Genomic DNA, 113,900 nt, shown 5'->3' on the forward strand with positions numbered 1-113,900 from the left:
CTTGCGTTTCCGACTCTATCAGATCTTTCCGATCCGATTTCCTCGGTGCTTTCCAGGTTCTCGCTTTCGCGTTTCCCTTTCCGGCGGTTCCGACTTTATCAGAGACTCTGAGCCGGTCTGACCGACTACTGATTTCCGATTTCATCGGGAGGATGTGCTTCAGAGAAGCAGATAGGTTTTTACTAGCGCCCTCCGGGTGAACCCGTCTACAGGCAACTGTGTAAATCTACCTCCCCGCTACCTCCGTGTCAACGGCTCTCGCGGGAACGAAGAGGACACTAGCAGCTCGCCGGGGCCCGACGCACATCAGGCGGCCGTCGGCACCGTGGCGCTGCGTTCCCGCTCCTCCAGGTCTCCCGTGTCACCGGCCCGCACCGCACGCCCGCCCAGCACGTACACGTAGGCCAGGAAGGCAAGTTCGGCGACGACGCCGATGGTGAGGCGGGCCCAGGTGGGCAGCCCTGAGGGGGTGACGAAGCCTTCGATGGCGCCGGACACGAACAGGACCAGGGCCAGGCCGATCGCCATGCCGATGGCGGCACGGCCCTCCTCGGCCAGTGCGGTGCGCCGGGTCCGGGGGCCGGGGTCGATGACGGTCCAGCCGAGGCGCAGGCCCGTGCCGGCGGCCACGAAGACGGCGGTCAGTTCGAGCAGGCCGTGCGGCAGGACCAGGCCGAGGAAGGTGTCCAGGCGGCCGGCCGACTGCATCAGGCCGAAGCCGACGCCCAGATTGAGCATGTTCTGGAAGAGGATCCAGAAGACGGGGAGGCCCAGGAAGACCCCCAGGATCAGGCAGAGCGCGGCGGCCCAGGCGTTGTTCGTCCACACCTGTGCGGCGAAGGAGGCGGCGGGGTGGCTGGAGTAGTACGTCTCGTACTCGCCGCCGGGGCGGGTCAGGTCGCGCAGCTCGCTGGGGGCCGCGATGGAGGACTGCACCTCGGGGTGGGTGCCGATCCACCAGCCGAGGAGGATCGCGACGGCGGTCGACACGAGCGCGGCGGGGACCCACCAGTGGCGGGCGCGATAGACGGCGGCCGGGAAGCCCTGGGTGAGGAAGCGGGTCACGTCTCGCCAGGAGGCCTGGCGGGTGCCGGTCACGGTGCTCCGCGCGCGTGCCACCAGTTGGCTGAGCCGTCCGGTCAGCAGGGGATCGGGGGCGCCGGCGCGGACGAGGGAGAGATGGGTGGCCGTGCGCTGGTAGAGGACGACGAGTTCGTCGGCCTCGGCGCCGGTGAGGCGGCGCCCGCGTCGGAGCAGGGCGTCGAGGCGGTCCCACTCCGCTCGGTGGGCGGAGACGAAGACGTCGAGGTCCATCGGGTGCCTGCTCCTCGGCTGTCGTCGGCGGCTCGGCGTGGATCAGCTTGTAGTACTGCGGCGCGGTTGTCCTCAGCTTGGCAGACTGGCGGGGTCGGAGACGGTCCGGGGGAAGGGTGGCGGGCGTGAGTGAGCTGGTGACCGGCGAGGCGGTGGCGCTGGAGGTGCGCCCCGCGAGGCTGCCCAGTCGTGCGCTGGCCGTGCTGCTCGATCTGGTGGTGGCGGTGGCCGTGTACGTGGCGGTGACCGTCGCGCTGGTGGCGGCCACCTCCTCGCTGGACACGGCCGCGCAGACCGCGCTGTCGATCGCGGTGTTCGTGCTGCTCCTGGTGGGTGGGCCGATCGCGGTGGAGACGCTCAGCCACGGGCGGTCGCTGGGGAAGATGGCGTGCGGGCTGCGGGTGGTGCGGGACGACGGGGGGCCGATCCGGTTCCGGCACGCGCTGGTGCGGGGCCTGCTCGGGGTGGTGGAGATTCTGCTGACCTTCGGGGTGGTGGCCTGCATCGCGTCGCTGGTGTCGGCGCGGGGGCGGCGCCTCGGGGACGTGTTCGCGGGGACGCTGGTGGTGCGGGAGCGGGTGCCGGCGGCGTCGGCCGGGTTCCTGCCGCCGCCTCCGCCCTGGCTGGCCCACCGGGTCTCGGAGCTCGATCTGTCCGCGGTGCCCGATGATCTGTGGCTGGCGGTGCGGCAGTACCTGACGCGGATGGGGCAGCTGGACCGGGGGGTCGGGTGGGGGATGGCCGAGCGGCTCGCCGCCGATGTCGCGGCTCGTACGGGGGCGCCGGTGCCGACCGACGTGCCGCCTGCTCCCTATCTGGCGGCCGTGCTGCACGAGCGGCAGGCGCGGGAGGCCCGGCGGGCGTTCGGGGGCGGTTCCCCTGCGGGCGGCTGGTCCGTTGGGCCGACATCGCCGGTGCCGCCTTCGTCCGCACCGGCCCCACCGGAATCGCCGACTGCCGGTTCGACCCGGCCGACCGATGCGGCGCCGCCTTCGGTGCCGCCGGCCACGGGGTTCGTGCCGCCGGCCTAGCCCGCCGCCGTTCCCTGTCCGTGGGCGGGGGCGTTGCGCAGCTCGGCGCAGCGAGGTGCCTCCCCCAAGCTCTTCGAGCAGGGGGGACCCCCAGCGCCCACCCGTGCCGCCCCAGCGGCACGACTGCCCGCAGACTAAGCCGGTGTCAGGGGAAGACCGACGGCGGTGACTCCAGGTCCTCCAGCTCGATGCCCGGCGCGGAAAGGACGACGTCGCCCGCGAGGTGCACCGTGTGCTGCTCCCCCGTCGACAGGTCGCTGACCTGGTACGCGTCCACGGTGAGGGGTCCGTTGTCAGTGGGGTGTGCTTCTCTGTCGAGCAAGGCCCAGGACTGGTCCACGGTGCGGGGGGCGAGGACCGGGTCCGTGAGGGCGACGAGGCGGACGCGGACCGGTGGTGCGGAAGGGGTGAGGCGCAGGAGACGGGCGGTGGCGACGAGGAAGGCCGGGGAGGTGCCGGTGAAGGCGTGGGCGCGCACATTGCCTTCGGTGGCGTGGGCTCCGGTGGGGTCGGTGCGGACCCAGGTGACGCCGTCGAGGGCGGCGCCGCGGACCTGCCAGTCGGCGGCGCGCAGTTCGAGGCGGAGGGGGCGGCCGAGTTCGTCCAGGGCGAGGTCGACCGAACCGTGAGGGGCCCCGGCGGGCGTGGTCAGCCGGGAGACGTAGCGCCAGCCGGCGGGGCCGGGGGCGCACTGGAAGTGTTCTTCGGCGAGAGAGGTGTGGTCGTGCGGGTCGTGCAGCGAATACCGGCCGCGGGGCATGGGGCTCGTCGGTCCTGGGTGGTGGCGGGCTGGTCCGGCCGCTGAGGCGCCGACCGGGCAGGCCCCCCGACACGGGGGTGCGGGGGGCCTGCCCGGCGGAGTCGCGCGGTGCGGCTCAGTAGCGGTAGTGGTCCGCCTTGTAGGGGCCCTCGACCTTGACGCCGATGTAGTCGGCCTGCTCCTTGCGGAGCGTGGTCAGCTTGACGCCGAGGGAGTCGAGGTGGAGGCGGGCGACCTTCTCGTCGAGGTGCTTGGGCAGCACGTAGACGTCGGTCGGGTACTCGTCGGGCTTGGTGAACAGCTCGATCTGGGCCAGGGTCTGGTCCGCGAAGGAGTTGGACATCACGAAGGACGGGTGGCCGGTGGCGTTGCCCAGGTTGAGCAGGCGGCCCTCCGACAGCACGATGAGGACCTTGCCGTCGGTGAAGGTCCAGGTGTGGACCTGCGGCTTGACCTCGTCCCTGACGATGCCCTCGATCTTCGCCAGGCCGGCCATGTCGATCTCGTTGTCGAAGTGGCCGATGTTGCCCACGATCGCCTGGTGCTTCATCTTGGCCATGTCCGCGGCCATGATGATGTCCTTGTTGCCGGTCGTGGTGACGAAGATGTCGGCCGTCTCGACCACGTCGTCCAGGGTGGCGACCTGGTAGCCGTCCATCGCCGCCTGCAGGGCGCAGATGGGGTCGATCTCGGTGACGATGACGCGGGCGCCCTGGCCGCGCAGGGACTCCGCGCAGCCCTTGCCGACGTCGCCGTAGCCGCAGACGACGGCGGTCTTGCCGCCGATGAGGACGTCGGTGGCGCGGTTGATGCCGTCGATCAGGGAGTGGCGGCAGCCGTACTTGTTGTCGAACTTCGACTTGGTGACCGCGTCGTTGACGTTGATCGCCGGGAACAGGAGGGTGCCGTCGCGGTGCATCTCGTACAGGCGGTGGACGCCGGTGGTGGTCTCCTCGGTCACGCCGCGGATCTCGGAGGCCAGCTGGGTCCACTTCTGCGGGGTCTCGCCCACCGTGCGGGTGAGCAGCTCCAGGATGACGCGGTGCTCGTCGGACTCGGCGGTGTCGGGCGAGGGGACCTTGCCGTCCTTCTCGTACTCGACGCCCTTGTGGACGAGGAGGGTGGCGTCGCCGCCGTCGTCCAGGATCATGTTCGGGCCGCCGGTGGGGGTGTTCGGCCAGGTCAGGGCCTGCTCCGTGCACCACCAGTACTCGTCGAGGGTCTCGCCCTTCCAGGCGAAGACGGGGATGCCCTGCGGGTCGTCGGGCGTGCCGTTCGGGCCGACGGCGATCGCGGCCGCCGCGTGGTCCTGGGTGGAGAAGATGTTGCAGGAGGCCCAGCGGACCTCGGCGCCGAGGGCGGTGAGGGTCTCGATGAGCACGGCGGTCTGCACGGTCATGTGCAGGGAGCCGGTGACGCGGGCGCCGGCCAGCGGCTGGGCCTCGGCGTACTCCTTGCGGATGGACATCAGGCCCGGCATCTCGTGCTCGGCGAGCGTGATCTCCTTGCGGCCGAACTCGGCCAGGGACAGGTCGGCGACCTTGAAGTCCTGTCGCTTGTCGACAGTCGTCATTACGGGCTGCTCCTCGGATCGGGTCGAGGGTGGGTACGGCTGGCCAGCGCGGCGGCGGGCACCGGGGTGCCCCGAAGGAGGACACAGGCATGCCCGCGTACGCGCAGCGCAGTCCGTCGGAGGCCCTCTCTCCCTCGGCCGGGCCCCTCGCGGGGCCGACCGACCGCCATCAGCAGCGACGTCTGGCTCCGTCCAAGCTACACCGGCGGGCTCGGCATCCCCAGTCCCCCTCGGCGCGCGGGTCGGCTGTCTCCGCCGTCGGTGTGGTCGTCCTCGAGGGGCCGGGGAGGGACGGGTCAGTGGGCGCCGGGGGCCTGCTGGGCGGGGCCGCCGGGGGTGGCCTCGGGGTCGGGGCCCTTGGCGGCCTCGGAGGCGCGGTAGATGTCCGGTTCGAGGTAGATGACGCGGGCGATCGGGACGGCCTCGCGGATGCGGGCCTCGGCGGCGTCGATGGCGGCGGCGACCTCGGCGGCGGTCTCGTCGTGGCGTACGGCGATCTTGGCGGCGACGAGGAGTTCCTCGGGGCCGAGGTGGAGGGTGCGCATGTGGATGATGCCGGTGACGGTGTCGCCGTCGACCAGGGCCTTCTCGATCTGCTGGACGGCTTCCGGTCCCGCGGCCTCGCCGAGGAGGAGGGACTTGGTCTCGGCGGCGAGGACGAGGGCGATCAGGATGAGCAGGACGCCGATGCACAGGGTGCCGACGCCGTCCCAGACGCCGTTGCCGGTGAGCAGGGCGAGGCCGACGCCGCCGAGGGCGAGGACGAGGCCGACCAGGGCACCGAAGTCCTCCAGGAGGACGATCGGCAGCTCGGGCGCCTTGGCGCGGCGGATGAACTCCGGCCAGGAGGCGCCCTTGCGCAGCCCGTTGGACTCCTTGATGGCGGTGCGGAAGGAGAAGCCCTCGGCGATGATCGCGAAGACCAGGACGCCGACCGGCCAGTACCAGTGCTCCAGCTCGTGCGGGTGGGCGACCTTCTCGTAGCCCTCGTAGAGGGCGAACATGCCGCCGACGGAGAAGAGGACGATGGAGACGAGGAAGGCGTAGACGTAGCGTTCGCGGCCGTAGCCGAAGGGGTGCTGCGGGGTGGCCTCGCGCTGGGCGCGCTTGCCGCCGAGGAGCAGCAGGCCCTGGTTGCCCGAGTCGGCGACGGAGTGCACGGACTCGGCGAGCATCGAGGACGACCCGCTGAAGAGGAACGCCACGAACTTCGCTGCCGCGATCGAGAGGTTGGCGAGCAGTGCCGCCACGATCGCCCTGTTTCCGCCTGACGCGCTCATGTGTCGCGTGGTCCCTTCACCGTCGTCCGATTCGTCCGAGTCCGCGCGCCGGTGGGGGGCGGGCCGGTGATCGGCCTTTGCCCCTCCTTTGCGGTCCGCCATTGTTGCAGCCCGCCGCACGGGCCTCGACAGCCCGGATGCCCCCGCGGACGGATCAGACGCGCACGGTGGCCCGGAAGACCGTGCCGACGCCCGTGACCTGCACCGTTTCGCCGGCCGGCACGAAGAGGGAGGTGCCGGGGGCGAGGGTGTCCGCGCCGACGCGGACCGCGCCGGCCGTGCAGAGGAGGATCTGCGGGGCGGGGCGGGTGAGGTCGTGCGGGCCGGCGCCCTCGGGGAGGACGTAGCGGGAGAGGCGGAACTCGTCGGTGGGGGTGTCGTAGACCTCCTCGCCGTCCTCGGACGCCTCCGGGCGCAGCACGCCGGGGTCGCCGGCCTCGAAGCGGACGATGCGCAGGAGTTCGGGGACGTCGACGTGCTTGGGGGTCAGGCCGCAGCGCAGCACGTTGTCCGAGTTGGCCATGATCTCGACGCCGAGGCCGCTGAGGTAGGCGTGCGGGATGCCGGCGCCGAGGTAGAGGGCCTCGCCGGGCTGCAGGCGTACGTGGTTGAGCAGCATCGCCGCGAGGACCCCGGGGTCGCCCGGGTAGTGGTGGGCGAGGCCGGCGTAGGGGGCGTGGGCGCCGCCGAGGCGTTCGCAGGCGGCTGCGGCCTCGGCGACCGTGCGGGACATCTCCTCGGGGTCGGCCGTGAGCAGCGCGGTGAGGACCTCGCGCAGGGCGGCGTCCTCGGGGCGGGCGTGCAGGAGGTCGACGTAGGGCTTGAGGGAGGCGACGCCGAGGCCGTCGAGCAGTCCGGCCGCCTCGGCGGGGGCGCGGAAGCCGCACAGGCCGTCGAACTCGGTGAGGGCGCAGATGAGTTCGGGCTTGTGGTTGGCGTCCTTGTAGTTGCGGTGCGGGGCGTCGAGGGGGACGCCCCGGCGCTCCTCGTCGGCGTAGCCCTCGCGGGCCTGCGCGAGGTCGGGGTGGACCTGGAGGGAGAGCGGGGCGCCGGCGGCGAGGAGCTTGAGCAGGAACGGCAGGCGTGGGCCGAAGCGGGCGACGGCCGCGGGGCCCAGTTCGCGCTCGGGGTCGGCGTCGATCAGCTCGGTGAGGGTGCCGCGGGCGGTGCGGGAGGGGGCGCCGGGGTGGGCGCCCATCCACATCTCGGCCTGTGGTTCGCCGGTGGGGTCGGTGCCGAGGAGGGCGGGGATCGCGGTGGCCGAACCCCAGGCGTAGGGGCGGATCGTGTTGTCGAGGCGGTCCATGGGTTCTCTCTGCCGGTCGGCTGAAGGGAGCGCGGACCGTCGTACGGCCCGGGTACGAGATCAGGCGCCCGAGGCGAGCGCCAGGTAGACGGCGGCGAAATCCGTGACGGCGATCAGTTCGGCGAGGGTCTCCAGCTCGCCGCCCGGCTCGGGTTCCAGCTCGCTGATCGGGGTGTCGTGGCCGAGGGCCAGGTCGCGGGCGCCGGGGGCGGCGGTGAGGCCGCCGGTGGGGCGGTCGCGCAGCAGCACCACGCGCGCGTGGAGGGCGGGTGCCTCCTCGACGCGGTCGCGGAAGAAGTCGTCGGGGTCGGCGGCGGCGGCCAGGCGTCCGGCGAGCAGGGCGCCGTGGGCGGCGAGCGCCTCGGGCAGTTCGGCGACGACGGCCGGGGTGCCGGCCAGCTCGGCGAGGGCGGCGGCGAAGCGCCGGCCCGCGGGCCCGGCGGAGGTGCCCTCGGTCCAGATCACCGGCAGGGACTCGGCGAGTTCGGCGGCGAGGGTCTTGGCCGGGTTGCCGTAGGTGAGGATGGCAGGACCGCAGCGCTCGGCGACCTGGTCGAGGCGGTCGGCGACGCGTTCGACGGCCTCGGGCGGTGCCTCCAGGAGGCCGGTGCGGTCCAGGAGCGCGAGGAGCGGGGTGAGCAGCGCCCACAGCACGCCGGGGGCGGCGCCGGCGACGGGTTCGTCGTCGTCGTAGGCGGCGGTGGCCAGGGGCAGGAACATGCCGACGGAGCCGTTGACGGACTCGCTGAGCGGGGAGCGGGCGGGGGCCACGGCGACGACGGTGCAGCCGCGCCGGTACGCCTGCTCGGCGAGCAGCGCCAGGCCGGGCTCGGTGCCGTCGGGGGTGGCGATGAGGAGCAGGTCGACGGAGCCGGCCCAGCCGGGCAGTTCCCAGCGCAGGGCGCCGGCGGCGGGGGCGACGCCGGTCGGGGCGAGGCGGGTGACGGGGCTGCCGGCGCCGGCCAGGGCGCCGAGGAGGTCGGCGGCCTGCCCTGCGGCGGCTCCGGGCCCGGCGATCAGTACGGCGCGGGGGCGGCCGTCCGGTTTGAGGCCGCCGACGCCCGCCTCGGCGGCGTACCGGGCGGCGGTGCGCACCCGGGCACCGGCCTCGGCGGCGCCGCGGAGCAGGCCGCGGCGGTCGGCCGCGGTGAGGCGCTCCGGGGCGTCGAGCAGCGTTTCGTCCAGCATGGCGGCGGGTCTCCGTTCACCGGGGCGGCTCTCGCGCGGGGGTGCCGGGTGGCTGGCCCGGCGGCCGATCACTCGGGGCGGCGGGCCTCGTCGACGAGGAGGACGGGGATGCCGTCGCGGACCGGGTAGGCCAGGCCGCAGTCCTGGCCGGTGCAGACCAGTTCCTCGCCGCGCTCCTCCAGCGGGGCGTGGCAGGCCGGGCAGGCGAGGATCTCCAGGAGGCCGGCTTCGAGCGGCATGGGGTGTCCCTTCGGGCGCGGGGCGCGGTGCGGTGCGGTGGTGCGCGGGCGTTGTGCTGCTGTGCTGGTCAGGGTACCGCCGGGTGGGGGGCGGTGTGGGCGGCCGGGGTGGACCGGTACGGAGCGGGTGCCCCCCGGGGGGGGGCAGCGGGTGAGCCGGAGCTGCGGGGGGGCGTTCGCGCGGCTCGGCGCTGCGAGGTGCCGCTGCGCCCACCCGTGCCGCCCCAGCGGCACGACTGCCCGCAGCTACGCGGGAGGGGTGGGCGGGCGCGGCACGACTGCCCGCAGCTACGCGAGGGAGGGTGGGCGGGCGCGGCACGAGTGCCCGCAGATGCGGCGGAGGGGTGCGATGCAGCGGGCGGGACTGCAACGCCCCAGGGGCGCGGGGAACTGCGCGACCAGCCACGACGCGCCCGCGGGCGACGAACTACCCGCAGCTGATCAGCCCCGGATGATCGCCAGGGCCTCGTCGCGGACCCGCGTCATCGTGGACTCGTCGCGGGCCTCGGCGTTCAGGCGGAGGAGGGGCTCGGTGTTGGAGGGGCGGACGTTGAACCACCAGTCGTCGGCGGCGACGGTCAGACCGTCGAGGTCGTCCAGGGTGACGCCCGCGCGCCCCGCGTAGGCGGCGCGGATCGCGGCGAGGCGGCCGGACTGGTCGGCGACGGTGGAGTTGATCTCCCCGGAGCCGGCGTAGCGGTCGTAGGCGGCGGCCAGCTCCGACAGCGGGCCCGGCTGCTCGCCGAGGGCGGCCAGGACGTGCAGGGCGGCCAGCATGCCGGTGTCGGCGTTCCAGAAGTCGCGGAAGTAGTAGTGCGCGGAGTGCTCGCCGCCGAAGATCGCGCCGGACGTCGCCATCTCGGCCTTGATGAAGGAGTGGCCGACCCGCGTGCGCACCGGGGTGCCGCCGTGCTCGCGGACGATCTCCGGCACCGAGCGGGAGGTGATGAGGTTGTGGATGACGGTGCCCTTGCCGCCGTTGCGGGCGAGTTCACGGGTGGCGACGAGGGCGGTGACCGCGGACGGGGAGACCGGCTCGCCGCGCTCGTCCACGACGAAGCACCGGTCGGCGTCCCCGTCGAAGGCGAGGCCCAGGTCGGCGCCCTCCTCGCGCACCCGCTTCTGGAGGTCGACCAGGTTGGCGGGGTCCAGGGGGTTGGCCTCGTGGTTGGGGAAGGTGCCGTCGAGTTCGAAGTACATCGGCACCACGTCGAGCGGCAGGCCGGCGAGGACCGAGGGGACGGTGTGGCCGCCCATGCCGTTGCCCGCGTCGACGACGACCTTCAGGGGGCGGATGCCGGTGAGGTCGACGAGGGAGCGCAGGTGGGCGGCGTAGTCGGCGAGGGTGTCGCGCCGGGTGAGGGTGCCCGAGTGGGCCGCGGGCTCGGGGACGCCGGTGGCCAGCCACCCCTCCACCAGGGCGCGGATCTCGGCGAGGCCGGTGTCCTGGCCGACGGGGGCGGCGCCGGAGCGGCACAGCTTGATGCCGTTGTACCGGGCCGGGTTGTGCGAGGCGGTGAACATGGCGCCGGGCAGGTCCAGCGCGCCCGAGGCGTAGTACAGCTGGTCGGTGGAGCACAGGCCGATCTGGGTGACGTCGGCGCCGCGGGCCGCCGCGCCGCGCGCGAAGGCGCCGGACAGGCCGGGGGACGAGGGCCGCATGTCGTGGCCGACGGCGATGGCGCTCGCGCCGGTCAGCTCGACGAAGGCGGCGCCGAACAGCTCGGCCAGCGAGTCGTCCCACTGGTCGGGGACGACACCGCGTACGTCGTACGCCTTCACGATCTGCGAGAGATCAGCAGCCACGGCCGGCCTTTCTGGAAGTCCTGTGCGTGCGCGGGAGAGCCCGTGCGTGCGCACAAACTAACCGAAGGGCCGAGGCGGGCGGCGCGGGGCCGGTCAGTTGTCGGGCGAGCGCAGGACGCGCAGGTGGCCGCGGCGCGCGACCTCCATCGGGTCCGCCGTGCGCGGCCCGCCGCCGGCCTCGGCCGCGCGCTCCTGGGGACGGGCGGCCTCGCGCACGGCGTTGGCCAGCGCCTCCAGGTCGTCGCCGCTGGGGTGGGCCGGGGCGGAGCCGTCGAGGAGCCGGACGACCTCCCAGCCGCGCGGGGCGGTGAGGCGCTCGGAGTGCTCGGCGCACAGGTCGTAGCAGTGGGGTTCGGCGTAGGTGGCGAGCGGGCCGAGGACCGCGGTCGAGTCGGCGTAGACGTACGTCAGCGTCGCGACGGCGGGACGGCCGCAGGCGGTGCGCGAACAGCGACGTACAGGGCTCACGATGTTGGACGGTACCGCACTCTTGAGCGGGCCGCGACGACTCTCCCCCACGTCACCCCACCGTGTCGTGGCGCGAAACGACCCAAAGTCACCCGCGGATGTGCGAGGCTGACCTGCGCCTACGTCGATTCGGGGGCGCGCGGAGGCCGGACCGGCGGTCATCTCCCGGCACGAAAGGCGACGTTCGCCGACATGCGGCGAGCACGTCCCGATCCCTTGGCGATACGGGAGCGGTCCCGAACTTGGCCGAAACGGGCACGTACGGACAGCCGAGGACAGGCGCGCGGCACCGGCCGGCGGTCCGTGTGGGGTCCGGCGCGGGGACCCGGCGGGGATTACCCTTCACCAGTGATGGACAACCCCATGACGCCCCGTGACGCCGGCCGCCCGGGGCCCCGCCGCCGCGACCGCCACGGCCGGGGCATGCGCGGTCCGGTCGCACCGCCGCAGGTGCCGCTCGCGGCGAGCCGCGGCGAGGTCTTCGCGGACCTCGTGCAGGACTCCGTGGAGCGCCTGGAGCGGCGGTGGCCGCAGCTCGCGGAGGTCGACTTCCTCGTCCTGGAGGTGCCCCGGCTGGACGCGGGCGCGGACGCCTGGAGCGACGAGGCGGTGCCGCTGGGCGGCACCGTGCCGGCGCGGGACGGGCGGCCCGGGCGGGTGGTCGTCTACCGGCGGCCGGTGGAGATCCGCACCAAGGGGCGAGACGAGCGGGCGGCGCTGGTGCACGAGGTGGTCGTGGAGCAGGTCGCCGAGCTGCTGGGGCTGACGCCGGAGACGGTGGACCCGCGGTACGGGGAGGACTGACCGCCGCCCGCCGCCCGGTCGGCGCGACGCGGAGGACGACCCCCCGCCGGTCCGGTCAGCGCTGGAGCACCGACAGGTCCTCCTCCGCCGTGGGGACCGCCACCGTGCCGCGGTCGTCGCGCAGGGTCTGCACGGTGAAGGCCGCCGCGCCGCCCACCGGCCGGGTCAGGGTGCGGGCGGCGTAGAGCGGGCCGCCGGAGAGGGTCTCCACGGTCAGCGCGTACGTCCCCTTCAGGCCGGCCGGCACCGGGGCCGCCACGTCCTGGCTGCTGCCGCCCTTGACGGTGAACGTCCTGGTCGCCGGGGTGCCGCCGCCGCTGCCCGCCGACGCCGTGACCCTGACCTGCGCGGTCTGTCCCGGGGCGGCCAGGGACAGGGTGGTGCCCTTGGCCGCGTTGTCGACCGTGGTGGCGCGCGCGCCGACCGGGGCGGTGGCCGGGACGAACGCGCTCTCCTGCTTCGCCCCCTTGCCGCGCAGTACCCGCACCGCCGCCACGACCGGCACGGACCGGCCCGCGGTCGGCGAGAGCACCAGTGAGCCGGCCTCGCCGCGGGTGACCGCGCCGAGGTCGACGGCGGTCGTCATGCCGGCCTTGACGTGCACCGTCTCGTGGCCCGCCGGGGTGAAGGAGCCGTTCGGCGAGGCGAGCCGCACCTTCACGTCGGCGTCGGTGCCGCCCGGGGTGAACAGCACCAGGCGCACGTCCGTGGCGTCCTTGGGGATGCCCGGCAGCACCAGGTCGGCCGACGGGTCGGCGGCGGCGGTCAGCCAGTCGCCGCCGAGCTTGTCGTCAAGGGCCTGCACCGCGGCCCCGACACGCCCGCTGCGCACGCCGACGTGCACGGTGAGGTCGCTCTCCTCGGCGTCGGTCAGCGTGGACAGCAGCAGGGCGTCGGTGGCGTGCGGGGGCACCGTGACGCCGTCGCCGACCGTGGACTTCAGGGTGCCGTCCTTGCCGTACAGATCGATGTCGACGACGGCCGCCGAGTCGTCCGGGTTGGTCAGGTGCACGTAGTCCGTGCGGCCGGCGGAGGTGGCGGCGCCGGGGAACCAGAACTCGGTGTCCGGGGCCGTGCAGTCGACGCCCAGCAGGCCGCGGCCGGTGCCGGCCCCGACCTCGGTGGTCTGCTGCACGGTCCAGCCGGGGGCCTGGGCGCCCTCGGCGGTGCCGAGCAGGGCGGGGGCGCCGGCGCCGGTGGCCTTGCCGGTGGCCGGGGTGCCGGGGGCCGTGGGTCGTACGGCGGGCTTGGCGCCCTTCTTGGGCTGGCCGGCGGTGCCGGTCCGCGCGCCGTCCGCCGCGGCCGTCAGCGTGGCCGTGCCCTTGCCGTCGGCGCCCTTGGTGACCGGGGTGAAGGAGGTGTACGCCGTCTCGGCGAGGTCGGAGGCGCTGGGCGCCGGGCAGAGCAGGGCGCTGCGCTCGACGGGCAGCCGGGCGGCCGTGCGGGCGGCTTCGGGGGCGGCGTCCTCCGGGGCGGCCACCGCGGCGAAGGCGGTGACGGCGGCGAGGGCGGCGGTGCCGGCGATCAGGGACAGGGTGGTGCGGTTCACTGCTGGCTCCCGTCGGGACGCTCACTGCCCGGGCCGTGGTGGTGCGGGTGGTGGGCCGGGTCGTACGGGGCGGCGTAGCCGTCGTCCTGGCCGTGGCCCTGCCCGTCCTGCCCGTGCCCCTGTTCCTGCCCCTGTTCGGGGTCGTAGGGGCCGGCGGCCTGGGGGGTGCCCTCGCCGTAGGCGTACGGGTCGTAGGGGACGCCCTCGTACGGGGTGCCGCCCTGGTAGGCGCCCGCCTGGTACGGGTCGGCGGACTGGTACGGGTCCGCCTGGTACGGATCGGCCTGGTACGGGTCGTACGCGTCCGGGCCGGGGTGCTGCGGGACGGCCTGGTACTGCTCGCCGTCGGTGCCGTAGCCGGCGTAGGGGTCGTAGGTGGCTCCCTGGTGGGCGTGCGTGTCCCAGGCGCCGTAGTCGGGCTGCGGCGGGATGGGCGCCGCGGGCCCCGGGGCGGTGGTGGGGTCGGTGCCCTGATCGGCGTCGGCCGACCCGGCCCCGGTGGTCTCGGCGGCCTCCGCCTCCGCCTCGGCCTGGGCGCGCAGGCGGCGGGCGCGGCGGCCCTCGCCCGTGGGGGCCTCGGCCGGGGCGGCGGGCTCCTCGGGGAGGTCGTCGTCGACATGGCGGCGCCGCCCGGGCAGGGCCATGACGACCAGGACGACGGCCAGCAGGCCCTGGGCCCACAGCCAGGCAGTGTGCGTGAACGGGTCCTCGAAGGTGACGTCGAGGTCGCCGCCGGCGGCGGGCAGGGTGAAGCCCTGGGCCCAGCCGTCGACCGTGGTGCGGGGCAGCGGCTTGCCGTCCAGGGTGGCCGTCCAGCCCGCGTCGGCCGTGTCGGCGAGGCGCAGCACCCGGCCGTCGGCGCCGGACGGGAGCTTCGTGTGGATCTCGACGGGCCCTGCCGCGACGGGCTGCGGCGCACCGGTGCCGTCCTTCGCGACCACGCTCGCGCGGGCCACCTCGCGGTTGACCCGCCACAGTCCGCTGCCGTCCTGGCGGCTGAGCCGGCTCAGGCCGGGCGTGGCGTCCAGGACGCGGGCGACCTCGCGGGGCGCGCCCTTGTGGACGAGGACGTAGCGCACGGCGAAGCCGCCGAGCTGGTCGGCCTGGTCGGCGCCTGAGCCGGCGACCAGGTTGGCGACGACCTTGTCGAGCCGGGCGTTGCCGCCGTCGGCGGCGGCCAGTTCGCCGTCGCCCATCCGGGCGCCGGAGCCGCGCACCAGCATGTAGCGCACGTGGGCGGCGGAGTCGCTGTCGAGGACCAGGGTGCGGGCCTGGTCGCGGGTGCGGCTCTCCTCGGCGACGAAGGCGGGCACCTGGGTGGGGTCGCGCCGCTCCAGGGGCCCGTCGGCGCCGCCGAGCACCCAGCCGGCGGCGGCGATCAGCGGGCCGACGGCCGAGGCGAGGGCGATCAGCGCGGCGACCGGCTGGCGCCAGCCGAAGCTCTGCTCGGCCACCCGCGCGCGTGCCCCGTCGGCGCCGATGACGGCGGCGGACAGCAGGGCGAGGCCGTAGACCAGGGTGGCGGGGCCCGCCCAGGCGTCCCGGTCGGACAGCACCGCGAGGATCAGGGCGGCCAGGGCGGCGGCCCAGGCGGTGCGGACGCCGCGCTGCCGCTCGGAGCGCAGCAGGGCGGCGAGCGCCGCGAGGACGATGCCGATCAGGACGAGCCCGCCGACCGTGCCGGGGCCGCCGGGGCTGGTGCCGAGCAGGTCGAGCGGGGAGGCGGCCGAGGCGCCGTAGGGCAGGCCGGCCTCGTCCAGGAAGCCGGACGGGAAGAGGGTGAGCGACCAGGGCGCGAGCAGCAGCAGCGGGGTGCCGAGCTGCGCGAGGAAGCGGAGCCCGTACGCCGTGATCTCGGCGCGGCGCAGCACCAGGACGCCGATGCCGAGCAGCAGCGCGAGGGGCCAGACGACGGGCGTGAAGGCGGTGGTGAGGGTGAGCAGCAGCGCGTACGCCCAGGTGGCGCGCCAGCCGCCGCGGGCCCCGGTGGAGCTGCCGAGGCCGGCCGCCGCGACGGCCGCGCGGGCGATGAGCGGGAGCAGCACGGCGAGGACGGCGGTGCCGACCCGGCCGCCGGCCAGGGCGCCGGTGGCGGCGGGCAGGAAGGCGTAGGCGACGGCCGCCCACGCGCGCAGCAGCCGGGAGGGGACCAGCGGGCGGGAGGCGAAGTACGCGCTGACGCCGGCCAGCGGCACCGAGCAGACCAGGAGCAGGGTGAGGGCGAGGCCGGTCGAGCCGAGCAGCACCGAGGAGAAGGCCGCGACGATCGCGAGGTAGGGCGGGGCGGCGGCGGTGCCGCCGGCGCCCACGGTGTGCCAGGCGTCGGTGTAGCGCGCCCACAGCTCGCCGGCGCCGGGCGGGGCGGGCAGCAGGGCGCCGCCGGCCAGCGCGCCGGCGCCGAACAGGGCGCGGCAGGCGGCCAGCGAGACGAGCAGCAGCACCAGGAAGAGCACCGGGCCCGGTTTGCGGGCGATGCGCTTGAGGCGGGCGAACTGCTCGATCTCCAGGAAGTCGGCGTCGTCGCCGCCGGGCCCGGACTCGACGGCCCCGCCGTGCCGTCCGGCGCCGGCGGCGGTCTCGGTGTCGGAGCGGCCGACGAGGTTGCCGGCGACCTGCTCGACGGTGACCCGGACGGTGGCGCCGGGCGGCGGGAAGAGGGGGCGCAGCTCGTCCTTGTCGATCTGCGGGCGGCCCCGCTCGCGGCGGCCGGCCAGCACGCGCTCGGGGCGCAGCAGGACGCCGAGCAGCCCGCGGATCTCGTCGACGGCCTGCCCGGGGACCTTGCCGACCAGGTAGGCGACGGTGCGCAGCAGGGTGCCGACGACGATGCGCAGGAGCACCCAGGGCAGCACCGCCGTACGGGCGTTGACGAGGAGGGTGTGGACGGCGCCGGCCTTGTCGACCTTGTGCGGGGAGGCGGTGGTGCGCCCCGCGCAGTCGACGGCGCGGCGCTCGCGGGAGGCGGCCTCGGCGTGCCGGACCACGGCGTCGGGGGCGACCAGGACGCGCAGGCCGGCGCTGTGGGCGCGCCAGCACAGGTCCACGTCGTCGCGCATCAGGGGCAGTCGGCGGTCGAAGCCGCCGAGCCGCTCGAAGACGTCGCGGCGCACCAGCATGCCGGCGGTGGAGACGGCGAGGACGGAGCGCACGTGGTCGTGCTGGCCCTGGTCCTGCTCGCGGCGGTCCAGACCCGTCCAGCGGCGGCCGGAGTTGGCGATGGAGACGCCGACCTCCAGGAGCTGCCTGCGGTCGTACCAGCCGCGGAGCTTGGGGCCGACGACGGCGACGTCCGCGCGGCCCAGGTCGTACTCGGTGTCCACCACGCGCAGCAGGTGGGCGAGGGCGTCGGGCTCGGGGGCGCAGTCGTCGTGCAGCAGCCAGAGCCACTGCACCGGTTCGCCGTGCGGCAGTTCGGGCAGGTCGTAGGCGTCGTCGCGCCAGCTGCGGCTGACCGGGTCCCAGCCGCTGGGGCGCTTGAGGTAGGGCAGCTCCTCGGGGGTGAGGAGCGGGGCGGTGCGGGCGGCCTCCTCGACGGCCTGGCCGAAGCCGGTGCGGCGGGCGAGGTGCAGCACGCGGTCGTCGCCGAGGGCCTCGGTGACCAGGCGCGCGGAGTCGTCGGCGCTGCCGGTGTCGGCGGCCACCGCGTACTGCACGGGGCGCTCCTGGCCGAGCAGGCCGCCGAGCGCGTCGGGCAGCCAGCGGGCCCCGTCGTGGGAGACGAGGACCGCGCTCACCACGTGGCGCGGGAACTCAGGTGTGGCAGCGAGGTCTTGACGGGCTGCCGAGTGGCTCTGCACGGACATCGAGGTACGGGCCCCGGTTCGGTGGACTGCGGTGGACACCGCGGCCACCGTGGCGGCGGGGTGTCTCGGACGAGCGCCCACACTATCGGCTGGGCACGACGACGGCCCGCCGCCGGTGGACAACCCACCTGCGAGGGGCCGTTCTTGTCGTGTCCCGCCGGGTCCGTCGGATCAGACGGCGGCCTTCTTCAGGCGGCGGCGCTCGCGCTCGGACAGGCCGCCCCAGATGCCGAAGCGCTCGTCGTTGGCGAGGGCGTACTCGAGGCATTCGGAGCGGACCTCGCAGGCGAGGCAGACCTTTTTGGCTTCTCTGGTAGAGCCGCCCTTCTCGGGGAAGAAGGACTCGGGGTCGGTCTGGGCGCACAGTGCGCGCTCCTGCCAGCCGAGTTCCTCGTCCGCGTCGTCGACCAGCAGTTGCTCCACCAGCTCGGTCATGTGCGCCCCTCGTCTGTCTTCCGCGTGCCCGTGGTCCGGCCGTAGTCGATGCCTGCCGGACGACACGAGTGAAATTACAAGTGTGTAGCTCCGGGCGAGTCAAGCCGAGATCTGCTATTGGGCCCCTTATTCACTCTGCGGAACCAAGGCGGCGCTTTAAGTGTTCAAATCGCCATAAACCTTGACATCCCGACGAGCCCATTCCAGCGAGCTCACACCGTGGGAGACGCCCAGCCGTTCGATCCCGTTCCGACACACACGTGTGCCCGGCCTGTGCGCCATGTGTCCCGCATGCCACATGAGCAAACCTTTCACCTATGCGATCAACCGGAAGAGGTGAAACATGTCCCACATACCGGGCATCGAGTTGACAGCCGAGGTGTGAGTCGCTGTCCTTGTGGGCATGCTCGCGAACTTGGCGCCCACCTCGACCCGCACCGCCGGGTCCCACGGTGCTGCCCGCCGTCGCGGTAGCTGTTGTCGCTGTTCCAGCTGAGCCCCGAGCCTCTGGGCCCCGAGCCCCCTCCCTTGCTGAGAACTCCCCGCTGAGGACCACCGCACCATGAACAGCGACAGCGACCTCCAGATCGCCGGCGACATCCTCGAAGTCCCCCACCTGCTCCAGCCGCCCCGCGAGCACCCGGCCACCGTCGCCGAGTTCGCCGGCCTGGCCCGCGCCGTCGCCGCCGACCGCGCCCAGTGGGCCCACCTCGTCCGCTACGACGCCACCACCCGCTGGTACCACCGGCTGCGCACCGGACCCGGCTACGAGGTGTGGCTGCTGTCCTGGCTGCCCGGACAGGGCAGCGGGCGCCATGACCACGGCCCCTCCGCCGGGGTGCTGACCGTCCTGGAGGGCACCCTCACCGAGCACACCGCACGCGGCACGCGCGCGCTGGCCGCCGGGGCCGGGGCGCAGCGGGTGTTCGCGCCGGGGTACGTGCACGAGGTCGTCAACGACGCGCTCGAACCGGCGGTCAGCCTGCACGTGTACTTCCCCGGCCTGACCGAGATGCCCATGCACGCCCCGCAGTGCTCGGCCGGCGCGGCGCGCGGCGCGGACGCCGGTTCCGTCGCCACCGCCTGACGGTTTGTCGCAGGTGCCTGCCAGACTGGGCGGCATGCGCATTGTGGTTCTGGCCGGCGGTATCGGTGGTGCCCGGTTCCTGCGCGGCCTCAAGCAGGCCGCGCCGGACGCCGACATCACGGTCGTCGGCAACACCGGGGACGACATCCACCTCTTCGGCCTGAAGGTCTGCCCGGACCTCGACACGGTGATGTACACGCTCGGCGGCGGCATCAACGAGGAGCAGGGCTGGGGCAGGGCCGACGAGACCTTCCACCTCAAGGAGGAGCTGGCGGCGTACGGCGTCGGACCCGAGTGGTTCGGCCTCGGCGACCGCGACTTCGCCACGCACATCGTGCGGACCCAGATGATCACCGCCGGGTTCCCGCTCAGCGCGGTGACCGAGGCGTTGTGCGACCGCTGGAAGCCGGGCGTGCGGCTGATCCCGATGACCGACGACCGGGTCGAGACCCATGTCGCCATCGAGGTGGACGGCGAGGGCAAGGCGGTCCACTTCCAGGAGTACTGGGTGCGGCTGCGGGCGTCGGTGCCCGCCACGGCGGTGGTGCCGGTCGGCGCCGACCGGGCGAAGCCGGCGCCGGGCGTCCTGGAGGCCATCGCCGAGGCCGACGTGATCCTCTTCCCGCCGTCCAACCCGGTGGTCTCGATCGGCACCATCCTCGCCGTGCCCGGCATCCGGGAGGCGATCGCGGATGCCGGGGTGCCGGTGGTGGGCCTCTCCCCCATCGTCGGGGACGCGCCCGTGCGCGGGATGGCCGACAAGGTGCTCGCCGCGGTCGGCGTGGAGTCCACCGCGGCGGCCGTCGCCGAGCACTACGGCTCGGGGCTGCTCGACGGCTGGCTGGTCGACACGGTCGACGCGGAGTCCGTCACGCGCGTGAAGGCGGCCGGCATCCTGTGCCGCGCCGTGCCGCTGATGATGACGAACCTCGACGCGACGGCGCAGATGGCGCGCGAGGCGCTGGAGCTGGCGGAGGAGGTGCGGGCGGCGTGAGCACGGGTGGTTCGCTCGGCGACGGCTACCGGGTGTGGGCGGTGCCCGGACTGCCCGAGGTGCAGCCCGGGGACGACCTGGCCAAGCTGATCGCCGCCGCCGAGCCGGGTCTCGCCGACGGGGACGTGGTGCTCGTCACCTCCAAGATCGTGTCCAAGGCGGAGGGCCGCGTCGTGCGGGCCGACGACCGGGAGGCCGCGATCGACGCCGAGACGGTGCGGGTGGTGGCCCGGCGCGGGCCGCTGCGCATCGTGGAGAACCGGCAGGGCCTGGTCATGGCCGCGGCCGGGGTCGACGCCTCCAACACCCCGGCCGGGACGGTGCTGCTGCTCCCCGAGGACCCGGACGCCTCGGCGCGGGCGCTGCGCGAGGGCCTGCGGGGCGCGCTGGGCGTCGACGTCGGCGTGGTCGTCACCGACACCTTCGGGCGGCCCTGGCGGGCGGGCCTGACGGACGTGGCGATCGGCGCCGCCGGGGTGCGGGTCCTGGACGACCTGCGCGGCGGCACGGACGCGCACGGCAACCCGCTGAGCGCCACCGTCGTGGCCACCGCGGACGAGCTGGCCGCCGCGGGCGACCTGGTCAAGGGCAAGGCGGCCGGGCTGCCCGTCGCCGTGCTGCGCGGGCTGCCGCAGGTGCTCGCCGACGGCGACGGCGAGGGGGCCCGGGCGATGGTGCGCGTCGCGCGCGACGACATGTTCCGGCTCGGCACCTCGGAGGCCGTGCGGCTCGCGGTGACCCAGCGGCGCACCGTACGGGCCTTCACCGACGAGCCGGTCGACCCCGGCGCGGTACGCCGCGCGGTCGCCGCGGCGGTGACCGCGCCGGCGCCGCACCACACCACGCCGTGGCGGTTCGTGCTGCTCGAGTCGGCGGAGTCGCGGACGCGGCTGCTCGACGCGATGCGGGACGCGTGGGTCGCCGACCTGCGGCGGGACGGCAAGAGCGAGGAGTCGATCGCCAAGCGTGTGCGCCGCGGGGACGTCCTGCGCCACGCGCCCTACCTCGTCGTGCCCTGCCTCGTCACGGACGGCTCGCACACCTACGGGGACGCGCGGCGCGACGGGGCCGAGCGGGAGATGTTCGTCGTCGCGGCGGGCGCGGGCGTGCAGAACCTGCTCGTCGCGCTGGCCGGGGAGCGGCTGGGGTCGGCGTGGGTGTCGTCCACGATGTTCTGCCGGGACGTGGTGCGGGAGGTGCTGGGGCTGCCGGGTGACTGGGATCCCATGGGGGCGGTGGCGGTGGGGCACGCGGCGGCGGAGCCGAGGGCTCGTCCGGATCGGGACGCGGGGGCGTTCATCGAGGTGCGGTGACGATCTCGGGGGCTCGGCCTCTACCCTCGTAGGGACCTCCCGACTCCTGCGGCACAAGGACCTCCCCCGTGGCTGGACGCTTCTCCCCGCGCCCCACGCGTACGACCGTGCGCGGCGGGGACGCCGTGCCCTCGCGGGTGGCCGCGCCGGCCATACCGCGGCAGGCCGGCGGGCCGGCGCGTACGCGGGTGTACGTGCCGGACGGGCCGGTGGAGCTGGGGCTCGTGCTCGGGGTGCTGCGGCGCGGGCCGGGGGATCCGACGTTCCGGACCACGCCCGACGGGTCGGTGTGGCGGACCGCTCGTACGCCGGCCGGGCCGGGGACGCTGCGGGTGTGCGCGCGGGGCGGTGAGGTGCTCGGCGAGGCGTGGGGTCCTGGGGCGGAGTGGCTGCTGGACCGGCTGCCCTCGCTGCTGGGGGCCGACGACGACCCGTCGGCCTTCGTGCCGCGGCACCGGCTGCTCGCCGTGACGGCGCATCGGCGGCCGGGGCTGCGGCTGGGGCGGACCGGTCTGGTGCTGGAGTCGTTGATCCCGTCCGTGCTGGAGCAGAAGGTCACGACGCTGGAGGCGTACCGGGCGTGGCGGGTGCTGGTCCGGAAGTTCGGGGAGGCGGCGCCCGGGCCCGCGCCCGGGGGGATGTGTGTGATGCCGTCGGCGCGGACGTGGGCGCTGATCCCGTCCTGGGAGTGGCATCTGGCCGGGGTGGACGACAAGCGGGCCGCCACGATCCTGCGGGCCGTGCGGGTTGCCGCGCGGCTGGAGGAGGCGGTGTCCATGGCGCCGGTCGCCGCGCGGGCTCGGCTGGAAGTGGTGCCGGGGGTGGGGCCGTGGACCTCGGCGGAGGTCGTGCAGCGCAGTCATGGGGCGCCGGACGAGGTGACCGTGGGGGATCTGCATCTGCCGGGGATCGTGGGGTTCGCGTTGGGTGGGGACCGGTTCGCCGACGATGCGGGGATGTTGCGGCTGCTGGAGCCGTATGCCGGGCAGCGGCATCGGGCGGCGCGGTTGGTGTTGCTGAGCGGGCGGGTGCCGGGGCGGCGGGCCCCGCGGTTCGCTCCGCGGGGGATTGAGCGGCTGTAGGGCGTTGGCGTCGGCTGGTGCGGGGCGTGGCTGGTGCGGGGCGTTGGCTGGTGCAGGGCGTGGCTGCTGGGGGGGGCGTTGGCGCAGCCCGGCGCGGCGGGGTGCCGCTGCGCCCACCCGTGCCGCCCCAGCGGCACGACTGCCCGCAGCTATGCCGGCCCAGGGGTGCGGGTGCGCGGCCGGCCACGACGCACCCGCACCCGACAGACGGCCCCGAGCTCACCGCCCCTGGTACTTCGCCGCCTTCGTGCGGGCCGTGGCCAGTTTGGCGTACAGCCGCTTGCCGGGGCAGGACGTGGCGAAGCCGTCGCGGTGGCCGGAGATGACGTTCAAGTGGACCTTCGTGCCCTTGCGGTAGAGGCCGCCGCCCGCCGACGTCAGGTACGTCTTGCCGCGCGGGTTCATGCCGTAGAGCCCGACCTTCCAGGCGGTGAGACGGGCGACGGCCCGGACGGCCGCCGCCGACGGCTTCTTCGAGGAGAACGTGCCGAGCACCGCGACGCCCATGCTGTCGGAGTTGAAGCCGAGGGTGTGCGCGCCCAGGACGGGCTTGGTCACGCCGCCGGCCCGGCCCTCGTAGACCTTGCCGCACTTGTCGACGAGGAAGTTGTAGCCGATGTCCCGCCAGCCCATGCTCTTGACGTGGTAGCGGTAGATGCCGCGGATGACCGACGCGGACTGCGCGCAGGTGTAGCCGTTGCCGGTGGCGGTGTGGTGGACGAAGGCCGCCTTGACCTTCTTCGTGTAGACGAAGCCCTTCTCCCGCAGCCCCTCGTCCGCGCCCCAGCCGCGCCGCGTGACGATGCTCGGGCGGGGGCCCACGTACGGCTTGGCCCGCTCCTGGCCCGGCAGGACCTCCGCCTCCGGGACGGCCCGCGCGGTCTCGTCACCGGGGTCGACGAGGTCCAGGCGCAGGCCCGCCGGGAGCGGCGGCGCCGCGGCGCGGGCGGCGGGGTCGGCCGGCTCGGGGCGGACGCGGACCTCGACGCCGTCCGAGGCGCCCACCCACAGCGGGGCGGTCGCGCCGCGCACCCGGCCCGAGGCGCCCTCGGCGCTGCCGGGGTCGGCCGCATGGTCGGCGTTGTGCGTCTCCAGGTCCTGCCAGCCGGACCAGGCGCCGGTGCCGGTGGCGCGGGTGCGGACCTGCACGCCGCCGCGCAGCTCGGTGCGCGGGTCGTCCCAGACGACGCCGACCAGCGAGAAGGGCCGCACGGTCCGGGGCGTCACGCCCTGGTCGGGGGCGGTGCCCGGCGCGGCCGTGGCACGGTCGCGGGCGAGGGGGGCCAGCGGCAGCGACTGGGTGCTGCCGGAGGCGGGCGGCGCCGCCGCGGGGGTCGCTGCCGCCGGCCCGGGTGCGGCGAGCGGCAGGACGAGGACGGCCGCGCTGGTGACACCGATCGAGGAAGCAAGGAATCCACGCATGCCCCTGATCCTGGACATGGGCGGACGGCGCTGTCCTGCGGAGAACTGACGGTGTGTGGGGAAGCTTCCCCCGAACCGGTGGCCCGGCGCTCGGCCGTCCGCCCGCCGGCCGCCGGTGCGCCCGCGTACGCTTGCCCGGGTGAACGCGACCGACCGCACCCCCGCCGACCTGCTGAGTTCCGCGCTCGCCGCGGACCCGGGACGCCCCCTGGTGACCTTCTACGACGACGCCACCGGTGAACGCGTCGAACTCTCCGTCGCCACCTTCGCCAATTGGGTGGCCAAGACCGCCAACCTCCTCCAGGACGAGCTGTCCGTCGAACCCGGCGACCGGGTCGCGCTGCTGCTGCCCGCGCACTGGCAGACCGCGGTGTGGCTGCTGGCCTGCGCCTCGGTGGGCGCGGTCGCCGAGGTGGCGGGCGACGCGGCGGGCGCCGACGTGGCGGTGAGCGGCCCCGACGAGGCGTCACTCGCCGCCGCGCGGGCGTGTTCCGGGGCCCGGATCGCCCTGGCGCTGCGGCCACTGGGCGGGCGTTTCCCGCAGGTCCCCGAGGGCTTCGCCGACTACGCGGTGGAGGTGCCGGGGCAGGGCGACCGGTTCGTGCCGTACGCGCCGGTGGACCCGGACGAGCCGGCGCTGGTCGTGGCGGGGCGGGAGTTCACCGGCGCCGAGGTGGTGGAGCGGGCCAGGGCGGAGGCCCCGGCCCGCGGGCTCACCGGGCCCGGCACGCGGATCCTGTCGGGGCTGCCGTACGACACCTGGGAGGGGCTGCACGCCGGGCTGTACGGGCCGCTGGCGACCGGCGGCTCGGTGGTGCTGTGCCGGCACCTGGAGCAGGTCGCGCCGGACGCCCTGGACCAGCGGATCGAGGCGGAGCGGGTGTCGGTCACCGCGCGGTGAGCCCCGCCCGCCGAACCCGCGCCCCGACCCGTTCGGCCCAGCACCGGTCCGCCCCCGGGAGGCCGGCGGTGCATGGTCGTAGGAATGGCCGTGCGACGGGCGGAGGGAGACGTGGGCGACGGGACGGGCTCCCCCGCAGACGGCGAAGGGACGGACTCCCCCTCCGGTCCCCCCGGTCCCCCCGGTCCCGTCGGGGCGTCGGCGGTCGGGAGCGGGCCGAAGCGGCGGCGCCGGCGGCGGCTGCGGCTCGCCGGGGTCGCGGGGGTCGTGGTGCTGGCCGGCGCGGCGGCGGCCGGGTGGGCGGTCTACGCCAAGCTGGAGGGCAACATCACCGCCGACGAGGCGGCCGCCGCCGAGCTGGCCCGCTACGACAAGGAGCGCCCCACCGCCCTGGTGCACGGCGCGCAGAACGTGCTGCTGATCGGCTCGGACTCGCGGGCCGGCGAGGGCAACGCCCGCTACGGGCGGGACTCCGGCACCGAGCGCTCGGACACCACGATCCTCCTGCACCTCGCCGCCGGCCGGGACAGCGCCACCGCCGTCTCGCTGCCCCGCGACCTGATGGTGGCCGTGCCCGGCTGCCGGCGCCCCGACGGTTCGCGCACCACCCCGGGGCTCGCGATGTTCAACCACGCCTTCGAGGTGGGCGGTTCGGCGTGCACCGTGCGCACGGTGGAGAAGCTGACCGGCGTCCGGGTGGACCATTACGCGGTCGTCGACTTCGCGGGCTTCAAGGAGATGGTCGACGCGGTCGACGGCGTCCGGGTGTGCCTGCGCGAGCCGGTGGACGACAAGGCGGCGAAGCTCAGACTGCCCGCGGGCCGGGTGACCCTCGACGGCGAACAGGCCCTCGGCTACGTCCGCGCCCGCAAGTCGCTCGGCGACGGCAGCGACACCGACCGGATGGAGCGCCAGCAGCGCTTCCTCGGGGCGCTGGTCGGCAAGGTGAGCGGCAACGGCGTCCTGCTCAACCCGGTGAAGCTCTACCCGGTCCTGGACGCGGCCACCTCCTCCCTCACCACCGACCCCGGCCTGGCCAGCCTGCGCTCCCTGTACAACCTGGTGCGCGGCCTGCGCGACATCCCCACCGAGCAGGTGCGGTTCCTGACCGTCCCCCGCGAGGCGTACCCCGGGAACCCCAACCGCGACCGTCTCGTGCAGCCCGACGCGGAGCGGCTGTTCGCCCGGCTGCGGACCGACGCGCCGGTGTCGGTGTCCGCCGCCCACCCGTCCGGGACACCGCGCCCGCCGGCGCCGACGTTCAGCGGCAACACGGCGGCGCAGGACGTCTGCGGGTAAAGCGGCGCTCAAGTACGTGCAACAGTGGACGGCGTGACGGACGCTCACCGTGCGGGATTGGGCGTAATGCCCGGTTGTGGGACTCGTGGTGTGCGTCACTCGCGTCACACCGCACCGAGTCAAGCGGTTAATGTGAGCGATCCGGTGTGTCCGGCCACGGCGTGTTCCTTCCGTGGGACGAACACTGAGTGACCGACATCGCGCGCCTGGAGGGGAAGGCGCCGGCGTGGCCCCGACGGAGGATCTGGAAGACCGTGGACGCGCAAGGCCGTGGGCGGGCGGAGCACATCGACCCCGCAGACCAGTGGGTACTCAACCCGGAGACCGGCGAATACGAACTGCGACTGACCCCTTCCCCTCCGCAGTCGCCCGTCCCGCCGCCCCGCGGCCGCCGGGCCGCGCCCGACGCGCAGGCCCCCGCCCGGGCCCCCGCACCGGACCGTGAGGTCCCGCCGCAGCGGCGCAGGCGCGCGGCGCCCGAGGAACCGCCCGGGCGGCGCGGCCGGCGGCGCCCGGCGAAGAAGTCGAAGACCAAGAAGGTCCTGCTGTGGACCGGCGGCACGATGGCGTTCGTCGTGCTCGCCGCGGGCGTCGGCGGATACCTCTACATCCAGCACCTGAACGACAACATCACCTCCGTCTCGGACGACGGCGCGAGCACCGGTGGCTTCAGCAAGGACAAGGCCATCAACATCCTGCTGATGGGCACCGACAAGCGCACCGGTTCGGGCAACGAGGGCTACGGCGACAAGAACAGCGCCGGGCACGCCGACACCACGATCCTGCTGCACGTCTCCAAGGACCGCTCCAACGCCACCGCGTTGAGCATCCCCCGCGACCTCATCGTCGACGTCCCCGACTGCCCCACCGAGCAGGCGGACGGGTCGATGAAGACCATTCCCGGCTCCACCGGCGTCCGCTTCAACACCAGCCTCGGCCAGTCGGGCCGCACCCCCAGCTGCACCATGCGCACCGTCACCGAGCTGACCGGCATCAAGCCCGACAACTTCATGGTGGCCGACTTCAACGCGGTCAAGACGCTGACCACGGCGGTGAACGGGGTCGAGGTCTGCCTGGCCAAGGACATCGACGACAAGGACTCGCATCTGAAGCTGCCGGCGGGCAAGCACACCATCCAGGGCGAGGACGCGCTCGCCTTCGTGCGCACCCGGCACTCGGTGGGCTTCGGCGGCGACCTGAGCCGGATCGAGCTCCAGCAGCAGTTCCTCAGCGCCCTGATGCGCAAGCTCAAGTCCAACGACACCCTCACCAGCCCCACCAAGATGGTGAAGCTGGCCGAGGCGGGCACCAAGGCGCTGACCGTCGACTCCCAGCTGGACAGCATCGGCAAGCTGAAGGACCTCGGTCTGGAGCTGGGCAAGCTCGACACCAAGAACCTCACCTTCACCACCGTGCCGGTGCAGGACAACCCGGCCGAGAAGGTCAAGGCCACGGTCGTGCTCAAGGAGGCCCAGGCCGCCCAGGTCTTCGACATGATCTCCAACGACGTGTCCTTCACCGAGGTCAAGCAGCAGAAGAAGAAGGAGGCCGCGGCCGTCGCCGCGCGCCTGAAGGGCACGCAGTCCGAGCCGGGCGAGGTGCGGGTGCGGATCCTCAACGGCGGCGCCGCCGACGGCAGCGCCTCGCGCGAGCTGCTCTACCTCCAGAACGACGCGGGCGTCACCAAGTCGGAGAACGCCGGCGACGCGCCCGCGGAGGTGGCCAGGACCACCCTGGAGTACGCCCCCGACCAGGCCGCGCAGGCCCGTCGCCTCGCCGAGATCCTCGGCCTGTCCGGCGCCGCCATGAAGCCCGGCGAGAGCGTCACCAACTCCCAGGGCCTGCCCACCATGACCCTCACCCTCGGCAAGGACTTCAAGGGCGCCGGGGTCAAGCTGGACGCCGCCTCCGCCAAGCTGCCCGATGACGTGCAGAAGTCGACGGCCGACAAGGTGGAGTGCGCCAAGTGAAACGCCCCCGGCTGTGACCTGACGGCCCCGATCCGCGTCTGACAGTGCGGACCGGGGCCGTCGCGCGTACGGCCGGTCGAACGCGAACGAGAACGGGCGCAATCCGCCGGACCGCGCGTACAGCCAACGCGGCCCCTGGTGCGTCCAACAGTGCGAACGGGTGCGAGGACGGATCCGTTCGCCGGCCCCGGGGCGTGCGGACACGCCCCGGATCGCAGGCCCGGCCGGTCCGTCCGGGGCAGTCCGAGGGTGGGAGAGGCGAGTGACGCAGAGCGATGTGCGCGGGGAGGGCACCCGGCGGGGCGCCGGCCGCTCCGCCAGGGACGGCACGGCCGGTGCCCCCCGCGGGGGCGGCCACCGGGGCGGCGGGCGCGCCCGGCGCCGGGCACCCCGCCGGCACCGGGTGCTGCGCTGGTCGGCGTCGACGGTGGCCGTGCTGATACTCGTCGTCGCCGGCGCCGGATACCTCTACTACGAGCATCTGAACGGCAACATCGAGAAGGGCGCGCGCACCGCCGGCGACTCCAAGGCGGCGCCCTCCGAGCCCAACGCGGCCGGACAGACGCCAATGAACATCCTGCTGATCGGCTCCGACAGCCGGGCCTCGGACGAGAACGTGAAGCTGGGCGGCGGCAAGAACGAGCGCGGCAACGCGCCGCTCGCCGACGTGCAGATGCTCATCCACCTCTCCGCCGACCGCAAGAGCGCCGCCATGGTGAGCATCCCGCGCGACACCCGCGTCGACATCCCCGCCTGCAAGGACCCGGACAGCGGGAAGACGTACCCGGCGACGAACGACATCATCAACGTCACGCTGGGCCGCGGCGGCGCCGGCTGCACCCTGGCCACCTGGGAGAACCTCACCGGGGTGTACATCGACCACTGGATGACCATCGACTTCGCGGGCGTGGTGCGGATGGCCGACGCCGTCGGCGGCGTCGAGGTGTGCGTCAACCAGAACGTGTGGGACCGCTCGACGGCCGCGGTGCACGGCGGCTCGGGCCTGAAGATGACCAAGGGCACCCACAAGGTGCAGGGCGAGCAGGCCCTGCAGTGGCTGCGCACCCGGCACGCCTGGGGCAGCGACCCGATGCGGGCCCGGGCCCAGCACATGTACCTGAACTCGATGCTGCGCACCCTCCAGCAGCAGAACGCCTTCACCGACGCGCCCCGGCTGATGGACCTGGCGGAGGCCGCCACCAAGTCCCTGACCGTCTCCGAGGAGATCGGCACGGTCAAGAAGCTCTACGACCTCGGCAAGCAGCTCAAGACGGTGCCCGCGGACCGCATCACCATGGCCACGATGCCCACCGACCAGGACCCCCAGAACGCCAACCACCTCGTGCCGGCCGGCGCCGACGCCGAGAAGATGTGGGCGATGCTCCGCGACGACGTGTCCTTCGACAAGAAGGGCTCGCCCGCCAAGAAGCCGGCCGCGGGCACCGGCACCGCGGAGGCCGGCTCCGCCCCGGCGCCCGGGGACTCCCCCGCCGCCGACGGCGACATCGACGTGCTGGTGCGCAACGGCACCCGCTCCACCGCCCTCGGCCCGGTCAGCGGACGGGCGGCCACCGTGGCCGGGGCGCTGAACGCCAAGGGCTTCACCCAGGCGGCCAAGGACACCTCGCCCGCCGTCTCCCAGGAGACCACCGCGGTGCGGTACCCGAGCGACGACCTGGCCGGCGACGCCCGCCGGGTCGCGGACGCGCTGGGCATCCCGGCGTCGTCGGTGCGGAAGTCGGCGGACGTCTCCGGCATCACGCTCGTCGTCGGCTCGGACTGGCGCTCGGGGACGTCCTTCCCGAAGGAGCGGACACCGGCGGCCGGCGACCTGCCCGAGAACAGCGACTCGCTCAACGGCTCCGAGACCGGCAAGTGCATGGACGTCTACAAGCCGTACCAGTGGTAGCCGCAGGCGTGGACGCGGACGGGCGGCCCGAGGGCGGCACGGGCCGGGGGCGGCGCGTCCTGCGCTGGACCGCGCTCGGGCTGGCGGCGCTCCTGGCCGGCGGGGCCGGCGCCGGGTTCCTCTACTACCAGCACCTCAACGACAACATCCACCAGGCCGCCCTCGACCTGGGCGACCGCAAGGCCCCCGCGCCGACGCCGAACCAGGCCGGGCAGACCCCGCTGAACATCCTGGTCATCGGCTCCGACGCGCGGGACTCCAAGGAGAACCAGAAGCTCGGCGGCGCCCGCGAGACCTTCGGCTCGCCCCCGCTGGCCGACGTGCAGATGCTGGTGCACCTCTCCGCCGACCGCAGCAACATGTCGGTCGTCAGCATGCCGCGCGACACCCTGCTGGAGATCCCGAAGTGCACCGACCCGGAGGACGGGAAGGTCTACCCGGCGAGCCGGGGGCGGACGATGACCAACGAGAGCCTCGGCCGCGGCGGCCCCGGCTGCACGGTGGCCACCTGGCAGAAGCTCACCGGCATCCGCGTCGACCACTTCGTCATGGTCGACTTCGCGGGCGTGGTGGCGATGGCGGACAGCGTCGGCGGGGTCCCGGTCTGCGTGGACGCCAACATCCACTCCAAGGACAGCCAGGGCCACGGCTCGGGGCTGAAGCTGGCCAAGGGCACGCACCCGGTCCAGGGCGAGCAGGCCCTGCAGTGGCTGCGCACCCGCTACGGCTTCGAGGACGGCAGCGACCTCGCCCGCGAGAAGGCCCAGCACATGTACCTGAACTCGCTGGTGCGCACGCTGCGCGAGAACGCCACCCTGAGCAGCCCCAACCGGCTGCGCAGGCTCGCCGAGGAGGCCACCCGCGCGCTCACCGTCGACCCCGGCCTGGACACCGTCAAGAAGCTGTACGACCTGAGCGGCGAGCTGCGCGAGGTGGAGCCCGAGCGCATCACCATGACGACGATGCCCAACCGGCTGGTGGGCGCCCGCGTCGAGCCCACCGAGGACGCCGAGCGGCTGTTCCGGATGATCCGCGAGGACGTCCCGCTGGACGGCAAGGGCACAGGGCGCGCCCCCACCCCCTCCCCGAACCCCGCCGACGCCCGGATCGCCGTCCAGGTGCGCGGCGGCGACCGGGCAGGCCGGGCCGCGCGGCTGCTGGTGGCCAAGGGCTTCACCCAGGCGGTCACCGACCCGTCGGCGCCCCCGGGCGGCGCCCGTACGGTCGTCCGCTACCCGAGCGCCGAGCTGGAGGCCGGCGCCCGCCGGGTGGCGACCGCGCTGGGCCTCCCGGCGGACGCGGTGCGGCGCTCGACGGAGGTGTCGGGGGTCACCCTGGAGCTGGGCCCGGACTGGCACGAGCCGGACCCGGCGCGGGACGAGAAGGCGCCCGCGACCGCGGAGTCCCTCAACGGGGCGGACACGAGCGCCTGCATGCACGTGAGCCCGGGGTTCACCTGGTGAGGAAGGCCGCCTGTGCGGTGACCGGGCGCGCGGTCTGCCGACCCGGCCCCGAAGGCCGGCCCCGACCCGTCAGTCCTCGATGCCCTCCGCCGCCCGCTGCTGCCGCAGTTCCATGATCGCGCGGCGGCGGGCCAGGCGGTGGGTGCGGCGGATCTGGGCCTCCTGGTAGCGGCGCCGGTCGCGCTCGGTCTCGGGGAGCACCGGCGGGACCGTGCGCGGCTTGCCGTCGGCGTCCACCGCCGCGAAGACCAGGTAGGCCGAGCCGACCTGGGTGGCCGGGGCCGACTCGTTCCAGCGCTCGGCCAGCACCCGCACGCCGACCTCCATGGAGGTCCGGCCGGTCCAGTTGACCTGCGCCTTGACGTGGACGAGGTCGCCGACGCGTACCGGTTCGAGGAAGGCCATCTCGTCCATCGACGCGGTGACGGCGGGGCCGCCGGAGTGCCGCCCGGCGACGGCGCCGGCCGCGTCGTCGACCAGCTTCATGATCACGCCGCCGTGCACCGTGCCCAGGAGGTTGGTGTCGCTGTGGGTCATGATGTGGCTCAGGGTGGTGCGGGAGGCCGAGGTCGGCTTGCCCGGGATCTCCGTGGCGGCCGGTCCGGCGGGGGAGGCGTGGTCTGCCTGGTCTGTCATGGCCTCCACCTTATGCGGGGCCGTGGCGCGCACCCGCTGTGTGTCAGCTTCGCAACAGCGGCGCCCCTATTCCCCGACGGCCCTTGTCGGAGACCTGTGGGCTGCCTGCACACTGGTCCGCATGAGTGACTGGCCCCAGGGACGATCCGGCGACGACCGCGGCAGACGGTACGGACAGGGCAGCGCCGGCGCGCAGCCGGAGGGCGCCCGGGTGATGCGGCAGGTGCGCCGCGGGCCGGGCGGCTCCCCCGGACCGGCGCCCGACGCGCCCCCGTACGGCGCCGGGGTGCCGCAGCAGCCCTCGTACGTCGACGGCCAGGGCCACGACGGGTACGACAGCGGGTACAACACCGGCCAGGTCTACGGCCGCCCCGCGGGCCCCGGCGACCCCGGCGGCCCCGGTCCGACCGGCACCCGCGGCCCGCGCCCCGCGCCGAACTGGGGCCGGCGGATCAAGTGGACGGCGATCACGCTGGTGACCGTGCTGGTCGTCACCTCCGTCGCCACCTACTTCTGGGCCGACTCCAAGCTCCACCGCGACGTCGACCTCTCCAAGGTCATCGACCGCCCCGACGCCGGCGAGGGCACGAACTACCTGATCGTCGGCTCGGACAGCCGCGAGGGCATGACCGCCGACCAGAAGAAGGACCTGCACACCGGCTCCGCCGAGGGCAAGCGCACCGACTCGATGATGATCCTGCACACCGGGGACAACGGGTCGACGCTGGTCTCGCTGCCCCGCGACTCCGACGTGGAGATCCCCTCCTTCGTCGGCTCCGAGTCCGGGAAGAAGTACCCGGGCACCGGCCGGCACACCAAGCTGAACGCCGCCTACGCCGAGGACGGCCCCGAGCTGCTCGTGCGCACGGTGGAGGCCAACACCGGCCTGCGCATCGACCACTACGTGGAGATCGGCTTCGCCGGCTTCGCCAACATCGTGGACGCGGTCGGCGGCGTCGAGATGGACATACCGCAGGACATCAAGGACAAGAAGTCCGGCGCGAACCTCACCAAGGGCAAGCACACCCTGAACGGCGAGGAGGCCCTCGCCTTCGTCCGCACCCGCTACGCGCTGGCCGGCTCCGACCTGGACCGCACGAAGAACCAGCAGAAGTTCCTGTCCGCCCTGGCGAGCCAGGTGGCGACGCCGTCCACGGTGCTCAACCCATTCAAGCTCTACCCGACCATGGGCGCGGGCCTGGACTCCCTCGTCGTCGACAAGGACATGGGCCTCTTCGACCTGGCGAGCATGTTCTGGGCGATGAAGAGCGTCAGCGGCGGCGACGGCACCTCGATGAACATGCCCATCGCGGGCAGCGTCGGCGGGAACCTGAAGTGGGACGACGCGAAGGTCAAGGAACTGGTGCAGCAGCTCAAGAACGACGACAAGGTCACCGTCTCGGGCAACTGAGACCTACGCCTGCTTCCCGCACACCACCTCGTCGCCCCGCACCACCGCGCCCGGCTCCTGCGGCGGCTCGGCGGCCCGCACCCCGCGTACGGCCTTGAAGTCGGCGCCCGCGATCACCTTCAGGAGCGGGCCCTGGCCCTTGGCCGGCCGCAGCTCGCTGCCCGGCAGGGCGGCGGCCAGCGACTGGGCGGAGCGGTCCCAGCGGGGGTCGTAGAGGACGACGGTCCGCACGACCTCGCGGTCCTTGGCGTTGAGCGGCGCCTTCGTGGTGCGGAAGCCGGTCGCGGCGAGCTGGTCGTCCACGCGGCGGCCGAGCCCGGAGGTGAGGGTGCCGTTCTGCACCTGGACACGGATCTGCTTCGGGTCCACCGGCACCTGGACCTTCGGCGCGGCGGGCGGCGGCCGGTGCGCGGCCAGCGGCTTGTCCTCGCGCAGCGCGTCGAAGATCCGCTTCGAGGCGACCGGGTCCCACTTCAGGGTCGAGCCGACGCCCTTGACGGCGAAGCCCATCTGCCCGATCGGCACCGTGGTGAACTCCGAGGACGACGGCGAGAAGCTACGCATCGCCCGCCCCAGGCTCAGCAGCTCGTCCGTCCCGAACCCCTCGTCGGCCCGCACCGAGCCGAGCACGGCCTGCGTGACGTCCCGGAACTTCAACGGGTTCAGCAGCAGCCCGGAGGAGGTCGCCCGGTCGATGAGGGCGGCCAGGAAGCGCTGCTGGCGCTTCATCCGGCTGAGGTCGGAGGCCCCGTCGAGGTGGCGGGCGCGCACGTACTGCAGGGCCTGGCCGCCGCCCAGCCTGTGGGTGCCGGGGGGCAGGTCGAGGCCGGTGTAGCTGTCCTTCAGGGGCTGGGCGGTGCAGACCTCGACGCCGCCGAGGACGTCGACGGTCTTCATGAAGCTGGTGAAGTCGACCTCCAGGTAGTGGTCGATCTTCACCCGGGTCATGCTCTCCACCGTGCGGATGGTCAGCTGCGGGCCGCCCTCGGCGTACGCCGCGTTGAGCTTGATCGGGTGCCCGTGGTGCTGCTCGCCGGTGGTCTGGTCGGTGTGCGCCGGCGTCATCGCGTACGAGTCGCGGGGCAGGCTGACCACGCTGGCCCGCTCCCGGTCCTCCGAGAGGTGCACCAGCATGATCGTGTCCGTGCAGTGGCAGGGGGCGCCGCCGAGCCGGAAGCGGCGCTTCTCCTCGGGGGTGATGCGGTCGCGGCCGTCCGTGCCGACCAGCAGGACGTTCATGCCGTCGCCGGCCCGGGGGCGGTTCTTCATGTCCTTGAAGGCGTCGACGCGGGTGATGTCGGCGTCGAGCCCGGACAGCACCGCGTGCCCGATCCCGGCGGCGGCGAGCACCGTCACCGACAGCGCAGTCACCGCCCGCAGGCCCCAGCGCGGCCGGCGGCGCCGCACGGCCGGCGGCGCGGCGGCGGGGCGCCGCCCGGTGCGCGGGCGGGGGGAGCGGGGCTGGCTGGGCACGGTGACCTCCGCGGGGGCGTGGGCAGGCCCTTGGCACCGTAGGCCGATATGATCTCCAGCCCGGCCGGCCGCCCCGGCGGCGCGCACCGGTGTCCCCCGTTCGCGGTAACGTGAGCACCGATGAACGCCAAGTCCGACGTGCGGGCTCCCGCCGTTTCCGTGATCATGCCCGTCCTCGACGAGGAGCGGCATCTGCGCGGCGCCGTCCGCGCCATCCTCGCCCAGGAGTACGCCGGCGAGATGGAGGTCGTGATCGCCCTCGGTCCTTCCACGGACCGCACGGACGAGATCGCCGCCGAGCTGGTCCGCGAGGACCCGCGCGTGCACACCGTGCCGAACCCCACGGGGCGCACGCCCGCCGCGCTGAACGCCGCGATCAAGGCCTCCCGCCACCCCGTCGTCGTCCGCGTCGACGGCCACGGCATGCTCTCGCCGAACTACATCGCCACCGCTGTGCGGCTCCTGGCGGAGACCGGCGCGCAGAACGTGGGCGGGATCATGCACGCCGAGGGCGAGAACGCCTGGGAGCAGGCCGTCGCCGCCGCGATGACGTCGAAGATCGGCGTGGGCAACGCCGCCTTCCACACCGGCGGGCAGGCCGCCCCGGCCGAGACGGTCTACCTCGGCGTCTTCCGCCGCGAGGCGCTGGAGCGGCAGGGCGGCTACAACGAGGAGTTCATCCGCGCCCAGGACTGGGAGCTGAACTTCCGCATCCGCGAGGCCGGCGGCCTGATCTGGTTCTCGCCCGAGCTGAAGGTCTCCTACCGGCCCCGCCCCTCGGTGCGCGCCCTGGCCAAGCAGTACCGGAACTACGGCCGTTGGCGGCACGTCGTCGCCCGCTACCACGCCGGCTCCATCAACCTCCGCTACCTCGCCCCGCCGACCGCGGTGTGCGCTCTCGCGGCCGGCGTCGTGGTGGGCGCGGTGCTCACGCCGTGGGGCTTCGTGGTCCCCGCCGGCTACCTCGCGGCCATAGCGGCCGGCTCCCTGCCCGCCGGCAAGGGCCTGCCGCCGAAGGCCCGCCTCCAGATTCCGGTGGCCCTCGCCACCATGCACATGTCCTGGGGGTGGGGCTTCCTGACCAGTCCCCGGTCCCTGGCCCGCCGGGTCATCGCCTCGCGCCGCCCGGCGGTCGTGCCGGCGGAGGGCTGAGGCCGGGGCTGCTGGGGGGGCTACGCCCAGGCGGGATCGCGGCCGGTCAGGCCGAGGACGCGGTCCAGGGTGGGTGCGGTGTCCGGCATCGCGACCTCCGGCCCGTACATGCCCATCTGCCGCGCCAGTCGCCGGCCGCCAGGTCCACGTGGGACTCGGCGGCCGCCGGCTGCTGGACGGACTCCGGCGACACGGACCCTACTGGGGAAGGTTCCTGGCCATCACGATGCGCTGGACCTGGTTCGTGCCCTCGTAGATCTGCGTGATCTTCGCGTCCCGCATCATCCGCTCCACCGGGTAGTCCCGCGTGTAGCCGTAGCCGCCGAGGAGCTGGACCGCGTCCGTGGTGACCTCCATGGCGACGTCGGAGGCGAAGCACTTGGCGGCGGCGCCCTGGAAGGTCAGGTCGCTGTCGCCGCGCTCGGACTTCGCGGCGGCGGCGTACGTGAGCTGGCGGGCGGCCTCGATCTTCATGGCCATGTCGGCGAGCATGAACTGGATGCCCTGGAAGTCGGCGATCGGCTTGCCGAACTGCTTGCGCTCCTTGACGTAGCCCTTGGCGTAGTCGAGGGCGCCCTGGGCGATGCCGAGCGCCTGGGCGGCGATGGTGATGCGGGTGTGGTCGAGGGTCTTCATCGCGGTGGCGAAGCCGGTGCCCTCGGCGCCGATCATGCGGTCCGCGGGGATGCGGACGTTGTCGAGGTAGACCTCGCGGGTCGGGGAGCCCTTGATGCCGAGCTTCTTCTCCGGGGCGCCGAAGGAGACGCCCGGGTCGGACTTCTCGACGACGAAGGCGGAGATGCCCTTGGAGCGCTTCTCGGGGTCGGTGACGGCCATCACCGTGTAGTACTCCGAGACGCCCGCGTTGGTGATCCAGCGCTTGACGCCGTTGAGCACCCAGAAGTCGCCGTCGCGCACGGCCTTGGTCTTCATGCCGGCCGCGTCCGAGCCGGCGTCCGGCTCGGAGAGGCAGTACGAGAACATGCCGTCGCCCTTGGCGAGCGGGCCCAGGTACTTCTTCTTCAGCTCCTCGGAGCCGGAGAGGATCACCGGCAGCGAGCCCAGCTTGTTCACCGCCGGGATCAGGGAGGAGCTGGCGCAGGCGCGGGCCACCTCCTCGATGACGATGACCGTGGCGAGGGCGTCGGCGCCCGAGCCCCCGTACTCCTCGGGGACGTGCACCGCGTGCAGGTCGTTCGCGGTCAGCGCGTCGAGGGCCTCCTGCGGGAAGCGGGCCTCCTCGTCCACCGCGGCGGCGAACGGCGCGATCTTCGCCTCGGCCAGCGAGCGGACGGCGTCGCGGAGCATGCCGTGCTCCTCGGACGGGCGGTACAGGTCGAAGTCAGCCGATCCGGCCAAGGTCTCTCACGCTCCCACGCTAACTACTGTTAAGTAACCCAAATTCTAGGACTCCGCAGCGCCCCTGGGTAGGTGAGCTGGGCGACAGCGCCGGACGTGGCGGGCCGCGGCACCCCGGTTATGCTCGGGCGCGGCACGCCCGCCGTACACCTCTGGAGCACGCATGGCCCTGAAGATCACCGTGATCGGCACCGGATACCTCGGCGCCACCCACGCGGCGGCGATGGCGGAACTGGGCTTCGAGGTGCTCGGCCTCGACGTGGTGCCCGAGAAGATCGCCATGCTCCAGCGCGGCGAGGTCCCGATGTACGAGCCGGGCCTGGAGGAGCTGCTGCGCCGGCACGTCGCCGGCATCGAGGGCTCCAGCGGCCGGCTGCGCTTCACCACCGACTTCGCCGAGGTCGCCGCCTTCGGGGACGTGCACTTCCTCTGCGTGAACACCCCGCAGAAGCACGGCGAGTACGCCTGTGACATGAGCTACGTCGAGTCCGCCCTGGCCTCGCTCGCCCCGCACCTGACCCGCCCCGCGCTGGTCGTCGGCAAGTCGACCGTGCCGGTGGGCTCCGCCGACCGCCTCGCCGCCTACCTCGCGGCGCACGCGCCGGCCGCGGAGGAGGCCGAGCTGGCCTGGAACCCGGAGTTCCTGCGCGAGGGCTTCGCGGTCGAGGACACCCTGCACCCGGACCGGATCGTGGTCGGCGTGCGCAGCGAGCGGGCGGAGGAGCGGCTGCGCGAGGTGTACGCGACGCCGGTCGGCGAGGGCTCGCCCTTCGTCGTCACCGACTTCCCGACCGCCGAGCTGGTGAAGACGGCCGCCAACTCCTTCCTGGCCACCAAGATCTCCTTCATCAACGCGATGGCCGAGGTGTGCGAGGCGGCCGGCGGCGACGTGGCGAAGCTGGCGGAGGCCATCGGCTACGACGACCGGATCGGCCGGAAGTTCCTGCGGGCCGGCATCGGCTTCGGCGGCGGCTGCCTGCCCAAGGACATCCGGGCGTTCATGGCGCGCGCCGGCGAGCTGGGCGCCGACCAGGCGCTGACCTTCCTGCGCGAGATCGACTCCATCAACATGCGCCAGCGCGGCCAGATGGTCGAGCTGACCCGGCAGGCGCTGGGCGGCGGGCCCTTCCTGGGCAAGCGGGTCGCGGTGCTCGGCGCCACCTTCAAGCCCGACTCCGACGACGTGCGCGACTCCCCCGCCCTGAACGTGGCCGGGCAGATCCACCTCCAGGGCGCCCAGGTCACCGTCTACGACCCCAAGGGCATGGACAACGCGCGCCGCCTCTTCCCCACCCTCGGCTACGCGGACTCCGCCCTGGAGGCGGTGCGGGGCGCCGATGTCGTCCTGCACCTGACGGAGTGGCGCGAGTTCCGCGACCTGGACCCGGCGGCGCTGGGCGAGGTGGCGACGAGCCGGGTGATCCTGGACGGCCGCAACGCCCTGGACCCGGAGCTGTGGCGCAAGGCCGACTGGACGTTCCGCGCGATGGGCCGCCCGACGGCCTGACCTGCCCCGGACGCCACGGAACGCCGGCCCGGCCGCGGCTCAGTCGGCCGGGCCGACGCCCGCCCGCATTCTGCCCCAGCGGGAGAGCGGGCGTTTGTCCGGACCGGGCCGGGCACCCGTACCTCCGCCGATCCGGCCGATCCCGCCGATCCCATCGATCCCATCGATCCCATCGATTCGAGGAGGACCCGCACATGGCCCCCGTGGCACAGTTCCGTTCCGTCGTCGTCGACTGCCCCGAGCCCCTCGAACTGGCCCGCTTCTACGCGGCGATCGGCGGCGGCGCCCCGCAGGAGGCGGACGCCGACTGGGTGGTGCTCCAGGTGCCGGGCGGGCCGCGCGTCGCCTTCCAGCGGGCGCCCGGCCTGACCCCGCCGGAGTGGCCCCGCTCGGACCGCAACGCCCAGCAGTTCCACCTCGACTTCGACGCCGGCGCGACCTGGGCGGAGATGGACGCGGCGCACGAGAAGGTGCTCGCGCTCGGCGCCCGGGTGCTGGACGAGGAGGACAAGGAGAAGAAGGACTTCGTGGTCTACGCCGACCTCGCCGGCCACCCCTTCTGCCTCTGCCGGATCGACAGCTAGCCGTACGGGGAGGGCCTGGGCGGTCTCAGCCGTCCAGGTCGGCGATGGTCGCCGTCGAGGGTGCGCGGCGCTGCCGGGCCACCTGGGCGGCGAAGGCCGCGCCGCGCAGCACGCGCTGCACGTTGCCCCAGGTCAGCAGGGCCACGTCGGACTCCTCCCAGCCGCGCCGCAGCAGCTCGGCGACGAGCCGGGGGTAGCAGGAGGTGTCGCCCAGCTCCAGCGGGTGCGCGGTGCCGGCGTCGAAGGTGCCGGACAGGCCGACGGCGCCCGGGCCGACCACAGAGCGGACGTGGTCGAGGTGGTCGGCGACATCCCGCACGGTCGGTCCGGTCTGCTCGGCGGTGAGCGGCACCATGCACAGGCCGCCGGCCGCGCCCAGCTCGACCAGCAGGTCGTCGGGGAGGTTGTCGGGGTGCGGGCGCAGGGCCCCAGCGGCGGAGCGGGTGCACAGCGCGGGCGCCTTGGAGACGGCGAAGAAGCGGCGCGCGGTCCCCGCGGAGGCGCCGGAGAGGTCGGCGAGCACACCGAGCCGGTTCAGCTCCCGGACCACCTCCTCGCCGAACCGGGTGAGACCCGCCTCCCCCGCCCAGCTCGTGCCGGCCAGCGTGAGCACCCGCAGCCCGAGGGCGTGCAGCGAGCGCAGCACGCCGAGGCTGTCGCCGAGCGCGGCGGCGCCGGCCGGTCCGGGCAGCACCGCGACACGCCCGCAGTGCCGGGCGTCGATGGCCTCCCCGGCGTCGCGGGCGAGGCGCAGGCCCTCGGGGTAGGCGCCGACCACCGCCTTGACCAGGTCCAGCTGCTCCAGACAGGCACCGACGGCACGGTCCCCGGCGACCGCGCCGGGCACGTGCAGCGACCAGAACACCGCGCCGACGTGGCCCTCCCGCAGCCGGGGCACGTCGGTGTCCACGGCGCTCTCGCCGAGTTCGAGGTCGTACCAGGGCAGGCCCCGCAGGGCCCACGGCAGCCCGTTGTAGCCGTCGGCCACCGGGTGCGCCGCCAGGACGGCGAGGGCGCGGGTCAGCGGCTCGTCGTCGGGGTCGGAGACCGGGGCGTACGGTTCCGCCGGCGGGGCCCCGCCCGGCAGCGGCTCGGGCAGGTCCTCCAGCGCGCCGGCCTCGGTGCTGGGGTGCAGGTCGTCCTGGAGATCGGCCATGACGGGCTCCGTGAGGTCGTCGTGCGTTACGGCCACCGTCGCACGACGCGGTACGTCCTTCCTGGTGGGTGGCGCGTTCGGGGGGCGCCGCCCACCAGGGGCGTTCCTCAGGGGGCCGCCGGGCCGTCCAGCTGCTCGAGGGTCGCGTTGGACGGGCCCCGGGTGGCCTGCAGGGAGCGGGCCACGTCCTCGGCGTCGCCGAGCACCCGTACCGCGTTCTTCCAGGTCACCTTGGCCAGGTCGGCCTGGGACCAGCCGCGCTCCAGCAGCTCGGCGATCAGGTTCGGGTAGCCGGAGACGTCGTCCAGGCCGTCCGGGGTGAACGGCGTGCCGTCGTAGTCGCCGCCGATGCCGAGGTGGTCGACGCCGGCGACCTCGCGCATGTGGTCGAGGTGGTCGGCGACGGTGGACACGGTGGCGACGGGGCGCGGGGTGCGCTCCTCGAAGGCGGCGTGCACGCGCATCGCCTCGGGGCCCGAGTCCAGGTGGTGGAAGCCGTGCGCGCGCATGTTCTCGTCGGCGGCGGCCGTCCAGTCCACCGCGGCCTGGAGCACGAACTTCGGCACGAAGGTGACCATCGCGACGCCGCCGTTGGCGGGCAGCCGCTCCAGCACGTCGTCGGGGATGTTGCGCGGGTGGTCGCAGACCGCGCGGGACGAGGAGTGCGAGAAGATCACCGGCGCGGTGGAGGCGTCAAGCGCGTCCCGCATCGTCGTCGCCGCGACGTGCGAGAGGTCGACCAGCATGCCCTCGCGGTTCATCTCGCGGACGACCTCGCGGCCGAAGGCGGAGAGGCCGCCGACGCCGGGCTCGTCGGTCGCGGAGTCCGCCCAGGCCACGTTGTCGTTGTGGGTGAGGGTGAGGTAGCGCACGCCGAGCGCGTACAGCTGCCGGAGCGTGGCGAGGGAGTTGTCGATGGAGTGGCCGCCCTCGGCGCCCATCAGCGACGCGATGCGCCCCTCGCCGCGCGCGGCCTCCATGTCGGCGGCGGTCAGCGCGGCCCGCAGCTCCCCCGGGTGGCGGGCGATGAGCTGCCGTACGCAGTCGATCTGCTCCAGCGTCGCGGTGACCGCGCCGGGCAGGTCGGAGCGGACGTACACCGACCAGAACTGCGCGCCGACGCCGCCGGTCCGCAGCCGGGCCAGGTCGGTGTGGAGGAAGGCGGACTGGTCCTCGGCGATGTCCCGCGCGTCCAGGTCGTAGCGGACCTGCTCGCGCAGCGCCCAGGGCAGGTCGTTGTGGCCGTCGACCACGGGGAACTCCCGCAGCAGGGTCCGGGCCGTTTCCAGATTCGGGGTCGTCACGGCGCTCACTTCCCGAAGCCGAAGGCCGCCGAGCCCTCGACCTTGGTGCGCAGGCGGCGGCCCTTCTCGGTGGCCTGGTCGTTCAGCTCCTGCTGGAACTCCCGCATCCGGGCGAGCAGCTCCTCGTCGTGCGCGGCGAGGATGCGGGCCGCGAGCAGCCCGGCGTTGCGGGCGCCGCCGACGGAGACGGTGGCGACGGGCACGCCGGCCGGCATCTGGACGATGGAGAGCAGCGAGTCCATGCCGTCGAGGTACTTCAGCGGCACGGGGACGCCGATGACGGGCAGCGGGGTGACCGAGGCGAGCATGCCGGGCAGGTGGGCGGCGCCGCCCGCCCCGGCGATGATCGCCTTCAGACCGCGCCCGGCGGCCTCCTCGCCGTAGGCGATCATCTCGCGCGGCATGCGGTGCGCGGAGACCACGTCGACCTCGTAGGCGATCTCGAACTCGTCCAGGGCCTGGGCAGCGGCCTCCATGACGGGCCAGTCGGAGTCGGACCCCATGACGATGCCCACGACCGGGCCGGCGCCCACGACCGGGCTTGCCTCGCTCATTCGGTGATCGTCCCCTTGAGGTAGCCGGCGGCGTGGGTCGCGCGCTCCAGCACGTCGTCCAGGTCGTCGCCGTAGGTGTTGACGTGGCCCACCTTGCGGCCGGGCTTCACGTCCTTGCCGTACATGTGGATCTTGAGCTGGGGGTCGCGCGCCATGCAGTGCAGGTACGCGGTGTACATGTCCGGGTAGTCGCCGCCGAGGACGTTGACCATCACGGTCCACGGCTGGCGGGGGCGCGGGTCGCCGAGGGGGAGGTCGAGGACGGCGCGGACGTGGTTGGCGAACTGGCTGGTGACCGCGCCGTCCATGGTCCAGTGGCCGGAGTTGTGCGGGCGCATCGCCAGCTCGTTGACGAGGACGCGGCCGTCCCGGGTCTGGAACAGCTCGACGGCCAGGTGGCCGGTGACGCCCAGCTCCTTGGCGATGCCGAGCGCCATCTCCGAGGCCCGCAGCGCGAGGTCCTCGTCCAGATCGGGCGCGGGGGCGATCACCGTGTCGCAGACGCCGGCCACCTGCCGGGACTCCACCACCGGGTAGGCGACGGCCTGGCCGTGCGGGGAGCGGACCACGTTGGCGGCCAGCTCGCGGACGAAGTCGACCTTCTCCTCCGCGAGCACCGGCACCCCGGCGCGGAACGGCTCGGCGGCCTCCGCGGCGGAGTCCACGACCCACACGCCCTTGCCGTCGTAGCCGCCGCGCACGGTCTTGAGGACGACCGGGAAGCCGTCCCCCTCCTCCGCGAAGGCGGCCACGTCGTCCGGATCGCGCACGATCCGGTGGCGTGGGCAGGGCACGCCGATCTCGACCAGCTTCGCGCGCATCACGCCCTTGTCCTGGGCGTGGACCAGCGCGTCGGGGCCGGGGCGCACGGGGATGCCGTCCGCCTCCAGGGCCCGTAGATGCTCGGTCGGTACGTGTTCGTGATCGAAGGTGATCACATCGCACCCCTGCGCGAACGCGCGCAGCGTGTCGAGGTCGCGATAGTCGCCGAGGACGACATCGCTCACGACCTGCGCCGCGGAATCCTGCGGGGTGTCACTGAGAAGCCTGAACCTGATGCCCAACGGGATGCCCGCTTCGTGCGTCATACGCGCGAGCTGGCCCCCGCCGACCATGCCGACTACCGGGAACGTCACGCCCCTAGCGTATCGGCCGCACGGAGCCCACCGGTTTACCGGCCGTTCTCGCGCCCGGCATCGGACGTCCGCAGGAAGATCGCGCGTCCGGGTGGTTAGCATGGCCGGGTTGACGCCGAACGACGGACGGGGGCTTGCACGGCCATGGGACATGGTTCTACGGGGTCCTACGTGACTCCTCCCCCTGCCCAGGCGCCCCCCGGACCGCTGCGGCGGTGGTACGACCGCTTCGCCCGTGAACTGCTGAAGTTCGGCGCGGTCGGCGGCGCGGGAGTCCTGGTCAACCTGCTGGTCTTCAACCTGGTCCGGCAGGTCTCCGACCTCCAGGTGGTGCGCGCGAGCATCGTCGCGACCATCGTGGCGATCGTCTTCAACTACCTGGGCTTCCGGTACTTCACCTACCGCGACCGGGACAAGAGCCGCCGCACCCGGGAGATGACGCTGTTCCTGGTGTTCAGCGCGATCGGCCTGGTCATCGAGAACGGCGTGCTCTTCACGGCGACGTACGGCTTCGGCTGGGACAGCCCGCTGCAGAGCAACATCTTCAAGTTCCTCGGCATCGGCCTGGGCACGCTGTTCCGCTTCTGGTCCTACCGCAGCTGGGTCTTCCGCGCCATGCCGCCGGCCCGCGAGGTGCTGATCCGCGCGGAGTCCTTCCTGGAGCACGAGGCGCCCACGGTGCTCCCGCAGCCCGACGGCGCCCCCGCCGGCCGCGGCTGACGTCCTGGGGCCGCCTCAGGCGCCTCAGGACCTTCAGATGCCTCAGCGCACGGTGTCCCGGTCGTCGTCCGGGCTCTTCTTCGGGGGCGCGGTGCGGGACAGGAACAGCCCGAACACCGGCGGCCGGGACTGGAGCAGCTCCAGGCGGCCGCCGTCCGCCTCCGCCAGGTCCCGCGCCACGGCCAGGCCGATGCCCGTCGAATTCCGGCCACTGATGGTGCGCTCGAAGATCCGCGCCCCGAGGTCGGCCGGCACGCCCTGGCCCTCGTCGGTGACCTCCACGACGGCCTGGTTGCCGGTGACCCGGGTGCGCAGGGCGACCGTGCCGCCGCCGTGCATCAGCGAGTTCTCGATCAGCGCGGCCAGCACCTGCGCCACCGCGCCCGGCGTGCCCACCGCCGTCAGCGGGCGCTTCCCGGAGCTGACGATGGCGCGGCCCGCACTGCGGTAGGCGGGGCGCCACTCGGCGATCTGCTGCTGGATGACGTCGTCCAGCTCGAAGGTGACCGCGGAGCCGCTGCGCGGGTCGCGCGAGTTGGTCAGCAGCCGCTCCACCACGTCCGTCAGCCGCTCCACCTGGGTCAGCGCGATGGTCGCCTCGTCCTTCACCGTGTCCGGGTCGTCGGTGAGGGTGATCTCCTCCAAGCGCATGGACAGCGCGGTCAGCGGGGTCCGCAGCTGGTGGGAGGCGTCCGCGGCGAGCCGGCGCTCGGCGGTGAGCATCCGCGCGATGCGCTCGGCGGAGGAGTCGAGCACGTCGGCGACCCGGTCCAGCTCGGGGACGCCGTAGCGCTTGTGCCGTGGACGCGGGTCGCCGGAGCCGAGGCGCTCGGCGGTCTCGGCGAGGTCGGTGAGCGGGGAGGCCAGGCGGTTGGCCTGCCGGATGGCGAGCAGCACCGCCGCGATCACCGCGAGCAGCGCGACCAGGCCGATGATCAGCAGGGTCCGGCCGACCTCGCGGGTGACCGAGGAGCGGGGCTCCTCGACCACGACCGTCTCGCCCTCCTCGCCGGTGGAGGTGCCCCGGATGACCTCGCCGGTCGGCCTGGCGCCGACCTCGACGACCGGCTCACCGGGGATGCGGATCACGGCGTAGCGGGAGTCGGCGACCTGCTCGCGCAGGAATCCGGCGTCCACCGTGCCGGTGCCGATCAGGCGGCTGTCCACGATGCTGGCCAGCCGCACCGCCTCCAGGTCGACGCGCTCCTGGGCGGTGGTGCTGATCGTGCGGGTCTCCACGATCACCAGGGAGACGCCGAAGACGGCGATCACGACGAGCACCACGGCGAGCGTGGACTGGATCAGTCGGCGGCGCATGTCCTCGTATCCGTCGTGCTCCTACGTGGTGACCGGCTCAGTTCTTCTCGAAGCGGAAGCCCACGCCGCGCACGGTGGCGATGTAGCGCGGGTTGGCCGCGTCGTCCCCCAGCTTCTTGCGCAGCCAGGAGATGTGCATGTCCAGGGTCTTGGTGGAGGACCACCAGGTGGTGTCCCAGACCTCGCGCATCAGCTGGTCGCGGGTGACGACCCGGCCCGCGTCGCGCACCAGCACCCGCAGCAGGTCGAACTCCTTCGCGGTGAGCTGCAGCTCCTCGTCGCCCATCCACGCCCGGTGCGACTCGACGTCGATGCGCACGCCGTGCGTGGCGGGCGGCTGCTGCGGCTCGGCGGCGCCGCGGCGCAGCAGGGCGCGGACCCGGGCGAGCAGCTCGGCGAGGCGGAAGGGCTTGGTGACGTAGTCGTCGGCGCCCGCGTCCAGGCCGACGACGGTGTCCACCTCGTCGGCGCGGGCGGTCAGGATGAGGATCGGCACGGCGTGGCCCTCGGAGCGCAGCCGGCGGGCCACCTCCAGGCCGTCCATGCCGGGCAGCCCGAGGTCCAGCACGACGAGGTCGACGCCCCCCTGCATCCCGGCGTCCAGCGCGGTGGGGCCGTCCTCCCGCACCTCCACCTCGTACCCTTCCCGGCGCAGAGCGCGGGCCAGCGGCTCCGAAATGGACGCGTCGTCCTCGGCGAGCAGTACTCGGGTCATGAGCAGATGGTAGTCCGCCCGGCACAGCGCCAGACAGGAGATGCCATCCTGGGATGGGACCTTCGAAAGGCCGAGTGCGGTTCCGCCGCCACCTGTGATTGATGTCTCAAGACCTTCCATACCGGGCGGTGTCCTGCCGTATGGTGAATCAACGCCTGTAGCACCATGGGGACCTTTGGCCGCTTCTGCGCTGAAGGTCCTCATTCGTGTGCGGGCCGGTCCTCCCCGACCGGCCGTCAAAGGAATGACCTACGGCCGGGCCCCGCAGCGCAGAGCCGCGCGCAGGGGCGTGGATCCCGGTGGTCGCCGTCCCCGCTCCGTGATCCGGAGCGGCTCCCCGTGGGCGTGGGGTGGACGGCTCCCCGCCGGTGCCGGCTCCCCCCACCGGGCGCGCATCGCCTCATGAGCGCGTCCCGACCAGCAAGGAACGACCATGGCGTCAAGCCTGACGAAGGACTCGGTGCGCCCGGGCATCCCCGGTTCCGAGAAGACCTTCTTCGGCCACCCGAGGGGTCTGGCCACCCTCTTCATGACCGAGATGTGGGAGCGTTTCTCCTACTACGGCATGAGGGCTCTGCTCCCGCTGTACCTCGTCGCCCCCGGCGGCCTCGGCCTCAGCGCGGGCACGGCGACCGCGATCTACTCGGTCTACCTGTCGCTGGTGTACCTGCTGACGATGCCGGGCGGCTGGTTCGGCGACCGCGTCTGGGGTCCGCGCAAGACCGTCGCCATCGCCGGCGGCGTGATCATGCTCGGCCACCTCACGCTGGCGCTGCCCACCTCCGGCACGTTCTACGCGGGTCTCGGCCTGGTGGCCATCGGCTCCGGTCTGCTGAAGGCCAACATCTCCACGATGGTCGGCCAGCTCTACCAGGGCCCGGACGACGCGCGCCGGGACGGCGGCTTCACCGTCTTCTACATGGGCATCAACCTGGGTGCCTTCATCGCGCCGCTGACCATCGGCACCGTCGGTGAGAACGTCAACTGGCACCTCGGCTTCGCGCTGGCCGCGCTCGGCATGGGCCTGGGCGTCGTGCAGTTCCTGCTCGGCAGCCGGCACCTCGACCCGGTCTCCAGCGTCGTCCCCAAGCCGCTGTCCGACGCGGAGAAGTCCTCGACGCTGCGCAAGGCCGCGTTCTGGGCGGCCGTGGCGGTCGTCTTCTACGCGATCGTGGGCGGCACCGGCCACTACACCCTGAACTGGGTGCTGGTCCCGCTGACGCTGCTCGGCGTGATCATCCCGGTGATGGTGCTGGCCCGCATCAAGCGCGACCGGTCCCTGGACCGGGGCGAGCAGTCGAAGATGTCCGCGTACATCTGGTTCTTCGTCGCCGCGGCCGTGTTCTGGATGATCTACGACCAGGGCGGGTCGACGATGTCGATCTTCGCCGACTCCTCCGCGGAGAACAGCGTCCTCGGCTGGGGCTTCCCGGTCTCCTGGTACCAGTCGGTCAACCCGGTCTTCATCATGGCGCTGGCCCCGGTCTTCGCCGTGGTCTGGCTGGCGCTCGCCCGGCGCGGCAAGGAGCCGAGCACGGTCGTCAAGTTCTCCTTCGGCCTGATCCTGGTCGGCGCGTCCTTCTTCCTCTTCCTCGCCCCGCTGGGCATCGCGGAGGGCGGTCACAAGGCGGCGGCCATGTGGCTGGTGGCGATCTACTTCGTCCAGACCGTCGGTGAGCTGATGCTCTCCCCGGTCGGCCTGTCGGTGACGACGAAGATGGCGCCGGCGAAGTACGCCTCGCAGATGATGGGCGTCTGGTTCCTCGCGGTCACCGCCGGCGACGCCACGACCAGCCTGCTCTCCATCGCGGGCGTCGACCTGAACAAGACGGGCATCGTGGCCATGGAGGCCGCGGTCGCCGTCCTGGCGGGCTTCGCGGTGTGGATGTACCGGAAGCGGGTGCGGGAGCTGATGGGGGACGTGAACTAGTCCCTGCGGGGCTTGTGCAGGGTGCCTTGTGGAGGGCCATCTCGTCGGTGACGCCGACGCGGTGGCCCTCCGGGCGTGCGGGGGGGGCGGCTTCACGGGTGCCGGTCCGGGTGGGTGCACGGGGCTCTGCCCCGTACCCCGCCAGGGGCTCCGCCCCTGGACCCCGGCCTGTGCCCACCCGCCGCCCATCCTGGTCGGGCAGAGAGGTGCGCGATTACGCCGGGGCGCCCAGCTCTGCCCAGACGCGTTTGCCGGGGACGTCCGGGGTGCGCAGGACGCCCCAGTCGAGGCAGAGGCGTTGGACGATGAACATGCCGTGGCCGCCGGGGCGGCCCGCGCGGTGTGGGGTGCGGGGGGTCGGCTGGCCCGCGCCGCGGTCGGAGACCTCCAGGCGGATCACCTTGCGGTCGCAGGTGATCCACAGCTCGTCCGGCCCGTCGGCGTGCAGGCACGCGTTGGTGACCAGCTCGGAGACCACCAGCAGGACGTCCTCCGCGGCGGCCCGCCGGTCGGCGGTGTCGGAGGGCAGCCAGCCCCAGGCGTGCAGCGCCTCGCGGGTGAAGTCGCGGGCCAGCGGCACGACGCCGCTCTGGTCCGCGAAGCTCAGTCTGCGGACCAGGTGCCCACCGGACGTCTCCGCAGGAGCTTCCTGGACGGGCCCGGGGACGCCGTCCTCGGACGTCCCGGAAGCGCCGCTGGGCTCCGGGCCGCGGTCGCCCGGCGAGCAGGGCCGGGTGGTGCTCATCAGCGCTTCACCTCACCGATTCACCAGTTCACATTTCACGTCGTACACGTCATTGGCACCGCACCGGTTCCCGCCGTACGGCCGAGTCGTCCGCCCGGAGGCGCCGGCCGCCCGGCGTTCGACGGGCTCAGGAACTCTCCTGCCCGACCGGACCGGCCGAACACCCCTGTATTCGGCACGAATCACAGGAAGGGGCCGGAACGCCGGCCACAGGGGCCGCACAGGGCCCACTCAGGGGCCCGTCGCCGCACGGTCGGGAAAAGAGTCTCAGCCGGAGTCGTCGGCCAGCGCCGACTCGAGCGAGTCGTGGATGGTGAAGACCGCTTCCGCGCCCGTGATCTCGAACACACGCGCCACCACCGGCTGCATGTCCACCAGATGCACGCCGCCGCCCGCGGCCTCCGCCTTCAGCCGCGCCCCGAGCAGCACGTTCAGCCCGGTGGAGTCGCAGAACTCCAGGCGCGAGCAGTCCACGACGAGCCGCGTGAATCCCTTGGAGAGGCACTCCTCCAGCGGCTCTCGCAACAGGTCGGCGGTGTGGTGGTCCAGCTCACCCGCCGGCGTTACGACGGCGCTGCGGCCCTCTTCGCGCACCTCAACCAGAAGCCGGCCCGACTGGGCGCTGCCGACCGTCCCGCGGTCCATGCCGTTTCTTCTCCCGAGGTCGTGACTGCTCTGACGCCCTCGCACCTTACGCCCTCCCGCCCCGCCCCGACACCCGAACAACCGCACACAAACGGACATACCCTCGCAGAACACACTTGCGAGAGGCTCGGTAAACCCGGTAGGGCTATAGGAACACGCAAATCGACACGGTCGGCCATGGAGGCGCCGCACACCGCAGTGCACGTTTTGGCTTCGGCAGCCGTATGCCGAGAACGATGGAGGACACCATGTCACCCCGGCTCGACGGATCGCGTACCCAGAATGCGACGTCGACACCCCCTCCGGAACATCTGGATCCCATCGAGCGGACCGACGGGGGCGTCGACCACGACGACCTGCTCGCCGGTCTCCCGGACATCCCCGCCTACGACGAGGTGGCCCCGGCCGACGCCCGGGCCCTGTCCCGGACCCTCTTCGGGCGTCTGGAGTCGCTGGAGGAAGGCACCCACGAGCACGCGTACGTACGCAACACGCTCGTCGAGCTGAACCTCGCGCTGGTCAAGTTCGCCGCCTCCCGCTTCCGTTCGCGCAGCGAGCCGATGGAGGACATCATCCAGGTCGGCACGATCGGCCTGATCAAGGCGATCGACCGCTTCGAGCTGTCGCGCGGTGTGGAGTTCCCCACGTTCGCGATGCCCACCATCATCGGCGAGATCAAGCGCTTCTTCCGCGACACCTCGTGGTCCGTGCGCGTCCCGCGCCGCCTCCAGGAGCTGCGCCTCGACCTGGCCAAGGCCGGCGACGAGCTGGCCCAGCGCCTGGACCGCGCCCCGACGGTGACCGAACTGGCCGAGCACCTCGGGCTGTCCCGCGAGGAGGTCGTCGAGGGCATGGCGGCGTCCAACGCGTACACCGCCTCGTCGCTGGACGCCCAGCCGGAGGACGACGACGCCGAGGGCACCCTCGCCGACCGCATCGGCTACGAGGACCACGGGATCGAGGGCATCGAGTACGTCGAGTCGCTGAAGCCGCTGATCGCCGAACTCCCCGTCCGCGACCGGAAGATCCTCTCGCTGCGCTTCGTGGCGGGCCTGACCCAGTCGGAGATCGGCGAGGAGCTGGGCATCTCCCAGATGCACGTCTCGCGCCTGCTGTCCCGGACCCTGGTCCGGCTGCGCAAGGGCCTCACCGTCGAGGAGTGAGCCGCGCCGGGTGAGTGCGCACGTCTTTCAGGGGGCGGTCCGTTGTCGGACCGCCCCCTTTCGACGTCCGCTCAGACCTCGCGCACGCCCCGCCGCCACACCCCGGACACCAGCGGCACGCCCGGCCGGTAGGCCAGGTGGACGTGGCTGGGCGCGTCCAGGAGCGCCAGGTCGGCGTACGCGCCCGGGGCGAGGCGTCCGACGTCCTCGCGGCGCAGGGCCGCCGCGCCGCCCCCCGTGGCCGCCCACAGGGCCTCGTCCGGCGTCATCCCCATGTCCCGCACCGCGAGGGCGATGCAGAAGGGCACGGAGGAGGTGAAGGACGAACCGGGGTTGCAGTCGGTGGACAGCGCGACCGTCACGCCCGCGTCGAGCAGGCGCCGGGCGTCCGGCCACTCGGCGCGGGTGGAGAACTCGGCGCCGGGCAGCAGCGTGGCGACCGTGTCGCCGCTCGCCAGGGCGTCCACGTCGGCGTCGGTGAGGTGCGTGCAGTGGTCGGCGCTGGCCGCGTCCAGCTCGACGGCGAGCTGCACCCCGGGGCCGTGGGTGAGCTGGTTGGCGTGGATGCGGGGGTGCAGGCCCTTGGCCTTGCCGGCGGTGAGGATCGCGCGGGCCTGGTCGCCGTCGAAGGCGCCGCGCTCGCAGAAGACGTCGATCCAGCGGGCGTGCGGGGCGCAGGCGTCCAGCATCTCGCCGGTGACCAGGGCGACGTAGGCCGCCGGGTCGTCGGCCAGCTCGGGGGCGACGATGTGGGCGCCGAGGTAGGTGACCTCGTCGGTGTGGCGGGCGGCGACGGCCAGGGCGCGGGACTCGTCGGCGGTGGTCAGGCCGTAGCCCGACTTCGTCTCGAAGGTCGTGGTGCCCTGACGCAGCGCCTCGCCGAGGTAGCGGACGAGCCCCGCCTCCAGCTCCGCGTCGCTCGCGGCGCGGGTGGCGGCGACCGTGGTGCGGATGCCGCCGGCGCTGTAGGCGCGGCCGGACATGCGGGCGTTGAACTCCTCGGTGCGGTCGCCCGCGAAGAGCAGGTGCGAGTGGGAGTCCACGAAGCCCGGGATCACCGCCCGGCCACCCGCGTCGACCCGATTGTCAGTGGCGGGTGCTTTGCTTGCTTCACCGGTCCACACGACGCGGTCGCCCTCGATGACGACGACCGCGTCCCGGACCAGTCCGAGTGGGGAGTTGTCGCCGAGGGAGGGGTCGTTCGTGACGAGTGTGGCGATGTTCGTGATGGCGGTGCTGGTGCTCATGGCGTCCTCGGTGGCCTGGGTGGGGGTCGGTCGGCGGGCCGTGCTCACTCGCTCAGCGCGGCCACGGCCCGGGCGAGGGCCTGCGGCACGTCGGGGACGAGGGTGTGCGTCCCGTCGCGCACGATCTGGCGGCTGTTCACCACGGTGTGCCGTACGTCGGCTCCCGTCGCCGCGAATACGGCCGTCTCGGCGCCGAGCCGGGCCGGTGCGCCTGCCGTCCTGACGGAGTCGAGGGCGATCGTGGTGAAGTCGGCGCGGGCGCCGGCCTCGATGACGCCCACGTCGTCCCAGCCGAGCGCCGCGTGCCCGTCCACGGAGGCGGCGCGCAGCAGCGCGGCGGCCGTCCAGTGGCCCCGGGTGCGGGTGCGCAGCCGCTCGTTCAGCTCCATCGCGCGCGCCTCCTCGAAGAGGTCGATGAGGGCGTGGCTGTCGGAACCGAGGGAGAGCGGTGAGCCCGCCCGCTGGAGGGCGACGGCGGGGCCGATGCCGTCGGCCAGGTCGCGCTCGGTCGTCGGGCACATGCAGGTGCCGGTGGAGGTGCCGCCGAGCAGCGCGATGTCGTCGTGCGTGAGGTGCGTGTTGTGGACGCCGGTGGTGCGCGGCCCGAGCACGCCGTGGTCGGCGAGCAGGCGGGTGGGCGTGCGGCCGTGCGCCTGGAGGCAAGCCTCGTTCTCGGCGGTCTGCTCGGACAGGTGCACGTGCAGCGGGGCCCGCCGCTCCTCGGCCCACCGCCCCACCGTCGCCAACTGGTCAGCCGGCACCGCCCGTACGGAGTGCACGGCCGCCCCGATCCGTGCGTGATCCCGTTCCTTGAGAAGTGAAGAGCGTTCGGCCCAGGCCGCGGCCGTGCCGTCGGAGAAGCGCCGCTGGTGGGCCTGCGGCGGCTGCCCGAAGCCGGCGGAGAGGTAGCAGGTGTCGAGGAGGGTGATGCGGATGCCGGCCTCGGCGGCGGCGGCGATGAGGGCCTCGCCCATGGCGTTGGGGTCGGCGTAGCGGGTGCCGCCGCGGGCGTGATGCAGGTAGTGGAACTCGCCGACGGCGGTGATGCCGGCCAGCGCCATCTCGGCGTACACCGCGCGGGCCAGCTCGTGGTAGCTCTCCGGGGTGAGCCGGTCGGCGACGGAGTACATGACCTCGCGCCAGGTCCAGAAGGTGCCGGAGCCGCCCTGCACGGTGGCGCGCAGGGCGCGGTGGAAGGCGTGCGAATGGGCATTGGCCAGCCCCGGCAGGGTCAGGCCGCGCAGGGGTTCGGCGCCCGGCGGCGGGGCGGGCGTGTCCTGGCGTACGGCGGCGATCCGGCCGTCGGCCACCTCCAGGACGACGCCCGGCTCGACGCGGTCGCCGAGCCAGGCGTGCTCAAGCCAGTACGTCCGGGTCGGCGCGGTGCTGGGCGTCGTCGGCGTCGTCACGTGCAGGCCAGTCCTTCCAGTACGTCGGCGAGTGCGGTCACCCCGGCGGTGCAGTCGTCCTCCGTGGCGGACTCGGCCGGGGAGTGCGAGACGCCGGTGGGGTTGCGCACGAACAGCATGGCGGTCGGGATGCTCGCGGAGAGGATCCCGGCGTCGTGTCCCGCGCCGGTGCCGAGGACGGGCACGGTCAGGCCCTCGTGGGCGGTGCCCAGGATGCGGGCCAGCTCGTCGCGCAGGGCGTGGTCGAACTCCACGACCGGGGTGAAGGACTCCCGGACCACGTCGAGGTCGACCCCGTGCGCGTCGGCACAGGCGCGGGCGGCCTTCTCCACTCCCCCGACCACGGCGTCCAGGGCCGGCTGGTCGGCGGCGCGGGAGTCGAGCCAGCCGCGCACCAGGGAGGGGATGGCGTTGACGCCGTTCGGCTCGACGGCGATCTTGCCGAAGGTGGCGACGGCACCGGCGAGTTCGGCCTCCCGGCGGGCGGCGAGGACGGTCTCCGCGTAGCTCAGCATCGGGTCGCGGCGGTCGGCGAGCCGGGTGGTGCCGGCGTGGTTGGCCTCGCCGCGGAAGTCGAACCGCCAGCGGCCGTGCGGCCAGATGGCGCTGGCGATGCCGATCGCGTCCCCGGACAGGTCCAGGGCGCGGCCCTGCTCGACGTGGAGTTCGACGAAGGAGCCGATGCGGGCCAGGCGTTCGGGGTCGGGCCCGATGGCGTCCGGGTCGTGCCCGGCGGCCTCCATGGCGCGCGGCAGCGTGACCCCGTCGCCGTCGGTGAGGCGGTGGGCCTGCTCGGTGGTGAGGGCGCCCGCGGTGAGCCGGGAGCCGACGCAGGCGAGCCCGAAGCGGGCGCCCTCCTCGTCGCCGAAGTTGACGATGGCGAGGGGCTTGGTGAACCGCGCCCCCCGCGCGCGCAGTTCGTCCAGGGCGGCGAAGGCGGAGACGACACCCAGGGGGCCGTCGAAGGCGCCGCCGTCGGGCACCGAGTCCAGGTGGGAGCCGGTGACGACGGCGTCCCCGGCGGCCGGGTCGCCGAGCCAGGCCCACTGGTTGGCGTTGCGGTCCAGCTCGTAGGTGAGGCCGCGGGACTCGGCCTGCTCGCGGAACCAGGCCCGGCAGTCGGTGTCGGCGCCGGTCCAGGCGTGCCGCCGGTAGCCGCCGGAGGCGGAGCTGCGGCCGACCGGCAGCAGCTCCGTCCACATGCTGTGGAAGCTCACCGCGCGTCACCCTCGCGCATCGGCACCCGCACGTCGCGCTCGGCGGCCACCGTGTCGGCGATGTCGTAGCCGGCGTCGACGTGCCGGATGACGCCCATGCCGGGGTCGTTGGTGAGCACGCGGCGGATCTTCTCGCCGGCCAGCGCGGTGCCGTCGGCGACCGTCACCTGCCCGGCGTGGATGGAGCGGCCCATGCCGACGCCGCCGCCGTGGTGCAGGGAGACCCAGGAGGCGCCGGAGGCCACGTTGACCATGGCGTTGAGCAGCGGCCAGTCGGCGATGGCGTCGGAGCCGTCGAGCATGGCCTCGGTCTCGCGGTACGGGGAGGCGACGGAGCCGCAGTCCAGGTGGTCGCGGCCGATGACGACCGGCGCGGCCAGCTCGCCGCTCGCGACCATGTCGTTGAACCGCTCGCCGGCCTTGTCGCGCTCGCCGTAGCCGAGCCAGCAGATGCGGGCGGGCAGGCCCTGGAAGTGGACGCGCTCGCCGGCCATCTTGATCCAGCGGGCCAGGGACTCGTTCTCGGGGAAGAGGTCGAGGATCGCCTTGTCGGTCTTGGCGATGTCGGACGCCTCACCGGACAGGGCGGCCCAGCGGAAGGGGCCCTTGCCCTCGCAGAACAGGGGGCGGATGTAGGCGGGCACGAAGCCGGGGAAGGCGAACGCCCGGTCGTAGCCGGCGAGCTGGGCCTCGCCGCGGATGGAGTTGCCGTAGTCGAAGACCTCGGCGCCGGCGTCCTGGAAGCCGACCATGGCCTCCACGTGCTTCGCCATCGACTCGCGGGCCCGGGTGGTGAAGCCGGCCGGGTCCTTGAGGGCGGCGTCGGCCATGTCCTCGAAGGCGATGCCGGTGGGCAGGTAGGCCAGCGGGTCGTGGGCGGAGGTCTGGTCGGTGACGATGTCGATGGGGGCGTCCATCGCGAGCAGCTGCGGCACCAGCTCGGCGGCGTTGCCGAGCACGCCGATGGAGAGCGGGCGGCGGGCGTCGCGGGCCTCGGTGGCGAGCTGGAGGGCGTGGTCGAGGCTGTCGGCCCTGACGTCGAGGTAGCGGTGCTCGATGCGGCGGTCGATGGCGCGGGGGTCGCAGTCGATGCAGATGGCGACGCCGTCGTTCATGGTGACGGCGAGCGGCTGGGCGCCGCCCATGCCGCCGAGGCCCGCGGTGAGGGTGATGGTGCCGGCGAGGGTGCCGCCGAACTTCTTCGCGGCGACGGCGGAGAAGGTCTCGTAGGTGCCCTGGAGGATGCCCTGGGTGCCGATGTAGATCCAGGAGCCGGCGGTCATCTGACCGTACATGGTCAGGCCGAGGGCCTCCAGGCGGCGGAACTCCTCCCAGTTGGCCCAGTCGCCGACCAGGTTGGAGTTGGCGATGAGGACGCGCGGGGCCCACTCGTGGGTCTGCATGACGCCGACCGGGCGGCCGGACTGGACGAGCATCGTCTCGTCACGCTTGAGGCCCTCCAGGGTGCGGACCATGGCGTCGAAGGAGCGCCAGTCGCGGGCCGCCTTGCCGGTGCCGCCGTAGACGACGAGCTTGTCGGGGTGCTCGGCGACCTCGGGGTCGAGGTTGTTCTGGAGCATCCGCAGCGCGGCCTCCTGCTGCCAGCCCTGGGCGCTCAGCTGCGTGCCGCGGGGCGCGCGGACGGGGCGGGGTCCGGACATGGGATGCCTCCTGGTGACTGTCTGCTCCTGGCGGATGGTGCCGGGCGCGGGTGCGCGGATGCTAACTACAGCTATTCACATCCTGGCTCGCTGAATAGAGCTAGTCAACACCGGGCGGTGCGGCGCGGGCGCGGCGCGGGTGTTTGGGTGGGGCGTATGGGTGACCACAGGGAAGGGACGGCCGTGGACCAGCTGAGCGGCGGGACGGACACGACGGACGCCTCCGGGGCGGTGGCGGCGGCCCGCCGGGACCGCGCGGTGCGGGCCGCCGTGGCGCAGGGGCTGCTCGGCCCGGACACGCCGCTGGTCGGGCTGCTCGACGTGGCCGGGATACGGGAGTCGGCGGCCGAGCTGCGGGCGGCCTTCGCGGCGGTGGCGGCGCCGGGCACGCCGGTGCTGCACGCCTTCGCGGTGAAGGCGGCGCCGCTGGTGCCGGTGCTGCGGCTGCTGCACGAGGAGGGCGTCGGGGCCGAGGTGGCGAGCCCCGGGGAGCTGGCCCTGGCCCGGGCGGCGGGGGTGCCGGCGGAGCGCACGGTGCTCGACTCGCCCGCCAAGACGCCGGCCGAGCTGCGCGAGGCGCTGGCCTCGGGCGTCGCGCTCAACGCGGACAACCCGCAGGAGGTGGCCCGCCTGGACGCCCTGGTCGCCGCCGCCACCGGCCCGCTCCCCCCGCTGGGCGTCCGCGTGAACCCGCAGATCGGCGGCGGCTCCATCGAGGCCCTGTCGACGGCGACGGCGACCTCGAAGTTCGGGGTGGCGCTGCGCGACGAGGGGGCGCGGGAGTGGGTGGTGCGGGCCTACCTGGAGCGGCCGTGGCTGACCCGGCTGCACGCGCACACCGGGTCGCAGGGCATCCCGCTGGCCCTGATGGCGAAGGGCGTCGCGGCGGCGTACGCGCTGGCCGAGGAGATCAACGAGCGGGCCGGGCGCCGCCAGGTCGACACCCTCGACATCGGCGGCGGGCTGCCGGTGAACTTCGCCTCGGACGCGACGACACCGACGTACGCGGAGTACGCGCGGGTGCTGCGCGAGGCGGTGCCGGGGCTGTTCGACGGGCGGTACGGCCTGGTCACCGAGTTCGGGCGGTCGCTGCTGGCCAAGCACGGCACGGTGGTGGCGCGGGTGGAGTACGCCAAGAGCGCCGGGGGCCGGCCGGTCGCGGTGACCCACGCGGGCGTGCAGGTGGCGACGCGGACGGTGTACGCGCCGGGCGCGTGGCCGCTGCGGATCGCCGCGTACGACGCCGGGGGCCGGCCCAAGACGGGTCCGGAGGTGGTGCAGGACGTGGCGGGCCCGGCCTGCTTCGCCGGCGACCTGCTGGCCACCGGCCGGGCGCTCCCGCTCCTGGAGCAGGGCGACTACGCGGCGGCGCTGGACACGGGGGCGTACTACTTCGCCCACCACTACGCGTACAACTCGCTCGCGCGCCCGGCCGTGTACGGCTTCCTGACGGGCGGCGACGGGGACGGGTCCGGGGCCGGGTCCGGGGAGGTCGCCTTCGCGACCGTGCGGGAGGAGCAGTCGGTCGCGGAGATCGTGGCGGAGGCGGGCGGCGCGCGGGCGGCGGCGCTGACCTCGCTGGCGTAGGGGACGGGGCGGTCAGACCGTCGCGCCGGTGCGGCGGCGGTGGGTGTCGCCCGCGGCCACGCCCGTGGTGCGGTAGGAGCGGGCCGGCTTGCCCGCCGGGCGGCCGGCGCGCCGGGAGAGCCGGTCGACGCGGACCCAGAACAGGGCGTCCGCCTCCTGCTCGCGGCGGCCGAGCCAGGCGGCCTTGAGCCAGAGGCCCACCCCGCAGCCGGCCAGCAGCATGCCGCCCGCCGCCGGCACGGCGAAGTCGCTGCCCAGCGCGGCGGCGAAGGCGAGCAGCAGCCACCAGCGGTGCCCGCGGCGCCAGTCGCGCACGCTCACCGCGCGGTCCTGGAGCACGTCGTGCCGGCCGGCGCGGGTGGCCGGGCGGGCCAGTGCCAGGTACCGGCCCCGGCCGAGGTACGACACGAGCGCCGCCGCGATGAGGAACAGCGCGGCGCCGGCCAGTACGCCGATCCGGCGCCCGGTCAGCCCCGGCACCGCGAGGCCGAGGCCCGCCGCGACCACGCCCAGCCACCACAGCGGGGCCGCCCCCGCCCGTACGACGACGGCGACCCGCGCCAGTCCGTGTCCGCCACGCGCCATGAGCGTCCTCCCTGTCCCCACCGGCCGGTCAGGACAGGGAAGCTAACCGGGCAACGTGAGACGAGCCTGAGAACTCCGCCCGCCACCGGCGACTCGGCTCACTCCACGAACAGCCCGCGCGCCACCGCCTCCGCGTCGAACTCCTCCAGCCGGGCCTGCGCGTCCGGCAGGCCGTCGCACATGGACTCCAGGAGCACCCGGCCGAGCAGCATCGGCGCGCAGGCCGTGTCGAAGGCGAGCCCCGTGCCGACGGCGGCGGGCAGCAGCAGGTCGGAGACCTTGGCGACCGGCGCGAAGGCGGAGTCGGCGACGGTGACCACCGTGAGCCCGGCCTCCTTGGCGTGGGCGAGGGTGTCGACGACCTCGCGCGGATGGCGCGGCAGCGCGAAGCAGAGCAGGGCGCTCGCCCCGGCCCGCACGGCGGCGTCGATGCGGTCGTGGAGCATCGTGCCGCCCTCGTTGAGCAGCCGGACGTCCGGGTGGACCTTGGCGGCGAAGTAGGCGAAGCCGTGTGCCTGGGCCGCCGCCGCCCGCAGCCCGAGGACCACCAGCGGCCGGCTGCCGGCCAGCACCCGCCCCGCCTCGCGCACCGGCGCCGGGTCGGCGAGCGCCTCGGCGAGGTGCCGCAGGTTCTCGATCTCGGCCTCCACGGCCTGCTGGTACTCGTTGTAGGCCCCGGAGTCCGCGGCCGGCTCGGCCGGGGCCACCTCGCGCAGGTGCCGGCGGAGCGCCGGGTAGCCGTCGAAGCCGAGGGCGACCGCGAAGCGGGTCACGGACGGCTGGCTGACGCCGGCCAGCTCGGCCAGCTCCACGCTGGACAGGTAGGGCACCTCGGCGGCCCGGCGCACCATGCTGTGCGCGATGCGCCGCTGCGTGGGCGTCAGCCGGTGCCCCTCGAAGAGCTGCTGAAGCCGCGCGGCCGGGCTGTCCGTCCCGCTCCCACTCATGCCGTCACCCTCATGACCCTCTGCTCCCCCGGCCTATTCACGATTCCTGACGTCTGCATACCGTTATACAGCGAAAGCCGGGGGCTAACCCCAGTGCCGACCGGCGCCCCCGCTGCCTACCGTGTGGCGCATGACGGGAATGGACGCGCACGACACCGACCTGAAGAGGGAACTCGACGCCACCTTGCACACCCGCAGGGAGCTGGGCGAGGAGTACGAGGCCGCGCTGGTGGAGTCCTTCCTGGAGAAGGTCGACCAGCGGATCGACGGCGCCGTGGAGCGCCGGGTGCGCCGGCAGCTGGCGGAGCGGCAGATGACGGAGGTCCGGGACAGCCGGACGCCGCGGGCGACGGACTCCTGGGGCGAGCGGTTCGGGTTCGGCATCGTCAGCCTGGTGCTCGCCGTGCCGCTCTCGGCGATCGGCGGCGGCGTCGCCCATCTCCCCGGCCTGCTGGTGGCCTGGGGCGGCATCGTCGGCGTGAACGTGGTGCAGGCCGCGCGCGGCAACCCCGGCCTGTTCTCCTTCGGCCGCCGCGCGCGACGCGACGAGGACCGCTGGGCGGACTGACCGCACCCGGGACAGGGGTTTGTCGCGGGGACCGCCGCACCCCCATCACTGGGGGGCGGGACGACGGCGGTCCCCGCGAGGGACGCGGGCCGGCCGCGAGGGCCGGGTGGCGCGTCCGTGGCGTCCGTGGAGGTCCGGGAGCCGCTCCGGAAGGTCCTTGACGCCGTTCGGTGCCGGCCGGGGCGGGGAGCCGCTCCCGCCCTGCCGACATCCACTACTGTGCCGGGCGCGTGTTAAGCGTGTGCTGCGCGGACGTGACGCGTGCGTACCACTTCCGCGAAGCCGCCGGCCGGTTCCGCGAAGCCAGCGCCGGCCGGCGGGCACCGGCCCGCTAGCCGTTACTTGCCGTTCTTCGCCAGGAAGGACAGCAGGTCCTGGCGGCTGACGACGCCGGTCGGCCGGCCCTCGACCAGCACGATCGCCGCGTCCGCCGCGCCGAGCACCGACATCAGGTCCGCGACCGGCTCGCCGGAGCCGACCTGCGGCAGCGGGGCCGACACGTGCTTCTCCAGCGGGTCCTCCAGGGAGGCGCGCTTGGTGAACAGGGCGTCGAGCAGCTCCCGCTCCACCACCGAGCCGACGACCTCGGCGGCCATCACGTCCGGGTGGCCGGCGCCGGGCTTGACGATGGGCATCTGCGAGACGCCGTACTCGCGCAGCACCTCGATGGCCTCGCCGACGGTCTCGTCCGGGTGCATGTGGACCAGGGAGGGGATGGAGCCGCCCTCCTTGTGGTTCAGGACCTCGGCGACGCGGGCGCTGGGGCCGGCGTCCTCCAGGAAGCCGTAGTCGGCCATCCACTCGTCGTTGAAGATCTTGCTGAGGTAGCCGCGGCCGCTGTCCGGGAGCAGCACGACCACCACGTCGTCCTCGCCGAGCCGCTCGGCGACCCGCAGCGCCGCGACGACGGCCATGCCGCAGGAGCCGCCCACCAGGAGGCCCTCCTCCTTGGCCAGGCGCCGGGTCATCTGGAAGGAGTCCTTGTCGGAGACGGGGACGATCTCGTCGGCGACGGTGCGGTCGTACGCCGTCGGCCAGAAGTCCTCGCCGACGCCCTCCACCAGGTAGGGCCGCCCGGAGCCACCGGAGTACACGGACCCCTCCGGGTCGGCGCCGATCACCTGGACGGCGCCGTCGCTGGCCTCCTTGAGGTAGCGGCCGGTGCCGGAGATGGTGCCGCCGGTGCCGACGCCGGTGACGAAGTGGGTGAGCTTCCCCGCCGTCTGCTCCCACAGCTCGGGTCCGGTGGAGTGGTAGTGGGAGAGCGGGTTGTGCGGGTTGGAGTACTGGTCGGGCTTCCAGGCGCCCGGGGTCTCGCGGACCAGGCGGTCGGAGACGTTGTAGTACGAGTCCGGGTGCTCGGGGTCGACCGCGGTGGGGCAGACGACGACCTCGGCGCCGTAGGCGCGCAGCACGTTGATCTTGTCGGTGGACACCTTGTCCGGGCAGACGAAGATGCAGTGGTACCCCTTCTGCTGGGCCACGATGGCGAGCCCGACGCCGGTGTTGCCGCTGGTCGGCTCGACGATCGTGCCGCCCGGCCTCAGCTCCCCGCTCTGCTCGGCGGCCTCGATCATCCGCAGGGCGATGCGGTCCTTCACCGAGCCGCCGGGGTTGAAGTACTCCACCTTGGCCAGGACGGTCGCCCTGAGGCCCTTGGTCACGCTGTTGAGCCGCACCAGCGGGGTGTTGCCGACGAGGCTGATCATCGAGTCGTGGAATTGCACCGTTGTCTCCGGATGCCGCAAAAGGGGTGGTCGTGGTGGTGCCGCCAGCCTATGGCCTGCCGCGCGTCGGGTGGCCCGTGCCGGTCGTTCACTCCCCGTTGCGATTGAGCGACGGTGCGTGCGGGGCAAGCACTGGGTGTAGGGCACAGTGGGAGGTGGCGGCGACGTATGACGAGCATGTCGAGGGCGAGGACGGCCCGGCGGATCGCGACCGGCGCGGCGTACGGCGGCGGCGGGATCGGCCTGGCCGGCGCGGCGGCGGTGGGTCTGCTGCTCGCGGAGGTGCAGCTGGCCCGGCGCCGGGTGGGCAACGGGACGTCCGGGCGGGTGCCGAACGCCGAGGGGGTCTACGGGGACGGACCCGTGGTGGCCGGTGAGCCGCCGCTGCGGCTGCTGATGCTGGGCGACTCCACGGCGGCCGGGCAGGGCGTGCACCGGGCGGGGCAGACGCCGGGGGCGCTGCTGGCGGCGGGGCTCGCGGCGGTGGCGGAGCGGCCGGTGGAGCTGCGGTCGGTGGCGTCGCCGGGGGCGCGGTCGGACGACCTGGACCGGCAGGTGGCGCTGGGGCTGGCGGATCCGGCCCTGCCGCCCGACGTCTGCGTGATCATGATCGGGGCGAACGACGTCACGCACCGGATGCCGGCCACCCAGTCGGTGCGGTACCTGTCGGGGGCGGTGCGGCGGCTGCGGACCACGGGGGCGGAGGTGGTGGTCGGCACCTGTCCCGACCTGGGGACGATCGAGCCGGTGCGGCAGCCGTTGCGGTGGGTGGCCCGGCGGACCTCTCGGCAATTGGCGGCGGCGCAGACGATCGGGACGGTGGAGCAGGGCGGGCGGACGGTGTCGCTGGGCGACCTGCTCGGGCCCGAGTTCGCGGAGAATCCGCGGGAGCTGTTCGGCCCGGACAACTACCACCCCTCGGCGGAGGGGTATGCCACGGCGGCGATGGCCGTGCTGCCGTCCGTCTGCGCGGCGCTCGGGCTGTGGCCGGCGGACGAGGAGCGGCCCGACGCGCTGCGGCGCGAGGGGTTCCTCCCGGTGGCCCGCGCCGCGGCCGAGGCCGCCTCGGAGGCCGGCACGGAGGTCGCCGCCGCGATGCCGACGGGGCCGCGGGGGCCGTGGGCCCTGCTGAAGCGCCGGCGGCGCCGTCGGGTGACGGAGACGGAGCCGGCGGGGGCGGCGCAGCGCAGGTGACCGCCGGTCGGGTGCGGGGCGTTGCGCATCCAGGCCCGCCAGAGGTGAACGCCGGTCCGGTGCGGGGCGGGGCGTGGCGCAACTCGGCGCAGCGAGGTGCCGCTGCGCCCACCCGTGCCGCCCCAGCGGCACGACTGCCCGCAGCTGGGCAGACAGGCCGGCGGGACTGCAACGCCCCAGGGGCGCGGGGAACTGCGCGACCAGCCACGACGCGCCCGCAGCCGACGAAGCACCCTGCCCCCGCCCGACCTCGACCGCCCAACCCCCGGAGGGCCAAGCAAGCGCTTGGACAGTTGCGGCCCATGTCACACCGCCCCAGCCGTGACCCAGGCCATACGTCCGGGTAACTTCCAGACAGCAGCCAGCCACCCCTCGTCGACGCCACTGGAGCCGTGATGCCCGAAGCCGTGATCGTCTCTGCCGCCCGTTCCCCGATCGGCCGGGCCTTCAAGGGCTCGCTGAAGGACCTGCGTCCCGACGACCTGGCCGCCACGATCATCCAGGCCGCCCTCGCCAAGGTCCCCGAGCTGGAACCCCGCGACATCGACGACCTGATGCTCGGCTGCGGCCTGCCCGGCGGTGAGCAGGGCAACAACCTCGGCCGGATCGTCGCCGTACAGATGGGCATGGACCACCTCCCGGGCTGCACGATCACCCGGTACTGCTCCTCGTCGCTCCAGACCTCCCGCATGGCCCTGCACGCCATCAAGGCCGGCGAGGGCGACGTCTTCCTCTCGGCCGGCGTCGAGATGGTCTCCCGGTTCGCCAAGGGCAACTCCGACAGCCTGCCCGACACCCGCAACCCCCTCTTCGCCGAGGCCGAGGCCCGCACCGAGGCCGTCGCCCAGCAGGAGGGCACCACCTGGCACGACCCGCGCGAGGACGGCCTGGTCCCCGACCCGTACATCGCGATGGGCCAGACCGCGGAGAACCTGGCCCGCTCCAAGGGCGTCACCCGGCAGGAGATGGACGAGTTCGGCGTCCGCTCGCAGAACCTCGCCGAGGAGGCCATCAAGAACGGCTTCTGGGACCGCGAGATCACCCCGGTCACGCTCCCCGACGGCACCGTGGTGTCCAAGGACGACGGCCCCCGGGCCGGCGTCACCCTGGAGGGCGTCCAGGGCCTCAAGCCCGTCTTCCGCCCCGATGGCCTGGTCACCGCCGGCAACTGCTGCCCGCTGAACGACGGCGCCGCCGCGCTGGTCATCATGAGCGACACCAAGGCCCGCGAGCTGGGCCTGACCCCGCTCGCCCGGATCGTCTCCACCGGCGTCTCCGGCCTCTCCCCCGAGATCATGGGCCTGGGCCCGGTCGAGGCCAGCAAGCAGGCCCTCAAGCGGGCCGGCCTGGGCATCGGCGACATCGACCTGGTCGAGATCAACGAGGCGTTCGCCGCCCAGGTCATCCCCTCCTACCAGGACCTCGGCATCCCGCTGGAGAAGCTGAACGTCAACGGCGGCGCCATCGCCGTCGGCCACCCCTTCGGCATGACCGGCGCCCGCATCACCGGCACGCTGATCAACTCCCTCCAGTGGCACGACAAGCAGTTCGGCCTGGAGACGATGTGCGTCGGCGGCGGCCAGGGCATGGCCATGGTCATCGAGCGCCTCAACTGACCGCGACCGACCCTCGGTAGCCACGGGGGGACCCAGCGTCACAGAACGGCCCGGAACCCTTCGCTCGTCAGGGTTCCGGGCCGCTTTGTGACCCAATCTCCCCCATGATGTGACCTATCTCCCCCGCCTCACCGTCTCCGCAGGTCAGACTGGTCGCCTCCACCCCGTCCGGGACCAAAGACCTGTCCGGTTCGTGACGTTGTGCACTGACAACCGGTCGGCGCACCCCGCAGGCTGAGGTAGTAAGTCGGGGGTCGACTTTGAACCGGGAGTACGTCAGTGAGCGCCATGCCGATCGCCCTGCTGCTCACCACGGCAGCCACCGGCGCCGTGGGCGTCGCCGTCCTGCGCACCGTCCTCGTGCTGCGCAGGCAGGTGACCGCCCTCACCACCGAGCTGACCGAGAGCCGGGCCGCCACCGCGCACGCGGCCCGTGTCCCGGCCGCCCGCACGGAGACCGACGCCGACGCGATACGGGCCGCCGTCGCGGAGGCCCTCGCCGAGGAGCGGGAGCGGGAACTGGCCGAGGCACGGGCCTTCTGGGCCGCCCAGGAGTCCCGCGACGCGTCCGACGCGCCGCTGCTGCTCGGCCTGTCCGACAGCGAGCTGTTCCTGCCCCGGCAGGCCGACTTCGCCGGCCTGGAGCCGGTCACCGAGCCGGGCGTCGCGGACGCCGACGAGTCGGCCGGGGACTCCCCGGAGCTGGCCGCCGCCCGCCGCCGCCACCCCTCGCACCCCGACTTCGTACCGCACGCCGCGTCGGCGGCCGGTGACCACGAGGGCACGGTGGCCGCGCTGGAGCGCCTCGCCGAGGAGGGCGTCGCGCTGGCGGACGTCCGCCCGGGCCCGCTGGGCACGCTGGACGTGTACGTGTTCGCCGACGGCACCACCCTGTGCATGACGCCGGGCCACCGGGAGACCGCGGAGCGCCTGGCCGCCGCGCTGGGCGCGGACACCACGCCGTACCTGCTGGGCGGCTCGGGCGTCTCCGGCGCCTACACGCTGACCTTCGCCTGCGGCGAGGAGAGCGTGTACATCCTGGCCGACCGGGTCATCGCGTCCCTCTGAGCCATCCCGGCTCAGACGGCGGCCCGCTTACGGGCCTCCTCCACCAGCCGCACCGCCTCACCCACCTCGCCCTCGTCGGCCAGCACGAGGGCGAGGTCGTGCGCGGCCACGGCGATCTGGTCGGCGACGGCGAACATCCCGGCGTCCGGCATCTCGCGAGGCTGAGCGCCGGGCTCCTCCACCAGCTGGGCCCGGCGGGCCAGGTCCCTGGCCAGCTCCAGCGCCTCGGCGGCGGCCCCGCGCTGGAGCCGGCTCTGCGGCGCGGCCCGCAGCCGGTCGGCGAAGTCGTCCACGGCTCGGGTCAAAGGCGTCGTATCCACCACGGCGTGAGCGTACGCGGCGTTCCCGGACTGTTGCCAACGGGCGGGCGCTCAGGCACGGTGACCTGAAGGACCGGCCTGTACCCCTTTCGCCCGGAGGCGCCGATGTCCCAAGTCTTCTCCCAGGAGACCCACCGCAACATGCTCGCCCGCATCCCCCATTGCACCGGTCGTGAGATCTCCGACTGGCTGCGCACCGTCGAGGACGGCCCCGCCCTCCGCTTCGACGAGAAGGTCAGCTGGCTGCGCCACGAGCACAACCTGGCGTACGGCCACGCGAAGGCGATCATCCACGAGTACGACCTGAGAAGGGCCGCCCGCAAGCTCCTGTGACCGCCGGCGGCACGACGAAGGGCCCCGGACGCGACGCCCGGGGCCCTTCCGTCACCTGGGGTGACTAGTCGTTGCTGCTGAGGATCGAGATGAGCCGCAGGAACTCCATGTAGATCCACACCAGCGTCAGCGTCAGCCCGAAGGCGGCCAGCCAGGCCTCCTCGCGCGGGGCGCCGTAGGCGATGCCGTCCTCGACCTGCTTGAAGTCCAGGGCGAGGAAGCAGGCGCCGAGCAGGATGCCGACGACGCCGAAGACGACGCCGAGCGGGCCGCTGCGGAAGCCGAGGCCGTCACCGCCGCCGAACACGGCGAACAGCAGGTTCACCGCCATCAGCAGCACGAAGCCGAGCGCCGCCGCCATCACGAAGCCGTAGAAGCGCCGGTTGACGCGGATCCAGCCCGCCTTGTAGGCGACGAGCACGCCCGCGAACACCGCCATCGTGCCGATCACGGCCTGCATGGCCGCGCCGTCCGCGATGCGGTTGTCCACGATGTTCGAGACGACGCCGAGGAAGACGCCCTCGAAGGCGGCGTAGGTGAGGATCAGCGCGGGCGAGGCCTTGCGCTTGAAGGACTGCACCAGCGCCAGCACCATGCCGATCAGTGCGGCGCCGATGCCGATGCCGTACGACTTGGTGATGTTCGCGTCGTCCACGGGCAGCAGGGCCCAGGCCAGCGCGGCGGTCACCACGAGCACGCCGAGCGTGCTGCCGGTGCGCAGGACGACGTCGTCGATCGTCATCCGCCCGGCGGTGGCCGGCGCCTGCGGCGGAGCGCCGTGCAGGTCGGGCTGGGCGTACGGGTTCTGCGCGTACGGGTTGCCCACGGGCTGCGCGTACGGGTTGCCCTGCGTGGCAACGGCGGGACCCCCGGCCTGCGGCGCGGCGTTGAAGCCCGCGTAGCCGTTGTCGCGGCTGAACCCCCGTCGCGAGAAGACCGGGTTTCTGCTCCTCATGTCACTCCTCCATGGCCACACGACGCGGCCTTGGCTACAGAGTAATAGAACGGCAAAGGATAGACCCTACTGCCTGGGGAGGATCTTTCCCCCGTCCCCCCACCCGACACGCGACAGGAGGACGGCGTTCGCGGCCAGGTCATGGCCGAGGACGACCGAGTGGTGCGGCAGCCCCGCCAGGCGCCGGACGACCTCCCGTCGCGCTCCCTCGGCCCCGCCACCGTCCGTGCCCAGGAGGCCGAAGACGTCCGGGTAGCGGTCCTCGGTCGCACCGGACATGAAGTCCGCTTCACCCAGGCAGCGGCTCGCCCGCTCCTCGGCCGGCACGGCGCCCGCCTCGATCCGCGGGAACACCAGGGCCGCCGCCTCGCCCTCCGTTGCCAGGGGCACCCCGAACCACGCCGGGAACTGGTCGGGGAACACCTGCGCCTTCAGTTCCTTGCCGTCGTCCCACAGGGGCGTGCAGTCCCCGGCGCGGATCGCCTCGGTGACCCGGGCGTCCTGCGTCGGGTGCAAGGTCTCCCCGGCCCGCAGGCGCTCGCGGGCCTCCTGGAACCAGCCGAGGGCCTTCAGCAGCCCGAGGCCGAGCGCGGCAGCCGAAGGCCACGGCAGCACGTCCACCTCGCCCGCCGGGTCAGGACGCACGAAGACGCGGTCGTTCGCCAGCAGTCCGAATCCTCCCCCCGCGGCAAGGGCCAGAGCCGTGGTCGTCTTCCCCGCCCCTTTGCCGCCGAGGGTGAGGACGGTCCGGCCGTCGTCGGCCACAACGGCCGAGGCGTGCAGCACCGCCCAGCCGTCGCGCAGGAGCTGTCCGCGCATCACCTCGCGCGCGAGTCGGGCGGTCGCCGTGGCGACGGCCTCGGTGTCACGGCCGATCACGTCCAGCAGCCCCGCACCCGGCTCGGACCGGTAGGCGAGTGCCTGTTTCGGGCTCACCGCGCGGACGACTCCGGCTGTGGCGTCGCGGGCGACCAAGAGCTGGGCGCGCGCGTAGTCGGTGCTCGTGTGCGGTGCCTGCGTCACCGCGAAGGCCAGCTCGTCGTAGGGACCAGGGTCGACAGTCGCCGTCACCGTGGCACCGCTGTGGACGTCCTTCGACGGTACTTCAGCGGCCTTCCACCATGGGCCGAAGTACCGGGCCGACCAGCCGGTGACGGCGCGCTCGGACGAGACGACGGTGACGGACGCGTCTGCGGCCCCCAGGCGTACGGCGTGCGTGGTAATGGTTCCTGCCTTTCGGACGGAAGCGGTTGCATCGGGAGGGAGCGCACCGCCCGATAGGCGGCGCACAGCTTGGAACCGGCGGCCTCCAGCTGCCGGACCTCCGCAGCGTTCAGCGAGGGCATGGACAGCCCGGCCCGGCCGCGGGTGAATCGGACGGGGACGCCGAGCCAGGCCTCACCGCACGGGACGGACAGCTCGACCGTGCCGTCCTCGACGCCGCACGCGAGGCGCAGCGCGGACAGCACGGCACCGGCGGGACCGCACCGGGTCCGGCCGATGCCGGCGCTGATCCTGCCGGGGCGCGCGGTCAGCTCCTCGCGGATCTGCCGGAGCGGGATGGGCAGTGAGCGCCCGCCGACGGCCGTGGACGAGGCGCAGACGACGTGCGCCGTCCCGTGCTCGCCGATGACGTGCCCGGACACCTCGGCGGTCGCCACATCGAGGAGCCGGGCGAGGGTGAGCCGGTAGCGGGCGGTGTCCAGGCCGGAGCCGACACCGAAGACACGGGAGCAGCCTGACACGTCGGCCCACAGCCTGGTCATGAGGTCGACCGGGTTGGTCACCACCAGCACCGTGCCCTGGTAGCCGACAAACCGTGCCGCGAGCGACCGGATGAGGGGAGCATTCACCCCCGCGCCGGCCATGCGGACGTCGTCGGTGCGGGTGTTCGTGAACGCCGCCCGGACGGCCACCACCACCGCGGCACAGTTTCGCAGCTGCTCCACGTCGGCTGCGGCCGGCCGTACCGGGGTACCGAGAGCGGTGCGCATGTCGTCGAGGTCGTCCGCCAGGGCCGCGGCATGTCCGGCGGTGCGGGAGGTGACGAGCAGTCTGCCGCACACCCCGCTCGCCACCAGAGCGATGGAGACGGCCTGCCCGACGGCCCCGGTACCGATCACGCCCACGGCGGGCACCCGGGTCGTCACGAGATCACCTCGGCGATCCTGTCCAGGGTCCGGTCTCCGAGGCCGCAGGCACCGTCAAGAAGATCGGCGCTGACGGCGTCGAAGAGTCGGCACAGCCGGAGGGCCCGGTCGATGGTGGCGATGCCGACGCTGGGCAGCGGCAGCGCGGCCGGCGCGGACAGGTACGTCGCGGTGATGTTGATGGTGTCCATCAGCCCCAGCGTCAGCAGGTGCCGCAACCACGGCCGACGGTCCCGCGCGGAGAGATGCCCTGAGGGGGAGAGGGCAAGGAGGGCGAGGCCGTCGAGGATCCGCCGTGTCGTCACCGGATCCGGAGGTCTCGCGACCAGGTGCAGGACCGTGCGGCTCAGCAGCTTCGCCAGGTCGGCCACGGGACCGGCCCGCAGCAGCCCCGGATCCAGGAGCACCGGCCGCGCGTCCGGCCCGTCGGGGAACACCACGTGCTCGGGTTTCAGGTCCCCGTACGCCAGGGTCGTACCCCCGGCAGCAGGGAGTGCCATCCGCAATCTGTGCAGCCGGTCGACACTGGCGCGGACCAACTCGGTCACTTCTTCGCTGATCGCGGCCCGCAGTCGCTCGGTTCCGAGCCGGTCGACGTACACCGCCCCGGCCTCCACGTGGAACTTCCGTGAGAACGTCCCTTCGATGCTGCGCTCCGCAATGACCCCGGCCGGGTCCAGGTGCCGTGCCGACCCCGGCCGGTGCAGCGAGCGGAGTTCGTCAAGGGGGCGTTGCAGCAGTTCGCGCGTCTCACCGGGTCTTCTCAGCAGCAGCTCCATGAGAGTCGGGCCGGGCACGGACTCGGTGAAGACCACACCGCTTCGCAGACCGACCACCGCGCACACCCGAGGACCACCGAGATCGGCGAGGACTCGCAACTGCGCGGCTTCTCGTACGAGGAGACTGTCCGGCCGCCGCTCGTAGGCGTACTGCGCCCGGCACACCTCGGGCCAGGAGCCGTGCGCTACGCAGCAAGGAGACCAGAGAGACGCCCAAGAACGAGGTCTTCGCGTACACGGTGCGATTCCCGACCCGGGCACGGCGCACATACCCGGTGACGCTGGGTACGTGTGCGTCCAGCAGTATGTTCTCACCGGGCCAGATCCCCGCCGCTGCCCGCCGAATCCGCTGCGTTGCGCCGACGAACACCTCGGCGACGGTGGGCCGGGCCGAGGACGGAGCGGTGGTCGCGGATCGCCTGGTCACCGGGACACGATTCCGTAGATCAAGGCGCCCGCGATGGCCGCGAGGCCGAGTATGTGTGCGCCCTGCGCGACAGACGTCCTCAGTGGCCGGCCCTGTGTCTCCGGAAGCGGCGAAGCGGGGGGCGCTGCCAGTTCCGCCCAGACGGACTTGCCGCAGACGAGCATGTCGGTGTCCCACCGCGCCGACACGGCGTCCACGAGCGCCAGCCCTCGGCCACCGACCTGACTGTCGTCCGCCGCACACCGCGCGGGCCGATTCCGGCTCGGGTCACTCACGGCGACGCGGAGCCTGTCGTCGGACAACCGAGTGAGGGTCACCCGGAAGGACGGCGCATCCGTGTGGAGGACGGCATTGGCGGCGAGCTCGGACACGACCAGCTCGGCCGTGTCGACCAGGTGGGGCTGCCGCCATCCGATCGCCGTGGCGACCACGAACCGGCGCGCCTGGGGCACCGATTCCGTCATCCGGGGATAGACGACGGTCGCCGTACGCTTGCCGTCTTCGCTCGGCACCCTGCGTGGGGTCATGCGCGGTTCCCTCACCACATCCGACTCCGCTCACAGTTGAGGATGCGGTGGCGTCCGGTGTGCACGAGCTGCGAGACCGCGTCGGCACCGGCCAGGGCATGGGGGCCGCCCGGTTCCACGCACCAGTAGCAGCGCATGCCTCGGTGCGTGGAAGTGGTGTCGGGCACTCCGAGCAAGCTGCCGTCGCCCAGGAAGCGGACGTCGTCGCGCGGGAGGCGCCAGTCGGAGCACCGTCCGGCACTGTCCCCGACCAGTACGTAGTACCGCCCGAGGTCCTGCTCCATGAAGACCGGTCCGCCGAGGAGCGCCTTCGCCAGGTACCGGTCGACCTCGGGGAGCACGTCCGTTCCGGAGGCGGCCCGCACGACGGACCCGTCGATGCGGACAGCGCTGATCGGACCACCGCACCGCAGCAGGGCGACGCCGTCCCTCCGCCACTCGTCGCGCGCGCTTTCAGGATCGTCGGCCGCCGTCAGCAACCAGTCCGCGACGGCCTGCCGCCGGTCGCGCACGCTCCTGGTGATGCTTCTCGTCACGTTGCCCGCCTCCGCAGACTGTTCAGCTGGCTCATTCCTCACAAGAGGTAATCGCCTGATGACGGTCCGCGGGTACCGTGAGAAGGAGGCGTGACCGTGAACGCCGTGAATGCTCTGGAGCCGACGGGAGTTGAGTACATGGCCACGAGGAAGCGCACGCCCAATCCCGCCCTGGCCGACCTGATCGATCAGGCCCGATGGACGCGCACGCAGGTGGCGCAGCACGTCAACAGACTCGGCCCGGAAGCCGGGCTGGACATCGGCTACGACCGTACGGCCGTGGCGCACTGGATCGCCGGGACGCCGCCGAGGCCCGAGGTCAGGCCCTTGATTCTGGAAGCCCTCTCAGCCCGTTTGGGGCGGCCCGTGACGTACGAGGAAGCCGGACTGCAGCCGCCGGTGGCCGCCGACGGCAGGCACACCGTGGACACCGTGGAGGAGCTGATCGGCTTGGGCAGGGCGGACATGGATCCGTCCCGCCGGGGGCTGCTCGCCACCACTCTCTTTTCCGCCGCCCTCTCCGTGCCCGCGTTCCAGCAGACCGCTCGGGCCGCCGCGTCACCGGGTAAGGCGATGACACGGATCGGTGCGTCGCAGGTCGGTGCGCTGCGCTCGATGACCGAGCGGATCGCCGACATCCTCGACGAGCTGGGGGCCGGCCACGCGCGCCCCATGGCCGCCGCGTTCCTCGTCAACACCGTGGGCCCGTGGCTGCGTGCGCAGGCCCCGGAGGCCGTCAGGCGGGACATGCTCGCCGCCGCGTCCGACCTGACGTACCTGACCGGCTGGATGGCCATGTACGAGAAGGCCCACGGACTGGGGCAGACCTACTACACGAAGGCGCTGAAGCTCGCCGACGAAGCCGGTGATCATGTCACCTACTGCCGCACACTGCGCGGCATGTCCCTGCAGGCGTCCAGCCTCGGCCACGGCCGGATGGCGCTGGAGCTGGCGGACTCCGCCGCCGAGGCCGCGCCGGCCGCGGGCCCGCGGCTCGTGGCGTTCCTGCGGGGCCAGCAGGCGCACGCCGCCTCCATGGTCGGCGACCGGCGGCAGGCTCGCGGGCGTCTTCGCGAGGCGGAGGCGGCGCTGTCCCGGGCCGACAGCCGGAGGGACGCCATCGGCGGCTACGACCGGACGGCCTATCTCTTCCACGTCTCCCACGTGCTGATGGAGGAGGGCGACCACGCGGGCAGCATCCGGACGCTCCAGCACTCCATTCGCGTGCAGCCCCCGCAGGAGCGGCAGGGCCGGGTCCACGCGTACGCCGTCCTCGCCGAGCGGCAGCTCCGCCTCGGGCACGTCGACGCCGCCTGCGCGTCGTGGGGCCGGTTCCTCGACGAGTACGAGCACGTGTCGTCGGTCAGGGGGGACGATCACTTCGCGAGTATGCGCGAGAGCCTCGTGCCGCACGCCCGCACCCGCGCCGTGCGGGAACTCGCCTCCCGAGCACTGGAGGTCTCGGCAGCCAAGGGATGAGGCGGGGACGCCGCCGGAACGGCAGAAGTGCCCGGAGCCGGACTTGAACCGGCACGCCCGCGTAGGGGCAGCGAGGTTTAAGCTCGCCGTGTCTGCATTCCACCATCCGGGCAGGCCATGGGCTCCGCGTCGAGTGATCCGAGCCTATCGGGAGGCACTGGAGCGGCTCTCGGGCCGAGGGGCCATGTTGTCTTATTTTATTGGCGCCTGAGGGGTCATCAGGTAGCGCATCGGCCCTCTGGGCAGGCCATCCGCACATGCCAGCAGCCTTGCGGCCCGTGACCGGCCACGTACAGGGAATGACGGAATTTCACCGCTTGGTGGATACCCGGGAGCGTTCCGCGTCGGGGTCCGCCGTCATACCCAGGTATGACGGCGGACCGCCGGGTCCGTCCCGAGTCGCCCCCGGGAACCGGCGCAGCGGCTGACTACACGGGGCTGGTGCGGCCGGGAGCATGGAGGAGACAGAGCCCGCCCCCCCCAGCGACAGGAGCCCTCCCCCCATGAGCACCGCACGCCTCGCCGACCCGCCCCGGACCATGGCCGCCAGTGCCACGGAGCTGTCCAAGACCTACGGGCAGGGCGAGACCCAGGTGGTCGCGCTCGACCGGGTCTCCGTCGGCTTCCCCCGCGCCGAGTTCACCGCGATCATGGGGCCGTCGGGGTCCGGCAAGTCCACGCTGATGCACTGCGTCGCGGGGCTCGACACCTTCTCCTCCGGGTCGGTGCGCATCGGCGAGACCGAGCTGGGCCCGCTCAAGGACAAGCAGCTCACCAAGCTCCGCCGCGACAAGGTCGGCTTCATCTTCCAGGCGTTCAACCTGCTGCCGACGCTGAACGCGCTGGAGAACATCACGCTCCCCATGGACATCGCCGGGCGGAAGCCCGACAAGGAGTGGCTGGACTCGGTGATCGGGATGCTCGGGCTCGGCGGGCGGCTCAAGCACCGGCCGAACCAGCTCTCCGGCGGTCAGCAGCAGCGCGTCGCCGTCGCCCGGGCCCTTGCCGCGCGGCCCGAGATCATCTTCGGCGACGAGCCGACCGGCAACCTCGACTCCCGCTCCGGCGCCGAGGTGCTCGGCTTCCTGCGCAACTCGGTGCGCGAGCTGGGGCAGACGGTGGTGATGGTGACCCACGACCCGGTCGCCGCCGCCTACGCGGACCGGGTGGTCTTCCTCGCGGACGGGCGGATCGTGGACGAGGTGTACGGGCCGACGGCCGACTCGGTGCTCGACCGGATGAAGCGGTTCGACGCCAAGGGCCGCACCAGCTGAGCCACGTCCCCATCCGTTCCGCCGAGCCCCCCAAGCCCTCAGAGAAGACTCCCCCATGTTCCGTACCGCCCTGCGCAACGTCTCCGCGCACAAGGCCCGGTTGTCCATGACCGTGCTCGCCGTCCTGCTCGGCGTCGCGTTCGTGACCGGCACCCTGGTCTTCACCAACACCATCTCCCGGGCCCTCGAGCACAGCTCCGCCAAGGGCTTCGACCACGTCGACGTCGCCGTCACCCCCCACTACCGGGACGCCGAGGGCGACCGGGTCGGCAGGCCCGCCGAGCTGACCGACGCCGTGCTGCGGGACAGCGGGCGGGTGCCGGGGGCCGCCTCGGCGCTCGGCGTCGTCTCCGGGTTCACCGCCCTCGCCGACAAGGACGGCGACCGGCTCGGCGACGGCTTCCGCTCCGAGGGCGGCAACTTCGAGGGCGCGAAGGACCCCCGCTATCCGCTGGTCGCCGGGCACGCCCCGCGCGGCGCCGACGAGGTGCTGATCGACCGGAAGACCGCCGAGCGGGCCGGCTACCGGGTCGGCGACACCGTGCGCCTGTCGGTCGACGGCCCCACCCTCACCCCGCGCGTCGCGGGCGTCTTCCGCACCGACGACGGCAACGTCGCGGCCGGCGGCAGCCTCGCCCTGTTCGACACGGCGACCGCGCAGAAGCTGTTCGGCAAGCCCGGCACGTACGACGAGATCGACGTCAAGGCGAAGCCCGGCGTCTCCGAGGCCGCGCTCCAGGCGCAGCTGGACCGCGCGCTGCCGAAGGACACCGTCGAGACCACCACCGCCCGGACACTGATCGACGACCAGGCCGAGACCGTCGCCGCCTCGATGAGCGGCCTCAAGCAGCTCCTGCTCGTCTTCGCCGGCGTCGCCCTCTTCGTCGGCACCTTCATCATCGCCAACACCTTCACCATGCTGGTCGCCCAGCGCACCCGGGAGCTGGCCCTGATGCGCGCGGTCGGCGCCTCGCGCCGGCAGGTCACGCGGTCGGTGCTGTTCGAGGCGTTCGTGGTGGGCGTCGTCGCCGCGGCGGGCGGCCTGGCCGCGGGCGTCGGCATCGGCGCGGGGCTGCGCGCCCTGATGGGCACGATGGACGCGACCGTGCCCGACGGGCCGCTGGTCGTCACCCCGGGCACCGTCGCCGCGGCCCTCGCGGTCGGCGTGCTGATCACCATGCTGGCGGCGTGGCTGCCGGGCCGCCGGGCGGCGAGGATCCCGCCGGTCGCGGCGATGGGCAGCGCGCACGCGCCGGCCACGGCCCGCTCGCTGGTCCTGCGCAACACCCTCGGCGCGCTGCTCGCGGGCGGCGGCGTCGCGGTGGTCCTCGCGGCGACGACGATGAACGGCTCGGCCGGCCAGGCCCCGATGGCGCTCGGCGCCGGGCTGCTGATCATCGGCGTGTTCGTGCTGACCCCGCTGCTGTCCCGCCCGCTGATCGCCGCCGCCGCGCCGGTGCTGCGCGTCTTCGGCGTCGCCGGCGGCCTCGCCCGGCGCAACGCGGTGCGCAACCCGCGCCGCACCGCCGCCACCGCCTCCGCGCTGATGATCGGCCTCACCCTGATCACCGGCATGACGGTGGTGGCCGGCAGCCTGCAGAAGTCGATCGCCGAGATGGCCTCGGCGTCCCTCAAGGCCGACTACGTCGTCTCCATGGCGAACGGCAACCGCCTCTCCCCCGACGTCGCCGACAAGCTGCGCGCCACCGAGGGCGTCACCGCGAGCAGCCCGCTGCGCGACGCCACGACCCGGATCGACGGCCGGACGGAGTTCGTCACCGGCGTCACCGGCTCCGCCCTCGGCGACCTCACCGACCTCCGCGTCGAGCAGGGCGCCTTCCGGGTCGGCGGCACCCAGGTGGTCGTGGACGCGGACACCGCCAAGGACCGCGGCTGGAAGGCCGGTTCGGGCTTCGACGTCTCCTTCGAGGACGGGGCCAAGCGGCGGTTCACCGTCGCCGGGGTGTACGAGGGCAACGAGCTGGTCCACGGCCTGCTCCTCGACAACGCCGCCCTCACCCCGCACCTGTCGGACCGCTCCGACATGCAGGTCATGGTGAAGACCGACGGCGGCGCATCCAAGGCCGCGAAGGACCGGCTGGCGAAGGCCCTCGGCGACAGCCCGGCCGTCAAGATCCAGGACAAGGACGACATCTCCGGGGAGATCGCGAAGATGTTCACACTGATGCTGAACATGGTCTACGGCCTGCTCGCGATGGCGGTGGTCGTGGCCGTCCTCGGGGTCGTCAACACCCTGGCCATGTCGGTCTTCGAGCGCTCCCAGGAGATCGGGATGCTGCGCGCGGTCGGCCTGGACCGGCGCGCGGTGAAGCGGATGGTCCGCCTGGAGTCCCTGGTGATCTCCCTGTTCGGCGCCGTCCTCGGCATCGGCCTCGGCGTGTTCTTCGGCTGGGCGGCCGGTCAGCTGGTGTCGACCCGGATGGGCACCTACCAGCTGGTGCTCCCCTGGGCCCGGATCGGCCTCTTCCTGCTGATGGCCGGCGCGGTGGGCGTCCTCGCCGCGCTGTGGCCCGCCCGGCGCGCGGCCCGCCTGGACCTGCTCCAGGCCATCAAGGCCGAGTAGGCGCGGGCGGAACGCGCGGGTGGCGCCGTACGACGAGACCGTACGGCGCCACCGCCGCCGTCAGGACCCGGCGCCCCAGGTGCGGGCCCGCAGCGGCATCCCGGACGACCCGCTCTCCGGGGGCCGCACGGCGAGGACCTGGTTGACGCCGATGCGGTTGCGCTCGAAGGCGAGTGCGGAGGCGGCCATGTACAGGCGCCAGACGCGGGCCCGCCCCGGGCCGGCGAGGCGGGTGGCGAGCGCCCAGTCGGACTCCAGGTTGGCGACCCAGCGGCGCAGGGTGAGCGCGTAGTGCTCGCGGATCGCCTCCACGTCGCGCACCTCGAACCCGGCGCCCTCCAGGAGGGAGACGGTGCTGCCGACGGGGGCGAGTTCGCCGTCGGGGAAGACGTAGGCGTCGATGAACGCGTCCACGCTGTACGCGGACTCGTCGCGCTGGGGGCGGCGGGCGATCTGGTGGTTGAGCAGCCGACCGCCGGGCTTCAGCAGCCGGAAGAGGTCGCCGGCGTACTCCAGGTACCGCTCGGCGCCGACGTGTTCGGCCATGCCGATGGAGGAGATCGCGTCGTACGGCCCGTCCGCCACGTCCCGGTAGTCCTGCACGCGGATCTCCACCCGGTCGGTGAGCCCCTCCTCGGCGACGCGCTTGCGGGCATAGGCGGCCTGCTCCTGGGAGAGGGTGACGCCGACGACGCTCACGCCGTGCTCGCGGGCGGCGTGGATGGCCATGGAGCCCCAGCCGCAGCCGACGTCGAGGAGGCGCTGACCGGGGGTCAGGGCGAGCTTGCGGGCGACGAGTTCGAGCTTGTCGCGCTGGGCGTCCTCCAGCGTGCCCGGACCCTCGGCAGCGGCGGGGTCGGGCCAGTAGGCGCAGGAGTACACCATGGACGGGCCGAGGACGAGTTCGTAGAAGTCGTTGCCGACGTCGTAGTGGTGGCTGATGGCCCGCCGGTCGCTGCGCCGGGTGTGCAGGTGGCCGCGGGCGCGGCGGACCTCCTCGGGGGGCGGCGCGGGCGGCAGCGGGGCCCCGCCGAGCCGCACCAGGCCGCGTACGGCGGCCCGCACCTCGGGGTCGCGCAGCGCCTGGCCGAGGGTGCGGGCGTCCTCGTCGCGCTCCCAGATGTGGCCGGCGAGCAGGCCGAGGGTGGCGTAGAGGTCGCCGTCGATGTCGAGGTCGCCGGCGACCCAGGCGCGGGCGAGGCCCAGTTCGCCCGGCTTGAACAGCAGGCGGCGCAGGGCGCGGCGGTTGCGGACGACGAGGACGGGGGCGCCGGGCGGACCCGCCTGCGAACCGTCCCAGGCGCGGACGCGCACCGGGAGGGGGGCTCCCAGCAACTGTTCGAAGAGGTTCTGGAGCCGCAGCGCGGCGTCTGCCATGGCGTGCCTCCCTGATGAGGGATACCGGGTGTCCGACACCACGTAAACACCTGGCGGGGCGCCGTACAGTCCCCGGCGCGCGTCATGACTCGGCAAAGTAGCTGTACGCACCACGCACCCGGCCGAGACCGTGCCGGGCACGCCGAAGGGGCCGCCCGCACCACGGATGGCGGGCGGCCCCTTCATCGGAGCACGTCGGGTGGGGGGACGGGCGTCAGGACGCCTTGGCCGTCTCCTCGTCCTTGGCGGCGCTGCCCTTCAGGCCGGCCGTCGGCTCGGGCTTCGGCGCGGCGAGCGGGGCCGGCTTGGCGGCCTCGTAGAACTCCTCGCGCGGGGTCTCCATCGCGCCGAGGGAGACGACCTCGCGCTTGAGGAACATGCCGAGGGTCCAGTCCGCGAAGACGCGGATCTTGCGGTTCCAGGTCGGCATGGCGAGGCCGTGGTAGCCGCGGTGCATGTACCAGGCGAGCCGGCCCTTGAGCTTGATCTTCATCCTGCCCATGACGATCATCGCCACGCCCTTGTGCAGGCCGAGGCCCGCCACCGCGCCCTTGTTGCCGTGGCTGTAGTCCTTCTGCGGGAAGCCCCGCATGCCGGACACCACGTTGTCGCCGAGGACACGGGCCTGGCGCAGCGCGTGCTGGGCGTTCGGCGGGCACCAGGCGTTCTCGTTGCCCGCCTTGCGGCCGACCAGGTCCGGGACCTGGGCGTTGTCGCCGGCGGCCCAGATGTAGTCGGTGCCCTTGACCTGGAGGGTGGGCCCGCAGTCCACGTGGCCGCGGGGGCCGAGGGGGAGGCCGAAGCGGGTGAGGGCCGGGTTCGGCTTGACGCCGGCGGTCCACACGATGGTGTGGGAGTCGACCTCGAGGCCGTTCTTCAGCACCACGTGGCCGTCGACGCAGGAGTCCATGGAGGTGGACAGGTAGATCTCGACGCCGCGGCTCTCCAGGTGCTCCTTGCCGTACTGGCCGAGCTTGGGGCCGACCTCGGGGAGGATCTTGTCGGCGGCGTCGACGAGGACGAAGCGCATGTCCTCGCGGGAGACGTTCTTGTAGTACTTGGCCGCGTCCCGGGCCATGTCCTCGACCTCACCGATGGTCTCCGCGCCGGCGAAGCCGCCGCCGATGAAGACGAAGGTGAGCGCCTTGCGGCGGATGTCCTCGTCGGTGGTGGAGTCGGCCTTGTCCAGCTGCTCCAGGACGTGGTTGCGCAGGCCGATGGACTCCTCGATGCCCTTCATGCCGATGCCCTGCTCGGCGAGGCCGGGGATCGGGAAGGTGCGGGAGACCGCGCCCATGGCGATGACCAGGTAGTCGAAGGGCAGCTCGTACGCCTCGCCCACCAGGGGGGCGATCGTGGCGACCTTGCGGTCCTGGTCGATGAGGGTGACCCGGCCGGTGAGGACCTCCGCCTTGGGGAGCACGCGCCTGAGGGGGACGACGACGTGCCGCGGGGAGATGCTGCCGGCGGCGGCTTCGGGGAGGAAGGGCTGGTAGGTCATGTACGACCGCGGGTCGACGACGGTGACGGTCGCCTCGCCGTAACGCATCTTCTTCTGGATGCGCCGAGCTGCGTACAGGCCTACGTACCCACCGCCTACTACGAGGATCCTGGGACGCTCCGTGGTGCTCATGGGATCGAGTATCCACCCGGTCCAGGGGGGTGGTTCGTGCGCCCCTTCACAAGCTCGGGTGAGGGTCGTGTTACCATCCTGCGCCCACGTGACGGAGGTCATGGCGTGGGGTGGGAACCACGGTATAGGGGATGCCGTTGTCAATGCCGCTTGAGCTGCCCGTCCGGGCCCGGGAGCCCCTCCGGACGGCACCCGCGACACCTCCCGCGGGCCCGCTGCCCGGCCATCTCCTGAACGTGTTCAAAGGGCAGTTGAGCCCTCGAAAGGGTCAATCGAAGGCCACTTGCGGCCCTGAGCGACCGAATTCCTTGTGAAGAACTTCACGAACTTTCCCGCGGCGGACTCCCGTCCCCCCGGACCGGAGTGGCCGACGGCCCGGGACGTGTCCCGTTCACTACGTTTGTCCCCCATGAGCCCGCACCGCCGCGCCACGGGACTGCTGACCCACGACCCGGGACCGGAGAACCCGCCGCTGCCCCGTTGGGCGTGGTGGGCGCCGGTGGCGATGACCGTCGCGGCGCTCGCGCTCGACCTGCTCACGCCGGGCCAGTTCAACGGGGACGTGCTGCTCGGGCTCGGCGCGATGACCGCGGCCTGCGTGTACGCGCTGCCCCGGGTGGTGCTGCTCGCGGTCCTCAACAGCATCGCCGCGCTGTGGCTGCTGCTCGGGCAGCACTGGGCGGCCGAGGGGTTCCACGGGATCGTCGACTTCGTCAACCTGCTGGTGCTGCTGTGGGCGGCCGTCCCCCTGTGCCTGCTGCGGCAGCGGCTGAACCGGCGGCTGCGGGGCGCCCGGCGGGCCGCGGTGTACGCCCAGCGCGCGGTGCTCCCGCCGGTGCGGGCCTGGCTGGGCCGCACCTGGATCGCGGTGCGCTACGAGGCGGCCTCCGAGGCCGCGTCCGTCGGCGGCGACCTGTACGCGGCCGAGCGCACCCCCTACGGCGTGCGGCTGCTGGTCGGGGACGTGCGGGGCAAGGGGCCCGACGCGATTCCGGCGGTCGCCGCCCTGGTGGGCACCTTCCGCGAGGCCGCGCACCACACGCCGGCGCTGGCGGAGCTGGCCCGCCACCTCGACCAGGCCGTGACCCGGCACACCGCCGACCTGGACGCCGTGCGGGGCGGCGCGGACGGGGCGCCGAGCGAGCACTTCATCACGGCGGCCGTGGCCGAGCTGCCGCCCGAGGGCGGGGAGGTCCGCCTGCTCAGCCGCGGCCACTGCCCGGCCTTCCTGGCCGGCGAGGCCGGCGTCCACCAGTGGGAGCCGGCCGACCCCGGCCTCCCCCTCGGCCTCGGCGACCTCGACCCGGGCCCCTGGACGTACGAGTCCCGCCCCTTCGCCCCCGGCGACCTGCTCCTGATGTGCACGGACGGCCTCCTGGAGGCCCGCGACGCCGACGGCGTCTTCTACACCCCCCTCACCGCCCTCGCCGACTGCTGGCGCGAAGGCCCCCCGGCGGTGGTCGACACGCTGGCCCGCCTGGTCCACGACCACGCGGGCGGCCACCTGACGGACGACCTGGCCCTGCTGGCGGTGACGGTGTCTCCGACGGGGCCGCCGAGGACGGAGCCGACGCCGGCGCCGTGACGGCGCACAGGTCCGCGCGCACACTCGGGCCCGCGCCGCCGACTCTCCTCTTAGTACGCAGCCGGCGTGGGACTCCCCGCGGCGGGCCTCCGCCACCTCCGCATGTCCCCTCACTTCCCCGGCGCCACCGAGGGACGACAACGGCACCGTCTGCACCGAAAGGTGACACGCGTTCACGTCTGTGATCTTCACGTGATCTGCGCGGCATGAACTTGTGACAAGCGATCATCTGCCGATACGTTCACCCATCAGCGTGGCGACCGGCACCACCCGCCGCGCCGGTCCCCGTCCCCTCTGAAAGGTCGTCGCATGCTCTCCGGGAACGGTCGTCACCGTCGCCCCCGCCAGGCGCCCGCCCTGGTCGTCGCCGCCGGTGTCACCGGCTCCGCGATCGCGATCCCGCTGCTCGGCGCGACCGGCGCCCACGCGGCCGACGGGGCGGACTGGGACCGGGTCGCCGAGTGCGAGACCGGCGGCGCCTGGAGCCAGAACAGCGGCAACGGCTACTACGGCGGCCTCCAGCTGAGCCAGCAGGCGTGGGAGCAGTACGGCGGCCTCGCCTACGCCTCCAGCGCCGACCAGGCCAGCCGCTCCCAGCAGATCGCCGTGGCCGAGCGCGTACGCGCCGCCCAGGGCATCTCCGCCTGGCCGACCTGCGCCCTGCTCGCCGGCATGGGCAACGACTCGGCGTCCACCGGGAGCGGGTCGGGCGGCGACGAGCCGGACGAGAAGGAGGCCGGCGGTGACGGCGCCGCCGACAAGACGCCCGACGCGCCCGAGGCGTCCGGGTCGCCCAAGACCTCGACGAAGCCCAAGACGTCGGAGCAGCCCCGGACGCCGCAGACACCCGACGCGCCCGAGACGTCCAAGTCGCCCGGGAAGTCCGAGACGTCCGAGGCATCCGAGACGTCCACGGGCCCCGGCGGGACGACGCCGCAGCCGTCCGGCTCCCCCGACGCCACGTCGGGCAAGGGTGACGACACGGCCGAGCCGGACACGTCCCCCACCGCCCCGGCGGCCGGCGAGACGGACAACCCGGCCCGCGGCGACGGCTCTTCGAACCTCACCGGCACCGAGTCCGCCGACTCCGCCGGCTCGGGCCGGCACCGCGGCGACAGCGCCGACGAGGCCGCGCCGGAGGACCGTACGGCCGACGCGTCCGGCCGGCACGCCTCGCGCGGCGAGGACCGCGCGCGGGAGGCCGTCGACGGCTCCTACACCGTCCGGTCCGGCGACAACCTCTGGGCCATCGCCGACTCCCTTGACCTCAAGGGCGGGTGGCCCTCGCTGTACGCCGGCAACAAGGACGTCGTCGGCGCCGACCCGGACCACATCCTGCCCGGTCAGACCCTCACCGTCGGTGGCGAATCGGGCGTAAACACCCGCTAGTCGGCGCCTAGTTCACGCCCGGTTTCGAGATCATATGTCCGGTTTGGATCACGTGAGATATAGGTCTCATAAGCCGTGATCGTCTTTGAAAATCCCCCGGCGCCGTGTCTACGGTCGTGATCGCTCGTCACCGCGAGCCCCGGCTGCCGCACGCCGAATCCTGCCAGCGGCCGTCCGGGAACAGTCGTCGCGTCAAGCGCCGAAGGCAGGAGCGGGGGACCCAAGGTAAGCGCCGCGCCGGGACGTTGGAACCGGAGTGGCTAGGGGTGGAGCCGAGTCCCGTGAGGGACCCGGCCGGGCAACTCAACCGGCCCGAACCCGACAGCTCACCTCGCAGGCGTCGGTGAGGGGATCAACCATGCTGTTCAACGGCTCTGGCAAGCACCGTCGCCCGTCCAAGGCCACCCGGGTCATCGCCGTCGCCGGCGTCACCGGCGCGGCCGTCGCCGCCCCGCTGATGGCGGCCGGCAACGCCTCCGCGGCGACCACCTCCGAGTGGGACACCGTCGCCCAGTGCGAGGCCGGCGGCAACTGGTCGATCAACACCGGTAACGGGTACTTCGGCGGCCTGCAGTTCTCCGCCTCCACCTGGGCCGCCTACGGCGGTACCCAGTACGCGGCCACCGCCGACCAGGCGAGCAAGGCCCAGCAGATCGCCGTCGGCGAGAAGGTGCTCGCGGGCCAGGGCAAGGGCGCCTGGCCGGTCTGCGGCACCGGCCTGTCCGACGCCTCCCCGGCCTCCTCGGGCTCGGGTTCGTCCGACTCCGGCTCCGGCTCGTCCGACTCCGGCTCCGGCTCCTCGCAGCAGTCCTCCGGCTCCTCCTCGCAGCAGCAGTCGTCGGGCTCCACCGCCCACGAGAGCGAGCAGAAGGCCTCCCGCTCCAGCGAGCGCCCCGCCGCGAAGAAGACCGTCACCACCCCGACCGGCAAGAAGGTCAAGAAGGGCGACGGCGAGTACAAGGTCGTCAAGGGCGACACCCTCAGCAAGATCGCCGACAAGCACGAGGTCAAGGGCGGCTGGGCGAAGCTGTTCAAGCTGAACGACGACATCGTCGACCAGGCCGACCTGATCTACCCGGGCCAGCAGCTGCACCTCAAGTAAGCGGCGGCCCACCCCCTCCCCGTCCCGGTGCGTGTTCCCCCGTACGCACCGGGACGGGGTTTTTCACGCCCCGTTTCCCCGGACCCCGCTTTGTTCCACTGGGAAACAATCTAGGCTCGGTTCTGTCCACAGGGTGGGTGACCGGCTGGCCGATCGCCCTGAGCCGGTTAGGCTCGTCCCGCAGGATCACACCGAAGCGTCACATCGAAGAAGGAGATGCTCGTGCCGTCCATCGACGTCGTCGTAGCCCGGGAAATCCTGGACTCCCGAGGCAACCCCACGGTCGAGGTCGAGGTCGGCCTCGACGACGGCAGCACGGGTCGTGCCGCCGTTCCGTCCGGCGCCTCCACCGGTGCCTTCGAGGCCATCGAGCTGCGTGACGGCGACACCAACCGCTACCTCGGCAAGGGCGTCGAGAAGGCCGTCCTCGCCGTCATCGAGCAGATCGGCCCGGAGCTGGTCGGGTACGACGCCACCGAGCAGCGCCTGATCGACCAGGCCATGTTCGACCTGGACGCCACCGACAACAAGGGCTCGCTCGGCGCCAACGCCATCCTCGGCGTCTCCCTCGCCGTCGCGCACGCCGCCTCCGAGGCGTCCGACCTGCCGCTCTTCCGCTACCTGGGCGGTCCCAACGCGCACCTGCTGCCGGTGCCGATGATGAACATCCTGAACGGCGGCTCGCACGCCGACTCCAACGTGGACATCCAGGAGTTCATGATCGCCCCGATCGGCGCGGAGTCCTTCTCCGAGGCCCTGCGCTGGGGCGCCGAGGTCTACCACACGCTGAAGAAGGTCCTGAAGAACAAGGGCCTGGCCACCGGCCTCGGCGACGAGGGCGGCTTCGCCCCGAACCTCGGCTCCAACCGCGAGGCCCTCGACCTCATCCTCGAGGCGATCAAGGAGGCCGGCTACACCCCCGGCGAGCAGATCGCCCTGGCGCTCGACGTCGCCGCGTCCGAGTTCTACAAGGACGGCACCTACTCCTTCGAGGGCAAGGACCGCACCGCCGCCGAGATGACCGAGTACTACGCCGAGCTGGTCGAGGCGTACCCGCTGGTCTCCATCGAGGACCCGCTGTTCGAGGACGACTGGGACGGCTGGAAGACCCTCACCGACAAGCTCGGCGACAAGGTCCAGATCGTCGGCGACGACCTCTTCGTCACCAACCCCGAGCGCCTCGCCCGCGGCATCGAGGAGGGCGCGGCCAACGCGCTGCTGGTGAAGGTCAACCAGATCGGCTCGCTGACCGAGACGCTGGACGCCGTCGAGCTGGCCCAGCGCAACGGCTTCAAGTGCATGATGTCCCACCGCTCCGGCGAGACCGAGGACGTCACCATCGCCGACCTCGCCGTCGCCACCAACTGCGGCCAGATCAAGACCGGCGCCCCGGCCCGCTCCGAGCGCGTCGCCAAGTACAACCAGCTGCTGCGCATCGAGGAGATCCTCGACGACGCCGCGGTCTACGCCGGCCGCAGCGCCTTCCCGCGCTTCAAGGGCTGACGACCCGGCAGGTGACGCCGTAGGCGGCGTCGTCCGTACGTCCCCGCACCCGGTCCCGTACCGTGTGCGGGGACGTACGTACGAGATGGGAGGCCGGGCATGGCGGTGAAGGACCGCGACCGCTTCTCCACCGCGACCAGGATCCGGCTGCTCGGCGAGCAGACCGCGGCCCGGGTCTACCGCTCGCAGAACCGGCGGCAGGCCCGCCGCTCCCGGCTGACCGGCCGCGCGGCCCTCCTCGCGATGGTGCTCTGCTCGCTCGTCGTGGCACTCGCCTACCCGATACGGCAGTACGTGGCGCAGCGCGCCGACATCGCCGACCAGCGCCGCGAGCAGCAGGAGACCCGGCAGCGGGTGGAGGACCTGCGCGACCTCAAGGCCCGCTGGCAGGACGACGCCTACGCCGAGCAGCAGATCCGGCTGCGGCTGCACTACGTGCTGCCCGGCGAGACCGGCTACACCGTCGTCGACCCGGACGCGGCCCGCACCACCCGCACCGACCTCGGCGCTGCCGACCGGCCCTGGTACCGCAACGTCCTGGACGGCGTGGACCGGGCGGACGCCGCCGCGGCGCCCCGGCGGCACGGGTGACGGGTGTCCGGCCGCCGCCCGTGACCCCGTGACCCCTCGACCACACAGGAAGACCAGCAGAAGACGCTCATGGACACGCCCCCGCCGCCCACCCCGCGCACCGAGCCCACCGACGCGGACGTCGCCGCCTTCAAGCAGCAGCTCGGGCGCCCCCCGCGCGGGCTTCGCGCCATCGCGCACCGGTGCCCCTGCGGGCAGCCGGACGTCGTGGAGACGGCACCGCGGCTGCCGGACGGCACGCCCTTCCCGACGCTGTACTACCTGACGTGCCCGAAGGCGGCCTCCGCCATCGGCACCCTGGAGGCCAACGGCGTGATGAAGGAGATGACCGAGCGCCTCGCCGCCGACCCGGAGCTGGCCGGCGCCTACCGCGCCGCGCACGAGGACTACGTCCGACGCCGCGACGAGATCGAGGAGCTGACCGGCTTCCCCAGCGCCGGCGGCATGCCCGACCGGGTCAAGTGCCTGCACGTGCTGGTCGCCCACTCCCTCGCGGCCGGGCCCGGCGTCAACCCGCTGGGCGACGAGGCGCTCGCGATGCTGCCGGAGTGGTGGGCGAAGGGCCCCTGCGTGTCCCTGACCGAGACCTGCGAGGAGGACGCCCGATGACCAGGGTCGCCGCCGTCGACTGCGGCACGAACTCCATCCGCCTGCTGGTCGCCGACGTCGACCCGGCGACCGGCGAGCTGACCGACCTGGACCGGCGGATGACCGTCGTGCGGCTCGGCCAGGGCGTCGACCGCACCGGACGGCTCGCACCGGAGGCGCTGGAGCGGACCTTCGCGGCGTGCCGGGAGTACGCCGCGGTCATCGAGGAGCACGGCGCGAAGCGGGTGCGCTTCGTGGCGACCTCGGCCTCCCGGGACGCGGAGAACCGGGACGAGTTCGTGCGCGGGGTGGTGGAGATCCTCGGCGTCGAGCCGGTCGTCATCACCGGCGACCAGGAGGCCGCGTACTCCTTCACGGGCGCCACGAAGGAGCTGTCCGGCCACCTGGCCACGCCCTACCTCGTGGTGGACATCGGCGGCGGCTCGACGGAGTTCGTCGTCGGCGACGGCGAGGTGCGCGCCGCCCGTTCCGTGGACGTCGGCTGCGTCCGGATGACCGAGCGCCACCTGGTCCGCGACGGCGAGGTGACCGACCCGCCGACCGAGGAGCAGATCGCCGCCATACGGGACGACGTCGAGGCCGCCCTCGACCTCGCGGAGGAGACGGTCCCGCTGCGCGAGGCGCGCACGCTGGTCGGCCTGGCCGGCTCGGTCACCACGATCTCCGCGATCGCCCAGGACCTCCCCGCGTACGACTCGACCCGCATCCACCACTCCCGCGTCACCCGCGAGCGGGTCCGCGAGATCACCGACCGCCTCCTGCACTCGACCCACGCCGAACGCGCCGCGATCCCGTCCATGCACCCGGGCCGGGTCGACGTCATCGCCGCGGGCGCCCTGATCCTCCTGTCGATCATGGACCGCACCGGCGCGGAGGAGGTCCTCGTCAGCGAACACGACATCCTGGACGGCATCGCCCGGCACGCGGCGCTGGACGAGGACGCGGGCTGACCCGTGAGGCCCGGACGGGCCGGCGCCGCGGTCACAGCCAGCCGCTGGCCTCCGCGATCCGGGCCGCCTCGGCACGGGTGCGGGCCTGCGTCTTGCCGATCGCGGACGACAGGTGGTTGCGGACGGTGCCCCGGGACAGCCGGAGCACCCTGGCGATGTCGGCCACGGTGCCGCCCTCGGCGGCGGCGCGCAGCACGTCGGCCTCGCGTCCGGTCAGCGGGCTGGCGCCGGCGGCCAGGGCCTCCGCCGCGAGGGCCGGATCCACGAAGCGCAGGCCGGCGTGGACGCGGCGGATCGCGTCGACCAGCTGTTCGGGCGGGGAGTCCTTCACGACGTACCCGGCAGCGCCCGCGGACATCGCCCGCGCGAGGTAGCCGGGCCGGCTGAAGGTGGTGCAGATGACGGTGCGGCAGCCGGGCACGGCCCGCTGGAGATCGGCGGCGACGCTCAGGCCGTCCCGGCCGGGCATCTGCACGTCGAGCAGCGCGATGTCGGGCGCGGTCCGCCGCGCGGCGGCCAGCACCTCGGTGCCGGTGCCGACCTCCGCCACCACGTCGAGGTCGGCTTCGAGCCGGAGCACGGCGGCGAGAGCACCGCGGACGAGTGCCTGGTCGTCGGCGAGCAGGACGCGGATCATCGCGCGCCGGCTTCGCCGGAAGGTGCGGGGCGGAGCGCCGGGGCCGGTCCGCGGGCGAGGACCCGGAACCCGCCGCCGGGGGCGGGCCCGTGTTCGAGGGTGCCCGACACGGCGGCCAGCCGTTCGGTGAGACCGGTGAGCCCGTTCCCGGCGCACGCCCCACCGCCGGTACCGCCGTTGTCGGCGACCTCGACCCAGTCGGGTCCGACGCGGACGGTGCACCGTTCGGCGTCGGAGTGCCGCAGCACGTTGGTGACCGCCTCCCGCACGACGTAGCCGAACACCTCGCGCAGCTCGGGGCGCACGGCGTCGGTCGCGGCGGGCAGCTCGGCCCGTACCCCGGCGGCGGCCAGCGCCATGCGGGCACCGGCCAGCTCGCTGTCCAGCGACAGGGTGCGGTAGCCCGAGACGGTGGCCCGCACGTCGGTCAGCGCCGTGCGGGCCATGGTCTCCAGCTCGGTGACCTGACCGACGGCGAGGGCCACGTCCCCGGAGGACTCCAGAACGCGCCGCGTCAGCCCGAGTCTGACGGTCATCGCGGAGAGGGTGTGGCCGAGGATGTCGTGCATGTCCCGGGCGACCCGCTCCCGCTCCTGATGCACGGCCAGCCTCTTGACCTGCTCCCGCGCGGCGCGCAGATGGCCGATCGTGAAACTGAGCGCGAAGACGGTGCCGAGTGCCGCGGTCACGCCGACGAGGACGGCCACCTGCGCCCAGGCCACCTCGCCCCGGGCGAGACGCATCCAGACGATCTGCCCCAGCACCGTGACGAGACCGAGCAGCAGCGCGTGGCGCAGCGGCAGCAGCATGAGCCCGATCGCGAGGGCGAAGGTCAGATCGGTCAGGTAGGACGGCGACGCGAGGAACACGGCCGGTGCCGACCCGAGCAGGAACATCACGACCACGATGACGACGCGCCCCCGTCGCAGCGCCATCGGCCCGTACCAGGGCGCCAGCACGCAGCCGACGACGTAGCAGGCGAGGAAACCGACCGCGCACGACGTGCGCAGCGGAGGTGCGGCACCGTGCGCGATGCCCACGGCCCGCGGGATCAGGGCGAGCGAGGCGAGGCCGGTGGCCGCGGTGAGGGCCACCGGGCCCCGGCCGCGGGCCCCGGGGCGGTCCGGCGGGTTCTTCCAGAAGCTCCAGTCCGGCCACCGGCCGATGGAGAACCCGTCCGGGTCGCGTGCGTCCACGTAGCTCATGCTAAAACGTTCGGCCGTCGCCCGGTCATGCGTGACAGATGGCATGGGTCCGACCGGCGAGCGGGTGGTGCGATGAGGTCATGTTGCACGCGAAGAGGAGCCGTCCGGCGAGCCAGGAGTACGAGTTCACCGAGGACGGCCGGACGCTGACGACCATCTCGCTGCGCCGGGGCCGCGTCGGCGCGCGCTTCACCCTGCGCGGGGACGAGTACCACGTCCGCACCCACCGTTTCAGCGGCGTCTACGAACTGTTCGACGCCGGCGGGACCGTCGTCGCGAGCACGGACCGCGTGCGCCGGAGCTGGAACCTGACGTGTGCCGAGCGGGTCGTCCCGTTCCGCCGGACCGCGGCGACGGACCGCGAGTACACCATGCTCGGCCAGGACGGTGAGCCCGCCGGCACGATTCGCCGCACCGGCCACGTCCGCGCGGAGGCGACCGCCGACCTGCCGGGCCTGGACCTCGTGCTCCAGGTCTTCGCGCTCGTCGTCGTGCTGCTGCGCAGGCGGCGCAAGCGGGCGGCGGCGGCCGTCCGGTCGACCTCCGCCCTGGGCGGCTGACGCCCGCGATCCGGCGACAGCCGTCCCGTACGCCCGTCGTAGACCTGCCGAGGAGTTCGCATGACCGAGGACCAGCCCCAGGAGAACCGCGTCAACCACGCGTCCGGGACGATCGAGATCGCCGGGAAGACCGTCCACAGACTCGGCTTCGGGGCCATGCGCCTGGTCGGTCCCGGCTGCTGGGGTGAGCCGGCCGACCGCGGCGCCTCGGTGCGGCTCCTGCGGCGCGCGGTCGAGCTGGGCGTCGACTTCATCGACACGGCCAGTGTGTACGGACCGCACGTCAGTGAGGAGATCATCCGTGCGGCGCTGCACCCCTACCCGGAGCACGTGCTGATCACGACCAAGGGCGGTCAGACCCAGTCGGGTCCGGGCTCCTACGCCGTCCTCGGGCGGCCGGAGTACCTGCGGCAGGAATGTGTGCTGAGCATGCGCCGTCTGGGCGTCGATCACATCGATCTCTACCAACTGCACCAGGTCGACCCCACGGTGCCGTTCGAGGACCAGATCGGTGAGCTGAAGAGCTTGAAGGAGGAGGGGAAGATCGGCGCGATCGGCCTCAACGAGGTGACGGTGGACCAGATCACCGCCGCCCGGGAGATCGTCGAGATCGCCTCCGTCCAGAACGAGTACAGCGTCACGCAGCGCAAGCACGAGGACGTGCTCGACCACTGCACGCGCCAGGGGCTTCCGTTCGTCTCCTGGTTCCCGCTCGACGTCGGGGCCCTGGCGCGGCCGGACAGCCCGCTCAGCGGCGTCGCCGCGCAGATCGGTGCCACACCGTCCCAGGTCGCACTCGCCTGGCTGCTCGCCCGTGCCGAGAACCTGGTGCCGATCCCCGGTACGGCGTCGACGGCCCACCTGGAGGAGAACGTCGCGGCGGCCACGGTACGGCTGGACGCGGCGCGGATCACGGCGTTGAACACGCTGGCCGGTTGACCGGGCGCCGGGCACCGTCCTCCGGCGTGAACGACACCGGCAGGGTGCGCAGGCCGCGCATGATGAGGCCGCCGCGCCAGCGGAGGTCGGTCGGGGCGGCGGCGAGGCGCAGGTCGGGGAGGCGGGTGAGGAGGGTGGCGAGCGCGGTCTGGCCCTCCAGGCGGGCCAGGGGGGCGCCGAGGCAGTAGTGGATGCCGTGGCCGTAGCCGAGGTGCTGGCTGTCGCGGCGGGCGAGGTCCAGGGTGTCGGGGTCGGTGAAGCGGGCCGGGTCGCGGTCGGCGGCGGCGAGGACGACCAGGACGGGGTCGCCGGGGGCGATGTCCTGCCCGCCGATGACGAGGGGGCGGGTGGCGTAGCGCCAGGTGGCCAGCTCCACGGGGCCGTCGTAGCGCAGGAGTTCCTCCACGCCGGTCTCCAGCAGCCCGCGCTCCCCCGCGGCGAGGGAGTCCTGGAGCCGGGCGCGCTGCTCGGGGTGGGTGAGCAGGGCGTAGGTGCCGTTGCCGATGAGGTTGACGGTGGTCTCGAAGCCGGCGAAGAGCAGGATGAACGCCATCGCCGCGGCCTCGTTCTCGGTGAGGTGCTCGCCGTGGTCGGAGGCGCGGATGAGGGCGGAGATCAGGTCCTCGCCGGGGCCCGGCTCGGGCGGCAGGGCGGCGCGCTTGCGGTGGATGAGCTCGGCGAGGTAGCCGCGCATCTTCTTCACCGACCGCGCGACCCCGCCGCGCGGCCCGCCGCCGTGCCGGATCATCATGCCGGCCCAGTCCCGGAAGTCGTCCTGGTCCTCGCGGGGGACGCCGAGCAGGTCGCAGATGGCGTAGATGGGGAGCGGGAAGGCGAAGTCGTGGATGAGGTCGGCGGAGCCGGTGGCGGCGAACCGGTCGATCAGGCCGTCGGCCAGCTCCTGCACGCGGGGCGCGAACTCGGCGACCCGGCGAGGTGTGAACGCCTTGCTGACCAGGCGGCGCAGCCGGGTGTGGTCCGGCGGGTCGATGTTCAGCAGGTGGGTCATCAGCTCCGCCTGGCGCTCCCCCGGGATCCCGGTCTTGCCCTTGGCGTGCGCGGGCCCGGCGTGGTGCGCCGGGTTCTTCGACAGCCCCGGCTCGGCGAGCGCCGCCTTGGCGTCCCCGTACCGCGTCACCAGCCACGCCTCCACGCCACTGGGCAGCCGCGTCCGGTGCACGGGCGCGTGCTCGCGGAGCCAGGCGTAGGCGGGGTAGGGGTCGGCGGCGAACTCCCAGGTGAAGAGTTCGGGGGCCTGTGATTCGTCGTACGGCATGTGTCGACCCTATTGATGTGTGACGGGGCCAGGGATGAGGGTGTCGTCAAGGACGCCGAGGTGCGGGACGAGCCGAGGTGCCGCGTCCGGTTCACTGAGCGCCCAACGGGGGGTCGCAGTGTCGGTGATGATGACGTTCGCGGCCGTGTACGGCGTGCTGCAGCTCTTCGTGGTGTCGTGGCCCACGCGAACAGTGCGTCTGTCGACGGTGATGCTCGCGGTGGCCGCCGGCCTGTTCGCCTGCGGAACGGCCGCTGCGTTATTGGAGTTCGGTTACACCCGCGCCATGGCGGATGAGACCCGGTCACTCGTCCAAGTAGTGCGCACTACCGGCTACTCCATGGCGCCATGGACGGAAGAGCTGGTCAAGGCCACTCCCTTACTGCTTGCCGGATTGTCCGCGAAGGTGCGGCGGCAATGGGGCCTGACCGATTTCGTCGTGCTGGGCGCGGGCCTGGGCGCCGGATTCGGGCTGTTGGAGTCGCTGATCCGTTACTCCCTCGACGCCGACCGTTCCCTGGCACGCCCTGACGGCGGCTGGATCGTGCCGGACAGCCTCTCACCGCCCTACATCCCGGGTCCGATGCAGATCCTGACAGCCTGGCTTCCGGCACCCTCGGACTCACTCGGCCTGGGCCACTCGACACCCACGGCGACTGCGACCTTCACCCACCTGGCATGGACCGCCGTTGCCGGTCTCGGGGTCGGTCTTCTCTGCCGCTCACCCGCTTGGTTGAAGCCCTTCTCCCTGGTCCCCATGGCCATCGCGGTGACGCATCACACCCTGAACAACTATGTGGCCGTTGAGCCAAGGCGCGGAGGGCGTCGCGACGCCCTGCAGTACTTGGACGGGCACCTCTGGGCGATCAGCGTGGCCGCGTTGGGGCTCGCAATGGTGATCGACACGTGGCACGTGCACCGTGGGAAGGGAGAGCTGGCGGACACCCTCTTGGCATCCGAGCGCATAGACGGCGACGGCGTCGCCGCTCTGACACGTTACGCGGCCCTCCGCTTCCCCTGGAGTTCGCTGGTCGCGTTCCGGTTCGCCCGTCTGCGCCGATCCCTGTGCTACGCCCGCGTGGCGCAGGTGACCGACCCCGACACGGTGGAGCTGCGGCGGACTGTCGCCGGAATCGCCGCTCGGATGAACGAGACCGCCGATGAGCACGCCTGGCGAACGGTCGATTCGCGGAGTCGTCTGCGGGCCGCCTGGGCGGGCTCGCGGCGGCGTCGATGGCTGATGCTCATACCCTGCCTGCTGTCTCTTCCGTCCCTCCTCTTTCTTGGAGTCGGATCGTTCAAGTCCGGCGTCGGACTACAGGACTTCTTCGCCGCAGGAATCGGATTGCGCCTGCTGACAGGCTGCGTGGTCGCCGCGCCGGCGTGGCTCGGCTGGCAGCTGGCCGTGCTGCTCCGCACCTGGGCACCGGCCACAGCTCAGCCTCTGGGGGAGCGACTCGTGGTCCACCGCCTACGTCTCGGGTCCGCAGTCGGTACCGCCGTCAGCGGGACACTGCTGGTCCGGCGTGGACTGGACGACGCACCCCACGGACGGCCCGTCCACGTCATGCATCTCCTCGAAGCGCTCGACGGGCTCCTCGTCCACCTCGGCTTCGCCCTGATCCTCCTGTCGCTGCTCACGTTCTTCCCGCCGGCGACGGGGCTGGCGTTGGCCGGCGGAGGAGCCCTCGCGGAGACGATGACAGCGCAGGCCGCGCTCGTCACGGCCCGTCTCGGGTTCGCCGGTGTGATTCTCATGGCGGTGGGTGCCGATGGTTCGGCGGCGGAGCGGTCAGGCGGAAGGAAGACTCCCGAGGAAGAGCAACCGCGCTCGACCGACCCTGTACAGGCGGAGGAGGTCGGAGCCGCCCGGGAACGGAAAGTCGCGGAGCTCACCGGCGGCAAGATCCCGTCCGGGGCGCCCGGGAAGCCGGGACTCAAGATCACCAAACCGGGGGCGGGCACCACCGACGTGGACGTCATCGGTGCGGACGGTTCGTACATCGCGGTCGGAGGCCCGGCGAAGGCGAGGAACCTGGCCAAGTTCGGGGAGAAGTGCCACATCCTGAAGTACGCGGCGGAACAGCGGGGGGTACGGGCGCAGGTCTATCTGGAGGAGGGGACCCCGGATGCGGCGCTTGCGGTGGCCAGGAGGATTCTCGGGGACGCAAACGTACACACCTTCACGAGGTGAGTGGGAATGAGTGACGGATTCTGCTTCTGGTACGCCGATCGGCTGGAGCGCGAAGGGGTCGAGCGGTTTCTGCGCAGCCTCGCAACGGACGGCGTTCACCTTGCGCACCCCGCGTCCCGCATTGTCACCGTCCTCACGGACGGACCGGAGTCCTGGGGGGAACAGGTCGCGGTCGAGCGGGCCGAACTCGTTCGGCTGCTGACGCTGAACAGCGGGAGCGAAGTGACCTTCCAGCTCTGGCTGGACGAGCACACGGACATGGTCACCAGGTTCCGTCCATCGGCCGACGGGGAGCTTGTGGTGGAGTTCGGTCTGGACGGCATGCGTTTTGAAGAGCAGGAGACGGCGGTCCGGGCGATCACCCACGTCGTGCACATGGACCTGGTCGCCACCCGGGGCGTGGTCGTCGATCGCCGGGGGGTGACCGAAGACACGGACTGGGACGGCGTGATGCGAGGTGCGCCCGTCGAGATCGCCGTCTGGCCCGACGTGCTGGCGGTGCGGCCGGAAGTGGCCGCCGGGCATCCGCGGCTACGGTCGCGACAAGGCGTCCGTCAGACGCCTCTGGTGTTCTTCGAGCACCGGCCGAGCAGCTGACCGGCCCGGTCAGTCGACCGCATCCGCCCCGCCCTCCGCCGCCCGGATCGCGTCCCGGTACGCGCGGGCCGCCGCCCGCAGGGCCGCCTCCGGGTCGACGCCGGCCGCGTCGGCCTCGGCGGCGAGGGTCAGGAGGGTGTGGCCGATGCCGTCGCCGGTGGGGAGGGGGACCGGGAGGGCGGCGGTGCGGGCGCGGGAGGAGAGCTTCGCGGCGAGGGCGAGGGCGGGCTGGCCGAGGGGGACGCCGTCGGTGACCGAGGTGCGCTGTTTCTCGGCGGCCTTGGTGCGCAGCCAGTGCGCCCTGACCTCCTCGGGGGTGTCGGCACTCTCCTCGCCGAAGACGTGCGGGTGGCGGTGGACGAGTTTCGCGACCAGGCCGGCCGCCACGTCGTCGATGTCGAAGGGGGCCTCGGGGTCCTCCTCCGCGACGCGGGCGTGGAAGACGACCTGGAGGAGCACGTCGCCCAGTTCCTCGCGCAGCTCCGCGCGGTCGCCGGCCTCGATCGCCTCGACCAGTTCGTACGCCTCCTCGATGGCGTACTTGGCGAGGCTCTCGTGGGTGCGCCGGGAGGACCAGGGGCACTCGCGGCGGATGCGGTCCATGACCTGCACGAGGTCGAGCAGCCGGGCGCCGGGCAGGTCGTAGGAGGCGGGAAGCAACTCAAGCTCGGGCATGTCGACGCGGCCGGAGCCGGCCAGGCGGGCCAGGCCGTCGGTGAGGGCCGGTTCGCCCTCGCCGGCCGCCACGACCACCAGCGTGCGGCCGCCCGCGCCCGCGCAGAAGGCGACCAGCTCCTCGGCGGTGGGGGCCGCCTCCGCCACCGGGACGCCCGCCTCGCGGAGGTAGGGCAGCTGCGGGTGCGCGGCGTCGGCGCACAGCACGCGGTCGGCGGCGCGCAGCGCCTGCCAGGCGGGCCAGGACAGCAGGCCGGGGGCGACGCGGTGGCTGGTGGTGAGCAGGACGACGCGGCCCGCGGTGGTGGCGTTCACCCTCCGAACGTAACCCACCGCGCCGACACCCCGGCTACGCCGCCGAGACCTCCTTCACCCACGGCACCTTGGCGTCCACCCGCCCGCTCTTCTGCACGTCCCACCTGCCGTAGCGAGGGTTGAGGTCGATGTGCAGCTTGCCGGAGGCGTCGGACAGGGCCTTCCAGAACTCCGGCCGGCTGGTGTCGGTGCCGAGGGACTGGGCGAGCTTCTGCGCCTCGATCTGCAGGCGCAGGTTCTCCTCCACGCGCCCGGGGGCGACGCCGTACTGCTGGAGCCAGACGTTCTCCAGCTCCTTCGCGCCGCCGGCCTGCTGCTCCAAGCCGGCGCGGGTCTGCTGGACCTCCTTGCGGGTGACGCGGACGCCCGCGTCGGAGGCGGCGCGGTGCAGCACCCGGTCCAGGACCATGCCGTGCAGGGTGTCCCGGGTGAGGGTGCCGGTGCGGGCGACGACCTGCTGGTACTGCTCGGTGCCCGGCACCGCCGCCCGCTGGGCCGCGCGCACCTCGCCCACCCGGCTCTCCAGCTGGGCGACGGTGATCCGCTGGTCGCCGACGACGGCCGCGGCGCCGGGGTGCGCGTCGCTGCCGCAGGCGGTGAGCAGGGGTGCCGCCGCGATCGCGGCGGCGAGGAGGAGCGCGGGGCGACGGCGGCGGTGCAAGGGGACCTCCCGAGGAGCTTGTGCGGCGGTGCACAAAGTCTTGCGATGATCGATGGTAGGCAGTGGCCGCGCTCCGGCCAAGCCATTCGACCAACGATTCACCTCGACCAACGATCCATCGCTCAGCCGGTGATGGCCACCGGCGCGTCCCACTGGTTCCGGTCCACGGTGATCGCGTAGCCGCCGCGCTCCACGCAGGCCCCTGGTGAAGGCCCGTAGTAGCGGTCGGTGCGCCACGCCTTCATCGCGGCGGTGGAGGGCGCGGTGCAGGTGTCGAAGGCGCGGGGCGAGGCGTCAGCCCCGCACCTGTCCCAGCCACTCCAGCGTGCGCCGGATGTCGGCGGCCAGCGGGTGCCCGGGGCCCCGGGTGCGCTCCACGTCGTGCAGCAGCCGGGCCAGCGTCTCGTGGGCGGCGGCGCGGTCGCCGAGGGCGAGCAGCAGGTGGCCGATGCGGCGGCGGACGTCGTGGGCGAGGTCGGGGTCGCCGGCCACGTACTGGTTCTCGTAGTACGGCAGCAGCGCGCGGTACTCGGCGAGCGCCGCCGCCGGGTCGCCGAGCTGCTCCAGGCACTGGGCGGCGTCGTAGCGGTGGCGCAGGGAGCGCGGGTCGGCCTGGCCGGCCTCGGCGGCGCGTTCGTCGGCGAGGCGGCGCAACTCGGGCAGGGCGCGCCGGTACTGGCCGTCGTCCATGAGGGTGGCCGCGTACTGGCGGCGCAGGGTCCGGACCACCGGGGAGTGCTCGCCGTGCTGTTCGGCGGCGGCCGGGAGGATCGCGCCGAGGATGTCGACGGCCTGGGTGATGCGGCCCTCGCCGAGCAGCCGCTTCACCTCGTCCACCGCGCGGGCCACGTCCGGCTTCGCGGCCTCCGCGACGGCCGGCACGGGGGCCGGCTGCGGCGCGGGGGTGCGGGCGCGGTCGGGCCAGGGGGCGTGCGGGCGCACGAAGGGGCGGGTGGGGTCGAGCGGGCCGCCGGTGGGCACGCCGTGCGCGGGCAGCAGCGGCGCCAGGTCCTCGTAGACCTCCTGGGCGGAGGCCGGGCGGTGCTGCGGGTCCTTGGCGAGCAGCCGCAGCACCAGGGCCTCCAGCGGCTCGGGGACCTCGGGTCGGATCCGGCGCACCGGGAGCGCCGGCTCGTACAGGTGCCGGTGGAGCACGCCGAGGGCGGTGGAGCCGGTGAACGGCACGTCGCCGCTGAGCAGTTCGTGCAGCAGCACGCCGAGCGCGTACAGGTCGGTGTACGGGCCGACCGCGCCGCCCATGGCCTGCTCGGGGGCCATGTAGGCGGGCGAGCCGATGGGGGTGCCGGTGTGGGTGAGGCGGGTGGTGTCGGCGTCCATGACGGAGGCGACGCCGAGGTCGAGGACGGTGACCGTGCCGTCCTGCTTCACCATCACGTTGCGCGGCTTCAGGTCCCGGTGGACGATCGGCACCGCGTGCACGGCGCTCAGCACGGCGCACAGCTGCGCGGCGACCGCGACCGCCCACCGCCAGGGATAGGGGTCGTGCTCGGCGAGGTGGTCGGCGAGGTCGGCGCCGTCGACGTACTGCATGACGAGGAACAGCTCCTCGCCCTCGCTGCCCGCGTCGTGCACGGTGACCAGGCCGGGGTGGTCGACCTGCGCGGTCACCCGGCACTCGCGCACGAAGCGGCGGCGCAGCTCGTCGGCCTCCTGCCCGGCCACCTTGTCGGGGCGCAGCAGCTTCACCGCCACGCGCCGGTCGAGCCGCTGGTCGTAGGCGGTCCAGACCTGGCCCATGCCGCCCTGCCCGATGAGCGTGGACAGGGCGTAGCGGCCGGCGACGACGCGCCCGGTCACCGCGCTCACCTGCCGCCCTCGTGCCGGCGCAGGTAGTCGCTCAGCTCGTCCAGCTCGGCGCGCACCTCGTCGATGCGGGCGGGCCCGGCGCCGGCCGGGTGGGGCGGCGGGGTGGGCGCCGAGTGCTGCGGCATCGGGGGCGGGGTGGGTGCTGCCGACCGCGGCATCGGGGGCGGGGTCGGGTACGTCGGCTGCGGCACGGCGACGGCCGGGTACGGGTACGCGGACGGGGGCTGCGGGTAGCCGTAGGCCGGCCCGGCGGGCGCCGGGGCGTAGCCGGCGTAGCGGAGCTGGTGGAAGTGGCGTACGTCCGCGGCGAGGTAGTAGGCCATCCCCACCACCAGGGTGAGCAGGAGCAGCGAGAGACCGGTCCAGCCGGCGGGGGTGTGGATCTCGTCGCCCGGCTCGGTGGCCATCAGCACCATGCTGAGCGCGTCCAGCGCCAGGGCGGCCGTGAACAGCCCCCAGTCCACGGACTTGCGGGTGACCAGCGCGAGGCGCAGCAGCATGGCCCAGGCCAGGAAGCCGATGCTGAGGAGGCCCAGGGCCACGAACACCACGCGCAGGAAGACCAGCCACCCGGTGGGGGGCGGCTGCTTCACCGGCTGCGGATGGCCCTGGCCGTGCATGGCTGCTCCTGGATGCCTGGTACGGACGGAAGTTCGGGTGAGTCGGTACGAGCGTATAGGCCGACAAGGACACCGGTCGCGGGGTTGTACCGAACCGTTGTCGTCCTGATCACTTCCCGCCCGGCTCGGGCGTCAGGGTGCCGTCGGTCAGCCCGTCGTACATCCCGCGCGCGAGCTGCTCGCCGAGCCGGGCGGCGAGCCGGAGCGCCGACTCGAACTCGTCCAGGGCGCGGAATCGGGCGCCGTAGCGGCGCTGGTCGGCCGGGGCGAGCCGGGGCAGTTGCAGGCGGCGCACGTCGAGGCGGGTGGCGGTGGACGCGTAGCTGCTGGCCTGGCGGTTGTTGGCGGTGCCGCGCAGGAACCCGGCGAGGAACCAGGGGTCGAGCGCGGCCGGGTCGGGGCGCAGCAGCACCAGGTTGCGCCCGAGGGCCGCCCCGGCGGTGGCCTCGTCCACCACGCGCGCGACGGAGCCGCCGCCGAGGACGGGCACGACGACGTCGCCGGCCTCGGTCAGCACGGGTTCCTCGTCGCCCTCCGGCAGGGTGCCCGAGGGGGCGGTGCCGGCGAGGACGTCGTGGTCGGTGAGGAGCGGTACGCGCGCGGGGCCGCCGCTGGTGCCGGTGCGCAGCACCAGGGCGCCGGCGCGGGCGAGTTCGCCGACGGTGGTGAGCGGCCAGCGGGGCGCGGGCCCCGCCGTGTCGGCCGGCGGCGGGGTCAGCTCGCCGGTGCGGCGCAGGGCGGTGCCGAGGCGGTCGCGTACGTCGGTGAGGCGGCCGGCGCCGTCGGCGGCCGGGGCGGGCGGGAGGTGCCGGGCCGGGGCCAGGTCCACGTCGTCGTCGAGGAGCGCGATGACCGGCAGGGAGCGGGCCAGCCCCGGCCGCTCCTCGGCCAGCCGCCCCTCGCCGTCGAAGGCCCGCCAGGCGTCCAGCAGGCTCTCGCGCACCGCCCGCCAGTCCGGGCCGCCGCGCCCCTCGCCGGCGAACCGCGCCACGTCGGCGAGGAGCACCTCGGGCTGCGCGGGCGGCGGTCCGGGGCGGCGCAGCACCCACAGGTGCAGCGGGATGTTGTACGGCGGTGCCGCGCCGAGCGGCAGCGCGAGCACGGCGCGCAGCGCGCCCCGGCGCAGCAGGTCGGCGCGGACCCGGCGCCCGGAGCGGCGGGAGGCGGCGGCGGGCGGCATCAGCAGCACGGCGGTGCCGCCGTCGCGCAGCCGGGCCAGCGCGTGCTGCACCCAGGCCAGTTCGGACTCGGTGCGGGCCGGGAAGCCGTACTCCCAGCGGGGGTCGTAGGCGAGTTCGTCGTGCCCCCAGTTGCGCTCGTTGAACGGCGGGTGGCACAGGACGGCGTCGGCGCGCAGGTCGGGGAAGGCGTCCGCGCGCAGGGTGTCGGCGGTGGCGGCGCGCACGCCGGCGCGGGAGTGCAGGGCGAGGCGGAGCGCGGTGAGGGCGGCGAGGTCGGCGGCGTCGTCCTGGGCGTACAGCTCCCGCGCACCGCTGCCGGCGGCGGCGCGCAGCAGGGCGCCTGTGCCGCAGGCGGGGTCGAGGACGGTGCGGGGCGGTGCGGGCGCGGGGTCGGCCGGGCAGGCCAGGTCGGCCATCAGGGCGGCGAGTTCGGCGGGGGTGAGGGTGTACTGGCGCGGGTTGGCGTCCAGGTGCCGGCCGAGCAGGAACTCGAAGGTCTGCCGGGCGCCGTGCTCGGCGGCCAGCTCGGCGACGCCGCGGAGGTAGGGGGCGGAGGCGAGGGCGGCGGGCGGGGTGAGGGGGGCGTTCACCGGGGCGTGGCCTGGGGCGGGGCCGGGGGCGGGGCCGGGGGCGGGGGCGGGGCCGGGGGCCGGGGTGTTCACAGCAGCGGGGGCCTGCGCGGTGGGCGCCCCGAACCTCGGTGTCAGCACCTCCTCCAGCGCCGCTGGCAGCAGCGCGGCGAGCCGGTCGTCGGGGCCGGAACTCACCTCCAGCCAGCGCGTGGGCCGGTCGTGGATCAGCAGCAGCACGCGTCCCGCGTGGGTGAGCGCGGCGACCGCGCCCTCGGGGTGGCCGACCAGTTGCTGCCACACGCGCTCGCGCAACGGGACCTCGGCGAGCTTGCCGTGCCGGCGCAGCCAGCCCTCCACCTCGCCGAGCGCGAAGGACGGGCTGGTCTCGGTGCCGCCGACCGGCCGGGGGAAGTCCGGGTGCCGGCGGCGCCAGTTGCTCACGGCGGCCCGGCCCACGCCGGCCAGCCGGGCGATGCCGGCGGCGGTCACCTCGGTGGCGCGGTCCGTCTCGTTGTGCTGCATCCGCCGGCTCCCTCGTTCACGATGTGGCGCCGAGCATACCGAGGCGCGAAGAAGCGAGCGCTTCACGGACGTGTACTCCTCTCCTCCCGTGTACACGGTTGACTCGGTTCACAAGCTCTGTTCTTATTGACCTCGCCAACGAGCGGACGCCGAGCAGCGGTGGCCGCCACAGGGGGAGGGACACCGTCATGGGCATGAAGGGCAAGGTCGCACTCGGCGCCGTCGTGGGGATCGTCGTCATCGGAGCCGTCTCGGTGGCGGCCGGCGGCGACGGGGACGGTGGCGGCTCGGAGGGCAAGGGCTCCTCGGCCTCCCAGCGGCAGTCGGGCGGTGCCGAGGACACCGCGAAGGAGACGGGGAAGAAGGCCGAGAAGAAGGCCGCCTTCGCCGGCGACGGCGACTACCAGGTCGGCTCCGACATCAAGCCCGGCACCTACCGCACCACCGGCAACACCGACGACATGTGCTACTGGGAGCGCGCCAAGGACGCCTCGGGCGACGCGGACTCCCTGCTGGCCAACGACAACGTCACCGGCACCTCGTACGTCACCGTCAAGGCCACCGACAAGCTCTTCAAGTCCAGCGGCTGCAAGGACTGGGAGGCCGTCGACCCGAAGGCCGCGGGCACCCCCGCCACGCAGATGAGCGGCAAGGGCGGCATGTTCAAGGTCGGTGTCGACGTCGCGCCCGGCACGTACAAGTCCACCGGCAACACCGACGACATGTGCTACTGGGAGCGGGCGAAGGACGCCGAGCACTCCCTGGAGTCGATCGCCGCGAACAACAATGTGACCGGCACCGCGGTGGTGACGATCGGCGCGAAGGACGCGTACTTCAAGACCACCGGCTGCCAGGACTGGAAGAAGACGGGTTGACACAACACACCGCGCTGACCACTGCGTGCCTCCTCGGCGTCCGCCGCCCGCTCACCACGGCCTTGCCGGGCGGTCAGCCCCCGCACTGGTCCAGCATTGTCTCCTTGTCCGCCTTCGTCACCGGCAGGTCGTACTTGGCGGAGACCTGGGCGACGCGGACCGCGTAGGAGCAGCGGACGGCCTTGTTGGGCGGGAGCCAGCTCGCCGGGCCCGAGTCGGACTTGGCGCCGTTGGTGGGGCCGTCGACCGGGATGAGGTTGAGGGGGTCGTTGGCGATGTCCTGGCGCTTGCCCTTGGCCCAGTGGGCGGCGCCCATCTGCCAGTCGTAGGAGAGGGGCATGACGTGGTCGATCTGGATCTCCGTGGCGTTGGACTTGGTCCAGACGATGGTCTTGCCGGTGTAGGGGTCGCGCAGGGTGAGGGAGACGATGACGCAGTCGGAGCCGCCGCGGTAGCGGATCTTCTCGCCGTCGCGCTTGAGGAGGTCGTTGCGTGAGTCGCAGCCGTTGTGCGCGTAGGGGACGTCGCCGGGGGCGTTGTCCATCCAGGCGTAGCCGAACTCGTCGCGGTCGTAGCCGGTCTTCGGGCCGCGGCCCTTGGTGGTGACCTTCTGGATCAGGGTGCGGGCCTTCGCCTTGTCCGCGTCCGAGGTGATCGCGGCCAGGCCGGGCTTGGTGCCGTCCGGGTTGTCCAGCGGGCTGACCGCGCGGCCGTCGTCGCCGCCGGGGGCGGCCGGGCCCGCGGGGCCCGTGGGGGCGCCCTCGGGCAGGTCGACGTCCTTGCAGCCGGTCACCAGCAGGGTGGCGCCGAGCAGCGCCGCCGAGCCGGTCAGTGCCGTACGCCGTGTCCTGCGCATCACGCGCGTCCCTCCCCTGTCCACCCGGTGGTCCTCCCCGGACCTGTCCTTCCGGATGCCCCGCCCGCCGGGGGCGCATGCCGGGGGGCTTCCGTCGCCGACGGCCTCGCGCGACATACCCGGCGAACCGGGCGTATGGTCGGTGGTGAGTCACGTCCGTAAGGAGTTCTGCATGGGCATCTTCGACAGGTTCAAGAGCAACCAGGCGGCCAAGGACAAGGCGAAGCAGGCCTCCGACACCGCTGAGAAGCAGGTCAACGAGAGGACCGGCGGCAAGTACGAGAACCAGGTCGACTCCGCGCAGCAGAAGGCCGAGGACAGGTTCGGCATGGGCGGCGACCAGGACCGGTAGCCGGCCGGCACCACAGACCCGAGACGGAGCCGCCCGAGGGCGGCTCCGTCTTCGTCTCGCGGGCGCGCTACGAGCCCAGGATCGTGGTCAGGAACTCGCCGGTCCACGCCAGCAGTTCGCGGCCGACCAGCGGCTTGCCCCCGACCTTCGCGGTCTTCGGGCGGGGTACGAGGATCTGGTGGCCGGTCGGCTTGATGAGGCTGCCGGGGTAGAGGCGCTTCAGGCGCAGCTCCTGCGACTCCCGCAGCTCCACCGGCGCGAAGCGGACGTTGTTGCCCTGGAGCACGATCTCGCCGACCTCGCAGGCCCGCGCCAGCATCCGCAGGCCCGCCACCAGCAGCAGGTTCTCCACCGGCTCGGGCAGCTTGCCGTAGCGGTCGGTGAGTTCCTCGCGTACGGCCTTGACGTCCTCCTCGCTGTTGGCCGAGGCGATCGCGCGGTACGCCTGGAGGCGCAGCCGCTCGCCGGGGGCGTAGTCGTGCGGGACGTGCGCGTCGACCGGCAGCTCGATCTTGACCTCCAGGGGCGGCTCCTCCTCCACCCCGCCCTCCAGGGAGGCCCGGTAGTCGGCGACGGCCTCGCCGACCATGCGGACGTACAGGTCGAAGCCGACGCCCGCGATGTGCCCGGACTGCTCGCCGCCGAGCAGGTTGCCCGCGCCGCGGATCTCCAGGTCCTTCATCGCCACGTACATGCCCGCGCCCATCTCGGTGTGCTGGGCGATGGTGGCGAGCCGTTCGTGCGCGGTCTCGGTGAGCGGCTTCTCCGGCGGGTACAGGAAGTACGCGTAGCCGCGCTCCCGGCCGCGGCCCACCCGGCCGCGCAGCTGGTGCAGCTGGCTGAGGCCGAAGTTGTCGCCGCGCTCCACGATCAGGGTGTTGGCGTTGGAGATGTCGATGCCGGACTCCACGATCGTGGTCGACACCAGCACGTCGAACTTCTTCTCCCAGAAGTCGACCACCACCTGCTCCAGGGCCTGCTCGGACATCTGGCCGTGCGCGGTCGCGATGCGCGCCTCGGGGACGATCTCGCGGAGGCGGGCCGCGGCGCGGTCGATGGACTCGACGCGGTTGTGGATGTAGAAGACCTGGCCCTCGCGCAGCAGCTCGCGGCGGATGGCGGCGCCGATCTGCTTCTGCTCGAAGGGGCCGACGAAGGTCAGCACCGGGTGCCGCTCCTCCGGCGGGGTGGTGATGGTCGACATCTCGCGGATGCCGGTGACCGCCATCTCCAGGGTGCGCGGGATGGGCGTGGCCGACATGGTCAGCACGTCCACATTGGCGCGCAGCTTCTTCAGCTGCTCCTTGTGCTCGACGCCGAAGCGCTGCTCCTCGTCGACGATGACCAGGCCGAGATCCTTGAACTTGGTCTCGGAGGCGAAGAGGCGGTGGGTGCCGATGACCAGGTCGACGGAGCCCTCGCGCAGGCCCTCCAGGACTGCCTTCGCCTCGGCGTCGGTCTGGAAGCGGGAGAGCGCCCGCACGTTGACCGGGAACTGCGCGTACCGCTCGCTGAAGGTGCCGAAGTGCTGTTGCACCAGCAGGGTCGTCGGCACCAGGACCGCGACCTGCTTGCCGTCCTGGACGGCCTTGAAGGCGGCCCGGACCGCGATCTCGGTCTTGCCATAGCCGACGTCGCCGCAGATCAGGCGGTCCATCGGGACCGTCTTCTCCATGTCCTCCTTGACCTCGGCGATGGTGGTCAGCTGGTCCGGCGTCTCCGCGTACGGGAAGGCGTCCTCCAGCTCGCGCTGCCAGGGGGTGTCACCGCCGAAGGCGTGGCCGGGGGCGGCCATGCGGGCGCTGTACAGCTTGATCAGGTCGGCGGCGATCTCCTTGACCGCCTTCTTGGCGCGGGCCTTGGTCTTGGTCCAGTCGGCGCCGCCCAGGCGGTGCAGGGTGGGGGCCTCGCCGCCGACGTACTTGGTGATCTGCTCCAGCTGGTCGGTCGGGATGTACAGCCGGTCGCCGGGCTGGCCGCGCTTGGCGGGCGCGTACTCCACCACCAGGTACTCGCGGGTGGCGCCCTGCACGGTGCGCTGGACCATCTCGATGTAGCGGCCCACGCCGTGCTGCTCGTGCACGATGTAGTCGCCCGCCTCCAGGGTGAGCGGGTCGATGGTCTTGCGGCGCCGGGTCGGCATCCGCCCCAGGTCCTTGCTGGCGGTGCGCTGCCCGGTCAGGTCGGTCTCGGTGAGCACGGCCAGCTTGAGCGCCGGGTCCACGAAGCCCTGGTCGACGCAGCCGCAGGAGACGTGGACGAGTGCCGGGTCGATCGCGGTCAGGTCGATGTCGAGGCGGGCGGCGATGTTCTCGCCGCCGAGCACCTCCACCGTGCGGGCGGCCGGGCCGTGGCCCTCGGTGACGTACACCGTGCGCCAGCCGTCGGAGAGCCAGCCCTTGGTGTCGGCCAGCGCGCGGGCGGTGTCGCCGCGGTAGGTGTCGGGGGCGTGCATGCCGAGCTTGAGGGTGTCGGCCTCCTCCAGCGCGTCGTCGGCGGCGAAGGGGGACACCGACCACCACATCATGCCCAGCTCGCGGGCCCGGTCCCGGACGTCCGCGAGGGACCACAGGGAGGCCGCGCCGACGTCGATCGGCGCCTCCCCGCCGCCCGCCGTGGCCGCCCAGGACGCCTGGAGGAACTCCTGCGAGGTCGCCACCAGGTCGGCGGCGCGGGTACGGATCCGCTCGGGGTCGCAGACCAGGGCCATCGCGCCGGCCGGCAGCACGTCGAGCAGCAGCTCCATGTCGTCCACCAGGACCGGGGCGAGGGACTCCATGCCCTCCACCGCGATGCCCTCGGCGATCTTGCCGAGCAGCTCGCCCAGCTCCGGGTGCTGCTCCGCCAGCGCTGCGGCGCGCTCGCGCACCTGGTCGGTGAGGAGCAGCTCGCGGCAGGGCGGGGCCCACAGGCCGTGCTCGGCGACTTCGAGGGAGCGCTGGTCGGCGACCTTGAAGTAGCGGATCTCCTCGACGTCGTCGCCCCAGAACTCCACCCGCAGGGGGTGCTCCTCGGTGGGCGGGAACACATCGAGGATGCCGCCGCGCACGGCGAACTCGCCGCGCTTCTCGACCAGCTCCACGCGCGCGTACGCCGCCGCCGCGAGCGCCGCGACGATCTCCTCCAGGTCGGCGCTCTGCCCGCTCCGCAGCGCCACGGGCTCCAGGTCGCCCAGGCCCTTGACCTGTGGCTGGAGCACGGAGCGCACGGGGGCGACGACAACGGAGACCGGGCCGGTCTCGGGGTCGTCGGGGCGCGGGTGGGCGAGGCGGCGCAGCACGGCGAGGCGGCGGCCGACGGTGTCGCTGCGCGGGCTGAGCCGCTCGTGCGGCAGGGTCTCCCAGGACGGGTACTCCACCACGCCCTCGGGCGGCAGCAGCGAGCGCAGGGCGGCGGCCAGGTCCTCCGCCTCGCGGCCCGTCGCCGTCACCGCGAGGACCGGCCGGCCGGCCTCGCGGGCCAGCGCGGCGACCGCGAAGGGGCGGGCGGCGGGGGGTCCGACGAGGTCGACGTGCGTGCGGTTGCCGTCGGTGGCCGCCGTGATCGCTTCCGCGAGGGCGGCGTCCTTCACGACGGCGTCGAGCAGACCGTGCAGGCTCATGGAGGGGGTGCTTTCCGTCCTGGGGGTGGGGCGACACGAGTGGCCCGACGCGGTGGGTGCCGGGCTGTCCAGGGTACGTCGCGCTGCGCGGCTGCACGGGAGGCTGTGGACAACGCCGGCTGCGGGTGGCTGCGCCGGGTGCGAGGTGGGCGACGCCGGGTGCGAGTCGGGTGCGAGGCGGGCGGCGTCGGGGTGGCCGTACCAGGGGGCTCCGCCCCCTGGACCCCCGGCCTGTGCCCACCCACCACCCGACTCGGTCAGTTGGAAGGTGGACGCCCGGGTCGGCGGCGACTCGGTCGGTCGGAAGACGGCGGCCCCGGGCGCGGACAGCGGAAGGCCCGGCGTCGGGAGCCACGTGGCTTCCGGCGCCGGGATTCCCCCCGCAACCCCCGTATGCGGTGGTCTGGTGGGACCGCGGTGCTACTCCGTCGCGATCGCGTTCAGGACGTTCATCCGGCCCGCCCGGAAGGCCGGGACCAGGGCGGCGAAGAGGCCCACGAAGGCCGAGCCGACGAAGACGTAGAGGATCGTCGGCCAGGGGATGTCCAGGACGTCCAGGCCCTCCAGGGCGAGCAGGCGCTGGGCGGTGGCGCCCCAGCCCATGCCGAGGCCGAGGCCGAGCAGGGCGCCGAAGAGGGCGATGACCACCGACTCCATGCGGATCATGCGGCGCAGCTGGCGGCGGGAGAGCCCGATGGCCCGCATGAGGCCGATCTCGCGGGTCCGCTCGACCACCGAGAGGGCGAGGGTGTTCACGACACCGAGCACGGCGACGATGATCGCCAGGGCGAGCAGCCCGTAGACCATGTTGAGCAACTGGCCGACCTGGTCCTTCAGCTGCTCCTTGTAGTCGGTCTGGTCGCGCACCTGGTACTGCGGGTACGGCTCCATGGCCTGCTTCAGGGCCGCGTACGCGTCCTTCTCGTGGCCGTCTGCGGCCTTCGCGAACATGATCATGTTCGGCGGGACCTTGGCGGCCGGCAGGTACGTCCGCATCGTCTCGGTGGAGAGGTACCGCGCGCCCTGGTCGATGGCGGTCTCGTCGTCCGTGATCGCGGCGACCTTGAGCTTCGCCGTGCGACCGCCCTCGAAGGCGACCGTGAGGGTGTCGCCGACGTGCACGCCGTGGTCCTCGGCGTAGTCGGAGCCGACCGCCATGGCGCCGGGGCGGTAGGCGGCCTTGAGGTCGCCCGCCGTGGTCGGGCGGCGCAGGTCGTCGGCGTAGGACGGGTCGGCGGCGGTGACGCCGTCGGTGTCCTTGGTGCCGTCGGGCGCGGTGACGGTGGCGTCGACCACGCGGTAGCTGGTGACGTGCTCCAGGGACGGTGACTTCCGCATCGCCTGCTCGGCCTGCGGCACGATCCGCTGGTTGCCCTGGACGATGAAGTCCGCGCCGACCGACTTGTCGAGCTGGCTGGTGGCGGAGGCCACCATGGAGGAGCCGACCACCGACAGGCAGGCGACCAGGGCGAGGCCGATCATCAGCGCGGCGCCGGTGGCGCCGGTGCGGCGCGGGTTGCGCAGGGCGTTGCGTTCGGCGAGCCGCCCGACCGGGCCGAAGGCCCGCAGCAGCACCGCGCTGAGCACCCGCACCACCGCGCCGGACAGCAGCGGGCCGATCACGACCAGGCCGATCAGGGTGAGGACCACGCCGGCGCCGAGCATCATCGAGCCGTCGGTCGCCTTGTCCGCGCGGGCCGCCGTGACCAGCGCGGCTCCGCCGGCGCCGGTGAGCAGGACGCCGATGGTGCCGCGGATCCGGCCGGCCCGGCCGTCGGCGGGGGTGCCGGCGTCGCGCAGGGCGGCCATCGGGGAGATCTTCCCGGCCCGGCGGGCCGGCAGCCAGGCGGCGAGGACGGTGACGACGACGCCGAGGACCAGGCCGGCCACGGGGGTCGTCGCCTTCACGGTCAGGTCGTCGGTGGACAGGTTCATGCCCGCCGCCGACATCAGCTTCATCAGGCCGACCGCGATCCCGACGCCCGCCGCGACGCCGAGCACGGAGCCGACGACGCCGAGGAACAGCGCCTCCACCAGCACCGAGCGGTTGACCTGCCGGCGCGAGGAGCCGATGGCCCGCATGAGGCCGATCTCGCGGGTGCGCTGGGCAACCAGCATGGAGAAGGTGTTGACGATCAGGAAGATGCCGACCAGGAAGGCGATCCCGGCGAAGCCGAGCATGGCGTACTTGATGATGTCCAGGAACGAGCCGAGGCTCTCGCGGTTCTCGTCGGAGTTCTCCTTGGCCGTCTGCACCTTGTAGTCGCCCTTGAGGGCCTGGACGACGTGCTGCTTGAGCACGGTGTCGGAGACCCCGTCGGCGGCGGTGACGTTGACCGCGGTGAACCTGTCGGCGGCGCCGAGCAGTCGGCGCTGGGAGGTGGCGGTGTCGAAGTAGAAGATCGCGGCGCCGGGGTTGGTCACCTTGAAGGTCGCGATGCCGACGATCCGCGCCTTGAAGTCACCGGTCTGCGCGATGGTGCGCAGCTCCTCGCCGATCTCCAGGTGCTTCTTGTCGGCGGTGTCGGCGTCGACCATCACCTCGGTCGGCCCGCGCGGGGCGTGCCCAGAGGTGATCTCCATCGACTTCAGGTCGTTCCTCGTCCAGTTGCCGGCGATGGTGGGCGGGCCGTCGCCCGCGCCGACGTTCTTGTTGCGGCCGTCGACGACGGTGACGCTCTGCGAACTGACCGAGCCCTCCACCGACTTGACGCCCTGGACGGAGCGGACCCGGTCCAGCGTGGCGGCCGGCAGCGACTCGGGCACCCCGTTCTGCGGGGTCTCGTCGGCCTCGGCCTTCGCGGGCTGCACGGTCACGTCGGAGGCGGAGACCGCGAAGAGCTTGTCGAAGGTGGTGGTCATGGTGTCGGTGAACACCAGCGTCCCGCACACGAAGCCCACGGAGAGCAGCACCGCCACCGCGGAGAGCGCCATGCGCCCCTTGTGCGCGAAGAAGTTGCGCAGCGAGGTCCTGACGACGGTCATGACGTGCGCCCCCGGGCGTCGAAGTCCTTCATCCGGTCCAGGACGGCCTCGGCGGTCGGCCGGCGCATCTCGTCCACGATCCGGCCGTCGGCGAGGTAGAGCACCCGGTCCGCGTAGGCGGCGGCGACCGGGTCGTGGGTGACCATCACGATGGTCTGGCCCAGCTCGTCCACCGACCGGCGCAGGAAGCCCAGCACCTCGGCGCCGGCCCGGGAGTCGAGGTTGCCGGTCGGCTCGTCCCCGAAGATGATCTCCGGCCGCGCGGCCAGCGCCCGGGCCACGGCGACGCGCTGCTGCTGGCCGCCGGAGAGCTGGTTGGGCCGGTGCTTGAGCCGACCGGCGAGACCGACGGTCTCCACGACCCGGTCCAGCCACTCCTTGTCGGGCCTGCGCCCGGCGATGTCCATCGGCAGCGTGATGTTCTCCAGGGCGTTCAGCGTCGGCAGCAGGTTGAACGCCTGGAAGATGAAACCGACCCGGTCGCGGCGCAGTTGGGTGAGCTTCTTGTCCTTCAGCCCGGTGATCTCGGTCTCGTCCAGGTGGATCTGGCCCTCGGTGACGGTGTCAAGTCCGGCCAGGCAGTGCATCAGCGTGGACTTGCCGGACCCGGAGGGGCCCATGATGGCGGTGAACTCGCCGCGCAGGATGTCCACGTCGACGTGGTCGAGGGCGACCACCCGGGTCTCCCCGGCGCCGTACGCCTTCACCACCTGACGCGCCCGCGCGGCCACGGCCGTACGCCCTCCACTGCCCCCGTGCTTGGGAATGGTCACGGCCGATGTCATGTCGGTTCTCCTTGATCGGTGTACCGGTGGTCCGGTCGTCCGGCACCTGAAGTCTGTCGAGACGCGGGGGTCGAGCGCGCTGGTGCGCGGTGCAGTCTTCTGCTGGGGAAAACCCCACCCCCGGTGGTGCGGTCCGCCGCCCCCCAGCGGCGTAAAGCCAGGTTAAGGACGGGCCGGGGGGTGCCACGTCCTCCGCCGGTACCAACCCGACCCGGTCTGAAGGACGAAGGAACCCCTAGGGGCTGTCAGTCCCCGGGATGAGCCGTGTCGGGGTCGGGTGGGAAGCTGGGCGCCTGCGGTCACGGGGAGGTCGGGATGGGTGGCACCGGAGCAGTGGTACGCGCACGGGTCACCGGTGCCGGGCCGGAGCGGCGCGGCGCCGTCGTCGCCGCGCTGATGCTGGCGATGGCGCTGGCCGCCCTCGACTCCACGATCGTCGCCACCGCGGTGCCGCAGATCGTCGGCGACCTCGGCGGCTTCTCCCTCTTCTCCTGGCTGTTCTCCGGCTACCTGCTGGCCGTCACCGTCACCCTCCCCGTCTACGGCCGGCTCTGCGACACCGTCGGCCGCAAGCCGGTCCTGGTGGCGGGCGCGGTGCTGTTCCTGGCCGGGTCGCTGCTGTGCGCGGGCGCCTGGAACATGGCCGCGCTGATCGCCTTCCGCATCGTGCAGGGCCTGGGCGGCGGGGCCCTCCAGGGCACGGTGCAGACGCTCGCCGCCGACCTGTACCCGCTCGAGGAGCGACCGCGGATCCAGGCCCGGCTCTCCACGGTGTGGGCGGTCTCCGCGGTCGCCGGCCCCGGGCTCGGCGGGGTCCTCGCCGCCTACGCCGACTGGCGCTGGATCTTCCTGGTCAACCTGCCCGTCGGCGCGCTCGCCCTGTGGCTGATCGTCCGGCACCTGCACGAGCCGCCCCGCGAACGGCCCGCCGCGCGGCCCCGCGTGGACTGGGCGGGGGCGCTCGCGGTGTTCGCGTGCGGGGGGACGCTGCTCACGGCGCTGGTGCAGGGCGGGACGGCCTGGCCGTGGCTGTCGGCGCCCTCGCTGGCGCTGCTCGGCACGGGGGTCGCGCTGCTCGGGGTGACGGTCCTCGTGGAGCGCCGGGCGGCGGAGCCGATCATCCCGGGCTGGGTGTGGCGGCGGCGGACCATCGCCGCGGTCAATCTCGCGCTGGGCGCGCTGGGGGTGCTGATGGTGGCGCCGACCGTGTTCCTGCCGACGTACGCCCAGGCGGTGCTCGGGCTGGCGCCGGTCGCGGCCGGGTTCGTGCTGTCGGTGTGGACGCTGACCTGGCCGATGGCGGCGGCGCTCAGTCAGCACGTGTACCGCCGGATCGGGTTCCGGGACACGGCGCTGGTCGGGATCGGGGGCGCGTGTCTGGTGCTGCTCGCGTTCCCCTTCCTGCCGTATCCGGGGGCGGCCTGGCAGCCGACGGTGCTGATGCTGGTGCTGGGGGGTCTGCTGGGGTTGTTCCAGTTGCCGTTGATCGTGGGGGTGCAGTCGACGGTGGGGTGGGCGGAACGGGGGACGGCCACGGGGTCGGTGCTGTTCTGCCGGCAGATCGGGCAGACGGTGGGGGCGGCGGGGTTCGGGGCGGTGGCCAACGGGGTGCTGGGGGCGCGGCTGGGCGGGGTGGAGCTGGAGAGTGTCGGGCGGGGGGTGAGCGAGCCCGTGCGGAGGGCCGTCGCGGAGGCGGTGCACGCCGTGTACCTCGGGGCGGCGGGCGCGGCGGCGGTCGCCTTTGTGGTGCTGCTGGTGGTGGCGCCTCGGAGGTTCCCGGTGCGGGTGGAGTAACGGGGCGTCGCTGCGGGGGGGGCGTCTGCGCAGCCCGGCGCGACGGGGTGCCTCCCCCAAGCTCTTCGAGCAGGGGCCCCCAGCGCCCACCCGTGCCGCCCCAGCGGCACGACTGCCCGCAGCTGGGTGGGAGGGGGAGGCGGGCGCGGTGCGGCTGCCCGCAGCTGGGGAGCGGGCGGGACTGTATGCCCCAGGGGCGCGGGACTGTGCTGACTTGCGGCTCCGCCGCGGGGCGCGACCAGCCACGACGCACCCGCAGCCGACGGACTACCTGGTCAGTTCCGTGACCTCGCCCGTCAGGGCGTCGAGGGTGGCTCGGACCACGTCCGTCTCGGCCTGGACGGCGTCCCAGTGCTCGCCGTGGGCGTGGAGCACCCGCTCCGTGTCCCGAGCGATCGCGTCGGCGCGGGCCCGGGCCGCCGCGAGGATCTCCCCCGCGCGAGCACCCGCTTCGTCCTGAAGGCCGCGGTCCGCCGACTCCGCGTCGGCCAGCGACTGGTGGGCCACAACCACCTCCGCCTCGGCGCGAGCCAACCGCTCCGCATGCTGGGCGTCCAGATCCCGCCCCCGCCCGGCGGCCCCGCACTCGGCCTCGGCCAACCGCTCGGCATGGTCCCGCCCCTGGTCGGCCAGGAGGAGGGCGGTCCGGCGCCGCGCCTCGCGCAGCACGCCCAACGCCTCACCCCGCCCCGCCCGCACCTCGCGCCGCGCAGCGACCCGCACCTCGTCGGCCGCCGTACGGGCCGCCAGCAGGCGGGCCTCGGCCCGTGCGTCGGCCTCACCGCGCACCCGCCCCGCCTCCGCCTCCGCGGCCTCGCGCAGCTCGGCCGCGTACGCCTCGTCCCGCAACGCCAGCTCCCGCGCGGAGCGCCCCGCGTCCGCCAGGACGGCCCGCGCCTGCTCCTCCCCCAGCGCGAACAGCTCCCGGGCCCGCTCGCCGAGCACCGCGTAGTCCTGCGGGGCGAGCCCGGCCACCACCTCCCGCAGCTCCGCCAGTTCCTCGGCCATGTCGCGGGCCAGCACCGTGAGCCGGGCGGCGCGCTCCCACGCCGCGTCCCGCTCCCGGGAGAGGGCCTCGGCACACGCGTCCACCCGGCCGGGCCGGTAGCCGCGCCCCCGTACCACCGCGAAGCTGCTCATGTGGGACCTCCGTCTCGTTCACGGACGATCCGCACAGATTTGCACACATTCCGACCGATTTGCCGGAAGGCATGGGGGCGCGCGTCAGCCGGGGCGGCTCAGGGCAGGGTCACAGCAACCCGTCCCACATCTGCTCGAGCAGCACCGACCACCAGCTCTCCGGCGAGCCGAGCGCCGCCGGGTCGAGGGAGGCCAGCTGCGCCTGGAAGTCCACCGTCCAGCGGCCCGCCTGCTCCTGGTTGAGCCCGAACCGCAGTCGCCACATCCGGCCGAGCAGCGCCAGGCAGCGGGCGAACTCC

The 113,900-nt window shown here is 73.4% G+C and carries 96 protein-coding genes, 1 tRNA gene and 1 riboswitch (1 of these 98 running past the window's edge); of the genes, 41 read left to right on the top strand and 56 right to left on the bottom strand.

The genetic code is table 11. The features are described 5' to 3' along the window. Positions 1-306: 306 nt before the first annotated feature. Positions 307-1,314, bottom strand: a complete 1,008-nt coding sequence (locus ACGFZL_RS13390) for a stage II sporulation protein M (protein WP_393691250.1) — start codon at positions 1,312-1,314, stop codon at positions 307-309. A 125-nt stretch (positions 1,315-1,439) separates the two neighbouring features. Here ACGFZL_RS13390 and ACGFZL_RS13395 point away from each other — a divergent pair, with 125 nt between their 5' ends. Next, positions 1,440-2,345, top strand: coding sequence for an RDD family protein (locus ACGFZL_RS13395; protein WP_393691252.1), 906 nt, complete (start codon positions 1,440-1,442; stop codon positions 2,343-2,345). Between the two features lie 145 nt (positions 2,346-2,490). Here the strand turns inward: ACGFZL_RS13395 and ACGFZL_RS13400 are convergent, their stop codons facing one another. The 8 genes from ACGFZL_RS13400 to ACGFZL_RS13435 all read right to left on the bottom strand — a co-directional run bounded on the left by ACGFZL_RS13400 (position 2,491) and on the right by ACGFZL_RS13435 (position 10,965). Beyond that, positions 2,491-3,105 carry a hypothetical protein gene (locus ACGFZL_RS13400; protein WP_393691254.1) on the bottom strand — a complete coding sequence of 205 codons (615 nt, stop codon included), beginning with the start codon at positions 3,103-3,105 and terminating at the stop codon, positions 2,491-2,493. Positions 3,106-3,220: 115 nt separating this feature from the next. Then, on the bottom strand, positions 3,221-4,678 hold the full coding sequence (ahcY, locus tag ACGFZL_RS13405; protein WP_355175965.1) for an adenosylhomocysteinase: 1,458 nt from the start codon (positions 4,676-4,678) through the stop codon (positions 3,221-3,223). A 296-nt stretch (positions 4,679-4,974) separates the two neighbouring features. After that, positions 4,975-5,958 carry a cation diffusion facilitator family transporter gene (locus ACGFZL_RS13410; protein ID WP_393691256.1) on the bottom strand — a complete coding sequence of 328 codons (984 nt, stop codon included), beginning with the start codon at positions 5,956-5,958 and terminating at the stop codon, positions 4,975-4,977. A 154-nt stretch (positions 5,959-6,112) separates the two neighbouring features. Continuing rightward, the gene (manA, locus tag ACGFZL_RS13415) at positions 6,113-7,264 is read right to left on the bottom strand and encodes a mannose-6-phosphate isomerase, class I (protein WP_393691258.1); all 1,152 of its coding nucleotides are present in this window, start codon (positions 7,262-7,264) and stop codon (positions 6,113-6,115) included. Positions 7,265-7,324: 60 nt separating this feature from the next. After that, positions 7,325-8,452, bottom strand: coding sequence for an SIS domain-containing protein (locus tag ACGFZL_RS13420; protein WP_355175962.1), 1,128 nt, complete (start codon positions 8,450-8,452; stop codon positions 7,325-7,327). 68 nt (positions 8,453-8,520) lie between these two features. Beyond that, positions 8,521-8,691, bottom strand: coding sequence for a Trm112 family protein (locus ACGFZL_RS13425; protein WP_355175961.1), 171 nt, complete (start codon positions 8,689-8,691; stop codon positions 8,521-8,523). Positions 8,692-9,132: 441 nt separating this feature from the next. Further along, a complete protein-coding gene (locus tag ACGFZL_RS13430) occupies positions 9,133-10,497 on the bottom strand; it encodes a phosphomannomutase/phosphoglucomutase (RefSeq protein ID WP_393691261.1) in 1,365 nt (454 codons plus the stop codon). A gap of 93 nt (positions 10,498-10,590) precedes the next feature. Continuing rightward, a complete protein-coding gene (locus ACGFZL_RS13435; RefSeq protein ID WP_393691263.1) occupies positions 10,591-10,965 on the bottom strand; it encodes a DUF3499 domain-containing protein in 375 nt (124 codons plus the stop codon). A gap of 363 nt (positions 10,966-11,328) precedes the next feature. Between ACGFZL_RS13435 and ACGFZL_RS13440 the strand changes: the two genes are divergently transcribed. After that, positions 11,329-11,769, top strand: coding sequence for a metallopeptidase family protein (locus ACGFZL_RS13440; protein WP_355175959.1), 441 nt, complete (start codon positions 11,329-11,331; stop codon positions 11,767-11,769). A 55-nt stretch (positions 11,770-11,824) separates the two neighbouring features. On the opposite strand, the gene ACGFZL_RS13445 is transcribed toward ACGFZL_RS13440, so the two are convergent. The 3 genes from ACGFZL_RS13445 to ACGFZL_RS13455 form a co-directional block, all read right to left on the bottom strand. Then, positions 11,825-13,318 (bottom strand): DUF5719 family protein, encoded by a 1,494-nt coding sequence (locus ACGFZL_RS13445; protein WP_393691265.1) that lies wholly within the window; start codon positions 13,316-13,318, stop codon positions 11,825-11,827. Further along, complete coding sequence (locus ACGFZL_RS13450; RefSeq protein ID WP_393691267.1) at positions 13,315-17,121, bottom strand: glycosyltransferase family 2 protein; 3,807 nt, start codon at positions 17,119-17,121, stop codon at positions 13,315-13,317. The genes ACGFZL_RS13445 and ACGFZL_RS13450 overlap by 4 nt, the downstream gene beginning before the upstream one ends. 171 nt (positions 17,122-17,292) lie before the next feature. Next, positions 17,293-17,556, bottom strand: a complete 264-nt coding sequence (locus ACGFZL_RS13455) for a WhiB family transcriptional regulator (RefSeq protein WP_030377564.1) — start codon at positions 17,554-17,556, stop codon at positions 17,293-17,295. 562 nt (positions 17,557-18,118) lie between these two features. Between ACGFZL_RS13455 and ACGFZL_RS13460 the strand changes: the two genes are divergently transcribed. The 4 genes from ACGFZL_RS13460 to ACGFZL_RS13475 all read left to right on the top strand — a co-directional run bounded on the left by ACGFZL_RS13460 (position 18,119) and on the right by ACGFZL_RS13475 (position 22,032). Then, positions 18,119-18,643: a cysteine dioxygenase gene (locus tag ACGFZL_RS13460; protein WP_393691269.1), complete on the top strand. Its 525-nt coding sequence runs from the start codon at positions 18,119-18,121 to the stop codon at positions 18,641-18,643. Positions 18,644-18,677: 34 nt separating this feature from the next. Beyond that, complete coding sequence (cofD, locus tag ACGFZL_RS13465) at positions 18,678-19,637, top strand: 2-phospho-L-lactate transferase (RefSeq protein WP_393691271.1); 960 nt, start codon at positions 18,678-18,680, stop codon at positions 19,635-19,637. Then, entirely contained in the window at positions 19,634-20,950 is a 1,317-nt protein-coding gene (locus ACGFZL_RS13470; RefSeq protein ID WP_393691273.1) for a coenzyme F420-0:L-glutamate ligase, read from the top strand. Before cofD ends, ACGFZL_RS13470 begins: the two co-directional genes overlap by 4 nt. A 68-nt stretch (positions 20,951-21,018) precedes the next feature. Beyond that, positions 21,019-22,032, top strand: a complete 1,014-nt coding sequence (locus tag ACGFZL_RS13475) for a DNA-3-methyladenine glycosylase family protein (protein ID WP_393691275.1) — start codon at positions 21,019-21,021, stop codon at positions 22,030-22,032. A 219-nt stretch (positions 22,033-22,251) separates the two neighbouring features. On the opposite strand, the gene ACGFZL_RS13480 is transcribed toward ACGFZL_RS13475, so the two are convergent. Further along, the gene (locus ACGFZL_RS13480; protein ID WP_393691277.1) at positions 22,252-23,454 is read right to left on the bottom strand and encodes a peptidoglycan recognition protein; all 1,203 of its coding nucleotides are present in this window, start codon (positions 23,452-23,454) and stop codon (positions 22,252-22,254) included. 139 nt (positions 23,455-23,593) lie between these two features. On the opposite strand from ACGFZL_RS13480, the gene ACGFZL_RS13485 reads away from it, so the two are divergent. From ACGFZL_RS13485 to ACGFZL_RS13505, 5 genes are all read left to right on the top strand, one after another. Beyond that, positions 23,594-24,355 carry a TIGR03089 family protein gene (locus ACGFZL_RS13485; protein WP_393691279.1) on the top strand — a complete coding sequence of 254 codons (762 nt, stop codon included), beginning with the start codon at positions 23,594-23,596 and terminating at the stop codon, positions 24,353-24,355. A gap of 111 nt (positions 24,356-24,466) precedes the next feature. Continuing rightward, positions 24,467-25,654: an LCP family protein gene (locus ACGFZL_RS13490; protein WP_393691281.1), complete on the top strand. Its 1,188-nt coding sequence runs from the start codon at positions 24,467-24,469 to the stop codon at positions 25,652-25,654. A 254-nt stretch (positions 25,655-25,908) separates the two neighbouring features. Continuing rightward, on the top strand, positions 25,909-27,624 hold the full coding sequence (locus tag ACGFZL_RS13495) for an LCP family protein (protein ID WP_393691283.1): 1,716 nt from the start codon (positions 25,909-25,911) through the stop codon (positions 27,622-27,624). Positions 27,625-27,886: 262 nt separating this feature from the next. Beyond that, positions 27,887-29,533, top strand: coding sequence for an LCP family protein (locus tag ACGFZL_RS13500; RefSeq protein ID WP_393691285.1), 1,647 nt, complete (start codon positions 27,887-27,889; stop codon positions 29,531-29,533). Next, complete coding sequence (locus ACGFZL_RS13505; RefSeq protein WP_393691287.1) at positions 29,527-30,996, top strand: LCP family protein; 1,470 nt, start codon at positions 29,527-29,529, stop codon at positions 30,994-30,996. The genes ACGFZL_RS13500 and ACGFZL_RS13505 overlap by 7 nt, the downstream gene beginning before the upstream one ends. Positions 30,997-31,065: 69 nt before the next feature. On the opposite strand, the gene ACGFZL_RS13510 is transcribed toward ACGFZL_RS13505, so the two are convergent. Next, positions 31,066-31,632 carry an acyl-CoA thioesterase gene (locus ACGFZL_RS13510; protein ID WP_393691289.1) on the bottom strand — a complete coding sequence of 189 codons (567 nt, stop codon included), beginning with the start codon at positions 31,630-31,632 and terminating at the stop codon, positions 31,066-31,068. A gap of 121 nt (positions 31,633-31,753) precedes the next feature. Between ACGFZL_RS13510 and ACGFZL_RS13515 the strand changes: the two genes are divergently transcribed. Continuing rightward, positions 31,754-33,043: an LCP family protein gene (locus tag ACGFZL_RS13515; RefSeq protein ID WP_355175947.1), complete on the top strand. Its 1,290-nt coding sequence runs from the start codon at positions 31,754-31,756 to the stop codon at positions 33,041-33,043. A gap of 3 nt (positions 33,044-33,046) precedes the next feature. On the opposite strand, the gene ACGFZL_RS13520 is transcribed toward ACGFZL_RS13515, so the two are convergent. Continuing rightward, positions 33,047-34,516, bottom strand: a complete 1,470-nt coding sequence (locus ACGFZL_RS13520; protein WP_393691292.1) for an LCP family protein — start codon at positions 34,514-34,516, stop codon at positions 33,047-33,049. Between the two features lie 120 nt (positions 34,517-34,636). Between ACGFZL_RS13520 and ACGFZL_RS13525 the strand changes: the two genes are divergently transcribed. Then, positions 34,637-35,668: a glycosyltransferase family 2 protein gene (locus ACGFZL_RS13525; RefSeq protein ID WP_355175946.1), complete on the top strand. Its 1,032-nt coding sequence runs from the start codon at positions 34,637-34,639 to the stop codon at positions 35,666-35,668. A 198-nt stretch (positions 35,669-35,866) separates the two neighbouring features. Here ACGFZL_RS13525 and ACGFZL_RS13530 read toward each other — a convergent pair whose 3' ends face one another. Then, complete coding sequence (locus ACGFZL_RS13530) at positions 35,867-37,027, bottom strand: acyl-CoA dehydrogenase (protein ID WP_355175944.1); 1,161 nt, start codon at positions 37,025-37,027, stop codon at positions 35,867-35,869. Between the two features lie 163 nt (positions 37,028-37,190). Between ACGFZL_RS13530 and ACGFZL_RS13535 the strand changes: the two genes are divergently transcribed. Together ACGFZL_RS13535 and ACGFZL_RS13540 are read left to right on the top strand one after the other, a co-directional pair. Beyond that, positions 37,191-38,534 (top strand): UDP-glucose dehydrogenase family protein, encoded by a 1,344-nt coding sequence (locus ACGFZL_RS13535; RefSeq protein WP_393691295.1) that lies wholly within the window; start codon positions 37,191-37,193, stop codon positions 38,532-38,534. Between the two features lie 194 nt (positions 38,535-38,728). After that, positions 38,729-39,118, top strand: a complete 390-nt coding sequence (locus ACGFZL_RS13540) for a VOC family protein (protein WP_393691297.1) — start codon at positions 38,729-38,731, stop codon at positions 39,116-39,118. Between the two features lie 25 nt (positions 39,119-39,143). Here ACGFZL_RS13540 and ACGFZL_RS13545 read toward each other — a convergent pair whose 3' ends face one another. The 4 genes from ACGFZL_RS13545 to ACGFZL_RS13560 form a co-directional block, all read right to left on the bottom strand. After that, positions 39,144-40,274 carry a dipeptidase gene (locus tag ACGFZL_RS13545; RefSeq protein WP_393691299.1) on the bottom strand — a complete coding sequence of 377 codons (1,131 nt, stop codon included), beginning with the start codon at positions 40,272-40,274 and terminating at the stop codon, positions 39,144-39,146. Positions 40,275-40,381: 107 nt separating this feature from the next. Beyond that, positions 40,382-41,578: a dipeptidase gene (locus ACGFZL_RS13550; protein ID WP_393691301.1), complete on the bottom strand. Its 1,197-nt coding sequence runs from the start codon at positions 41,576-41,578 to the stop codon at positions 40,382-40,384. Positions 41,579-41,583: 5 nt separating this feature from the next. After that, positions 41,584-42,132 (bottom strand): 5-(carboxyamino)imidazole ribonucleotide mutase, encoded by a 549-nt coding sequence (purE, locus tag ACGFZL_RS13555; protein ID WP_355175939.1) that lies wholly within the window; start codon positions 42,130-42,132, stop codon positions 41,584-41,586. Beyond that, positions 42,129-43,268, bottom strand: a complete 1,140-nt coding sequence (locus ACGFZL_RS13560; RefSeq protein ID WP_393691304.1) for a 5-(carboxyamino)imidazole ribonucleotide synthase — start codon at positions 43,266-43,268, stop codon at positions 42,129-42,131. Before ACGFZL_RS13560 ends, purE begins: the two co-directional genes overlap by 4 nt. A 144-nt stretch (positions 43,269-43,412) precedes the next feature. Between ACGFZL_RS13560 and ACGFZL_RS13565 the strand changes: the two genes are divergently transcribed. Beyond that, on the top strand, positions 43,413-43,988 hold the full coding sequence (locus ACGFZL_RS13565) for a GtrA family protein (protein ID WP_355175937.1): 576 nt from the start codon (positions 43,413-43,415) through the stop codon (positions 43,986-43,988). 42 nt (positions 43,989-44,030) lie between these two features. Here the strand turns inward: ACGFZL_RS13565 and ACGFZL_RS13570 are convergent, their stop codons facing one another. Both ACGFZL_RS13570 and ACGFZL_RS13575 read right to left on the bottom strand, forming a co-directional pair. Continuing rightward, positions 44,031-45,305 (bottom strand): ATP-binding protein, encoded by a 1,275-nt coding sequence (locus ACGFZL_RS13570; protein WP_393691306.1) that lies wholly within the window; start codon positions 45,303-45,305, stop codon positions 44,031-44,033. A 37-nt stretch (positions 45,306-45,342) separates the two neighbouring features. Continuing rightward, positions 45,343-46,020, bottom strand: a complete 678-nt coding sequence (locus tag ACGFZL_RS13575) for a response regulator transcription factor (RefSeq protein ID WP_355175935.1) — start codon at positions 46,018-46,020, stop codon at positions 45,343-45,345. A gap of 433 nt (positions 46,021-46,453) precedes the next feature. On the opposite strand from ACGFZL_RS13575, the gene ACGFZL_RS13580 reads away from it, so the two are divergent. Further along, a complete protein-coding gene (locus tag ACGFZL_RS13580) occupies positions 46,454-47,950 on the top strand; it encodes an oligopeptide:H+ symporter (protein ID WP_355175934.1) in 1,497 nt (498 codons plus the stop codon). A 214-nt stretch (positions 47,951-48,164) separates the two neighbouring features. Here ACGFZL_RS13580 and ACGFZL_RS13585 read toward each other — a convergent pair whose 3' ends face one another. Then, positions 48,165-48,695, bottom strand: a complete 531-nt coding sequence (locus tag ACGFZL_RS13585) for an ATP-binding protein (RefSeq protein ID WP_355175933.1) — start codon at positions 48,693-48,695, stop codon at positions 48,165-48,167. A gap of 267 nt (positions 48,696-48,962) precedes the next feature. Continuing rightward, the gene (locus ACGFZL_RS13590) at positions 48,963-49,340 is read right to left on the bottom strand and encodes an STAS domain-containing protein (protein WP_355175932.1); all 378 of its coding nucleotides are present in this window, start codon (positions 49,338-49,340) and stop codon (positions 48,963-48,965) included. 236 nt (positions 49,341-49,576) lie between these two features. On the opposite strand from ACGFZL_RS13590, the gene ACGFZL_RS13595 reads away from it, so the two are divergent. Beyond that, positions 49,577-50,503, top strand: a complete 927-nt coding sequence (locus ACGFZL_RS13595) for an RNA polymerase sigma factor SigF (protein ID WP_393691310.1) — start codon at positions 49,577-49,579, stop codon at positions 50,501-50,503. A gap of 71 nt (positions 50,504-50,574) precedes the next feature. On the opposite strand, the gene hutI is transcribed toward ACGFZL_RS13595, so the two are convergent. The 4 genes from hutI to hutU are packed head-to-tail and all read right to left on the bottom strand — an operon-like array spanning position 50,575 to position 56,037. Continuing rightward, a complete protein-coding gene (gene hutI, locus ACGFZL_RS13600) occupies positions 50,575-51,750 on the bottom strand; it encodes an imidazolonepropionase (RefSeq protein WP_393691312.1) in 1,176 nt (391 codons plus the stop codon). 44 nt (positions 51,751-51,794) lie between these two features. Further along, positions 51,795-53,159, bottom strand: coding sequence for a formimidoylglutamate deiminase (locus ACGFZL_RS13605; RefSeq protein WP_393691314.1), 1,365 nt, complete (start codon positions 53,157-53,159; stop codon positions 51,795-51,797). Then, on the bottom strand, positions 53,156-54,376 hold the full coding sequence (locus ACGFZL_RS13610; protein ID WP_393691316.1) for an allantoate amidohydrolase: 1,221 nt from the start codon (positions 54,374-54,376) through the stop codon (positions 53,156-53,158). The genes ACGFZL_RS13605 and ACGFZL_RS13610 overlap by 4 nt, the downstream gene beginning before the upstream one ends. Next, positions 54,373-56,037: a urocanate hydratase gene (gene hutU / locus ACGFZL_RS13615; RefSeq protein WP_393691318.1), complete on the bottom strand. Its 1,665-nt coding sequence runs from the start codon at positions 56,035-56,037 to the stop codon at positions 54,373-54,375. The genes ACGFZL_RS13610 and hutU overlap by 4 nt, the downstream gene beginning before the upstream one ends. Positions 56,038-56,193: 156 nt before the next feature. On the opposite strand from hutU, the gene ACGFZL_RS13620 reads away from it, so the two are divergent. Then, the gene (locus ACGFZL_RS13620; protein ID WP_393691320.1) at positions 56,194-57,624 is read left to right on the top strand and encodes a diaminopimelate decarboxylase; all 1,431 of its coding nucleotides are present in this window, start codon (positions 56,194-56,196) and stop codon (positions 57,622-57,624) included. 12 nt (positions 57,625-57,636) lie between these two features. Here the strand turns inward: ACGFZL_RS13620 and ACGFZL_RS13625 are convergent, their stop codons facing one another. Together ACGFZL_RS13625 and ACGFZL_RS13630 are read right to left on the bottom strand one after the other, a co-directional pair. Beyond that, entirely contained in the window at positions 57,637-58,209 is a 573-nt protein-coding gene (locus ACGFZL_RS13625; protein ID WP_393691322.1) for a hypothetical protein, read from the bottom strand. A 98-nt stretch (positions 58,210-58,307) separates the two neighbouring features. Then, positions 58,308-59,156, bottom strand: a complete 849-nt coding sequence (locus ACGFZL_RS13630; RefSeq protein ID WP_393691324.1) for a MurR/RpiR family transcriptional regulator — start codon at positions 59,154-59,156, stop codon at positions 58,308-58,310. Between the two features lie 139 nt (positions 59,157-59,295). On the opposite strand from ACGFZL_RS13630, the gene ACGFZL_RS13635 reads away from it, so the two are divergent. Beyond that, positions 59,296-59,724, top strand: a complete 429-nt coding sequence (locus ACGFZL_RS13635; protein ID WP_393691873.1) for a hypothetical protein — start codon at positions 59,296-59,298, stop codon at positions 59,722-59,724. Positions 59,725-60,062: 338 nt separating this feature from the next. Here the strand turns inward: ACGFZL_RS13635 and ACGFZL_RS13640 are convergent, their stop codons facing one another. Next, positions 60,063-61,451 carry a cystathionine beta-synthase gene (locus ACGFZL_RS13640; RefSeq protein WP_393691326.1) on the bottom strand — a complete coding sequence of 463 codons (1,389 nt, stop codon included), beginning with the start codon at positions 61,449-61,451 and terminating at the stop codon, positions 60,063-60,065. A gap of 168 nt (positions 61,452-61,619) precedes the next feature. On the opposite strand from ACGFZL_RS13640, the gene ACGFZL_RS13645 reads away from it, so the two are divergent. The 3 genes from ACGFZL_RS13645 to ACGFZL_RS13655 all read left to right on the top strand — a co-directional run bounded on the left by ACGFZL_RS13645 (position 61,620) and on the right by ACGFZL_RS13655 (position 65,329). After that, positions 61,620-62,645: an SGNH/GDSL hydrolase family protein gene (locus ACGFZL_RS13645; RefSeq protein WP_355175922.1), complete on the top strand. Its 1,026-nt coding sequence runs from the start codon at positions 61,620-61,622 to the stop codon at positions 62,643-62,645. A 395-nt stretch (positions 62,646-63,040) separates the two neighbouring features. Beyond that, the gene (locus ACGFZL_RS13650) at positions 63,041-64,261 is read left to right on the top strand and encodes an acetyl-CoA C-acetyltransferase (protein ID WP_393691328.1); all 1,221 of its coding nucleotides are present in this window, start codon (positions 63,041-63,043) and stop codon (positions 64,259-64,261) included. 279 nt (positions 64,262-64,540) lie between these two features. Next, complete coding sequence (locus ACGFZL_RS13655; protein ID WP_393691330.1) at positions 64,541-65,329, top strand: hypothetical protein; 789 nt, start codon at positions 64,541-64,543, stop codon at positions 65,327-65,329. 11 nt (positions 65,330-65,340) lie between these two features. Here the strand turns inward: ACGFZL_RS13655 and ACGFZL_RS13660 are convergent, their stop codons facing one another. Continuing rightward, positions 65,341-65,652, bottom strand: a complete 312-nt coding sequence (locus ACGFZL_RS13660) for a hypothetical protein (RefSeq protein ID WP_355175919.1) — start codon at positions 65,650-65,652, stop codon at positions 65,341-65,343. 102 nt (positions 65,653-65,754) lie between these two features. On the opposite strand from ACGFZL_RS13660, the gene ACGFZL_RS13665 reads away from it, so the two are divergent. Further along, a complete protein-coding gene (locus ACGFZL_RS13665; protein ID WP_355175918.1) occupies positions 65,755-65,982 on the top strand; it encodes a DUF4287 domain-containing protein in 228 nt (75 codons plus the stop codon). A gap of 64 nt (positions 65,983-66,046) precedes the next feature. Here the strand turns inward: ACGFZL_RS13665 and ACGFZL_RS13670 are convergent, their stop codons facing one another. The 6 genes from ACGFZL_RS13670 to ACGFZL_RS13695 all read right to left on the bottom strand — a co-directional run bounded on the left by ACGFZL_RS13670 (position 66,047) and on the right by ACGFZL_RS13695 (position 71,356). Continuing rightward, the gene (locus tag ACGFZL_RS13670) at positions 66,047-66,937 is read right to left on the bottom strand and encodes a Bax inhibitor-1/YccA family protein (protein WP_355175917.1); all 891 of its coding nucleotides are present in this window, start codon (positions 66,935-66,937) and stop codon (positions 66,047-66,049) included. Positions 66,938-67,003: 66 nt separating this feature from the next. Beyond that, the gene (locus ACGFZL_RS13675; RefSeq protein ID WP_393691333.1) at positions 67,004-68,008 is read right to left on the bottom strand and encodes a hypothetical protein; all 1,005 of its coding nucleotides are present in this window, start codon (positions 68,006-68,008) and stop codon (positions 67,004-67,006) included. Continuing rightward, positions 68,005-69,087: a lactate/malate family dehydrogenase gene (locus tag ACGFZL_RS13680; RefSeq protein ID WP_393691335.1), complete on the bottom strand. Its 1,083-nt coding sequence runs from the start codon at positions 69,085-69,087 to the stop codon at positions 68,005-68,007. The genes ACGFZL_RS13675 and ACGFZL_RS13680 overlap by 4 nt, the downstream gene beginning before the upstream one ends. Further along, positions 69,084-70,136, bottom strand: a complete 1,053-nt coding sequence (locus ACGFZL_RS13685; protein ID WP_393691337.1) for a phosphotransferase — start codon at positions 70,134-70,136, stop codon at positions 69,084-69,086. The genes ACGFZL_RS13680 and ACGFZL_RS13685 overlap by 4 nt, the downstream gene beginning before the upstream one ends. A 153-nt stretch (positions 70,137-70,289) precedes the next feature. Next, positions 70,290-70,820, bottom strand: a complete 531-nt coding sequence (locus tag ACGFZL_RS13690; RefSeq protein ID WP_393691339.1) for an ATP-binding protein — start codon at positions 70,818-70,820, stop codon at positions 70,290-70,292. An 11-nt stretch (positions 70,821-70,831) separates the two neighbouring features. Next, a complete protein-coding gene (locus tag ACGFZL_RS13695; RefSeq protein ID WP_393691341.1) occupies positions 70,832-71,356 on the bottom strand; it encodes a hypothetical protein in 525 nt (174 codons plus the stop codon). Between the two features lie 138 nt (positions 71,357-71,494). Here ACGFZL_RS13695 and ACGFZL_RS13700 point away from each other — a divergent pair, with 138 nt between their 5' ends. Further along, positions 71,495-72,835: a hypothetical protein gene (locus ACGFZL_RS13700; protein ID WP_393691875.1), complete on the top strand. Its 1,341-nt coding sequence runs from the start codon at positions 71,495-71,497 to the stop codon at positions 72,833-72,835. A gap of 28 nt (positions 72,836-72,863) precedes the next feature. On the opposite strand, the gene ACGFZL_RS13705 is transcribed toward ACGFZL_RS13700, so the two are convergent. After that, positions 72,864-72,947 (bottom strand) — tRNA-Leu (locus ACGFZL_RS13705). A 391-nt stretch (positions 72,948-73,338) separates the two neighbouring features. Here ACGFZL_RS13705 and ACGFZL_RS13710 point away from each other — a divergent pair. Both ACGFZL_RS13710 and ACGFZL_RS13715 read left to right on the top strand, forming a co-directional pair. Next, entirely contained in the window at positions 73,339-74,109 is a 771-nt protein-coding gene (locus ACGFZL_RS13710; RefSeq protein ID WP_393691343.1) for an ABC transporter ATP-binding protein, read from the top strand. Between the two features lie 55 nt (positions 74,110-74,164). After that, positions 74,165-76,693 (top strand): ABC transporter permease, encoded by a 2,529-nt coding sequence (locus tag ACGFZL_RS13715; protein WP_393691345.1) that lies wholly within the window; start codon positions 74,165-74,167, stop codon positions 76,691-76,693. Between the two features lie 60 nt (positions 76,694-76,753). Here the strand turns inward: ACGFZL_RS13715 and ACGFZL_RS13720 are convergent, their stop codons facing one another. Then, positions 76,754-78,070, bottom strand: coding sequence for a class I SAM-dependent methyltransferase (locus ACGFZL_RS13720; protein WP_393691347.1), 1,317 nt, complete (start codon positions 78,068-78,070; stop codon positions 76,754-76,756). Positions 78,071-78,284: 214 nt separating this feature from the next. Next, on the bottom strand, positions 78,285-79,703 hold the full coding sequence (locus tag ACGFZL_RS13725) for an NAD(P)/FAD-dependent oxidoreductase (RefSeq protein ID WP_393691349.1): 1,419 nt from the start codon (positions 79,701-79,703) through the stop codon (positions 78,285-78,287). Positions 79,704-80,112: 409 nt separating this feature from the next. Between ACGFZL_RS13725 and ACGFZL_RS13730 the strand changes: the two genes are divergently transcribed. The 7 genes from ACGFZL_RS13730 to ACGFZL_RS13760 all read left to right on the top strand — a co-directional run bounded on the left by ACGFZL_RS13730 (position 80,113) and on the right by ACGFZL_RS13760 (position 87,432). After that, on the top strand, positions 80,113-81,288 hold the full coding sequence (locus ACGFZL_RS13730; protein WP_393691351.1) for a PP2C family protein-serine/threonine phosphatase: 1,176 nt from the start codon (positions 80,113-80,115) through the stop codon (positions 81,286-81,288). 309 nt (positions 81,289-81,597) lie between these two features. Beyond that, complete coding sequence (locus ACGFZL_RS13735) at positions 81,598-82,677, top strand: transglycosylase family protein (protein WP_393691353.1); 1,080 nt, start codon at positions 81,598-81,600, stop codon at positions 82,675-82,677. A gap of 187 nt (positions 82,678-82,864) precedes the next feature. Continuing rightward, positions 82,865-83,032: riboswitch (cyclic di-AMP (ydaO/yuaA leader) on the top strand. A 3-nt stretch (positions 83,033-83,035) separates the two neighbouring features. Next, positions 83,036-83,779: a transglycosylase family protein gene (locus ACGFZL_RS13740; RefSeq protein ID WP_393691355.1), complete on the top strand. Its 744-nt coding sequence runs from the start codon at positions 83,036-83,038 to the stop codon at positions 83,777-83,779. Between the two features lie 222 nt (positions 83,780-84,001). Then, a complete protein-coding gene (eno, locus tag ACGFZL_RS13745; protein WP_393691357.1) occupies positions 84,002-85,282 on the top strand; it encodes a phosphopyruvate hydratase in 1,281 nt (426 codons plus the stop codon). 99 nt (positions 85,283-85,381) lie between these two features. After that, the gene (locus tag ACGFZL_RS13750; protein WP_355174297.1) at positions 85,382-85,873 is read left to right on the top strand and encodes a septum formation initiator family protein; all 492 of its coding nucleotides are present in this window, start codon (positions 85,382-85,384) and stop codon (positions 85,871-85,873) included. A 69-nt stretch (positions 85,874-85,942) separates the two neighbouring features. Next, positions 85,943-86,482: a DUF501 domain-containing protein gene (locus tag ACGFZL_RS13755; protein WP_393691359.1), complete on the top strand. Its 540-nt coding sequence runs from the start codon at positions 85,943-85,945 to the stop codon at positions 86,480-86,482. After that, positions 86,479-87,432, top strand: a complete 954-nt coding sequence (locus ACGFZL_RS13760) for an exopolyphosphatase (RefSeq protein WP_393691361.1) — start codon at positions 86,479-86,481, stop codon at positions 87,430-87,432. Before ACGFZL_RS13755 ends, ACGFZL_RS13760 begins: the two co-directional genes overlap by 4 nt. Positions 87,433-87,463: 31 nt before the next feature. Here ACGFZL_RS13760 and ACGFZL_RS13765 read toward each other — a convergent pair whose 3' ends face one another. Together ACGFZL_RS13765 and ACGFZL_RS13770 are read right to left on the bottom strand one after the other, a co-directional pair. Next, positions 87,464-88,069 carry a response regulator gene (locus ACGFZL_RS13765; protein WP_393691363.1) on the bottom strand — a complete coding sequence of 202 codons (606 nt, stop codon included), beginning with the start codon at positions 88,067-88,069 and terminating at the stop codon, positions 87,464-87,466. Then, entirely contained in the window at positions 88,066-89,274 is a 1,209-nt protein-coding gene (locus ACGFZL_RS13770; RefSeq protein ID WP_393691365.1) for a sensor histidine kinase, read from the bottom strand. The genes ACGFZL_RS13765 and ACGFZL_RS13770 overlap by 4 nt, the downstream gene beginning before the upstream one ends. A gap of 80 nt (positions 89,275-89,354) precedes the next feature. Between ACGFZL_RS13770 and ACGFZL_RS13775 the strand changes: the two genes are divergently transcribed. Both ACGFZL_RS13775 and ACGFZL_RS13780 read left to right on the top strand, forming a co-directional pair. Beyond that, positions 89,355-89,834, top strand: coding sequence for a hypothetical protein (locus tag ACGFZL_RS13775; RefSeq protein ID WP_393691367.1), 480 nt, complete (start codon positions 89,355-89,357; stop codon positions 89,832-89,834). A 60-nt stretch (positions 89,835-89,894) separates the two neighbouring features. After that, complete coding sequence (locus ACGFZL_RS13780) at positions 89,895-90,773, top strand: aldo/keto reductase (RefSeq protein WP_393691369.1); 879 nt, start codon at positions 89,895-89,897, stop codon at positions 90,771-90,773. On the opposite strand, the gene ACGFZL_RS13785 is transcribed toward ACGFZL_RS13780, so the two are convergent. Then, positions 90,745-92,049 (bottom strand): cytochrome P450, encoded by a 1,305-nt coding sequence (locus tag ACGFZL_RS13785; protein WP_393691371.1) that lies wholly within the window; start codon positions 92,047-92,049, stop codon positions 90,745-90,747. The two genes, ACGFZL_RS13780 and ACGFZL_RS13785, sit on opposite strands and share 29 nt — an antisense overlap. A 118-nt stretch (positions 92,050-92,167) precedes the next feature. Between ACGFZL_RS13785 and ACGFZL_RS13790 the strand changes: the two genes are divergently transcribed. Then, entirely contained in the window at positions 92,168-94,243 is a 2,076-nt protein-coding gene (locus ACGFZL_RS13790) for a PrsW family glutamic-type intramembrane protease (RefSeq protein ID WP_393691373.1), read from the top strand. Between the two features lie 6 nt (positions 94,244-94,249). Continuing rightward, positions 94,250-94,840, top strand: coding sequence for a hypothetical protein (locus ACGFZL_RS13795; protein ID WP_393691375.1), 591 nt, complete (start codon positions 94,250-94,252; stop codon positions 94,838-94,840). Between the two features lie 9 nt (positions 94,841-94,849). Here the strand turns inward: ACGFZL_RS13795 and ACGFZL_RS13800 are convergent, their stop codons facing one another. From ACGFZL_RS13800 to ACGFZL_RS13825, 6 genes are all read right to left on the bottom strand, one after another. Next, positions 94,850-95,830: a nucleoside triphosphate pyrophosphohydrolase gene (locus ACGFZL_RS13800; RefSeq protein ID WP_393691377.1), complete on the bottom strand. Its 981-nt coding sequence runs from the start codon at positions 95,828-95,830 to the stop codon at positions 94,850-94,852. A gap of 34 nt (positions 95,831-95,864) precedes the next feature. After that, on the bottom strand, positions 95,865-96,491 hold the full coding sequence (locus tag ACGFZL_RS13805; RefSeq protein WP_393691379.1) for a SurA N-terminal domain-containing protein: 627 nt from the start codon (positions 96,489-96,491) through the stop codon (positions 95,865-95,867). Positions 96,492-96,613: 122 nt separating this feature from the next. Beyond that, positions 96,614-96,736 (bottom strand): hypothetical protein, encoded by a 123-nt coding sequence (locus ACGFZL_RS13810; RefSeq protein ID WP_393691381.1) that lies wholly within the window; start codon positions 96,734-96,736, stop codon positions 96,614-96,616. Positions 96,737-96,785: 49 nt separating this feature from the next. Beyond that, positions 96,786-98,276 (bottom strand): serine/threonine protein kinase PkaE, encoded by a 1,491-nt coding sequence (pkaE, locus tag ACGFZL_RS13815; RefSeq protein ID WP_393691877.1) that lies wholly within the window; start codon positions 98,274-98,276, stop codon positions 96,786-96,788. A gap of 38 nt (positions 98,277-98,314) precedes the next feature. Beyond that, positions 98,315-98,938: a hypothetical protein gene (locus ACGFZL_RS13820; RefSeq protein WP_393691383.1), complete on the bottom strand. Its 624-nt coding sequence runs from the start codon at positions 98,936-98,938 to the stop codon at positions 98,315-98,317. A 109-nt stretch (positions 98,939-99,047) separates the two neighbouring features. After that, a complete protein-coding gene (locus tag ACGFZL_RS13825) occupies positions 99,048-101,213 on the bottom strand; it encodes an N-6 DNA methylase (RefSeq protein ID WP_393691385.1) in 2,166 nt (721 codons plus the stop codon). Between the two features lie 188 nt (positions 101,214-101,401). Between ACGFZL_RS13825 and ACGFZL_RS13830 the strand changes: the two genes are divergently transcribed. After that, positions 101,402-102,088: a hypothetical protein gene (locus tag ACGFZL_RS13830; protein ID WP_393691387.1), complete on the top strand. Its 687-nt coding sequence runs from the start codon at positions 101,402-101,404 to the stop codon at positions 102,086-102,088. Positions 102,089-102,161: 73 nt separating this feature from the next. Here ACGFZL_RS13830 and ACGFZL_RS13835 read toward each other — a convergent pair whose 3' ends face one another. Beyond that, the gene (locus tag ACGFZL_RS13835; RefSeq protein WP_393691389.1) at positions 102,162-102,944 is read right to left on the bottom strand and encodes an HNH endonuclease family protein; all 783 of its coding nucleotides are present in this window, start codon (positions 102,942-102,944) and stop codon (positions 102,162-102,164) included. 172 nt (positions 102,945-103,116) lie between these two features. Between ACGFZL_RS13835 and ACGFZL_RS13840 the strand changes: the two genes are divergently transcribed. Beyond that, complete coding sequence (locus ACGFZL_RS13840) at positions 103,117-103,296, top strand: antitoxin (protein ID WP_355174265.1); 180 nt, start codon at positions 103,117-103,119, stop codon at positions 103,294-103,296. Between the two features lie 67 nt (positions 103,297-103,363). Here the strand turns inward: ACGFZL_RS13840 and mfd are convergent, their stop codons facing one another. The 3 genes from mfd to ACGFZL_RS13855 all read right to left on the bottom strand — a co-directional run bounded on the left by mfd (position 103,364) and on the right by ACGFZL_RS13855 (position 110,667). Beyond that, positions 103,364-106,897, bottom strand: coding sequence for a transcription-repair coupling factor (mfd, locus tag ACGFZL_RS13845; protein WP_393691391.1), 3,534 nt, complete (start codon positions 106,895-106,897; stop codon positions 103,364-103,366). A 420-nt stretch (positions 106,898-107,317) separates the two neighbouring features. Continuing rightward, a complete protein-coding gene (locus tag ACGFZL_RS13850; RefSeq protein ID WP_393691393.1) occupies positions 107,318-109,882 on the bottom strand; it encodes an ABC transporter permease in 2,565 nt (854 codons plus the stop codon). Further along, positions 109,879-110,667: an ABC transporter ATP-binding protein gene (locus tag ACGFZL_RS13855; protein WP_355174259.1), complete on the bottom strand. Its 789-nt coding sequence runs from the start codon at positions 110,665-110,667 to the stop codon at positions 109,879-109,881. The genes ACGFZL_RS13850 and ACGFZL_RS13855 overlap by 4 nt, the downstream gene beginning before the upstream one ends. 315 nt (positions 110,668-110,982) lie before the next feature. Between ACGFZL_RS13855 and ACGFZL_RS13860 the strand changes: the two genes are divergently transcribed. Further along, on the top strand, positions 110,983-112,461 hold the full coding sequence (locus ACGFZL_RS13860) for an MFS transporter (RefSeq protein ID WP_393691395.1): 1,479 nt from the start codon (positions 110,983-110,985) through the stop codon (positions 112,459-112,461). A 267-nt stretch (positions 112,462-112,728) separates the two neighbouring features. Here the strand turns inward: ACGFZL_RS13860 and ACGFZL_RS13865 are convergent, their stop codons facing one another. After that, a complete protein-coding gene (locus tag ACGFZL_RS13865; protein ID WP_393691397.1) occupies positions 112,729-113,601 on the bottom strand; it encodes a cellulose-binding protein in 873 nt (290 codons plus the stop codon). A 109-nt stretch (positions 113,602-113,710) separates the two neighbouring features. Beyond that, on the bottom strand, positions 113,711-113,900 hold the 3' portion of the coding sequence (locus ACGFZL_RS13870; RefSeq protein ID WP_393691399.1) for an SUKH-4 family immunity protein. The gene runs 2,264 nt beyond the window's last position; the window shows 190 of its 2,454 coding nt (coding positions 2,265-2,454); its start codon lies off the right edge, out of view; the stop codon is at positions 113,711-113,713.

Source organism: Streptomyces sp. NPDC048182 (assembly GCF_043202555.1).
GTDB lineage: Bacteria > Actinomycetota > Actinomycetes > Streptomycetales > Streptomycetaceae > Streptomyces.

Bases quoted from the DNA above. Each gene is read 5' to 3' on its own strand.
- ACGFZL_RS13390 (WP_393691250.1), bottom strand. From the start codon at position 1,314: ATGGACCTCGACGTCTTCGTCTCCGCCCACCGAGCGGAGTGGGACCGC.
- ACGFZL_RS13400 (WP_393691254.1), bottom strand. From the start codon at position 3,105: ATGCCCCGCGGCCGGTATTCGCTGCACGACCCGCACGACCACACCTCT.
- ahcY (WP_355175965.1), bottom strand. From the start codon at position 4,678: ATGACGACTGTCGACAAGCGACAGGACTTCAAGGTCGCCGACCTGTCC.
- ACGFZL_RS13410 (WP_393691256.1), bottom strand. From the start codon at position 5,958: ATGAGCGCGTCAGGCGGAAACAGGGCGATCGTGGCGGCACTGCTCGCC.
- manA (WP_393691258.1), bottom strand. From the start codon at position 7,264: ATGGACCGCCTCGACAACACGATCCGCCCCTACGCCTGGGGTTCGGCC.
- ACGFZL_RS13420 (WP_355175962.1), bottom strand. From the start codon at position 8,452: ATGCTGGACGAAACGCTGCTCGACGCCCCGGAGCGCCTCACCGCGGCC.
- ACGFZL_RS13425 (WP_355175961.1), bottom strand. From the start codon at position 8,691: ATGCCGCTCGAAGCCGGCCTCCTGGAGATCCTCGCCTGCCCGGCCTGC.
- ACGFZL_RS13440 (WP_355175959.1), top strand. From the start codon at position 11,329: ATGACGCCCCGTGACGCCGGCCGCCCGGGGCCCCGCCGCCGCGACCGC.
- ACGFZL_RS13450 (WP_393691267.1), bottom strand. From the start codon at position 17,121: ATGTCCGTGCAGAGCCACTCGGCAGCCCGTCAAGACCTCGCTGCCACA.
- ACGFZL_RS13455 (WP_030377564.1), bottom strand. From the start codon at position 17,556: ATGACCGAGCTGGTGGAGCAACTGCTGGTCGACGACGCGGACGAGGAA.
- ACGFZL_RS13460 (WP_393691269.1), top strand. From the start codon at position 18,119: ATGAACAGCGACAGCGACCTCCAGATCGCCGGCGACATCCTCGAAGTC.
- cofD (WP_393691271.1), top strand. From the start codon at position 18,678: ATGCGCATTGTGGTTCTGGCCGGCGGTATCGGTGGTGCCCGGTTCCTG.
- ACGFZL_RS13480 (WP_393691277.1), bottom strand. From the start codon at position 23,454: ATGCGTGGATTCCTTGCTTCCTCGATCGGTGTCACCAGCGCGGCCGTC.
- ACGFZL_RS13510 (WP_393691289.1), bottom strand. From the start codon at position 31,632: ATGACAGACCAGGCAGACCACGCCTCCCCCGCCGGACCGGCCGCCACG.
- ACGFZL_RS13515 (WP_355175947.1), top strand. From the start codon at position 31,754: ATGAGTGACTGGCCCCAGGGACGATCCGGCGACGACCGCGGCAGACGG.
- ACGFZL_RS13525 (WP_355175946.1), top strand. From the start codon at position 34,637: ATGAACGCCAAGTCCGACGTGCGGGCTCCCGCCGTTTCCGTGATCATG.
- ACGFZL_RS13535 (WP_393691295.1), top strand. From the start codon at position 37,191: ATGGCCCTGAAGATCACCGTGATCGGCACCGGATACCTCGGCGCCACC.
- ACGFZL_RS13540 (WP_393691297.1), top strand. From the start codon at position 38,729: ATGGCCCCCGTGGCACAGTTCCGTTCCGTCGTCGTCGACTGCCCCGAG.
- ACGFZL_RS13545 (WP_393691299.1), bottom strand. From the start codon at position 40,274: ATGGCCGATCTCCAGGACGACCTGCACCCCAGCACCGAGGCCGGCGCG.
- purE (WP_355175939.1), bottom strand. From the start codon at position 42,132: ATGAGCGAGGCAAGCCCGGTCGTGGGCGCCGGCCCGGTCGTGGGCATC.
- ACGFZL_RS13565 (WP_355175937.1), top strand. From the start codon at position 43,413: ATGGGACATGGTTCTACGGGGTCCTACGTGACTCCTCCCCCTGCCCAG.
- ACGFZL_RS13570 (WP_393691306.1), bottom strand. From the start codon at position 45,305: ATGCGCCGCCGACTGATCCAGTCCACGCTCGCCGTGGTGCTCGTCGTG.
- ACGFZL_RS13575 (WP_355175935.1), bottom strand. From the start codon at position 46,020: ATGACCCGAGTACTGCTCGCCGAGGACGACGCGTCCATTTCGGAGCCG.
- ACGFZL_RS13580 (WP_355175934.1), top strand. From the start codon at position 46,454: ATGGCGTCAAGCCTGACGAAGGACTCGGTGCGCCCGGGCATCCCCGGT.
- ACGFZL_RS13585 (WP_355175933.1), bottom strand. From the start codon at position 48,695: ATGAGCACCACCCGGCCCTGCTCGCCGGGCGACCGCGGCCCGGAGCCC.
- ACGFZL_RS13590 (WP_355175932.1), bottom strand. From the start codon at position 49,340: ATGGACCGCGGGACGGTCGGCAGCGCCCAGTCGGGCCGGCTTCTGGTT.
- ACGFZL_RS13595 (WP_393691310.1), top strand. From the start codon at position 49,577: ATGGAGGACACCATGTCACCCCGGCTCGACGGATCGCGTACCCAGAAT.
- hutI (WP_393691312.1), bottom strand. From the start codon at position 51,750: ATGAGCACCAGCACCGCCATCACGAACATCGCCACACTCGTCACGAAC.
- hutU (WP_393691318.1), bottom strand. From the start codon at position 56,037: ATGTCCGGACCCCGCCCCGTCCGCGCGCCCCGCGGCACGCAGCTGAGC.
- ACGFZL_RS13620 (WP_393691320.1), top strand. From the start codon at position 56,194: ATGGGTGACCACAGGGAAGGGACGGCCGTGGACCAGCTGAGCGGCGGG.
- ACGFZL_RS13625 (WP_393691322.1), bottom strand. From the start codon at position 58,209: ATGGCGCGTGGCGGACACGGACTGGCGCGGGTCGCCGTCGTCGTACGG.
- ACGFZL_RS13630 (WP_393691324.1), bottom strand. From the start codon at position 59,156: ATGAGTGGGAGCGGGACGGACAGCCCGGCCGCGCGGCTTCAGCAGCTC.
- ACGFZL_RS13635 (WP_393691873.1), top strand. From the start codon at position 59,296: ATGGACGCGCACGACACCGACCTGAAGAGGGAACTCGACGCCACCTTG.
- ACGFZL_RS13645 (WP_355175922.1), top strand. From the start codon at position 61,620: ATGACGAGCATGTCGAGGGCGAGGACGGCCCGGCGGATCGCGACCGGC.
- ACGFZL_RS13650 (WP_393691328.1), top strand. From the start codon at position 63,041: ATGCCCGAAGCCGTGATCGTCTCTGCCGCCCGTTCCCCGATCGGCCGG.
- ACGFZL_RS13665 (WP_355175918.1), top strand. From the start codon at position 65,755: ATGTCCCAAGTCTTCTCCCAGGAGACCCACCGCAACATGCTCGCCCGC.
- ACGFZL_RS13670 (WP_355175917.1), bottom strand. From the start codon at position 66,937: ATGAGGAGCAGAAACCCGGTCTTCTCGCGACGGGGGTTCAGCCGCGAC.
- ACGFZL_RS13685 (WP_393691337.1), bottom strand. From the start codon at position 70,136: ATGTGCGCCGTGCCCGGGTCGGGAATCGCACCGTGTACGCGAAGACCT.
- ACGFZL_RS13690 (WP_393691339.1), bottom strand. From the start codon at position 70,820: ATGACCCCACGCAGGGTGCCGAGCGAAGACGGCAAGCGTACGGCGACC.
- ACGFZL_RS13700 (WP_393691875.1), top strand. From the start codon at position 71,495: ATGGCCACGAGGAAGCGCACGCCCAATCCCGCCCTGGCCGACCTGATC.
- ACGFZL_RS13710 (WP_393691343.1), top strand. From the start codon at position 73,339: ATGAGCACCGCACGCCTCGCCGACCCGCCCCGGACCATGGCCGCCAGT.
- ACGFZL_RS13715 (WP_393691345.1), top strand. From the start codon at position 74,165: ATGTTCCGTACCGCCCTGCGCAACGTCTCCGCGCACAAGGCCCGGTTG.
- ACGFZL_RS13720 (WP_393691347.1), bottom strand. From the start codon at position 78,070: ATGGCAGACGCCGCGCTGCGGCTCCAGAACCTCTTCGAACAGTTGCTG.
- ACGFZL_RS13725 (WP_393691349.1), bottom strand. From the start codon at position 79,703: ATGAGCACCACGGAGCGTCCCAGGATCCTCGTAGTAGGCGGTGGGTAC.
- ACGFZL_RS13730 (WP_393691351.1), top strand. From the start codon at position 80,113: ATGAGCCCGCACCGCCGCGCCACGGGACTGCTGACCCACGACCCGGGA.
- ACGFZL_RS13735 (WP_393691353.1), top strand. From the start codon at position 81,598: ATGCTCTCCGGGAACGGTCGTCACCGTCGCCCCCGCCAGGCGCCCGCC.
- ACGFZL_RS13740 (WP_393691355.1), top strand. From the start codon at position 83,036: ATGCTGTTCAACGGCTCTGGCAAGCACCGTCGCCCGTCCAAGGCCACC.
- ACGFZL_RS13750 (WP_355174297.1), top strand. From the start codon at position 85,382: ATGGCGGTGAAGGACCGCGACCGCTTCTCCACCGCGACCAGGATCCGG.
- ACGFZL_RS13755 (WP_393691359.1), top strand. From the start codon at position 85,943: ATGGACACGCCCCCGCCGCCCACCCCGCGCACCGAGCCCACCGACGCG.
- ACGFZL_RS13760 (WP_393691361.1), top strand. From the start codon at position 86,479: ATGACCAGGGTCGCCGCCGTCGACTGCGGCACGAACTCCATCCGCCTG.
- ACGFZL_RS13765 (WP_393691363.1), bottom strand. From the start codon at position 88,069: ATGATCCGCGTCCTGCTCGCCGACGACCAGGCACTCGTCCGCGGTGCT.
- ACGFZL_RS13770 (WP_393691365.1), bottom strand. From the start codon at position 89,274: ATGAGCTACGTGGACGCACGCGACCCGGACGGGTTCTCCATCGGCCGG.
- ACGFZL_RS13775 (WP_393691367.1), top strand. From the start codon at position 89,355: ATGTTGCACGCGAAGAGGAGCCGTCCGGCGAGCCAGGAGTACGAGTTC.
- ACGFZL_RS13780 (WP_393691369.1), top strand. From the start codon at position 89,895: ATGACCGAGGACCAGCCCCAGGAGAACCGCGTCAACCACGCGTCCGGG.
- ACGFZL_RS13785 (WP_393691371.1), bottom strand. From the start codon at position 92,049: ATGCCGTACGACGAATCACAGGCCCCCGAACTCTTCACCTGGGAGTTC.
- ACGFZL_RS13795 (WP_393691375.1), top strand. From the start codon at position 94,250: ATGAGTGACGGATTCTGCTTCTGGTACGCCGATCGGCTGGAGCGCGAA.
- ACGFZL_RS13810 (WP_393691381.1), bottom strand. From the start codon at position 96,736: ATGAAGGCGTGGCGCACCGACCGCTACTACGGGCCTTCACCAGGGGCC.
- ACGFZL_RS13820 (WP_393691383.1), bottom strand. From the start codon at position 98,938: ATGCACGGCCAGGGCCATCCGCAGCCGGTGAAGCAGCCGCCCCCCACC.
- ACGFZL_RS13825 (WP_393691385.1), bottom strand. From the start codon at position 101,213: ATGCAGCACAACGAGACGGACCGCGCCACCGAGGTGACCGCCGCCGGC.
- ACGFZL_RS13830 (WP_393691387.1), top strand. From the start codon at position 101,402: ATGGGCATGAAGGGCAAGGTCGCACTCGGCGCCGTCGTGGGGATCGTC.
- ACGFZL_RS13835 (WP_393691389.1), bottom strand. From the start codon at position 102,944: ATGCGCAGGACACGGCGTACGGCACTGACCGGCTCGGCGGCGCTGCTC.
- ACGFZL_RS13840 (WP_355174265.1), top strand. From the start codon at position 103,117: ATGGGCATCTTCGACAGGTTCAAGAGCAACCAGGCGGCCAAGGACAAG.
- mfd (WP_393691391.1), bottom strand. From the start codon at position 106,897: ATGAGCCTGCACGGTCTGCTCGACGCCGTCGTGAAGGACGCCGCCCTC.
- ACGFZL_RS13850 (WP_393691393.1), bottom strand. From the start codon at position 109,882: ATGACCGTCGTCAGGACCTCGCTGCGCAACTTCTTCGCGCACAAGGGG.
- ACGFZL_RS13855 (WP_355174259.1), bottom strand. From the start codon at position 110,667: ATGACATCGGCCGTGACCATTCCCAAGCACGGGGGCAGTGGAGGGCGT.
- ACGFZL_RS13860 (WP_393691395.1), top strand. From the start codon at position 110,983: ATGGGTGGCACCGGAGCAGTGGTACGCGCACGGGTCACCGGTGCCGGG.
- ACGFZL_RS13865 (WP_393691397.1), bottom strand. From the start codon at position 113,601: ATGAGCAGCTTCGCGGTGGTACGGGGGCGCGGCTACCGGCCCGGCCGG.